Origin of the sequence: Clostridium omnivorum (assembly GCF_026012015.1) — a bacterium.
Classification (GTDB): Bacteria; Bacillota; Clostridia; order Clostridiales; family Clostridiaceae; genus Clostridium_AX; species Clostridium_AX omnivorum.
On sequence record NZ_BRXR01000001.1, the window covers coordinates 395343 to 510685 of the forward strand.

Annotated in this window: 100 protein-coding genes, 1 other RNA gene and 1 riboswitch (2 of these 102 cut by a window edge); of the genes, 16 read left to right on the forward strand and 85 right to left on the reverse strand. The window is 32.5% G+C overall.

Annotation, left to right across the window (positions count from 1 at the left end; translation table 11 throughout):
* The 15 genes from bsdE14_RS01805 to bsdE14_RS01870 form a co-directional block, all read right to left on the reverse strand.
* Window positions 1-1124 carry the 5' portion of a ribonuclease J gene (locus bsdE14_RS01805; protein ID WP_264848216.1) on the reverse strand. The gene continues 541 nt to the left of window position 1, outside the view, so only the first 1124 of its 1665 coding nucleotides appear in the window; it begins with the start codon at window positions 1122-1124; its stop codon lies beyond the left edge, outside the window.
* A 155-nt stretch (window positions 1125-1279) separates the two neighbouring features.
* Window positions 1280-1462 carry a hypothetical protein gene (locus bsdE14_RS01810; RefSeq protein WP_264848217.1) on the reverse strand — a complete coding sequence of 61 codons (183 nt, stop codon included), beginning with the start codon at window positions 1460-1462 and terminating at the stop codon, window positions 1280-1282.
* A 121-nt stretch (window positions 1463-1583) separates the two neighbouring features.
* Window positions 1584-3449, reverse strand: coding sequence for an FtsX-like permease family protein (locus bsdE14_RS01815; protein ID WP_264848218.1), 1866 nt, complete (start codon window positions 3447-3449; stop codon window positions 1584-1586).
* Window positions 3424-4194, reverse strand: a complete 771-nt coding sequence (locus tag bsdE14_RS01820; RefSeq protein WP_309298107.1) for an ABC transporter ATP-binding protein — start codon at window positions 4192-4194, stop codon at window positions 3424-3426. Before bsdE14_RS01820 ends, bsdE14_RS01815 begins: the two co-directional genes overlap by 26 nt.
* A 14-nt stretch (window positions 4195-4208) precedes the next feature.
* Window positions 4209-5057, reverse strand: a complete 849-nt coding sequence (locus bsdE14_RS01825) for an undecaprenyl-diphosphate phosphatase (RefSeq protein ID WP_264848219.1) — start codon at window positions 5055-5057, stop codon at window positions 4209-4211.
* A 138-nt stretch (window positions 5058-5195) separates the two neighbouring features.
* Window positions 5196-5816, reverse strand: coding sequence for an ATP-binding protein (locus tag bsdE14_RS22375; RefSeq protein ID WP_350339552.1), 621 nt, complete (start codon window positions 5814-5816; stop codon window positions 5196-5198).
* Window positions 5817-6188, reverse strand: a complete 372-nt coding sequence (locus bsdE14_RS22380) for a hypothetical protein (RefSeq protein WP_350339553.1) — start codon at window positions 6186-6188, stop codon at window positions 5817-5819.
* Window positions 6189-6199: 11 nt separating this feature from the next.
* Window positions 6200-6892 (reverse strand): response regulator transcription factor, encoded by a 693-nt coding sequence (locus bsdE14_RS01835; protein ID WP_264848221.1) that lies wholly within the window; start codon window positions 6890-6892, stop codon window positions 6200-6202.
* Window positions 6893-7144: 252 nt separating this feature from the next.
* Window positions 7145-8323 (reverse strand): nuclear transport factor 2 family protein, encoded by a 1179-nt coding sequence (locus tag bsdE14_RS01840; RefSeq protein ID WP_264848222.1) that lies wholly within the window; start codon window positions 8321-8323, stop codon window positions 7145-7147.
* A 627-nt stretch (window positions 8324-8950) separates the two neighbouring features.
* Window positions 8951-10291, reverse strand: a complete 1341-nt coding sequence (gene potE, locus bsdE14_RS01845) for a putrescine-ornithine antiporter (RefSeq protein ID WP_264848223.1) — start codon at window positions 10289-10291, stop codon at window positions 8951-8953.
* A gap of 106 nt (window positions 10292-10397) precedes the next feature.
* Window positions 10398-12650: an ornithine decarboxylase gene (locus bsdE14_RS01850; protein ID WP_264848224.1), complete on the reverse strand. Its 2253-nt coding sequence runs from the start codon at window positions 12648-12650 to the stop codon at window positions 10398-10400.
* A gap of 250 nt (window positions 12651-12900) precedes the next feature.
* Entirely contained in the window at window positions 12901-14046 is a 1146-nt protein-coding gene (locus bsdE14_RS01855; RefSeq protein WP_264848225.1) for a PucR family transcriptional regulator, read from the reverse strand.
* A 353-nt stretch (window positions 14047-14399) separates the two neighbouring features.
* A complete protein-coding gene (gene yyaC / locus bsdE14_RS01860; protein WP_264848226.1) occupies window positions 14400-14930 on the reverse strand; it encodes a spore protease YyaC in 531 nt (176 codons plus the stop codon).
* Between the two features lie 324 nt (window positions 14931-15254).
* The gene (locus tag bsdE14_RS01865; protein ID WP_264848228.1) at window positions 15255-16235 is read right to left on the reverse strand and encodes a DUF5692 family protein; all 981 of its coding nucleotides are present in this window, start codon (window positions 16233-16235) and stop codon (window positions 15255-15257) included.
* 131 nt (window positions 16236-16366) lie between these two features.
* Window positions 16367-16939 carry a TetR/AcrR family transcriptional regulator gene (locus bsdE14_RS01870; RefSeq protein ID WP_264848229.1) on the reverse strand — a complete coding sequence of 191 codons (573 nt, stop codon included), beginning with the start codon at window positions 16937-16939 and terminating at the stop codon, window positions 16367-16369.
* A gap of 331 nt (window positions 16940-17270) precedes the next feature.
* On the opposite strand from bsdE14_RS01870, the gene bsdE14_RS01875 reads away from it, so the two are divergent.
* Window positions 17271-17738: a GreA/GreB family elongation factor gene (locus tag bsdE14_RS01875; protein WP_264848230.1), complete on the forward strand. Its 468-nt coding sequence runs from the start codon at window positions 17271-17273 to the stop codon at window positions 17736-17738.
* A 168-nt stretch (window positions 17739-17906) separates the two neighbouring features.
* Here bsdE14_RS01875 and bsdE14_RS01880 read toward each other — a convergent pair whose 3' ends face one another.
* On the reverse strand, window positions 17907-18779 hold the full coding sequence (locus bsdE14_RS01880; protein ID WP_264848231.1) for a LysR family transcriptional regulator: 873 nt from the start codon (window positions 18777-18779) through the stop codon (window positions 17907-17909).
* 143 nt (window positions 18780-18922) lie between these two features.
* Between bsdE14_RS01880 and bsdE14_RS01885 the strand changes: the two genes are divergently transcribed.
* A complete protein-coding gene (locus bsdE14_RS01885; RefSeq protein ID WP_264848232.1) occupies window positions 18923-19642 on the forward strand; it encodes a YoaK family protein in 720 nt (239 codons plus the stop codon).
* Window positions 19643-19711: 69 nt separating this feature from the next.
* Here bsdE14_RS01885 and bsdE14_RS01890 read toward each other — a convergent pair whose 3' ends face one another.
* The 23 genes from bsdE14_RS01890 to bsdE14_RS02000 all read right to left on the reverse strand — a co-directional run bounded on the left by bsdE14_RS01890 (window position 19712) and on the right by bsdE14_RS02000 (window position 48850).
* Window positions 19712-21673 carry an acetoacetate--CoA ligase gene (locus bsdE14_RS01890; RefSeq protein WP_264848233.1) on the reverse strand — a complete coding sequence of 654 codons (1962 nt, stop codon included), beginning with the start codon at window positions 21671-21673 and terminating at the stop codon, window positions 19712-19714.
* 176 nt (window positions 21674-21849) lie between these two features.
* Window positions 21850-22305 (reverse strand): YjcQ family protein, encoded by a 456-nt coding sequence (locus bsdE14_RS01895; RefSeq protein ID WP_264848234.1) that lies wholly within the window; start codon window positions 22303-22305, stop codon window positions 21850-21852.
* Window positions 22306-22519: 214 nt separating this feature from the next.
* Window positions 22520-23878: a DUF6179 domain-containing protein gene (locus bsdE14_RS01900; RefSeq protein ID WP_264848235.1), complete on the reverse strand. Its 1359-nt coding sequence runs from the start codon at window positions 23876-23878 to the stop codon at window positions 22520-22522.
* Entirely contained in the window at window positions 23878-24360 is a 483-nt protein-coding gene (locus bsdE14_RS01905; RefSeq protein ID WP_264848236.1) for a DUF6323 family protein, read from the reverse strand. Before bsdE14_RS01905 ends, bsdE14_RS01900 begins: the two co-directional genes overlap by 1 nt.
* A gap of 287 nt (window positions 24361-24647) precedes the next feature.
* A complete protein-coding gene (locus bsdE14_RS01910) occupies window positions 24648-25034 on the reverse strand; it encodes a desulfoferrodoxin (RefSeq protein ID WP_264848237.1) in 387 nt (128 codons plus the stop codon).
* A gap of 95 nt (window positions 25035-25129) precedes the next feature.
* The gene (locus bsdE14_RS01915; RefSeq protein ID WP_264848238.1) at window positions 25130-26335 is read right to left on the reverse strand and encodes an FprA family A-type flavoprotein; all 1206 of its coding nucleotides are present in this window, start codon (window positions 26333-26335) and stop codon (window positions 25130-25132) included.
* 58 nt (window positions 26336-26393) lie between these two features.
* Window positions 26394-28301 carry an acyl-CoA dehydrogenase family protein gene (locus bsdE14_RS01920; RefSeq protein ID WP_264848239.1) on the reverse strand — a complete coding sequence of 636 codons (1908 nt, stop codon included), beginning with the start codon at window positions 28299-28301 and terminating at the stop codon, window positions 26394-26396.
* Window positions 28302-28695: 394 nt separating this feature from the next.
* Window positions 28696-29370: a response regulator gene (locus tag bsdE14_RS01925; protein WP_264848241.1), complete on the reverse strand. Its 675-nt coding sequence runs from the start codon at window positions 29368-29370 to the stop codon at window positions 28696-28698.
* Window positions 29367-30974, reverse strand: coding sequence for an ATP-binding protein (locus bsdE14_RS01930; RefSeq protein ID WP_264848242.1), 1608 nt, complete (start codon window positions 30972-30974; stop codon window positions 29367-29369). The genes bsdE14_RS01925 and bsdE14_RS01930 overlap by 4 nt, the downstream gene beginning before the upstream one ends.
* 243 nt (window positions 30975-31217) lie before the next feature.
* Window positions 31218-32189 carry a 2-keto-3-deoxygluconate permease gene (locus bsdE14_RS01935; RefSeq protein WP_264848243.1) on the reverse strand — a complete coding sequence of 324 codons (972 nt, stop codon included), beginning with the start codon at window positions 32187-32189 and terminating at the stop codon, window positions 31218-31220.
* A gap of 60 nt (window positions 32190-32249) precedes the next feature.
* A complete protein-coding gene (locus bsdE14_RS01940) occupies window positions 32250-33422 on the reverse strand; it encodes an NAD(P)-dependent malic enzyme (RefSeq protein ID WP_264848244.1) in 1173 nt (390 codons plus the stop codon).
* Between the two features lie 238 nt (window positions 33423-33660).
* A complete protein-coding gene (locus bsdE14_RS01945; RefSeq protein WP_264848245.1) occupies window positions 33661-35514 on the reverse strand; it encodes an ABC transporter ATP-binding protein in 1854 nt (617 codons plus the stop codon).
* A gap of 3 nt (window positions 35515-35517) precedes the next feature.
* Window positions 35518-37236, reverse strand: coding sequence for an ABC transporter ATP-binding protein (locus bsdE14_RS01950; protein ID WP_264852203.1), 1719 nt, complete (start codon window positions 37234-37236; stop codon window positions 35518-35520).
* Between the two features lie 210 nt (window positions 37237-37446).
* Window positions 37447-37809: a response regulator gene (locus bsdE14_RS01955; protein ID WP_264848246.1), complete on the reverse strand. Its 363-nt coding sequence runs from the start codon at window positions 37807-37809 to the stop codon at window positions 37447-37449.
* A 59-nt stretch (window positions 37810-37868) separates the two neighbouring features.
* Window positions 37869-40706 carry a response regulator gene (locus bsdE14_RS01960; protein ID WP_264848247.1) on the reverse strand — a complete coding sequence of 946 codons (2838 nt, stop codon included), beginning with the start codon at window positions 40704-40706 and terminating at the stop codon, window positions 37869-37871.
* Window positions 40707-40723: 17 nt separating this feature from the next.
* Window positions 40724-41794 (reverse strand): HD-GYP domain-containing protein, encoded by a 1071-nt coding sequence (locus bsdE14_RS01965; protein WP_264848248.1) that lies wholly within the window; start codon window positions 41792-41794, stop codon window positions 40724-40726.
* Window positions 41795-42010: 216 nt separating this feature from the next.
* The gene (locus tag bsdE14_RS01970) at window positions 42011-42568 is read right to left on the reverse strand and encodes a hypothetical protein (RefSeq protein WP_264848249.1); all 558 of its coding nucleotides are present in this window, start codon (window positions 42566-42568) and stop codon (window positions 42011-42013) included.
* Between the two features lie 164 nt (window positions 42569-42732).
* The gene (locus bsdE14_RS01975) at window positions 42733-43698 is read right to left on the reverse strand and encodes a polyprenyl synthetase family protein (RefSeq protein WP_264848250.1); all 966 of its coding nucleotides are present in this window, start codon (window positions 43696-43698) and stop codon (window positions 42733-42735) included.
* A gap of 4 nt (window positions 43699-43702) precedes the next feature.
* The gene (locus bsdE14_RS01980; protein WP_264848251.1) at window positions 43703-44233 is read right to left on the reverse strand and encodes a Gx transporter family protein; all 531 of its coding nucleotides are present in this window, start codon (window positions 44231-44233) and stop codon (window positions 43703-43705) included.
* A gap of 10 nt (window positions 44234-44243) precedes the next feature.
* On the reverse strand, window positions 44244-44654 hold the full coding sequence (locus bsdE14_RS01985; protein ID WP_264848252.1) for a NusG domain II-containing protein: 411 nt from the start codon (window positions 44652-44654) through the stop codon (window positions 44244-44246).
* A gap of 6 nt (window positions 44655-44660) precedes the next feature.
* Window positions 44661-46541 carry an FAD-dependent oxidoreductase gene (locus tag bsdE14_RS01990; RefSeq protein WP_264848253.1) on the reverse strand — a complete coding sequence of 627 codons (1881 nt, stop codon included), beginning with the start codon at window positions 46539-46541 and terminating at the stop codon, window positions 44661-44663.
* A 252-nt stretch (window positions 46542-46793) separates the two neighbouring features.
* Complete coding sequence (gene menA / locus bsdE14_RS01995; protein ID WP_435382406.1) at window positions 46794-47732, reverse strand: 1,4-dihydroxy-2-naphthoate polyprenyltransferase; 939 nt, start codon at window positions 47730-47732, stop codon at window positions 46794-46796.
* A gap of 71 nt (window positions 47733-47803) precedes the next feature.
* Window positions 47804-48850 carry an FAD:protein FMN transferase gene (locus bsdE14_RS02000; protein ID WP_264848255.1) on the reverse strand — a complete coding sequence of 349 codons (1047 nt, stop codon included), beginning with the start codon at window positions 48848-48850 and terminating at the stop codon, window positions 47804-47806.
* 342 nt (window positions 48851-49192) lie between these two features.
* Here bsdE14_RS02000 and gatE point away from each other — a divergent pair, with 342 nt between their 5' ends.
* The 3 genes from gatE (at window position 49193) to bsdE14_RS02015 (ending at window position 52826) form a co-directional block, all read left to right on the forward strand.
* Window positions 49193-51163 carry a Glu-tRNA(Gln) amidotransferase subunit GatE gene (gatE, locus tag bsdE14_RS02005; protein WP_264848256.1) on the forward strand — a complete coding sequence of 657 codons (1971 nt, stop codon included), beginning with the start codon at window positions 49193-49195 and terminating at the stop codon, window positions 51161-51163.
* Window positions 51153-52535, forward strand: a complete 1383-nt coding sequence (gene gatD / locus bsdE14_RS02010; RefSeq protein WP_264848257.1) for a Glu-tRNA(Gln) amidotransferase subunit GatD — start codon at window positions 51153-51155, stop codon at window positions 52533-52535. The genes gatE and gatD overlap by 11 nt, the downstream gene beginning before the upstream one ends.
* A 102-nt stretch (window positions 52536-52637) precedes the next feature.
* Window positions 52638-52826 carry a hypothetical protein gene (locus tag bsdE14_RS02015; protein WP_264848259.1) on the forward strand — a complete coding sequence of 63 codons (189 nt, stop codon included), beginning with the start codon at window positions 52638-52640 and terminating at the stop codon, window positions 52824-52826.
* Between the two features lie 149 nt (window positions 52827-52975).
* Here bsdE14_RS02015 and bsdE14_RS02020 read toward each other — a convergent pair whose 3' ends face one another.
* From bsdE14_RS02020 to bsdE14_RS02090, 15 genes are all read right to left on the reverse strand, one after another.
* Window positions 52976-55588, reverse strand: a complete 2613-nt coding sequence (locus bsdE14_RS02020) for a dynamin family protein (protein WP_264848260.1) — start codon at window positions 55586-55588, stop codon at window positions 52976-52978.
* Between the two features lie 29 nt (window positions 55589-55617).
* The gene (locus tag bsdE14_RS02025; RefSeq protein ID WP_264848261.1) at window positions 55618-56535 is read right to left on the reverse strand and encodes a type II secretion system F family protein; all 918 of its coding nucleotides are present in this window, start codon (window positions 56533-56535) and stop codon (window positions 55618-55620) included.
* A gap of 3 nt (window positions 56536-56538) precedes the next feature.
* Window positions 56539-57510 carry a type II secretion system F family protein gene (locus tag bsdE14_RS02030; protein WP_264848262.1) on the reverse strand — a complete coding sequence of 324 codons (972 nt, stop codon included), beginning with the start codon at window positions 57508-57510 and terminating at the stop codon, window positions 56539-56541.
* A 2-nt stretch (window positions 57511-57512) separates the two neighbouring features.
* A complete protein-coding gene (locus bsdE14_RS02035) occupies window positions 57513-58886 on the reverse strand; it encodes a TadA family conjugal transfer-associated ATPase (protein ID WP_264848264.1) in 1374 nt (457 codons plus the stop codon).
* 20 nt (window positions 58887-58906) lie between these two features.
* Window positions 58907-59713 carry a CpaE/TadZ family protein gene (locus tag bsdE14_RS02040; RefSeq protein WP_264848265.1) on the reverse strand — a complete coding sequence of 269 codons (807 nt, stop codon included), beginning with the start codon at window positions 59711-59713 and terminating at the stop codon, window positions 58907-58909.
* Between the two features lie 28 nt (window positions 59714-59741).
* On the reverse strand, window positions 59742-60458 hold the full coding sequence (cpaB, locus tag bsdE14_RS02045; protein ID WP_264848266.1) for a Flp pilus assembly protein CpaB: 717 nt from the start codon (window positions 60456-60458) through the stop codon (window positions 59742-59744).
* Window positions 60459-60466: 8 nt separating this feature from the next.
* On the reverse strand, window positions 60467-61387 hold the full coding sequence (locus bsdE14_RS02050; RefSeq protein ID WP_264848267.1) for a pilus assembly protein TadG-related protein: 921 nt from the start codon (window positions 61385-61387) through the stop codon (window positions 60467-60469).
* A gap of 12 nt (window positions 61388-61399) precedes the next feature.
* Complete coding sequence (locus bsdE14_RS02055; RefSeq protein WP_264848269.1) at window positions 61400-61783, reverse strand: TadE/TadG family type IV pilus assembly protein; 384 nt, start codon at window positions 61781-61783, stop codon at window positions 61400-61402.
* Complete coding sequence (locus bsdE14_RS02060; protein ID WP_264848270.1) at window positions 61780-62298, reverse strand: A24 family peptidase; 519 nt, start codon at window positions 62296-62298, stop codon at window positions 61780-61782. Before bsdE14_RS02060 ends, bsdE14_RS02055 begins: the two co-directional genes overlap by 4 nt.
* Before the next feature lie 82 nt (window positions 62299-62380).
* Window positions 62381-62578 carry a Flp family type IVb pilin gene (locus bsdE14_RS02065; protein ID WP_264848272.1) on the reverse strand — a complete coding sequence of 66 codons (198 nt, stop codon included), beginning with the start codon at window positions 62576-62578 and terminating at the stop codon, window positions 62381-62383.
* A gap of 40 nt (window positions 62579-62618) precedes the next feature.
* The gene (locus bsdE14_RS02070; RefSeq protein ID WP_264848273.1) at window positions 62619-62816 is read right to left on the reverse strand and encodes a Flp family type IVb pilin; all 198 of its coding nucleotides are present in this window, start codon (window positions 62814-62816) and stop codon (window positions 62619-62621) included.
* Window positions 62817-62861: 45 nt separating this feature from the next.
* Window positions 62862-63059, reverse strand: a complete 198-nt coding sequence (locus tag bsdE14_RS02075) for a Flp family type IVb pilin (protein WP_264848274.1) — start codon at window positions 63057-63059, stop codon at window positions 62862-62864.
* A gap of 40 nt (window positions 63060-63099) precedes the next feature.
* Complete coding sequence (locus bsdE14_RS02080) at window positions 63100-63447, reverse strand: DUF192 domain-containing protein (RefSeq protein WP_264848275.1); 348 nt, start codon at window positions 63445-63447, stop codon at window positions 63100-63102.
* Between the two features lie 115 nt (window positions 63448-63562).
* A complete protein-coding gene (locus bsdE14_RS02085) occupies window positions 63563-64231 on the reverse strand; it encodes a response regulator (protein ID WP_264848276.1) in 669 nt (222 codons plus the stop codon).
* A complete protein-coding gene (locus tag bsdE14_RS02090) occupies window positions 64212-65393 on the reverse strand; it encodes a sensor histidine kinase (protein WP_264848277.1) in 1182 nt (393 codons plus the stop codon). The genes bsdE14_RS02085 and bsdE14_RS02090 overlap by 20 nt, the downstream gene beginning before the upstream one ends.
* A 762-nt stretch (window positions 65394-66155) precedes the next feature.
* Between bsdE14_RS02090 and bsdE14_RS02095 the strand changes: the two genes are divergently transcribed.
* The 3 genes from bsdE14_RS02095 to bsdE14_RS02105 all read left to right on the forward strand — a co-directional run bounded on the left by bsdE14_RS02095 (window position 66156) and on the right by bsdE14_RS02105 (window position 68904).
* Window positions 66156-66884, forward strand: a complete 729-nt coding sequence (locus bsdE14_RS02095) for a TVP38/TMEM64 family protein (protein ID WP_264848278.1) — start codon at window positions 66156-66158, stop codon at window positions 66882-66884.
* A gap of 10 nt (window positions 66885-66894) precedes the next feature.
* Window positions 66895-67419 carry a CDP-diacylglycerol--serine O-phosphatidyltransferase gene (gene pssA, locus bsdE14_RS02100; protein WP_264848279.1) on the forward strand — a complete coding sequence of 175 codons (525 nt, stop codon included), beginning with the start codon at window positions 66895-66897 and terminating at the stop codon, window positions 67417-67419.
* A 207-nt stretch (window positions 67420-67626) separates the two neighbouring features.
* Complete coding sequence (locus bsdE14_RS02105) at window positions 67627-68904, forward strand: FAD-dependent oxidoreductase (RefSeq protein ID WP_264848280.1); 1278 nt, start codon at window positions 67627-67629, stop codon at window positions 68902-68904.
* Window positions 68905-69475: 571 nt separating this feature from the next.
* On the opposite strand, the gene bsdE14_RS02110 is transcribed toward bsdE14_RS02105, so the two are convergent.
* A complete protein-coding gene (locus bsdE14_RS02110; RefSeq protein WP_264848281.1) occupies window positions 69476-72115 on the reverse strand; it encodes a translation factor GTPase family protein in 2640 nt (879 codons plus the stop codon).
* 470 nt (window positions 72116-72585) lie between these two features.
* On the opposite strand from bsdE14_RS02110, the gene bsdE14_RS02115 reads away from it, so the two are divergent.
* Window positions 72586-72993, forward strand: a complete 408-nt coding sequence (locus tag bsdE14_RS02115) for an MORN repeat-containing protein (protein ID WP_264848283.1) — start codon at window positions 72586-72588, stop codon at window positions 72991-72993.
* A gap of 340 nt (window positions 72994-73333) precedes the next feature.
* Here the strand turns inward: bsdE14_RS02115 and truA are convergent, their stop codons facing one another.
* The 3 genes from truA to bsdE14_RS02130 form a co-directional block, all read right to left on the reverse strand.
* Window positions 73334-74080, reverse strand: coding sequence for a tRNA pseudouridine(38-40) synthase TruA (gene truA / locus bsdE14_RS02120; protein ID WP_264848284.1), 747 nt, complete (start codon window positions 74078-74080; stop codon window positions 73334-73336).
* A gap of 237 nt (window positions 74081-74317) precedes the next feature.
* On the reverse strand, window positions 74318-76741 hold the full coding sequence (locus bsdE14_RS02125) for a flavocytochrome c (RefSeq protein WP_264848285.1): 2424 nt from the start codon (window positions 76739-76741) through the stop codon (window positions 74318-74320).
* A 14-nt stretch (window positions 76742-76755) separates the two neighbouring features.
* Window positions 76756-77355, reverse strand: coding sequence for an NADPH-dependent FMN reductase (locus tag bsdE14_RS02130; protein WP_264848287.1), 600 nt, complete (start codon window positions 77353-77355; stop codon window positions 76756-76758).
* 172 nt (window positions 77356-77527) lie between these two features.
* Between bsdE14_RS02130 and bsdE14_RS02135 the strand changes: the two genes are divergently transcribed.
* Window positions 77528-78475: a LysR family transcriptional regulator gene (locus bsdE14_RS02135; RefSeq protein ID WP_264848288.1), complete on the forward strand. Its 948-nt coding sequence runs from the start codon at window positions 77528-77530 to the stop codon at window positions 78473-78475.
* Complete coding sequence (locus tag bsdE14_RS02140) at window positions 78468-79406, forward strand: FAD:protein FMN transferase (protein ID WP_264848289.1); 939 nt, start codon at window positions 78468-78470, stop codon at window positions 79404-79406. Before bsdE14_RS02135 ends, bsdE14_RS02140 begins: the two co-directional genes overlap by 8 nt.
* Before the next feature lie 263 nt (window positions 79407-79669).
* Here the strand turns inward: bsdE14_RS02140 and bsdE14_RS02145 are convergent, their stop codons facing one another.
* On the reverse strand, window positions 79670-80254 hold the full coding sequence (locus bsdE14_RS02145; RefSeq protein WP_264848290.1) for a hypothetical protein: 585 nt from the start codon (window positions 80252-80254) through the stop codon (window positions 79670-79672).
* 599 nt (window positions 80255-80853) lie between these two features.
* On the opposite strand from bsdE14_RS02145, the gene bsdE14_RS02150 reads away from it, so the two are divergent.
* Together bsdE14_RS02150 and bsdE14_RS02155 are read left to right on the forward strand one after the other, a co-directional pair.
* Window positions 80854-81198, forward strand: a complete 345-nt coding sequence (locus bsdE14_RS02150; RefSeq protein WP_264852204.1) for a DUF1214 domain-containing protein — start codon at window positions 80854-80856, stop codon at window positions 81196-81198.
* 87 nt (window positions 81199-81285) lie between these two features.
* Window positions 81286-81843 carry a DUF1254 domain-containing protein gene (locus tag bsdE14_RS02155; protein WP_264848291.1) on the forward strand — a complete coding sequence of 186 codons (558 nt, stop codon included), beginning with the start codon at window positions 81286-81288 and terminating at the stop codon, window positions 81841-81843.
* A gap of 652 nt (window positions 81844-82495) precedes the next feature.
* Here bsdE14_RS02155 and bsdE14_RS02160 read toward each other — a convergent pair.
* The 3 genes from bsdE14_RS02160 to bsdE14_RS02170 all read right to left on the reverse strand — a co-directional run bounded on the left by bsdE14_RS02160 (window position 82496) and on the right by bsdE14_RS02170 (window position 84037).
* A complete protein-coding gene (locus bsdE14_RS02160) occupies window positions 82496-82927 on the reverse strand; it encodes a hypothetical protein (protein WP_264848292.1) in 432 nt (143 codons plus the stop codon).
* A 120-nt stretch (window positions 82928-83047) separates the two neighbouring features.
* A complete protein-coding gene (locus bsdE14_RS02165; RefSeq protein ID WP_264848293.1) occupies window positions 83048-83461 on the reverse strand; it encodes a flavodoxin domain-containing protein in 414 nt (137 codons plus the stop codon).
* Between the two features lie 48 nt (window positions 83462-83509).
* Window positions 83510-84037: a nitroreductase family protein gene (locus bsdE14_RS02170; RefSeq protein ID WP_264848294.1), complete on the reverse strand. Its 528-nt coding sequence runs from the start codon at window positions 84035-84037 to the stop codon at window positions 83510-83512.
* A 193-nt stretch (window positions 84038-84230) separates the two neighbouring features.
* Here bsdE14_RS02170 and bsdE14_RS02175 point away from each other — a divergent pair, with 193 nt between their 5' ends.
* Window positions 84231-84566, forward strand: coding sequence for a winged helix-turn-helix transcriptional regulator (locus bsdE14_RS02175; protein WP_264848295.1), 336 nt, complete (start codon window positions 84231-84233; stop codon window positions 84564-84566).
* A gap of 210 nt (window positions 84567-84776) precedes the next feature.
* Here bsdE14_RS02175 and bsdE14_RS02180 read toward each other — a convergent pair whose 3' ends face one another.
* The 8 genes from bsdE14_RS02180 to smpB form a co-directional block, all read right to left on the reverse strand.
* Window positions 84777-84986, reverse strand: a complete 210-nt coding sequence (locus bsdE14_RS02180; protein WP_264848296.1) for a recombinase — start codon at window positions 84984-84986, stop codon at window positions 84777-84779.
* 355 nt (window positions 84987-85341) lie between these two features.
* Window positions 85342-85694, reverse strand: a transfer-messenger RNA (tmRNA) gene (gene ssrA / locus bsdE14_RS02185).
* Between the two features lie 209 nt (window positions 85695-85903).
* Complete coding sequence (locus bsdE14_RS02190; protein ID WP_264848297.1) at window positions 85904-86830, reverse strand: ABC transporter permease; 927 nt, start codon at window positions 86828-86830, stop codon at window positions 85904-85906.
* Window positions 86830-87882: an ABC transporter permease gene (locus tag bsdE14_RS02195; RefSeq protein ID WP_264848298.1), complete on the reverse strand. Its 1053-nt coding sequence runs from the start codon at window positions 87880-87882 to the stop codon at window positions 86830-86832. The genes bsdE14_RS02190 and bsdE14_RS02195 overlap by 1 nt, the downstream gene beginning before the upstream one ends.
* 3 nt (window positions 87883-87885) lie before the next feature.
* Window positions 87886-89409, reverse strand: coding sequence for an ABC transporter ATP-binding protein (locus bsdE14_RS02200; RefSeq protein WP_264848300.1), 1524 nt, complete (start codon window positions 89407-89409; stop codon window positions 87886-87888).
* A 74-nt stretch (window positions 89410-89483) separates the two neighbouring features.
* Window positions 89484-90596 (reverse strand): BMP family ABC transporter substrate-binding protein, encoded by a 1113-nt coding sequence (locus bsdE14_RS02205; RefSeq protein ID WP_264848301.1) that lies wholly within the window; start codon window positions 90594-90596, stop codon window positions 89484-89486.
* Between the two features lie 75 nt (window positions 90597-90671).
* Entirely contained in the window at window positions 90672-91244 is a 573-nt protein-coding gene (locus bsdE14_RS02210) for a xanthine phosphoribosyltransferase (protein ID WP_264848302.1), read from the reverse strand.
* Window positions 91245-91448: 204 nt separating this feature from the next.
* Window positions 91449-91550: riboswitch (purine riboswitch) on the reverse strand.
* A gap of 87 nt (window positions 91551-91637) precedes the next feature.
* Entirely contained in the window at window positions 91638-92105 is a 468-nt protein-coding gene (smpB, locus tag bsdE14_RS02215; protein ID WP_264848303.1) for an SsrA-binding protein SmpB, read from the reverse strand.
* Between the two features lie 164 nt (window positions 92106-92269).
* On the opposite strand from smpB, the gene bsdE14_RS02220 reads away from it, so the two are divergent.
* Window positions 92270-93460: a MerR family transcriptional regulator gene (locus bsdE14_RS02220; RefSeq protein ID WP_264848304.1), complete on the forward strand. Its 1191-nt coding sequence runs from the start codon at window positions 92270-92272 to the stop codon at window positions 93458-93460.
* Between the two features lie 117 nt (window positions 93461-93577).
* Entirely contained in the window at window positions 93578-94651 is a 1074-nt protein-coding gene (rfbB, locus tag bsdE14_RS02225; protein WP_264848305.1) for a dTDP-glucose 4,6-dehydratase, read from the forward strand.
* A gap of 80 nt (window positions 94652-94731) precedes the next feature.
* Here rfbB and bsdE14_RS02230 read toward each other — a convergent pair whose 3' ends face one another.
* From bsdE14_RS02230 to bsdE14_RS02300, 15 genes are all read right to left on the reverse strand, one after another.
* Window positions 94732-96741: an alpha-glucosidase gene (locus bsdE14_RS02230; RefSeq protein WP_264848306.1), complete on the reverse strand. Its 2010-nt coding sequence runs from the start codon at window positions 96739-96741 to the stop codon at window positions 94732-94734.
* A 4-nt stretch (window positions 96742-96745) separates the two neighbouring features.
* Complete coding sequence (locus bsdE14_RS02235; RefSeq protein WP_264848307.1) at window positions 96746-98245, reverse strand: MFS transporter; 1500 nt, start codon at window positions 98243-98245, stop codon at window positions 96746-96748.
* 524 nt (window positions 98246-98769) lie between these two features.
* Complete coding sequence (gene rnr / locus bsdE14_RS02240) at window positions 98770-101019, reverse strand: ribonuclease R (protein ID WP_264848308.1); 2250 nt, start codon at window positions 101017-101019, stop codon at window positions 98770-98772.
* Window positions 101020-101244: 225 nt separating this feature from the next.
* Complete coding sequence (gene secG / locus bsdE14_RS02245; RefSeq protein ID WP_264848309.1) at window positions 101245-101475, reverse strand: preprotein translocase subunit SecG; 231 nt, start codon at window positions 101473-101475, stop codon at window positions 101245-101247.
* Window positions 101476-101631: 156 nt separating this feature from the next.
* Entirely contained in the window at window positions 101632-102927 is a 1296-nt protein-coding gene (eno, locus tag bsdE14_RS02250) for a phosphopyruvate hydratase (RefSeq protein ID WP_264848310.1), read from the reverse strand.
* A gap of 58 nt (window positions 102928-102985) precedes the next feature.
* The gene (gene gpmI / locus bsdE14_RS02255; RefSeq protein WP_264848311.1) at window positions 102986-104512 is read right to left on the reverse strand and encodes a 2,3-bisphosphoglycerate-independent phosphoglycerate mutase; all 1527 of its coding nucleotides are present in this window, start codon (window positions 104510-104512) and stop codon (window positions 102986-102988) included.
* A 113-nt stretch (window positions 104513-104625) separates the two neighbouring features.
* A complete protein-coding gene (gene tpiA, locus bsdE14_RS02260) occupies window positions 104626-105372 on the reverse strand; it encodes a triose-phosphate isomerase (protein ID WP_264848312.1) in 747 nt (248 codons plus the stop codon).
* A 189-nt stretch (window positions 105373-105561) separates the two neighbouring features.
* Entirely contained in the window at window positions 105562-106752 is a 1191-nt protein-coding gene (locus bsdE14_RS02265; RefSeq protein ID WP_264848313.1) for a phosphoglycerate kinase, read from the reverse strand.
* A gap of 116 nt (window positions 106753-106868) precedes the next feature.
* Window positions 106869-107885 (reverse strand): type I glyceraldehyde-3-phosphate dehydrogenase, encoded by a 1017-nt coding sequence (gap, locus tag bsdE14_RS02270; protein ID WP_264848314.1) that lies wholly within the window; start codon window positions 107883-107885, stop codon window positions 106869-106871.
* Window positions 107886-107960: 75 nt separating this feature from the next.
* Window positions 107961-108995 carry a sugar-binding transcriptional regulator gene (locus bsdE14_RS02275; protein ID WP_264848315.1) on the reverse strand — a complete coding sequence of 345 codons (1035 nt, stop codon included), beginning with the start codon at window positions 108993-108995 and terminating at the stop codon, window positions 107961-107963.
* Window positions 108996-109152: 157 nt separating this feature from the next.
* Window positions 109153-110517 carry an RNA polymerase factor sigma-54 gene (rpoN, locus tag bsdE14_RS02280; protein WP_264848316.1) on the reverse strand — a complete coding sequence of 455 codons (1365 nt, stop codon included), beginning with the start codon at window positions 110515-110517 and terminating at the stop codon, window positions 109153-109155.
* Window positions 110518-110656: 139 nt separating this feature from the next.
* A complete protein-coding gene (locus bsdE14_RS02285; protein ID WP_264848317.1) occupies window positions 110657-111589 on the reverse strand; it encodes an ABC transporter permease in 933 nt (310 codons plus the stop codon).
* Window positions 111582-112685, reverse strand: coding sequence for an ABC transporter permease (locus tag bsdE14_RS02290; RefSeq protein WP_264848318.1), 1104 nt, complete (start codon window positions 112683-112685; stop codon window positions 111582-111584). The genes bsdE14_RS02285 and bsdE14_RS02290 overlap by 8 nt, the downstream gene beginning before the upstream one ends.
* Window positions 112678-114219, reverse strand: coding sequence for an ABC transporter ATP-binding protein (locus bsdE14_RS02295; RefSeq protein WP_264852205.1), 1542 nt, complete (start codon window positions 114217-114219; stop codon window positions 112678-112680). Before bsdE14_RS02295 ends, bsdE14_RS02290 begins: the two co-directional genes overlap by 8 nt.
* Window positions 114220-114340: 121 nt before the next feature.
* A protein-coding gene (locus tag bsdE14_RS02300; protein ID WP_264848319.1) for a BMP family lipoprotein crosses the window boundary here: on the reverse strand, window positions 114341-115343 show its 3' portion. 119 nt of this gene lie beyond the right edge of the window; the window shows 1003 of its 1122 coding nt (coding positions 120-1122); its start codon lies beyond the right edge, outside the window — the gene reads right to left on this strand; the stop codon is at window positions 114341-114343.

Genomic DNA, 115343 nt, shown 5'->3' on the forward strand with positions numbered 1-115343 from the left:
AATTTTAGTTCTTCTCTATAAGCATGCCCTGAAACGTGTACTTCTTCAATGTCCTCATAAATTACATCTGCACCTTTTTTAAATAATTCATTAATGACCTTGGAGATTAATTTTTCATTTCCTGGTATTGGTGACGCTGATATTATAAACAAATCTTTGGGCTCAACTTTAACTTTCCTATGAGTAGAAAAAGCTATTCTTGCAAGAGATGCAACAGGTTCACCTTGGCTACCTGTTGTTATTATTGTTATTTGATTATTTGTGTACCTGCTTATTTCATCTGCACTTATTAAATACCCTTCAGGTATGTGCAGATATCCGAGTTCTATGGCCATTTTGGAGATATCCTCCATGCTTCTTCCTACAAAAGTTACTTTTCTACCATACTTCACAGAGGAATTTACTATCTGCTGCATTCTATGAATATTTGATGCAAAAGTAGCTACAATAACCCTACCATCCGCTTTTGAAAAAATTCTATTAAAGGTTTCTCCTATAGATCTTTCGGACATTGTGTAACCTGATCGTTCTACATTTGTACTATCTGCCATAAGAAGCAGAACTCCTTTTTTCCCTAAAGTGGATATTCTTTCTAAGTCCATAAGCTTTCCATCAATAGGTGTATAATCAACTTTAAAATCGCCAGTATGTAGTACTATCCCTACAGGCGTATGTATAGCAATACTGCAAGAATCAGCAATACTATGTGTATTTCTAATAAACTCAACACTAATATTCTGCAGCTTCACTACCTCACCTGGCTCAACACTGTACAATTCACAATCATTAGCTATACCATGTTCTACCAATTTATTTTTTACTATTGCTAATGCTAATTTTGTTCCAAATACAGGAACATTCAATTGCTTTAAGATATAAGGTAATGAACCAATATGATCTTCATGTCCATGAGTAATAAAAAAGCCTTTAACCCTCTCTGAATTCTCCAACAAATACGCTATATCTGGTATAACTAAATCTACACCATACATTTCTTCATCTGGAAAAGACACTCCACAATCAATTACAATAATCTCATTCTTGTACTCTATAGCTGTTATATTTTTCCCAATTTCTCCGAGGCCACCTAAAGGAATGATTCTTACATTATCTGTATTTGCCATATAAATTTCTCCTTTTTAAAATAATATCTTTTTATATTTTGCACATTATAAATGTATTAATTCTAAATTTTATTTTTTTCTTCATAGATTTATTTTTATACTGCTAAAAAAGTAAAAAAAAACTAACTCTGCTTTTACTAGAGCTAGTAATTAACTTATTTTGATGTAATCCTACTAATTTTATCTGCTTCAATTAATTCGCTTTTACTGAAGCCTTTTCTAAAATATCTAATTTGTTTATACTTAACCCCGTTCATTTCAAAATCTAGTACATCTATTCTATCTCCACTATATATCACTGGCTCTTTTTCACCTTTAAAAAACACATGTACTTCCACTTTATTCACTCCTTGAATCTATGCTGTAGTTAATATATAGATAATATATTTTATTTTACCTTCCTAATAGCTTAATTTCAACCCTAATCTTATATAAAATCTTCATTGAACTATTTATTAGTTATGACAAACCTTTTTTAACCTCTAAAAGGTAGCTTTTTCTTACTATATAAAAATATATAATTTGTGCTGCCATCATAACTCCAATTAATTGCAATGCAGGTATAGTTATTGCTATATCAAAAGCATATTTTAACGAACTAATAGCAAAGAAAAAATGTATAACAGCAATCAGATATGGAAGTAAGAATAATACTCCTATTTCAATGTTTAATATTTTCTTTATTTCTTTATAAGTCAAGCCTATTTTATTTAACTGCTTATATTTAGTTTTATCCTCTATAACATCCATATAGCACTTATTATATAAGAAGCTTCCAGTTGTAGCAAAGAAAATAAGTCCAATAAAAATCGCACTGAATAGAATTACACCATAACCTATCTTAGTGCTCTCTAATATGTGAGCTTTTAAAAAATTAGTGTAAGTTTTATTTCCATCATCGCTGCCGAATTTATTATAGTAATTATTGCATATATCTAAAGTTTCCATGTAATTCTCTACATTGATTTCATTAAAATAGCACCTTTCACCTTTTACCTTTTTATAAATATCATCTTTTACTATAAATACGTCTCCATAAAATGCTGGAAGTATTCCTTTGCTGCTCCTTTCACCTACTTTTAATTGAATATTATCAAATATAATATTTTTTCTGTTATATTCAATTAAGGATGATGCTATTATTGTATCATTGTCATTAAGTGCCACAGTACTTAAGTTTAACAATGTTGCTAGCTTCTTATAGCTTGACTCTTTTATAATAACTACTTCATCTTTTCCACCCTTAGGAATAACATATTTAAACTCTTCATTAATCTTATTGTAAGTCAAGCCTTTGCCTTTCAGTGAGTTTTCTATAAAATCTGATTTTAAATCAACTCTGTCTTTATTGTTATAAACATCAGAATAGAAAAAAGCATGTGGGAAATCTCTATCTATTTGGTGCTCCTTATCACGCCAGTAGGCATATACTGAACCTATTGCTGTAAGTGCAACTGTTGAAGTTATAGTAATTAGAAAGAACATTCTGGTATTATCTTTTATTCTGTACAGTAAATTCGATACCCATAGTACTGTAGTTTTCTTCATATATAGCTTTCTATTCTTCTTCATTAGTTTAATTATAAATACACTTAATTGAGAAAATAACAAATAAGTAGCTACAATAACCATGGCTGTTACAGGAATTATTCTGTAAGCTATAGTGTTTTCATTAGAAGTAATTGATAAATAATATCCTGTTAAAAGTAGTGCTGCACATATAACAGCAAGAATTACTGAAGCTCTTGGTTCTGTTCTTGGTCGTTTTGTTCCTTTAAGCAGGCTTAAAACTTTATCCTCCCTAATAATAAAAGCGCAAAATACTGAACTTAGCATTCCTATGAAAATAAAAGCACTTAATGTAATTATTATAGCTTTTCCTGGAAAATAAAATTCCAATGCGTTATAACCTAAAAGCTTTCCACTGGCAGCTAAAAGTACTTTTGAAAAAATTAATCCAATGAATAAACCTGTAACTGCAGCTGCTGAACTTATAATCATATTTTCAATACGTATCATCTTTTGTAATTGCCTTTTTGAAGAACCTAAAATATATAATATTCCAAATTCTTTATATCTGCTTTTTAGAAAAACACTTATAGAATAAAATACAAACAAGCATAAAAACAAGTAAGCAATTACAGTTGTAATGTAAAGAGAATTTTTCAAGTACCTTGGCAATATATCTATTTTAAATCCTGGATGAAATATAATCATGGTATAAGAAAATAATAACGATGCAGAAATGGTGCTGCTAAAAAAATAGGCATAATATGCTTTAGCATTTCTATGCACATTTTTAGCGGCAAACTCTCTGAAATTCATTGGTTTCCCCCCCTAATAATGCAAGAACATCAATTATTTCCTGATAAAACTGCTGTCTGCTGTCCCCTCTATAAAGCTGGTTGTATATAACTCCATCTTTTATAAATAAAATTCTGCTGCAATAGCTAGCAGACACTGGATCATGAGTTACCATAATTGTAGTTACTTTTTCTTCTTTGTTTATTTTTTCAAATAATTGCATTACAGTTCTAGCTGATTTTGAATCCAAATTTCCTGTAGGTTCATCTGCTAATAGCAAAGTAGGATTATGTATTAATGCCCTTGCTATAGCGACCCTCTGACACTGACCTCCAGAAATTTCAAAAGTTCTCTTGTTTAGCAAATCCTCTATTCCAAGAATTTTAGATATTCTGTCAAGCTCTTTATCCTGTTCTCTAACCGGTACTCCGTCTAGCGTAAGAGGAAGTACAATATTCTCTCCCACAGTTAACGTGTCTAATAAATTAAAATCCTGAAATACAAAACCAAGCTCTCTTCTTCTAAAAAGAGCCAGCTCATCCCCCTTAAGTATTAGTGGATTTTTATCTTTTACTCTTATCTCTCCTGAGGTTGGTTTATCCACTGTTGAAATCATATTTAACAAGGTTGTCTTACCACTTCCTGAGGGTCCCATAATTCCAACGAATTCTCCTTCTTCTATTGCAAAGCTTATATTATTTAAAGCATTAAATAGTATTCTATTTCCATATACCTTGCTTAAATTATTTACCTCCAAAATGTTCACAATATCAACTCCTATTATGCTAAATTTATAATCTTAGTTAACACTAAGATTGCTAGTAGCGTTCCTGCTGCTATTCTATATATAGCAAATATCTTCAATGGTTTCTTTTTAAGGTATTCAACAAATCCATTTATTACAATTAAAGCTACTAAAAATGCTACTAAAAATCCAACTATTAACGCAGCCCATAAAGTTGGTGTCATTATAGAATAATTGAATTCAAACAAATCCTTTCCTGATGATCCAATCATAGCTGGTATTGCAATAAAGAAAGAAAATTCTGCAGCTATTGATGTAGATAAGCCTGCAATCCACCCACCCATCATGGTAGAAGCACTCCTTGACATACCTGGCCACATTGCAAGAAGCTGTAATAATCCCACAGTAAATGCTCTTACAGGAGTAATGTTATCCATATCCTCTATTTTTCTTTTCTTATTTCCGTATATTTTTTCTAGTATAAGTAATAACACTCCTCCAACTATAAAACCAACAATAACTGCTTCAGGTACAAATTTTGATTTTATTTTATCATAAAACAACACCCCAGCAATTCCCATTGGAATAGATGCTATAATAATATTTATTCCAAATATATAACCTGTCTTCCCTTCTCTTCCTCCAGTAAAAATAAATTTAAAAAACCCTATTATACTCTCTCTAATCTTTTTGAAGTACAAAACTACCACTGCCATTATGGCTCCAAGCTGTATTACAACTTCAAACATTTTAGCAAATTCTCCATTAAAACCAATGGCCCACCCCACTAGTATCATATGCCCTGTAGAAGATACCGGTATAAATTCAGTTAGCCCCTCAACCATAGCAATTACAATAGCCTTTAATATAAATATAAAATCCATACATTATCACTCCTAAAAACTTTTTCCTTTGTGAATATAGTTTATAATAATAACGTATATACTGCTATTTGCGAAACTTACGGGAATGTGACATACTTGTAAGACTTTATTGTTTATATAGAAAAAGCAAATAAATAGTTACCTATCCATTTGCTTTTTAAATTTAATTGTTACCTTAGTTCCTTCATTTATTCTAGATTCTATCTCCACTTCATGCCCCAAACTATTACATACCTCTTTTGTTATATATAGCCCCATTCCAGTAGATTCTCCGTATTTACGCCCATTTTCTCCTGTAAAAAAAGGATCAAACACTCTTTTTATATCTTTAGCTGGAATTCCAATTCCTTCATCAATAACACACAATCTTATTTCTTCTTTATTTTCCAGTGCCCTTATAATCAATTCTTTACCCTTACTCTTCGAATATTTAATGCCGTTTGTAACTATCTGTCCTAATACAAACCTTAACCACTTAGCATCACTATAAACAATAATACTTTCATCTACTTCAATTCTAGGAATTATTTTGTTTTTTATAAATATCTTTTTTCCCTCATTAATTGTTTCTCGGGTAAACTCTCTAAGTGATATCCTTTCTACTAAAAAGTCCTTTTCAAAGGAATCCATTCTTGCAAAATACATTGCCATATTTAGACCTTCTTTTAACTTGTCAATTTCCTCCTGCATATTGTAATATATTTCTTCACCTTCGTATTCTTGAAGCTGTAACTGCATTACCGAAAGTGGTGTTTTCATTTAATGCACCCACTGATTAATGAATCTTAGGTGCTCATTATGTATTTTATCGGCTTTATGAATTTCTGCCTCGTATAAGCTATGAAGCTCTTTTAATACTTGCGAAGTATTGCTGCTTAACTCTGAACTTCCAAGTTCCAAAAAAGCTTCTTTTAAATCTGTTATTCCATTGGTTAATAATCTATATAATTGCCTATGGTGATAATATCTAAAAGCTAAAAAGCATATAAGTATAAATGTATTAAGCATAAATATATAAATAATCTCATGAAGTCCAATGATTTCTTTAAGATTACAATATAACATTGTGATAACTAAGCTAAAAAAATATGCAAGTATATAACCCTTTTGATCTTTTAAAAATAATCTCATATATTCCTCTACTACCAGGTTTTATTTAATCTATAACCTGCTCCTCTTATAGTTTCTATGCCATTTATAATTCCCAAAGTCTGCAGTCTCTTTCTTGCTCTGCTTATATTAACACTCAACGTATTTTCCTCTACAAATTCAAGATCATCCCATATTTTTTCAAGTAGTAAATCTCTACTGACTACCTTAGGATATTTTTGCATAAGACATTCCAGCAGAATTCCTTCCCTTTTAGTAATAATTTCTTTTTCACCTTTAAATTCTATTTCTGATCTTTCTGGATAAAATATTAAACCTTCAACTTCAACTATTCTTTCATCCATCTTTGGTGCATAATCTCCAAACGCTCTTCTTATTTGGCTTTTTATCTTAGCTATAACTACATCATAATAAAAAGGCTTTGTTATGTAATCATCTGCGCCGCTCTCTAAAGCCATAACTTGGTCCATTCCACTATCTCTTGCAGATATAAATATAATAGGAATTTTTGATTGCTGCCTTATTTTTCTGCACCAATAAAATCCATCATACTTTGGTAAATTCACATCCAATAACACTAAGTCTGGATTAAATTCAATAAAGTCTACCATTATATCTTCAAAGTTAGCAGCTGCTTTAGCTTCAAACCCGTACTTATCTATATTCTCCTGTAATAAAGTACTTATTGATAAATCATCTTCAACAATAAATATTTTGTATTTCATCTTAATATCTCCCTAACCTGCACATAAGTAAAAGCTATTCTTACATTTAAACTCTTTTATTCCTTAAGTTATATTTTACCATACATTGTATATTTAATAATATTTTAATGAAATAAATAAGATAATTTTAAGGTTTACAGACCTTTAAGTTTTGCACATTAAATTTCATAGACTAAAATAAGCACGGGATATGCCGTGCTTATTTTAGTCTTTTTAATCCTTGCTCACTCAGCTAATTCTTGATAATATCTATTAAACAGTTATTCTGACTCCTGGCATACCGTCAGCATAATCTGAATACTGTAAATGTTGAATAAGCCATTTTCCATCATTTTTTACTAAAACACCTGAAAATCTCATTGGAGTAATATAGGTCTCTCCTTTTTCATTTTCACAAAGCAAGTCTAACATATTATAAAGAGCTACTAAAAGCTTTTGCTTTGGTGCTTTATCAGACTCAAAGGTATATTTAGTTGAACCACTTATCCAATCTAGTATTGTTTCGTTTGATACAATTCTATGTAAAATTGCCTTTGTAGTAAAATAGGCTACATCTCCATTAGCACAAATTAAAGCATCGTCCACATTAAACTTAAAGTTTCCCCAATACTTCCAATCTGACTCAATTATTCCTCTAGTAGCTTCAATCCCTAAACATAGCTCCTCAGCATCAGTACCTATTACTACTAAATCTTCATCAAGTAAAAAAACTTTCTTCATATAATCATCCACGTAGTCTACATTTCTTTCGGTATATCCATCTTGAAATACTTGAAGTACATTTTTAATTCTTTCTATTTCTTCACTTGACTGAGCCTTACACATTTCAAATATGCTTTTATCATAATTTTCATCTGTATATCTATAGGGCCATGATTCCGAATCAAGAGAGAACTGCATTTGATGAAATTTCCAAGCATCTTTTTCTTTTACAAGCACAGAAGTAAATCTAAAAGGCCATATATAATCTTCCCCCATATCAATTTCTTTTAAAGTACTTGCAATTATCTTTGCTGCATCCAGTGCTTTTTCTTTTGACTTTTCTTCCTTATTCAAAATACCTTTCACTTCACTAATAGTCTTTTCTATTTGCACATCTTCAGATAATGTATTTTTAATATTTCCAATAGTGACAACCCAAGCTACATTTTCATTTGCAAAAATCTTAGCTCCTCCAAATTTAAAATCTACAGTTTTCCAATAGTTGTTTTCATTATTCCAATGAGACTTCATAAGCTTTTTTATATCTTCTATATTAAAACACCACTGGTTCATTGTGCTTCCAAGTACAGCAAGTCCAGGTTCTATAGAAAATGTATTTTCTACAAAATCATCAAGTAAATCCTCATCTTTTTTTGTATATAATTCTTGAAATTTATCAAGAACCTCAATTACCTCATTAATTGAACTTTTATTTTTGTATTCTTTCATAATATTTCCCCCCGTTCTATTAAGTTTTTGTTCATTTTCTATCGTAAACAAGTTTTTTAATCACCTCCCAGCAGTAAAAAATAGTTCAAAGAAGCCAAAAAAGGACTACAAATGAATATATCATTTACAGTCCTTAAACTTATACTTTCATGTATTTTAAACATCTATAAAGATTTATATACAATGAAATAAAGTCGTATCAACAAAAAAGCCGTACAGTTAAGTACAGCTTAAATCCATAAACATAAAAAACATTACACAATAAATATACTATTGTATATGATTTTTAAGTTAATCAAGGACTGTAACTGCTGTTGTTCTTAACATATCTAAAGACATTTTTGTACGCAGCAAACAAACACTTTTAGGATAACTGCTATACCAATATGCCATTTAAGATTAAAAGTTAAAAACAACTATAATCATCTTGCAATCCCCTTCCAATGTAAAATTACTTTTCTATTATAGTATTATTTTTACATTTAGTCAATGATTTAGAAACTATAGCAATAAAAGTATTAAATTCATTACTTATTACAAATTTAATTTATTAATACTTTTAAACATAAAAACCCCCTTGTGTTTGTTTTATTCATAAAAACAATTATACACAAAGAGGTTTTTATATTAAGCTATTAGTTCTTCGGATTTATCTTTATCACTTTTCTTAACATCGAAACGATGTGAAACAAAACCATATAATGTCCATCCTGCAAATGTTACTATTGAACCATAGAACATTGGCTCAAGACCTGAAGAATATAGAGCATATAAGCTGTAAGCTGAAGCTATTAAAGCAATAAAGGTTGTTTTCTTTATTTTTCCTTCAGGTACATTTTCTGATTTCATTATCGTATTTACTGATGACATAGATAGTAAATATGGAATAACGTTTGTTACAACAGCAAGGTTAACTAATACATTAAATTGTTTAGCTAGTGTTGGGCTAATTGTCATTAATGCAAGTAAAGATTGGCCAATTGTAATTATACACATTCCTAAAACTGGAGTACCATTCTTTGAAACTTTACCAAATGCTTTTGGAAAATATCCTTCAACTGCAGAACTTCTAAATACTCCTGCTATTGTAAATTGCCATCCTAGTAGTGAACCGAAGCATGACATAACCATCAACGCCATAACTATTTTTCCTGCTATTGGACCAAGCATAGAAGCATAAGCTAATCCAAAAGGTGCATTTGTATTTAACAAACTAGCATTTGGAACAATACCAGCAATAACGTTTGTAGAAATAATATATATTATACCCGCACCTATAGTTCCGCCTAAACAAGCTATAGGAACATTTTTCTTTGGGTTTTCAACTGCATCCATGTTAGCAGAAGCAGATTCAAGACCTAAGAAAGCCCATAGAGTTATAGAAATAGACTTTCCAACAGCAGTGAAGAATGGTAGATGATTTGGATTCCATGCAGTTACATATTGATGTCCACTGAACCAGAACCATCCTATAGTTGACATGCCTAACACAGGAATGATTACACCCCATACAGTAATTGAACCAAGTTTTCCAGTTATACTTGCTCCTCCAAAGTTAAGAGCAGTAGCTAACCATAATGTAAAGATTGTCCATAATCCTACTGCAACAGGAGATAGTTGTACTCCTAAAAACACTGATGAATAACCTACAGCAGAAATAGCTATCGCTATATTTGCAATTACTAATGATACACCATAGGAATAGTTAGCCATAAAGCTTCCAGCTGTTCCGTGTGAATACTCTGCATATCCACCCATTCCGCCTTCATTACGGCTGAACATACCACATTGTGCAAAAGCATAAGCTAATGCCATTGATCCAACTCCTGTAACTAGCCATGAAAGAATTGACATAGTTCCAACTTGAGCTAGGTTTGTAGGAAGCATTATTATTCCAGAGCCCATCATATTTATAGCAGTTATCATAGTTAACTGCAGAACGCTCATTTTGTCTTTCTTTTTACTCATAATTTTTTCCCCTTATCGTTTGTTAATTATTGAAATAATTTTTCTTGAGTTAAAATAATTTGAATTCATGGCAGCTCATGATATAATCATAAGCTGCTAAGTAATATTAAATTATTTTTTTATCTAGAACATATCCATAAGCCTTAACACGTCCATCTTCTTTTTCTAGGTATACCCCTTGAATTTCTGGAGCAAAACCAGGGAATAAATTGATTCCATCTTGTAGTATAGTGAAATATTTTTGTGCTGTTTCACTCCATACTTCTCCAGGAACAACACAGAATACTCCTGGTGGATATGGAAGAGCACCTTCTAGGGCTATTTCTCCTACAATGTTTTCAAGAGCAACTAGTTTAGCATTATTCCTTACCAATGCCCATTTAGCATCTTGAGCAGTCATAACTCTTGTAGGAAGAGATTTTTCATTAGCTCCTTCTATACTTAATGCTACTTCATCTAAAGCTGCATTATTTGCTGCATCATACACTCTTCCTCTCTTTGGAAGACACTCAGCTCTAAATAATCTCTTTTGATATGTCTTTGCATCATTATTCTTATAAAAATCATGCATTTCTTGACATAATCTTCTTATAGTATATCCTCTGTAACGATCTATGTTCTTGTTATAAAGAGTTGGTAATACTTCACTTAATGGTGCATCTTCTTTTACTAGCTGCTCAAATCTAACAAATTGTGCTACAAGACTTTCCATCTTGGTTGCAGTTTCAGCTGGAGTCATTAAGAATAATATTGAATTCAAGTCATTTTTCTCAGGAATAATTCCTACTTCTCTTAAATAATTTGCTAGTATAGTTGCTGGTATACCAAAGTCTTCGTACTCACCAGTTGCAGCGTTAATTCCTGGTGTTGTTAACATAAATTTGTTTGGATCAACGAAGTATTGGTTTTCACCATATCCATCAAATGCGTGCCATTTTTCTCCTGGTACAAATCTGAAGAAATCAATGTTATTTGAAATTTCTTCTGTGTCATAGTCTTCCCAATTCTTTCCGTTTACAGTTGGCGGAATAAATGGCCTTATCATCGAACAATTCTTTATTACTGATTTTCTAGCTTCAACACCTAGTTTTATGCAGTCAGCCCATAGACGTCTACCTGCTTCTCCTTCTTGCATTCTTGCATTAACATCTAGTGTTGAATATAAAGGATAGAATGGACTAGTTGAAGCATATAGCATAAATGAGTTATTAAATCTCTTATGGTCTACATAACGATGTTGTCCTTTAATATGACTATCTTTTTTATGTATTTGTGACGCTTGAGAGAAGCCAGCTTGTTGCTTATGAATGGATTGAGTTACAAATATTCCAGGATCATTTTCGTTTAGTTCTAATAGTAGAGGAGAACAATCTCTCATCATTGGAATAAATTGCTCATATCCAACCCATGCAGAGTCAAATAATATGTAATCACAAAGATGACCAATTTTATCAACTACTTGTCTTGCATTATATATAGTTCCATCATAGGTTCCAAGTTGGATTATAGCTAATCTAAACGGTCTCTTAGCTGTAGCTTTTTCTGGAGCTACTTTGCTTATTTCTTTTCTTAAATACTTCTCATCAAAGCAATGTGCGTCAATACCGCCAATGAATCCATATGGGTTACGTCCAGTTTCCAAATATACAGGAGTAGCACCATTTTGTACTAAAGCTGAGTTATATACAGATTTATGATTGTTTCTATCAAATAAAACTAAATCGCCTGGAGCAACTACAGAACCTACAACTACAGTGTTTGCAGTGCTTGTCCCATTCATTACAAAATAAGTTTTATCTGCATTGTATATTCTAGCAGCATTTTGTTCAGCATCTACTGCTGGACCTTCGTGAATTAATAAATCTCCTAATGCAACATCCGCATTGCAAATATCTGAGCGGAAAATGTTCTCTCCGTAAAAGTCGTAAAGAAATCTACCTGCTGGATGCTTTCTAAAATATTGGCCACCTTGATGTCCAGGACAATCAAACTGTATATTTCCTCTTTCTACATAGTTACTCAATGCTCTAAAGAAAGGAGGCAATATTTTTTCCTCATATTGATTTGCAGCAGTTTCAATTACTCTGCTGTAAAGATTAGCATCGAAGGTGTTACCATCAATTACACGATAAACTTTTTGTGCTAATTCGCTGTTAAGCTTGTCTTCATTTTTTAAAACAACAAATATTGGAACTCCAAATTTGGTATCAAATGCAGCATTAACTAAATTAACATCAGCATCAGTTACTACTACTGCAGCAACATCTGTAAAGTCAGTGCTTTCAGCTAATACTAATTCTCTATTAGTTGAAAAGTACTCTTTTGCTTCTGTGGTGTAAGCAATTTTTAATTGTTTCATTTTTCATCCTCCGTTTAATATTTATAAATAATTTCGAAAATTAATATAAAATAACAAGCTAATATTCGACATACTGCATCAGCTATACTTAAAAATAAAATAAATAAATTATCTAAAAGGCTTATTGAAATTTAATGAAAATAATTTATGAATGCATTTATAAATTTTCTTTCCTTTGATATAATACACTATTTAAAAGCATTCTGGAATTGTAATAATTAAAATTACAATAGATATTATCTTGTAAAATTTACAAAGAACTATTCAGCAAAGCATAAATTCTAATGGCTACCGCAAGTTCTTCATAAAAGTGTTCAATTCTACAATGTTCGCAAAGTATCTTATTTATTTTGTCGATTCTATATCTTACTGTATTTCCATGTTGAAATAATTCTTCTGCAGTTGCTTTTATATCTCCATTATTCTCTACATATTTTATAGCAGTTTTTAACAATTCTGTTTCATTGTTTTTATCATAAGCTATTAATGGCTCTATCATTTCTTTGTAATATTTCAATACCCAAGGGTTATCTAAAATAGGTAAAACTATCCTATGAATACCCATTTGAGAAAAAATCGAAACGCTCTTTTTATAGGTTACTGCATATTTATAAGCATACAAGCTTTCTTGTATAGAATTATTCAAACTAGACAAACTTTCATGTAAACTACTTATTCCAATAATATATTCTTTTTCATTAAATCCCCACCAGCGAAGTTTTCTTGAAATAGTTTTATCTATATCCCTTTCTTCTACTTCTTCAAAAGTAATAATAACAATATACCCCTCTTTGTATGGTATAATTTTGCTACAAGTTTCTTCTATCTCTTTATTTGAAAATGTAATTTTAGAACTTACTTTACTTCTTTTTCTCTTACAAAAGGCTACAATGTTTTTTTCCTGAAAATTAATATTTATTTTGCGGGCTATATTTTTTATTTTTGAATCATTGAAATCATTATATAATATATTATCTATTTTCAAAGCTAAATTTTCGTACTCTTTCTTATCATTTATAGCTTTATTAACATGAACAATCACATCTTCTGTAAAAGTATCACTAAATATCATGATAGGAAAGTGCTTGCTATTTGCAAGCCTAATTACATCCTCAGGTATATAGTTAAAATAAATATTTTTAATTGCTAGGCAGCTGATACCAATTTCAATCATTCTTTCTACACTTTCATACAGTTCATCTATGTTGTCTTTTATGGCTACCAATGTACTTAAAGCAAAATCTCCCTTACTAAAGTTTTCTTCTATTAAATCACCAATTTCATAATCCCAAACTGCAACATGGGTTATTTTATTTGAAAGACCTGTTTTTCCTGCAATAACCTTAAATCCTTTTAGTATTTCAAGTTCTAGAGCTTCATGTACAGTTACAGACATCTATTTTCCTCCTTTTAATTTAACCATAAAAAGTACTTTTCATATTTGGGCAAAAATCCATAATAACTTAAGCTATTTAATTAAGAATTATTATGCATTGTTACATATTTCACAAGTCTATATTTGTTTGGAATTCCCTTCCATGCCACCCAAATGTAGATTACTTACTATACTTATCACGAATAATTATAAACAACCATTATTATAAAATCAAATGATTGAATTGTATAATATTACAATTTTATACAGTTAACTCAATATAATTATAGAAACAAATGCCTCACTGACAATTATTTAACAATCAAAAAAAATAAAAAAGGGTTTTTACCCTTTTTAATATTAAAATTATCACATTACTGTTTATTATCGTTCAATGCATATCTAAATGCATCTCTTATAACTGATGCTATTTTATATATATATCTTAATCTAATAGGCAATTCTAGCAAATAATCACTTACCTCTTTTTTTTCTATTATAGCTTCAATAGCAAAATCTCCTATACAAGTATGCTTCTTACTTACAGCAGATCCAGGATTCACACTTCCTTCTCTAAATTTTATTATTCCGATATCCTTTTCATTGCCTAGACAACCATCAATTGCTATTACTTTACAATCCTTATATAAATTTGTTATCTCCTTGATTTTTACTTCGATATTGCCTGAATGTATTGGATTTTCAAGTACTCCTAATACTTGTACAGGTATATTTGCTTCTACAAGAAAAGAGCCAACAAGCGGTCCTAAGCAATCACATATATACTTATCTGTCCCTATGCAGATTACTACTACTTTACCACTTTCCCCAATTGCCTCCTTTAGAAACTTACCTAAAGTAATTGCTGCACCATTATCTTCATAATACACGCTAACAGGTAGCATAAAAACACCCCACTATAAAATTAAGGCTAAGTCTTTGAACTTTTAAATTGTTACTTTATCTTTTGAGGTACATATTCAAATGATTCTACTGCTTCTTAGATACTTAAAGCAGTACTGAAAATGTTAAATTAAAGAAATGAGTTTTATGATGAAAGAATGTTGAATTATTTCAATATACTACAATAATATACTATTTTTAGGTAAATGTGAAGAGTTTTTTATTTGATTAGTATAAGTATGCTTATCTAGATAAAAAAATATTACCATATAAAAAAGCTGGAGCAGCTTTTGCACACTCCAGCTTTAATTCAGAATAATAATTTCTTATTCTGCAAGAGCTTTAATTTCCTTATACTTTTCAAGATCTGTATAAAGTTCTCCAAGATAAGGATTTCTCTTAGTCTTAACTGATTTATAAATCATATAAATAAATACTGCTATATTTGCAATTAATGCAAGGAAGCTAACTGTAAACTGAATATTACTATTGTAAGCAGAAGCTACTGCAAATTTACCCTTGTCCTGGAACAGAGGGAAGGTCTGTGCAAACATACACCATAATGCTAGAGTTTGTGCACGATGCTGTAGCCAAGCACCTTTTCCAATTGTAAATGCACATAATGTAGGTGCTAAAAGTAATGCAAATCCGCAGTACCAAGCATGTCCTGGCAGGCAGTTATAAGTATAAGCAAAGTTCCAAAGGTCATAAGCTACTATCCAGAACCATACCATGTCAGGCCACAGCATATCCATGCTGCCATCTTTTTCTGTCTTCTTTCTTATGCAAATTCCAAACCATCCTGTAATAGTTATAATATTTAATATACCAGCTATACCATTCATGAAATTCCATGGTCCACCAAGAACTTGCATTGCTTCATCAGTGAGCATACCAAGTCCATGATATTGCATACCAACTTGGAAATCACGAGTTACTGCTTCTAAAATGTTTATAGCAAGTATTAATGGAGGAAAGCATAAAGCCCATTTATTTTCAGATAATCTCCATTCCTTGCCAGTTAACTTATTTTTACCTTTAACATGTCTTATGCACCAAAAGCCTATACATCCTGCAGTTGAAGAGTATACTTTTGCCAAATGGAACCAATCAGTATAAGTTGTATCTTTTAATACTGTAAACCATAATATTGAAAGTACTATTGGTAAAATGACAAAGCTGAAAAAGCCAACATACTTCCATCTTCTAGCTATTTCATTCAAGCCAAAGAGTGCTACAAAAACAAGAATCCAAACTGCCCATACACTTAATAATGTTGCCCCCTCTGCATAGTTAAAAACAAACATTTAGAGTCCCCCTTTATAAAAAATATTAGTGCTTTTGTCCTTTTTATTGTACAATTTTTGACTATTGTTATTCAATAGACAGATAATTGAAAGTGTCTAAATTTTGATAAAAAAATAACACACTATGAATTTTATTTTGCTTCATCCTTCACAAAAGCCTCTACTGAACGTGGGATACTCCCTGTTATCATTATTAAAAGTTTTTTTAGTATAACTTCTGGTTCCTCTTTCATTCCATCACTTACCCAATCAGACATAAGACCGTTAAAGACATGTCTATAAAAATTAACAATAAATGCTTGGTCCTTTATAAGTAATTTTACTCCCATTTTATTTGCGCATTCTTCAACTACATTGTTAAGCAAATCATTTGAAAAGTTAATAAAGAACAAATTAACTTCATTCCAGTATGAAGAATGATATATATGTAAAATCATTTTTGAATTTTTCTTCAAGTAATTCATTGTTGCTAGAAACCCGCCTTCCCAGGTTTCAAAGGTTCTATTTTGAGCAATATCTGTAGATAGTTCTTCAAACATAATGAATTTGAGTATGTCCATAATGTCTGTAAAGTAATAGTAAAAAGTCTGCCTATTCACATTGCACTTTTCACAGATTTCCTTTACAGTTACTTTATCCATTGGGTGTCTATTCAATAAGTCCTTAAAAGAATTAACTATTACAAATTTAGCATTGCGTTTCATAAACTTCTCCTCCACATTGAGCCTAAATACAGGTATTGTATTGCCATAAATATAAAAACCTTTTCTCATTTTATTTTATCATATAATAATTCCACTTTAGTATAATTTTTTCAATTTATATTTTAGTACTATCCTTTATCCTTCTAATTTATATTTCTATAATAAATTATTGAACCATTCTAAATTCTCTTGATAATATTTCCTTTTAAAGTACTAATATTTCATGAAATTAATCGTTAAAAAAAAATAATATAATTATTAAACAAAGTAACTTTTGTTTTTTTGAATATGTTATATAATATTAATGTAATATATTTCATTGGAGGTTATTATGAATAATAGACTAACAGAAGAAAATATGAAAAAGCTTCAGGAAGAATTAGAATATAGAATGAGCGTTAAAAGAGCTGAAATAGCAAAAGAAAAAATGGAGGCTGCTGCACATGGTGATAGATCAGAAAATGCAGAATATAAAGAAGCCTGTGCTAATTATAGAGAAAATGACAATAGAATTCAATATTTATTAACTATGCTTTCAACAGCAACTGTCATAAATGATGAAAATGCAGATAAGTCGGTTTTAGGAGTTGGTAGTAAAGCAAGAGTTAAATTTATAGAAGATGAATATGAAACCGATGTAACTTTAGTAACTACATTGGATTTAGATCCAGAAAATATGCGTATAAGTATTGAATCTGATTTAGGAAAAGCATTATCTGGAAAAAAAGCTGGGGATATTGTTGAAGTTGAAGCTCCAGGAGAAAAATATAATGTGGAGATTTTAGAGATATTAGAGTAATACCTACATCCTCTTATTTTTCTAAGACTACATACTTAATAGATAACGTAATTAGTGTTTTCTTTATAATAAGATAAATTATATATTAAAGATATGACTTGTGAGCAAATGCATAAGTCATATCTTTTTCTCATTATATTTTAAAATTACCAAAAAAATTTCAATATATCATACTTTTTCATTTTTGATATTTAATATAAATTCAGTCAAATGCTTTAAAAATGCATCTGCATATTTACTGTTAATAGAATGCTTATTTTGCACAGCATAAATAGTACGGCTGCATTCCGGCTCACTAATTGGAATGAGCACAGCATTTTTTGCAGTAAACCTTCCCCAGGAATATTCCGGCCAGAAGGCAATCCCAAGGCTGGAATCTATTAAGTTGCGTATAGATTGCTGATTATCACTTTCAAATATAATTTGAGGCTTAAAACCCTTTTGTTTACAATATTCATCACATATTATTCTAAATGGTTTTGCCCATGAATAGCTAATAAATCCCTCTCTAGCTACCTGATCTAAAGTAATGGATTCTAGTGAAGCATATTTGCTTGTATTGGGTACTGCTAAAAGTAATTTTTCTTTAAGTAGCAGAATACTGTCTTGTTTTATTTTATCAGAAGCGCTGCAGGATATACATAAATCAAAATCCCTTTCATCTGGATTCTGTAATAATCTGAATTTTACTTCAGGATATAACTTTTTAAAGCTGATTATAGACTTTGTTATCATCGCCGATGCTGCTAATATGTTTAATTGTATAGTACAAGATGCTTGTTTATCAACTTCCTTTAAGCGCTCAGGCAAAGATTCCACTGTATTTAGAATAGGTATTAGTTCAGACTGAAGTTGCTTCCCAGCATCATTCAGGCGAATACTTCGGTTCTTTCTCTCAAAAAGCGGTACTCCTAGTTCCTCTTCCAGATGCTTTATAGATTGTGACAATGCAGACTGAGCAATATGCAGTGATTGAGCCGCTTTAGTCATGTGCTCATATTCAGCCGCAACAAGAAAATATTTAAAATGAAGTATATCCATACTTACCTCCACAATTAATAAGCAAATACTTATTGATTTAATAAAAATTATATATTTTAATTTATTGAAAATCAACTGTATAATAGATATAGCAGTATTTTAAACATAGAATTTATATATAACAAGAATCTAGGTGTTTTATATTGGAAATTGCAAAACAGGATACTAAAGCAACCGAAAAGCTGGGCTATGGAATGCTCCTTGCATCAATTGGCGGTGTAATGGATATGTATACTTATACAGTTCGTGGAAAGGTATTTGCTACAGGGCAAACAGGTAATTTTGTGCTAGCAGCCGTTCGTCTTGCAGAGCAAGATTATATAGGTATGATTCATGCCTTAGTACCAATTATTGCTTTTTGGTTAGGTATTTTTGCAGCCTGGCATATTTTTTATTCATATTGCAAAGATAAGCAACTTATATGGCAGCGTATAATACTAATTACTGCTTTATTTATCTTATTTATAACTGGGCTAATCCCTCTTTCATATCCGGATATAATTGCTGATTCCCTTGTAGCTTTCGCAGCCTCCTTGCAATATTGTGCCTTTCGCAAATTTGGCGAAGGTAATAATTACGCCAGCATATTTTGTTCTGGAAATATGCGCTCCTGTGCAGAAAATTACTATAAGGGAATTGTCCAAAAAGACAAACAGAGTTTGAAAAGAGCATTGAAATATACCTGCATTCTGCTATCCTTTTTCACAGGAGCAGTCCTAGGAACTATAATGTCATTTATTTTTCACGAAAAGTCAATATGGATTGTTCTAATATTAATTTCAGCAGCTTTTGTCATTTCCTATGATTTCAATGAAGATATTTTCAAAATATTATTCTTGTTGAAAAGCCCTAAAAGGCAGTGATATAAAAGGATTTATAACAATAAAATGACAGGCCGTAGAGCCTGTCATTTACTGTTATATAATGAAATGTTATTCATTCAAGGATGATAAAATTTGTTCGAAGAAATCAAGCGCTTCAGGATTTTCCAATGCATCTCTATTTGTCACTTTACGTCCATTAATAATATTTGTTACAGCACTTTCTACCTTTTTCCCATTAAAGGTTCTTGGAATATCTGGCACTGCAATTATTATTGCCGGCACGTGTCTTGGTGATGCATTTTCCCTCAACACTTTCTTAATTTCCTTCTTTAAATTATCATCAAGCTCAATTCCTTCCATAGTTTGTACAAACAATATAATTCTCTGATCACCCTTATAATTCTGCCCTATTGCTAGGCTGTCCTTAATTTGTGGAAGTTTTTCAACCTGATTATAAATTTCAGCTGTTCCTATTCTTACTCCTGATGGCTTTAAAGTTGAATCTGATCTACCATAATAAGAAATTCCACCTGTATCAGAATGAATCATAACATAATCTCCATGTCGCCATATGCCAGGATAAACTCCAAAATAAGCATCCAAGTAGCGTTTATTATTAGGATCATTCCAGAATCTTAAAGGCATTGGTGGTGATGGTATTTCACACACTAATTCTCCCAGCTCATCTCTAACCGGCTCTCCTTTTTCATTATAGGCATTTATCTTCATACCAAGTCCAGGACCTTGAAGTTCTCCTGAGTATACCGGGCTTATAGGATTACCTGTAGAAAAACATCCATTTATATCGGTTCCTCCTGCAATTGAATTAAAATGCAAATCTTCTTTTATTTCTCTATAGATATAATCAAATCCTTCATTTGATAGTGCAGAACCCGTTTGAGAAATAGCTCTAAGTGCTGAAAGGTTAACAGCTTTTTTAGGTGAAAATTGTTCCTTTAAAAGAGCGTGAACATAACTTGCACTTAGTCCAAAAATAGTTACCTTCTCCTCCTCTAGTATTTTCCAAATAGAAGATACCTCTGGATATGATGGATTCCCATCATAAAGTACGATACTGGCACCTGTACCTAAAGCTGCCGCCTGCCAATTCCACATCATCCAACTGCAGGTTGTAATATAAAGCATACGATCAGACGGCTTAAGATCGTTATGCAAAACCAGCTCCTTTAATTGATTAATAAGCAGCCCTGCTGCAGATTGTACCATACACTTAGGCTTTCCTGTTGTTCCAGATGAAAACATTACAACAAGTGGGTGTTCTGAAGGAAGCTGCTCAAACTCAAAATTCTGTGGTACTTCTTTAGAAAGATAGTTTTCCCAAGTAATACTATTTGGTATTTCGCTTGTATTGGAATTTTCACCAGCATAGTGGGAAATAACTACCTTTTTAATAGAATCTATTCCTTTTACAATTGCACTTGCATTCTGAAGAACGTTAAAACGTTTTCCCTTGTAAAAATATCCGTCAGCTGTAAACAATACTGATGGCTTAACTTGCCCAAGTCTGTCCAAAGCTGCATTAGGCCCAATATCTGTTGCACAAGAGCACCAAATAGCACCTACTGCCGCGGAAGCAAGCATAGCTATTATTGTCTGAGGTATATTAGGCATATATGCTGCAATAGTATCCCCTGGTTTTATTCCATCTTCTCTCAAGGTCTTTGCAAGTCTTACAACTTGTTCATACAGCTGTTTATGACTAATTTCCTCCCTGATTTGATTCTCTCCTCTAAATATAATTGCAGGAGAAGAGCTTAATTGAAATCTAAGAATATTCTCTGAATAATTTAATTTTGCATCAACAAACCAACTTGCTCCAGGAAACTTCGATATGTCGTCTACTGGTTTGGAATATGAATGAGAACATTTTATACTTAGGTAGTTCCATAATGCATCCCAAAAACTCTCTGGATAATTAACAGACCATTTATATAGAGATGTATAATCATTAATTTTAAGGTTATATTTCTCGTTAACATAATTAATAAAAGAATACATATTTGTTGTTTTGATGTACTCTTTAGAAGGTTTCCATAACAGCTTTCTCATTTTATAGGTCACTTCCTTTTTCTTTTTGATCTCAAAAGCAGCATGTTCTGTACTCCACTCTAAATTTCCCAGGTAGTCCTGCTTAAATTTAGTTTAATAGTATCAATTTTTGATTTTTACATCTCAATTTTCGCATGCTAAGTATCTTTAAAAAGCATATACCTCTTATTTATATTCTAATCGGTACAACTATTGAGAGCTTCCTGCTTTTCATTTTTTAATCCTTCTACAGCCAAAAGGAAGGATTCAACTTCTACATCTAAATCCTTTAAAGATTTGTTGAATACTTTCTTATTCCTGCATATTCTTCCGTTTACATCTATCATTGTGCTTATTTCAACACCATTAAGTGTTTCATCAACTGAAACCTTTAGTTTATATTCACGGTTAGGAATGGTATTTTCCATAAGATAATTAATTCCCGAAACCGTTATTTTTCCATTTTGAATGCTTACTATCCCTCCTTCCTTGTGTTGATTTGTTATCATAATCCCCGAAATTAAATTCTCATTTTGCATTTCACACAGTATTTGAGCATACTCTGAGTTATTTAATCCAAGCTCCTGATTAGATAATACATTTCCATTGTATAAATTCTTTAGTATTAAATATGCAATTTTACTTTTGTCCATTCAATATCACCCCCTTCATTTCAAATATAGCACAGGGGGTATTTTTATTAAAACAGCATATAAAGTGGTGTAGCTCTATATTTCTGAATATAAGGACATAGTTGGAGATGACATAGTTAATACTCTATATATTAGCTAATATTGTCCACTAACAAATGCATGCTCGTTTACTAGCATTGTTAGGTGCAAATCATTATTACTGCTTAAACCTTCTCTATATCTGAATTTCCTGCGACATTTGAATTATTACACCTTTTCTTAATTCCTCGAGATTATCTATATATTCTACTAGCCTCTCATGCCATTCTCTTTCACATTCAGTCCCATAATCACTGTCACCAGTTTCAGTATCAGGTAAGTATTTTGTTAGCAGTGCTATTTCAAAATCCTCCAAATCCTTAAAAATATAAATAAATTCCTCATCAAATATACAATAAGAACTTAATACATCAGCTAAATCCTTTAAACTATGAAGTTCTTCTCTTATAATTTTTATTTTATCCTCTACTTTGCTGCAGTTCCTAATTTCCTCTGTTATCCTCTTAAACTTACCATTATCTAAGCTTTCTCCATCTTTGTATATAATAGGCTTTTCTTCTTGAGTTTTTATAGTAATAAACGCTTTATCTAAAGTATTGGTTTCTATGTTGTATTTAATTTCTGGTATGAGTTTCAAAATAGTTTTATTTATATAATCCTTCAGGCCTTCGTCCTCAATTGATAGTTCCTTAAAAAGCTTTCCTAAAGCTATTAAAAACAATCTTTTTAGTTCTTCCTCTGATAATCCATCTACTATACTTTTTAAATGCACTCGTTCCTCTTCTGTTATATTTAAGGACTTCCCCCCTTTTCCTAAAAGAATAACACCTAGGTAGTTAGTGAGAACAAATTTATATATATTTATTAGCATATGATGTGAATTTTTATTATAACTCTTAAGTAGATCTTCAATTTCTGATATATCAAAGTAAGAACATAACTTATTTTCAAGTTCTAATGTATTTAGATATGCTTCTAAATATTCAACTCCTACCAATTTCATTTCATCAATTGCTAAAGGATAATCTATAGACCCTGGAGAATCGTGACTAGCAAACCTTATGTCATACTCTTTAAAAAATAAATCAATTCCATAATCTATGGTATCAATATAAGCATAATTTGAAGTTTCTAATCTGTTTTTTTGAATGCCCTTCAATTTTCTCTTACAGGCATCAACTTTCTCTATTAACAACTCTTCTCCTTGATGAAACAAATCCTTTAAATTTTTTTCTATAATTAAATTTATACTTTCTTTTATAGTCATTGTATTCTTTAAGAATGCTCCTATTGTGTAGTAAATGGATAGCATAATTTGCTCTGCAACTTCTACTCTAACAGAAGAGCTCTCATCTCTTGTATAATAAACAACAATTTCCTTTAACAGCTCGATTATTTGAATTTGAATTTTCTCCACATTTTTACTAGTCAATAAATCATTTGCATTAAGCACCTGAAGCAAGGATAAAAAGTAATGTTCTTCACTTATTAAATTAGAAAAAGACTCTTCTCTATTAATAACATTATTTTCCACTATTCTTCCTCCTCTAAATCTTCATATTCATCTATATATAAATAATCTTTTACCCCAAATTTAATATTGCTTGCTATACTATCTAGATATTTATCTCTAAGAAACTCTACTGATCCTTCACATTCGTTATCAAAATATTTTTTCATTAAAGCTATTAGTTCATCGTCACTTATTTTTTCCATAGTTTCATTCTTATAGTAATAAAAGGTCTCAATAAGATCGTTTATTGTTTCCACATAGTTATACTGTGAAATATAAGGAGAATCACAAAATACAGAAATTACTTTTTTAATAATTCCCCCTCCAAACTCCACTCTTCCATTACTACTTAGTGCTTCACTTCTTGTTTTAATAATTGTTTTTATATCTTCATTAGAAAGCTTTAATCCGTACTCTCTAGTATCTTCATTGCACATTTGAATTTCTATAAAGCTATGCTTGCTCACAATTAAATCCAAACTTGTTATAAGATTATTAGCCATATTATCCCTCCAAAACTTTTTTAAATTTTGATATTGACTTTTTGTCTCAAATATGATATGATAAAGTTGTATAGTTATATAATAATTTATTGTAATGTAAATTGTATCATTGTCTCTTTTTATAGTCAATGATATTTATTATGTATTTTAAGAATTTAAAAATATATGAGCTTGGATGAGATAATTTTTCAAAGTAAAAAAGCACGGCATTTGCCGTGCTTTTAGTTATGTTTCTATAAAAGATTAACTCTCATAAATATAAATTACTTTTTCAAAGTTTTACAATTCTAGCTCTCTGCTTTCCATAATCCGTGTAAACTGCAGTATTCTCTTACTATGAATTGTTTTGTATTATCGCATACTTTAAAATGTGCTTCTGGTGTTTCACCAGGTTTTAAATGTTTTCTGTATACTTTATTTTCTGTTACAAGTTCAATCCACTCAATATAATGATCTTCTGTCATTGGATGAGTTACGCTTCCTACTTTAACAACTATTTCACCATCTAATTTTTCTATTACAGGAATATGCTTTTCAAGAGAAGCTTCCATGGTATTTTCAACTAATAATTCCATAGGTTTTCCACAGCATACAAGCTTTCCACCTGATGCATGAACTACCTCAACTATGTTTCCACATACTGGACATTTGTAAATTTGTTTTAACTCTGTCATTTTAATCACTCCTTATTTTTATATTATCTAAACAATAATTGTTATTATCTAATTCTTATTATACTTCCATTTTTAACAAAATGCAATACCTTTTACTAATAATTTACCATAGATTCTATAATGCTATCCGCCATAGCTTCCATAGAGTCTATATTCTCTTGTTTCATGCTGGAATTTAAAGTTATTTCACTATCTAATATATTCATTTCCTTCATCTCACCTAGAAGTTCACGCATCAATTTACCAGATTGAGGAGCCCATGAACCATTTTCTATTAAAGCGAAGGTACGTTTTTGAAGATTTAGCGCCTTCATATCCATTAAATAATCTAACATAGGCGGATAAATTTTAAGATTATAAGTTACAGAAGCTAGAACCACATGACTGTATTTAAATGTTTCAGAAATAAGATAAGAAACATGTGTTTTTGAAACATCATACATAACCACATTCTTCATTCCTTTTTTCACTAGCCTCGTTGCCAAATCATTAGCAGCTGCCTCTGTGTTACCATACATTGTTGCATAAACGATCATTACTCCCTTTTCTTCCGGCTCGTAACGACTCCATTTATCGTATTTATCTAATAAATATTCAAAATCATTTCTCCATACAGGCCCATGCAGCGGGCAAATAATTTTAATATCAACAGTACTAGCCTTCTTCAAAAGAGCCTGAACATGAGGGCCATACTTTCCTACAATATTAGTATAATACCTTCTAGCATCATCAATCCAATCTCTATCAAAGTCTACTTCGTCATTAAATAACTTTCCATCTAGAGCACCAAAAGAGCCAAAGGCATCAGCAGAAAATAGCACACCGCTTGTAGTATCATAAGTTACCATTGCTTCTGGCCAATGTATCATCGGAGCTGCAATAAATACAACATTATGCTTTCCAAAGGACATAGTGTCCCCTTCTTTGACTTCTTTCACTTTTCCATCAATATCAAAACCAAACTGACGCATAAACATTGAAGCCTTCTCGGTACATACAACCTTTACATTAGGATAGCGAAGAATAATCTCTTCAATACATGCCGCATGATCAGGCTCCATATGATTAATTATCATGTAATCCAAAGTTCTACCATCTAAAACAGCTTTAATATTCTCAAGGAATTGACGGCAAATCGACCAATCCACTGTATCAAATAGTACTGTTTTCTCATCTAAGAGTAGATAAGAATTATATGAAACACCTTTTTGAATGGGATGAATATTTTCAAATAATTCAAGGCGATGATCATTGCCACCAACCCAATATAGATCCTCGGTAATATTTCTAACACAATACATAAATTTAACCTCCCTTTTACAAGAAACATTTTATTTAATCTAATTTCCTCAATAATTATTAGACTTCAATAAACATATCTTTGCCTTCTCCGCAGGCAGGACAAGTCCATTCCTCTGGTAAACTTTCAAAAGGTGTACCGGGCATTACCTCTCCTTCTGGATCACCAATACTTGGGTTATATTCATATCCACAACCGTTGCATACATGATATTTAAAGCTAGGAGCTACTTTCTTTGGAACTGCTCTCTTCATCTTTTTCATTGGAGGAGCATCCTTTTTAGTGTCACCATTATCCAATGCAGCTGTTAGCAGTGGAAGTATCTCCATTAAATCTCCAACTATTCCGTAATCAGCATTTTTAAAAATCTTAGCATTTGCATCAATATTGATAGCAACTATTGTAGTAGCATCCTTTATACCTTTTAAATGCTGCCCTGCCCCTGAAATACCGCAAGCTATATAAAGATTTCCTTTAAATTTTTGACCAGACATACCTACATAGCGATTTATAGGCACATACTTTAGTGTTTCAGCAACAGGACGGGATGAACCTATAGCTGCCCCAGCCTGAACTGCCAAAGCTTCGATGAGTTTCATGTTTTCCTTTTCACCTATTCCTTGGCCTGCACTAACTACTCTATCCGCTTTGCTTATAGGCGTATCTAAAGGAATCCCAACTGTAAAATCATATCCTTCTGACTTCAATGCTTCTACAAGAGAATTAACTCTTTCTTCAGGAGTTCCATTATTAAAAATAACCTTCTTTCTATAACCAGTAGCAGGTCCACTCTTAGTTACTTTGCTTATATGTTCTGTCTTAGGCATTTTTCCTATTATGTTTGCAGCAATAACCACTCTCTGAATCTCATTAGTTCCTTCATATATTGTGCAAATCTTAGCATCCCTATAGGCGCGTTCAACTTCCATACCTTTTAGATAGCCACTTCCACCAAATATTTGAAGGGCATCATTGACAATTTCAAGGCATACATCAGAAGTATACTGCTTAGCCATGGCAGCTTCCATACCATAATGTTCATGATTTTCTTTTAGCTCGGCTGCACTGTAGACAAGTAACCTAGCCGCTCTAAGCTTTGTAGCCATATCAGCCAACTTAAAAGAAATCACCTGTTGCTGGCAGATAGGCTTGCCAAACTGGACTCTTTCTTTTGAATACTCTAATGCATTTTCATAAGCTCCTTGTGCAATACCAAGGGCTTGAGCAGCAATACCAATACGACCACCATCTAATGTTGACATTGCAATCTTGAAACCATCTCCCTCTTTGCCTAACAAGTTTTCCTTAGGTACTTTAACATTGTTGAAAATTAGTTCTGCAGTAACAGAGGAACGAATGCCCATTTTATCGTAATGCTGTCCAAAGCTAAAGCCCTCCCAGCCCTTTTCAACAATAAAAGCGCTTATGCCACGTGTACCTATATCAGGGGTAGTAACAGCGAAAACTATATAGATATCTGCCTCTCCTCCATTTGTTATAAATATCTTCCCGCCATTTAGAATATAATAATCACCTTCTAATACAGCAGTGGTTTCAGTACCTCCAGCATCACTGCCTGCATTTTCCTCAGTAAGGCCAAAAGCTCCAATTTTCTCCCCATTTGCTAGTGGAATTAAGTATCTTTGCTTTTGCTCTTCAGTTCCATAGGCGTAAATTGGATATGAACCTAAAGATGTATGTGCAGAAAGAATTACTCCAGTACCTCCATCTACTCTTGATAACTCTTCTACCGCTATTGCGTAGCTTATTATATCTAATCCAGCACCACCGTACTCCTTAGGATAAGGTAGCCCCATCATTCCCATATGTGCCAATTTTTTAACTGCTTCTGAAGGAAATTTGCTTTCCTGGTCTAACATAAATGCAATTGGTTTAACTTCCTCTTCAGCAAACTGTCTTATTTTAGCTCTTAGATTTTCATGTTGTTCTGTAGTTTTAAAAAACATAAATACACCTCCATGAATTAAACGTCTTCATTAATACCTCAATAGAATATATTACATCATATAAAATTCTAGTACTAAGTAACTCATCAACCTCCCCCTATAATTCATTAAATAAATATCTTTTTAAGTGTTTTCTGAACGTCATTATTTACATCTATATAATTATTATATACATGTAATAATTATATAGATGTAATGATTACATAGTTAATTATACTACCTAATAGTAATTATTACAATAAATCTTGTAATAATTTTCTAATATTTATCCATAAGTAAAATTCCCGCAAGTGTGAACAGTATGTAATATATTTCAAATAAAAAAACCTCAACTTAATTGTTGAGGATTTCACTTTTCAAATGCTGCACCTTATTTTAAAAATGCTATTCAATATTATATTTTATAATATTTATACTGAGGCCTTCCAACCTTTCCGTATTCAACCAACTTGTCAATTTTATTTTCTTTTTCCATGAATTCAAGATATCTTCTCACAGTTACTCTTGCAATTCCTAATTTTTCTGCTAGTTCTTCAGCTGTAAAGTCATTATAACTTTTTTTCTCTATCTCATCCCAAATGGCTCTATAAGTATATTTATTAAGGCCCTTTGTAAAATCATCTTCCTTTTCAGAAAAGTTTGAACTAGCCTTTAACTTGTCTAATTCCTTTTGCTCTATTACGTCATTTTTCTTAAATTTATAATACCTCTCTTTAAATTGAAGAAGTGCTTCTTTAAATCTTTCAAAACTAAAGGGCTTTATTAGATAATCAATAATCCCATATCTAAAAGCTTCTTGAATTCTATCGATAGATTTATCTGCTGTTATCAATATGATATCTATATCCATTTCTTGAGCTCTTATCCACTTTAAAAAATCAATTCCATTTTCCTTAGGAAGGTAAACATCAAGCAATATCAAGTCAGGCTTTTTAGTGGATATTACTTTTTTTGCATCTTCAAGGTTTGAAACTGCTTTATGCAAAACAAACCCTTCTACTCTTTCTAAAAATTTAGAATTTATCTCTCTAACCATAGGGTCATCTTCAACAATGATTACTTGGATCAAGCTTTTTCCTCCTCCATTTTCATTGGTATAGTTATATCCCATTGAATGCCTTCATTAGCATCAAAGCTTATCATTCCATTAAAATCATCTATTATTTTCTTTACAATATACATACCATGACCACGTTGTCCTTCCTTTGTTGAAAATCCCTGCTCGTATATTTTCTCCCTATATTCCAATGGAATTCCACTGCCGTTATCTTTCACTTCTATATTTAAGAATTTCTCATCTTGTATTATTTTTAAATATATCAAACCAGTACCATCATTTTTCACTTCATCAAGAGAATTTTCTATTAAATTTCCAATTACTGATACAATCTCTTCAGAGGTCATATAATCAGGTAACTTATTAAGTTTTGAATTTACATCTATTTTTAGCTTGACTCTACACTCTTCAGCTTTATTGTATTTAGCAAGCAGCAAAGCTGATAGCGAAACATCCTTTATATTTTCTGTTAAAATATTACTTATATTACTTCTTATTTTAGCTACATCAGATATAAACTGTAGAGCTTCTTCATATTCTTCTAATTGAATAAGCCCCGCTATAGTGTGAAGCTTATTCATAAATTCATGGTTCTGAGCTCTTAAGGACCATGCCATCTTTTTAACGCCTGTGAGCTCTTCTGCTAATCTTGTAACCTCTGTTTTATCTCTAAAACTAGCAATAGCTCCTACAATCTTTCCTCTATTTTTTATAGGAATTCTATTAGTCATTATTATAGTATTATTTATCCTTTGCTCTTCTTCAAATTCAGCTTCTCCAGTTTCTAATACGTTTATCATGCGTGTATTTGGAATAACATCCTCTATATTCCTTCCTATGATAAGCTCTTTATTAACAGTATTTTCATAGTGTAATATTTTTAAAGCCGAATCATTAATAAGTGTAATTCTCCCTTTAAGGTCAACAGCTACCAGCCCTTCATGAATTGCACCAATAATCCCCATCTTTTCATTATAAAGTTTTGTTATTTCCTCAGGCTCAAGTCCAAGTAAGGTGTTTTTTACGTTATTGGCTAATATAATTGCACCTATTATTCCTACCAAAAGGCCTCCAAGACCTATGAAAATTATATACAATATTGCTTTATGCTTAGCAATTTCAATACTGTGTGTAAGAGTACCTACTGAAACGAAGCCTATCTCTTTTTTATTTACTTCATCATATATTGGAGTAAATGCTCTCAAGGATTTTCCCAGTGTTCCCGTAGCCTCAGAAATATATGTTTCTCCCATTTGAACTACCCTACTCTCATCCCCTCCTACAAACTTTTTTCCTATCATTTCAGGGTTTGGATGAGAATATCTAATACCTTCACTGTCTGCTACAGTGATATACTCAACTTGTTCTAAATTCTTAAGCTGCAGATTTACATAAGAGTTGATACTTCGATTAGGATCCTTCATATTGAGTGCATCTATTACTTCTTTAGAATGAGCTATCATCTCAGCTGTATTCATAATATTTGTTCTTGCCTTACTTTCAATATTTTCGGTGATCCACGAGGCGACAAACGAAATTATTATAGATATAGAAACAAATACTACTGTGATTATCAAAAGTGTAAGCTTTGTTTGCAGCTTCATTGCCTTTTTCAACCTAACCACCTCAACATTAATATGTGCAAATCTATTTTTATAATTAAAAAACTTTAAAAACACGGAATCATAGAAGAACATGCATACTGAAGGATCACTATAGGAATGAATACCTCAACCCTATTATATAACACTTCTCTCACTATTGTCTTCCACTTTTCCGTGTTTATTTTAATGTCTATCTAATGTACCTTATTTGGCCTTAAGCATAGGCTGGATTAAAACAATAAGGATTATTTTTTATCATGCAGCTGCCTCATTGTTAAGTTTTTTTGTTTTTCTATTACTAAGCCATTTATATGCATAAGTAACAATAAAGGGGCACAGGATAGCGGATACTACACATGCTGCTGCTACTTGCGCTGTGGCCATTGTTGCTACAACAGCTAATGTTGGATCTGCTGCTGCAACAGCAGCTGGTGTGGCTACAGCATTTCCTGCGGTTGACCCTGTTGCAAGTCCAATTACAGGCTCTTCTTTAAATAATTTTAGTAAAGCAAAAGCTCCTATTCCAGTAAAGGCAGCTATTACTCCAAGTAATATACCAGGTCCTCCTGCTTTTACAATAGTGTTTAAGTTCATTCCTGCTCCTAGTGGGAATGAGAAGAATGGAATTAATAACATTTTACTACTTCCAAGGAATTTTCTCATATCAGGATCAATATTTCCTAAAATCATTCCTATTACTATTGGAACCATTACTGCTACAAGTGCCATAAAAGGAACTTGTGCAAGCCCAGATGCACCTAACGCAACTAATGTGAAAAATGGACCATCTTTCAAAGACAATAAAGCATAAGCCCCTACATCAGTTTCATCACCATACTGTGAAGCAAGAGATGCATATAATCCCCCATTACAGTTTGTCAATGCTGCAAGGATTGCCAGCGGTGATAACCCTAATACTCCAGCAGGTCCAAAAACTTTTCCTACAAATATACCAATACCAGCACCTACTATAAATTTACCTGATATTAATATTGCACCCTTTTTTAATGCTTTTGGTGCCAATTTGAAATTAATTTGTGAACCAATCAAAAACATAAAACAAGCTAAAATTGTTGATGATGCCGTAGAACTGAATAATGCTGTTGTAAAGCCGCCAATCTTTAAAACTTGAGGGCAAAAAGTATTAACTAATACCCCTAAAAAAAGTGGAACAACCATCATACCGCCTGGAATTTTATCAAGTGTTTTCTTAATTGGAATTTGCATTTTTATCCCTCCATTTTTTTATTTTAGATGCTTGCAATATTCTGCAAGCACCTATTTGTTTTATACTCTTGCTGCACCGCTTTTTCTTGCTGCCTCTTTTATTGCTTCAGCCACATTAGCTGCAACAGTTCTGTCTAACGCATATGGAATTACATTATTGTCATTTAAGTCTTCATCCTTTATCATTGAAGCAATAGCATACGCTGCTGCTATTTTCATTTCTTCATTAATTTCCTTCGCCCTAACATCTAAAGCCCCTCTGAATATTCCCGGAAAAGCTAAAACGTTATTAACTTGGTTTGGAAAATCCGAGCGTCCTGTACCTATTACTCTTGCTCCTGCTGCTTTTGCATCATCTGGCATTATTTCCGGGGTTGGATTTGCCATAGCAAATAATATAGAATCCTTATTCATAGTTCTTACCATTTCCTGAGTTACAATTCCCGGTGCAGATACCCCTATAAATACATCAGCACCTACTAGTGCATCAGCTAAAGTACCCTTGATATTATCTAGGTTTGTAATCTTAGCCAGTTCTTTCTTAGCCTCGTCCACATTTTCTATTCCCTTATAAAGAATCCCCACCTTATCACAAGCAATTAAATTCTTTACTCCAGAAGATAATAGCAACTTAGCAATTGCAGTTCCTGCTGCTCCAGCACCATTTACTACAACCTTAATATCCTCTATTTTCTTTTCTACAACCTTTAGTGCATTTATAAGTCCTGCTAACACAACTATGGCAGTTCCGTGCTGATCGTCATGAAACACTGGTATATCAAGTTCCTTCTTTAATCTTTCTTCAACTTCAAAGCATCTTGGTGCACCAATATCCTCTAAATTTATTCCTCCAAAACCAGGGGCTATAAGCTTAACAGCTTTTACTATCTCATCTACATTCTTAGTATCTAAGCAAATAGGAAAGGCATCTACATCAGCAAACTCTTTGAATAAGATAGCTTTACCTTCCATTACCGGAAGTCCTGCCATTGGTCCTATATCTCCAAGTCCCAATACTGCAGTTCCATCAGTTACTACTGCAACTAGGTTTCCTTTTGAAGTATACTTGTACACGTTTTCTTTATTTTCATGTATTTTTCTGCAAGGTTCTGCAACCCCTGGTGTATACGCTAAACTCAAGTCATCTCTTGTATTAACTGCTACCTTTGATGTTACATTGATCTTTCCAACCTTTTCTTCATGTAACTTCAAACTCTCTTCAAAATAATTCATTTATGCTCCCATCCCTTCACCTTTTAAATTTGCCTTTGTAGTCGTTTTCTATGAATAAATAATAGCATCACACTTTAACTATTAGAATATTTTAAACTTTAAAAACATATTATGGTCATAAAGAACATTTTGTTATATCTTTAACAAATTCTGCGATGTTTTTATGAAAATAAAAGAAGATGGTACAAAACAACTAAAATCATTTTGTACCATCTTCTCTACATTCTCACATATTAATTTATGCACCACTCGGTAATCTACCCATTTGGCTAATAACCATTTCATAATAGTGCCCTTTTTTCTCCATAAGAGTCTTATGATTTCCTATCTCTAATATCTGTCCATTGCCGATTACCATAATATGATCAGCATCCCTAATAGTAGACAAGCGATGAGCAATCAAAAAGCTAGTGCGATTCTTCATTAAACTTAAAAATGCTCGCTGAATATCTTTTTCTGTTTTTGTGTCAACGCTGCTGGTTGCTTCATCTAAAATTAAGATAGGGCTATCACAAAGCACGGCTCTTGCAATTGCAATAAGTTGACGTTGTCCCTGACTTAGATTATCTGCTGCGCCAGATACCATTGTATAATATCCTTTTGGCAGCTTATCAATAAAATCGTGAGCATGAGCTATTTTAGCAGCTTTTATTACCTGCTCATCTGTCGCATCATTTTGTGAGTAGCGAATATTATCCATTATTGTACCAGTAAAAAGGCAAGTGTCCTGCAGTACAACAGAAAAACATTTTCTAAGGCTATTGCGTTTTATATTCGTAATTGGCTCATTATCAATTAATATTCTTCCACTGTCAGCATCATAAAAACGAGTGAGTAGATTAACAATAGTGGTTTTTCCTGCGCCAGTTTCACCTACTAAAGCTACTACCTCTCCTGCCTTAACATTAAAGCTTACATCCTTCAATATTGGTGTGGCTTTATTGTATGAGAAGCATACATTTTCAAAAGAAACATCTCCATTTGGATGCTCCATATAAATAGCATTTTCAGAATCAGCAGGCTCCTCCTTGCTGTCTAATATTTCAAAAACTCGTTCCGCTCCTGCAAGTGCTGACTGAATTGTATTAAACATTCCTGCAACAGAGTTAAGCGGCTGTGCAAATTGCTTAGAATAACTTAAAAAACTTACTACTGTACCAATTGCTAGTCCATAACCAACAGATAGTATACCACCTACAAAAGCAACAATTGTAAAAGTTAAATTATTAATAACATTCATAAGAGGCATCATATATCCAGACCATATTTGTGCCTTAGTACTGCTTTCGTTTAGCTTTTCATTGATAGCTTTAAACTGCTTTAACACATCCTGCTGCTTTCCAAAAGCTTTAACCATTTTAAGTCCTAATATATTTTCCTCAATTACACCATTTAATGAACCAAGGCTTCTCTGTTGTTCTAAGAAATAAACACGGCTTCTAGATGCAATTGTACGAGTTAAAATAGTTACAAGCGGTATACATAGTAAAACAACTAAAGTTAGCGGCACATTCAGCATTATCATTACAGCAAAAGAACCAGCTAAAGTTAAAACACTCGATATTAATTGTGTTGTAGTCTGTGCAATAGTAGAACTGATATTATCCACATCATTTGTAATTCTACTCATTGTATCACCATGCGAACGTGTATCATAAAATTCCAATGGAAGTACTTGCATCTTCTCAAAAAATTCGGTACGCAAAACAAATACTAGCTTTTGTGAAACCTTAAGCATAACAACTCCATTTATGCATGAAATAAGCCAGTTCACTGCATACAAAACTGCAATTATTAGCAAAAGCCTCATTAGGGCTTTTGTATCCACTACCCTGGTGGCAATTTTAAATGTATTAAAGGTTTTTCCCACAAAATATGGTATAGCAACAGAAATTACAGAAGAAAAAACTGTGAGCAGCATAGCCAAAAATATTGTTTTTGCAAAGCGCATATATATCCTTATAATACGCATTAGCGTACCCTTAGCATTTTTAGGCTTTGCGGTTGGTTTAAATCGGTTTGCACCGCCCCCTACTGGCCTTCCATTCATAGATGGTACTTTTACATCCGACGAAGAAAATTGTCCAGCCATTACTTACGCCTCCTTACTGCTTTCTATTTGTGTCTTGTAAATATCTCTGTATATTTCACAATCCCTCATAAGCTGATCGTGTGTACCATAGCCAACCTTTACACCATTATCCATAACTAAAATTTTATCCGCAAACATGGCCGTGCCACAGCGCTGTGTAATAGTAATTAAGGTTTGACCTTTTGCTTTAGAATTTAGGCTTTCTCTCACTTTAGCCTCAGTAACCGCATCTAAAGCACTAGTTGCATCATCTAATATAAGTATTGAAGCATTTTTAATTATTCCCCGTGCTATAGAAATACGCTGCTTTTGTCCACCAGAAACATTGACTGCAGCACTACCTAAAAGACTTTCATACCCTTTGCTCATATTCTCTATAAAATCAGCTTGTGCTTTATGTGCAGAAAGGTGAATCATTTCATCAGTGGCCTTATTATTTCCCCAACGGATATTTTCCTCGATAGTGCCTGAAAAAAGCATAGGTTTTTGCGGAACAATAGCAATATTATGACGCACTGAATCAATACTCAATTCTTTAATATCATAACCATTAACAAGTATTCTCCCACTATTCACATCATAAAAACGTAGTAACAGCCACGCAATAGTAGATTTTCCACTCCCTGTTGGTCCTATTATAGCCAAACTTTCTCCGCTTTTAATAGAAAAGGATAAATCCTTTAAAGCTGGTACACCGCTTCCATTAGGATATGCAAATACAACACTATTAAATTCAATATCACCATTTAATTCTTTTATTTCACCACTGTCAGTAAAATCTTCATCACAATCAAGTACTTCCTTAATTCGAGCTGTAGAAGCCTTTGTCCTTACAAAGGTATTAAATATATTAGTTATCATAATTAAAGATGTTAGAATTTGCGCCATATAAATTGTAAATGCTGATATGTCACCTGGTTTTGCCTGGTTCAAGGAAAACATCCTGCTTCCAATTAGAATTACTATTACTGTACCTATTCCAACAGTAAGTGTCATCAGTGGAGATACTAAGGTAATAACTATTTGTGAAGAAATACCCTTTTGCATTAGTTCTGCATTTGCATTTTCAAATTTGTCAGTTTCCTTATCATAAGTACCAAAGGCTTTAACCAAACGCACTCCGATTAAATACTCTTGCACAACTAAATTTACCTTATCCATAGCCTTTTGTAATTTATAATATCGTGGATAGCTAAGTTTCATGCTTATAATAATAAGTATGGCAACTATTGCAACTATACCATATATAATAAGACTAAGTCTAAAATTAAGAATACTTGCCAGTATTATACTTCCGATGCAAGTAATAGGTGCTTTCATAAAAATTCTCATAATTCCGTTCACAAATTGTACAACTTGTGAGGTGTCATTTGTCATTCTGGTAATAAGAGACCCACTTTCAATTTTATCTATGCTTTGTTCTGAGAAGCACACAATTTTTTCAAATAAATCATATCTTAAATCTGCTCCCATACGCTGCGATACATTACTAGCTAAAATATTTCTAATAACTGCAAAGCATGCACCAATAGCTGTAACTAGAAGCATTAGACCTCCCCAATAATACACCTTGGAAAGCTGTCCCTGGTCAATGCCTGAATTTATAATATTTGACATAAGTGTAGGTCCAAGCAAATCACAAACCGCCTCAAGTGCCACGCAAAAAACGGCTACTAAAAATGGAAGTTTATATTTTTTAAAATATTTACCATATACATTCATATTTATTAAACCTTTCTTTTGCTTTAATTTTCTTTCCACATCATATTATAACTCTTTGTTATTTTGAAATGTCAACTTTTATATATATAATCTTCTTCCAAAAAACACTACCGCCTACAATCAGCTATTTAGCCATCTGGAGGCGGTAGTTCTTTTTTCTCAAAAGTAAAATTCAGTTAAGTAAACAATAAATAACAAATATGTATTATACTAATTACATTCTTCTAATGTCTTCATCAATATTTTAGTATCAATAGGTTTTTTAATATAGTTCTTTGCTCCAAGTCCAATACATTTTTCTTTAACTTCTTCGTGTCCTATTGCTGATGCAATAATTACTGCTGTTTCAGAATTAATATTAATCATATCAGTAAGCACATCCATACCTTCCATAGCGGATTCAGATATGTTCAAATCTAAAATTACAATATTAGGATTTTCACTTTTAAATATTTCCATTGCATCTTCCTTACCTGATGCTTCAAGAATAGAATAGGAGCCTCCCTTTTCAATAACCTTTTTCACAAACTTTCTCATGTAGGAAGAATTATCAACAATTAATACCTTTTTCATCTTATAAACCCCTTTATTATCTTATTTTTCAGAACTTAATTACTGATCATTAAGTATATCTACTGACATAAATCTTTTATCTGAATAAAAAGACTGATGCATTCATCTAATTCTTGCTTTTTAGCTGCTTCTTCAAGCTTTATTGCTAGCTCATATATAGAAACAATCCTTAGAGTTCCAGAGGAACCTTTTAACTCATGAGTCACCTTTGCTAATTTATTAAAATCCCTTTTGTCAATAGACTCACTTATACCTGAAAATAAATCTGGCATTGCCTTTATATAGTCTTCTAAAATTTCCCTTGCATCTTCTTTGTCAAGACCAGTTTCTCTAACAAGGTTATCAATATTATTATCTATTATGCTGTTATAATTGTCCATACTTTTTCTTTCTTTTGTATTTTCTTCTATCATATTAAACATAATTTCAAAGTTAATTGGCTTACTAATGTAATAATCCATTCCTGCTTCAATACACTTTTCAGAATCACCTTCCATAGCATTAGCAGTCATAGCAATAATCGTAGTATGCTTTTTATCTCCTTCAATCAGTCTTATCTTAGATGTGCATTCATATCCGTCCATTACAGGCATTTGACAATCCATAAAAACAATATCATACTCTTTTTCTGATAATGCTTTTAATGCTTCGCTGCCATTTACCGCCACATCACAAGTCATGCTTCTAGTTTTAAGCATATTTATAACAATTTTACGGTTCATTTTATTATCTTCAACTAGTAAAATTCTTGGCTTTAAGCAATCTTTAACTGTATTTTTAATTATAATTTGCTCCTCTTTATATTCTTTTTTAAGCCCCATCACAAGGGCAATACTATCAAGTAAGTCGTGTTTTCTAACGGGCTTTGCTAAATATGCTGCAAAACCATACTCCTTTAAAATCTCAGAATCCACCTTTTGATTTACAGGAGTTAGAAGTATAAGCTTAACCTCCTTTGTAGAAGGTATTGTTTTCAAAGCTGTAGCAAGCTCATACCCGCTCATATCCGTCATTTGAGAATCAATGACTGCAATACTTATTTTATTTTTTGTATTTGAATTTGAAAGAATTGCGGTAATAGCACTATTTCCATCCTTTGCTTCTATCACATTAAGCTTAGTTCCTTGAAAATAGGAACTAACACTCTTTCTATTATTATCATTATCATCTACAATCAAAATATTGATATCATTAAGCTTTTCAAATATAAATTTATAATCTGCTGCTCTTTTTGTAACCTTCAATTTGATATTAAATTTAAAAGTAGACCCTTGTCCATATATACTATCAACACTAATCACTCCGCCCATCATTTTTACCAGTTCATTAGATATGGCAAGTCCAAGTCCAGTTCCACCGTACTTTCTAGTTGTGGAAGCATCCGCTTGACTAAATGATTGAAAGATTGTATCCATATGTTCCCTTCGAATTCCAATTCCAGTGTCTTTTACTTCAAAATTAAGGTTAGCGATACCATTATTATCTTCCAAGCAGTCAACTATAACTGAAATCTCACCCTTTTTGGTAAATTTAACTGCATTACTTATGAGATTATTTAATATCTGTCTAAGTCTTGATGGGTCTCCAATAACCTCCTCTGGAACTCCTTCATTAATCAATGTACAAATTTCCAAGTTTTTTTCTGCAGCTTTAGGAGCAAGCAGTGAAACAGCATCTTCGATAGTAGTTCTCAAGTTAAATTTAATTTTTTCCATAGCAAGCTTTTTAGCTTCAATCTTTGAAAAATCCAATATATCATTAATAATATGCAATAATATATCTGAAGCTGATTTCGCTTCTCTAATAAATTCCCTTTGCTCTGAAGACAATTGAGTTAGCTCCAAAAGCTGAAGAAATCCAAATATACCATTAAGCGGTGTTCTTATTTCATGAGACATATTAGCTAGAAACTGACTTTTTGCTATATTAGCTGCTTCAGCTAGCTCTTTAGCCTTGTAAAGCTCAGTTTCTGTTTTTCTTTGCTCTGTAATATCTTCAGCAGTACAAATAAGATATTTAATATTATCAGCTGCATCCCTTTGTGGCTTACTTTTGATTTGAAGTAATCTATTTTCACCTTTTGAGTTTTTGATTTCTAGTTCTATTTCTGCAGGTTCATTCTTTTGAAATAGCTTCCAATTAACTTTAGCCAACTTATTTGCAGTATCAATATCATATACATCATATAAGTCTTGATATTCTATATCACTTTTTCTCTTTCCGAAAAATTCTGCATGAGCTTCATTAACAGTTTCATAAGAAGTAACATTACTTAAAGCCCAAATCTGTGATTGGGAGTTATCAAGTAAAATAGCTTGTCCCTTAACTGTTGCTTCGTACGCCTTTAACTTTTCAATCTTATTTCTTGTATGTGCAAAAGACATTGATACTTCTTTTAAAATTTGAATTTGGTTATCTTCCCAGGTTATTGTCCTTGTTAGGCTTTCGTAGCCTACAAATCCAATTAATCCATTTTCATTTTTCAGCGGAATTATAATAGAAGCCTTTATTCCTTCTGCATAAAAGCTCTCTGCTTCAAATATTGCTTCTGGCGGTAGCTCTTTCACATCATTTATAGCAACATACTCACCATTCTTAATTGCACGGATTAGCCATGGAAGAGCATACACAACCTCCTCTTCCTTATTATCTCTTTTAGGTCTTATGCCTTCCTTATTCCATTGACAATCTATCTGCATAAAGCTGGGATCTTTAGAAAAGTAATATATGTAAATTCTATCAAAATCAAATATCACTCCAATTTCATTAAGCGTCCTTTTTAACTCACTTTGATAATTAGCTTCATCTACATTAATAAATTTTTTAATAGTTTTATGGATTAATTTTATATAACCATTGGAATAGCTTAAATTAATTTCTATGTCCTTACCACTCATAAAATTCCTCCCAAATCTTAAAGTTCACAAGTTTCTATTATAAAAAGAGTTAGTTCTTTCAATAAATCAACTTCGTAGGGTTCTGAAAGTAAATTTCCCAGTTTATCGTATACAACTCTTACCACAGGGCGAGTAGGCATTGAGTTATTCTGTTTTACTACTAAACCTTTTTCCTTTGAGTTTAAAAGAACACAGCTTCCTGTTGGAAATGCAGCTATGTTCATGGTAAACTTTTTCACCATATCATCATCGAAGTAAACATTACTCATACCAACTAGATATTCGATAATTTCTGATACAGTCTTGCGCTCCTCATTATCTCTTCCAGATATCATATTATCAAACACATCACATATTGATACCATCTTAGCAATTTGATTTATTTCATCACCATGTAATTTCAGAGGATATCCACTACCATCACTTCTCTCATGATGCATTAATGCCGCAACCTTAACTTGTGCACTCCAAACGTGCTGTTTTCCTAACAATTCATAACCAGCCTTTGGATGGTTAAATTTAATATATTCGTTTAATTCACTCTTAGTTTTAAACTGTGATAAAAGCTCCCTATCATTCATAATTTTTATCTTACCAATATCATGCATCAATGCTCCAGTAGCTACATCTTTAAGCTTAGAAACATTGTATCCCATATGTGTTCCTATTATAGTTGCCAATACACTAACATTTACCGAATGTGAGTATATATTGTTATCACTTGCACTTATTTGTGCAACATTTAATAATACATTTTTATTTGATATTACATCCTCAAGTATTGAATCTACGGAATTCATGACACTGCTGTCATAGGTTTTTCCTTCTCGACAATATCCTTCAATCATTTGCTTAACAGCTTTTTTACTCATTTGTCTTGTTTTTTCAGAAATTGTCTCTTCAATAACTACATCTTTTGATATTTCATCGTCAATATATACTGAGCTAATCCCAATTTCTTTTATTTTATCAATATAAAAAGAGTTTAATTTTACTCCAGCATTAAGTAAAACTCTACCAAATTCATCATAAATCTGCCTTCCAAGAATTTCATCTCCCTTTAAGTTAGAGACACCTACAACTCTCATTTAAATTTTTTACCTCCAAAACGGCCATTCTTTTTTAATATATTACCATACTGCAGTACTTTTTACTACATAAAAGTATAGATACCAACAAGAAATAACAGGTATTATGCTTAGATTATCGTTTTAAAGTAATTATTATTTAAAAAATATTGAAATAAAACACAACCGCCTGTAAGCAGCTTATTAAGCCACCTACAGGCGGTTATTTAACAAATATTATTTCTGAACTTCTTGCTTTCCAGTTACAGATGAAGTACCATCCATCTTAAATCCAGCTTTAGCAGCATCATCTTTAAAGTAGATGTTTCCATCAACCTTAGCATCAACTAATTGGAAATCATTAGTTTCTACATATACATCACCTTTGAATGTTCCATGTTGAATGCTAGCTTGTGGGCTCTTTATTGTTATCTTTGGAGCTGTTAATGTAAATCTAGCTGTTACATTACGCTTATCATCTTGAGTATAAAGAGCTATCTTTCTTTGAATAAGTTCTTTACCAGCGTTATCCTTCTTACCATTCTTAAATTCGCCTTCTAATACTAGGTCCTTATTAACTGTAATGTCTTTTGTAGCAGCAATAATCCATTTTCCATCTTTGCCTAAAGACTTAGCGAATACTTCTGGATCGCTTGTTACTGATGCTGATGCTGTTGCATCTGTTTTTGTATTATTTGCTGGAGCCTTTGATGCAGTATTTTCCTTTGCACCACATCCAGCTAGTAATACTGCTGTTGCCATAATTGTTGATAATACTAATGCTTTAATTTTCATTAGAAAATCCCCCCTATATAATTTTTTTTGGGTTTATTATAACATAATGATTAAAAATAACATGTTAATGCTATATTTTATCATTATGATTATATACAAATAATTAGAAGTATATATTTAATGCATAAACAAACTTTAAACTCCAAATTGAGTTTATATTCTATTTAATAAAATCTTACTAATAGCTTTTCTGTAGTCCTTAATAAGATATTTGTATTTTCACCTTCTGGTAATGTACCAATCAATTTAAAAGCTCTATTAGTGTATTTTTCAGCTAATTCTCTAGCCTTTTCAATACCACCAGAATCTCTTACTATATTATTTATCTCTCTAAGATCCCTTTCATCAAGAGTATTCTTATCAAGAATGTCTGATAATCTTTGATTTTTTTTCTCAAGTACATATATTAATGGTAATGTATAGATACCCTGTTTTATATCGTTACCTACTGACTTACCAAGCGCTGTTTCATCACTTGTATAATCTAAAATATCATCAATTATTTGGAATGCCATACCTATATCATGTCCGATGTTAGAAAGCCTTTTGCAAAGTTTGTCATCGCAACCGCTCCCCATAGCACCACTATAAAAACTTAAAGAAAAGAGTTCTGCAGTCTTTGAGGATATTCTTTTTAAATATCTTCTTACTGATACCTTTTTATTGTATTTAGACGAAAATTGCTCTATTTCACCCATACATATTCTAGACATAACATTTGAGTCTACATTGATACCTTTTAATGTAGAATGCTCAGATAAAATTTTAAAACATCTTGTGAACAAAAAATCTCCTATATAAACCGCATAGCCTTTGCCATATTTAGCCTGAATGGTTTCAGTGCCTCTTCTCAGTTCTGAATTATCTATTATATCATCATGAACTAAAGTAGCCATATGAAGCATCTCAAGTACTGCTGCTAAAGGATAAATTTCTTCTTCTTTAAAGTTTCCAAATCTTGCAGCAATAATCAAAAACGCTGGTCTAAGAAGCTTGCCACCTGAATTTATGAGCTCTAAAATTGCATTTTCCACAAGCTTTTCTTTGCACTTAATGCTTTTCTTCATTATTCTAGTAACTTCTTCTAAATCACTTTTCATAACTGGATACTCATTCCAAAAATTATCCATCTAATCACCCTTTATAGTCAAATAGTTTAGTAGTTGCATATATTCTATTAAAATGGCTTAAAACATATCTAGAAGTTAAACCAACAAAAATACCAGTTCCTATTCCTGACATTGTTAAAACAGGAAGGTATAAGCTTATATTTATATTTTGAAGTATCAAAGCAGCTATGGTGATTTGACCTATATTATGAAAAACTGCCCCTGCGGCGCTAACACCTATTACACTTACATTATCTTTGCCTACTCTTTTTACAACTATCATTATAATGAAGCTAAACAATGCCCCTGCAATGCTATATAATAAACTAGATATACTTCCACCAAACATAGATGCAAGCAGTAACCTAACCATAATAACTAGGAGAGTATCTTTTTCACCAAAGGAATAAAGTGATACAACAGTCACAATATTGGCGAGGCCAAGTTTTGCACCTGGTGTTATAAATGGTACTGGTATCATAGATTCAACTATATAAAGCACAAGAGCTTGTGCTACAAGTAATGATAAGAATACCAACTTTTTAGTTTTTATCATTTAAATCACCTTAAAAGGATTGTTCATCCGTCTCCTGTTTTCCTTCACCTATTACTCTCACAACTACTTTATGTGGTAAACATACTATAGATTCTCCAACCTTGCTGATAGCATGAGCTTTTACACATATTTTGTCATGGCAGTCTGCATCAATTACTTTAACTTGCCCATTATTTATCTCAACAACATTTTCCCCAAATTCATTCTTAATAGTATATGTGGCTTTTTCAGAATCTTTTTCCAGAGGAAGTTTTTTGAACAACTTCCCCTGAGAATAAATTTCAACATATACACTGTCATGTTTATTAATATTGCTAATAAACATGACTCCTTCAGGAATGATTGAGATTATAATTAAGGCAGCTATTATGATTACATCCCATTTTTTCATTATTGCCTCTTTATTGCTTCTTTTTATCATCTATTTCTAAAGTGAAGCTGTGGTCCCATTATTATATAATGGTTTTTGTTTTCCAAGCCAGAAATTACCTAGATGCTTCCCTAACCAAGGCATTACAAAGTAATCAAGCCCAAATGATCTTCCAGCACCAGCCATAAGAGCTATTGCTCCAAAGAAATACCAAAGTATATCAAATCCTGCCATAGCTGATAAAACAAAATTAACAACTAAGAATGCTGAAGCTGCACTTGCAAGCCATGTAAATAATCCTGCTAGAAGACATAAACCTATACCCATTTCTGTACATACAACAATTCTTTGGAACCATACTGCAACTTCAGGATTTGGTATTAGAACCTTCATAATAGCGCTAAAAAATCCTGGCATATGATTTAACATTGGAGAAGGAAAAGCAGCAGGTGCTGTAACAGAGGCACTTGCTGTACCATCTGCAGAAACATATAGCCATTCAAAAGGCATTTTAACATTTCCATTTAAAAACCAGCTATCTGATCCTATTCCATTAAATACTTTGTGAAGTCCTGAAGCTTTTGTCCAAGTGTCTTCACCAATTAACTTCTTTAGTCCTTCTAAAAACCACATAGAACCTATATATAATCTTAAAGGAATTAGCCAAAATGATGGAGACTTAGCTGATAAATGTCCTCCTAGCATTGAACGTCTTTCCTTAATATCAAAGAATTCATGGAATAAGTACCTAAATATTAGATAAAAGCCGCCAATTCCAAATAAATAGTGCAGATTTACTATATGCTTCATAGCTGTAGCAAAGAATCCTGAAAGCTTCATACCACCTACATCTGCAACTGCATAATGGCTGCCTATAGAAACCATAAAACCGTGATAATTTGATTTAAAAGCTTTCTTTGAAGTTTTTTCAATATCTGCAATAATATTATGTGCTGCAGTTTCTGCAGTTTGAAGAGCCGCTTCAACTATTTGAGGTAATCCCTTAGATTTTCCTTCTTCTAAGAAAGCAGCATCCCCTACAATATAAACATCTTCATGGTTAATTGCTTGCATGAATTCATTAGTGTTTACTCTTCCTCGATTATTGACAGATAATCCATCTATTTTTGAAGCAAAGGAATTTCCCTGTACTCCACATGTCCAAATTAATGTTCTTGTAGAAATTGTTCTTCCATCTTTTAGCCTTACTTCATCTGCAGTAACTTCTGTAATAGCAGAATTCTTTAGTATCTCAACTTTATGTTTAATCATATACTTTTCTGCTTTTAAGGCCATTTTATCATCTAAGATATTAAGAATATTACCTAATGCTTCAACAACCATTAGTTTTACATCATTTTGATCTACATTATATTCTCTGCAAAGCTTCTTTTTCCATTCAATAAGCTCACCAAGCATCTCTATACCAGTAAAGCCAGCACCTGCTACAGCAAATGTAAGCATAGCTTGTCTCTTTTTAGGATTTCTTTCTTTGCTTGCAAGCTTAAACATATTTTCAATGTGATGTCTTATTTTAAGAGCGTCTTCAAGTGCCCAAAGAGAAAATCCATGTTCCTTAACTCCTGGAACTCCAAAATATGCAGGTTCACTTCCAGTACCTAAAATTAAATAATCATAATTATATTTACCAAACTCTGTAGTTAAAACTTTATCGTTAATATTTACATCACTCACTTCTTCAGTGATAATATTAACCTTTGATTTATAGAAAATCTTTCTTAAATCAACTTGTACTGAATCTGGTTCTACTCTTCCACCAGCTACCTCATGTAATTCGGTCATTAGTGTATGAATAGGGCTTCTGTCAATCAATGTAATTTCTACGTCATTATTTTTTTTATATTTTTTACTTAAAACTTTGGCAGCTTGTACTCCACCATAACCTGCACCTAAAATGACAATATTAGTTTTTGACACTTCCTAACACCCCTTTTTCTGATTTTAAACCTTTAGAATAATATATCTTAAATCATTGCTAGAAAAACGTTTTCGCGCCAAGTCTTTCCCATAATCTCAGTTATAAAATAACTTTATTAATATAATTAATTCCTAGGCTTGTCTCTTTGTTTGTAAATTTTTTAACAATACAAAGCGTAGTTAATCATGAACAAATCTTTGTAAAACTACACTAATTTAATATAATATTATTATAAAAAAAAGTATACTAAATTAATGTAATATTATTGCCCTAATACCTATTATAATAATTTGTGAAGCGTTTATCAAGACAAAATTTTTAATTGCTACTATAAAGTTCTCACTTTTTACTGGTTTTTTTTCAAAAAGTTTAATGTTTTTATATACAGTTTTAAAAGTTAGAAATATAAGTAATGATTCTAGTGGGAGAACTTTAAACAGCACAAGCACTAATATATCAAAATAACTAATATAATACAATGATTTAAAAAGTTTTAATGCCATTGGTTTTCCTATATAATATGGTAAAGTAAATCTATTATTTTGAATATCCTCTTCTACATCACAAATGTTATTAGCAAGCATTATATTAGCTATGCAGCAAATAGCCGGTATGGAGACTAGAAAAATAATAATAATTTCTATAACATTAATGCTGATGCTTAAAATATTACTTTTGTATGCAAATATTATTATATTAGTGTTATAAATATGAACGTATACTGATAAAAATAAAATTATGAACCCCATAAAAAATCCTGAAAAAGCTTCTCCTAAAGGCATTCTTGAAATTGGGATAGGTCCAAAGGTGTAAAATATTCCTACAACAAAGGAAACTATTCCTATTAACAATACTATTATATTCGTATTCAAGGTTAGTATAACTCCAGCCGTGATTGCAATTGTAATCAATATAAAAATTATAAGCAGCACTTTTGACTGGTTTATCCCATATTTATGGGTTAAGCTATTTTCAGCTGAATTATTCTTAGCTTTTGTATGGTCAATATAATTGTTTATTGCTGTTGTAGCCATATCAAAAGTAAGTAACGAAATGAACATTACTATAAAATTTGCTAAGCTAAAACTTTTATATCGGTATAAAGCATAAAAAGTCCCTAAAAAGAATGGAATCATACTAGCTAATTTAGTTTTTATCTCAACTAATTCAAAAAACTTGTTTACTTTCAACTTTATCACCCCTTTCATTATTTTTAAGCTTACGAAAGCTCTAAAAAAGCTGAATTACAATACAACACAAATTAATTTGCCATTTTAAACTCCGGACTCAAATCCTCAATTTTAGCATCCCATTTTGAAGATTTATAAAGCTTAAAATCTGTAGTTACAACCATGCAGGAAACACCTTTAAGACTATCAATAGTCTTTAATCCTTTTTCCACCCCACTAACAAAGGTAATCTTTGTTAGAATATCTGCAAGCATATTTGGATTTTCTATACTGCTATCAATTAATACCATGTCACTCATAACCCCTGCATCTGCTGGATATCCTGTAGCTGGATCCAATATATGGTGATAGCGCTTACCATCTTTTATGAAGAATCTCTGATAATCTCCCGATGTAGAAAGTGCAGCTTGATTCATCTTAACTAAACAAATATTACCCTCATTTTTTTCTTTTCTTGGGTTTTGAATTGCAATTGACCACATACTTTTATCAGGCTTTTCTCCTAGTGTATATATAGAGCTTCCGCCAAGGTTTATAATGGCACTCTCAACTCCATATTTTTTAAAAATCTTTACAATTTCATCAGCTGTGAAACCTTTAGCAACACCTCCAAGATCTATAGACATACCTTCTTTCATCAGCTTAACGCTGCTGTCAGCTTCATTAATGCTAATATTATTGTACCCTACAAGAGCTAACCTTTCTTTAATTTCGGAATCCATTGGTACTCTCTCGCTAGTTGTACCAATTCCCCACAGTTTTATAAGCGGACCAACCGTTATATCAAAGGCTCCATTGCTTATCTTTGAGTACTCTAATGAAGTTTTTATAATCTTAATAATCTCAGGATGTACCTTTACGTACTCTTTCCCAGCAGCCTGATTAATTTTGCTAACATCACTGGTACTAATTGTACTGCTTGCCATCCTCTCAATTTCATCTACTCTACTAAAAGCTGCATCTATTGCTTTTTCAGCATTTTTTCCATAGGCTGTTAAATGCATAATAGTGTCCATTTTAGTGGCATACTTATCAATCTTCTCATCTTTTTTCGAACAAGCAGCCATTGGTATGATCAAAGCTATGCACATTATAACAGCTAATATCTTTTTTTTCATTCGTTGCCCTCCCAAATCTAAATTTGTATAAATGTTTATGTAGTAATTATATTCAGTAATAAGATTATATCAATATTTATTTATTAATGCATAACTAATAATAAAAATTCTTCTGGTAATTTTCACATATTAACCTAAAAGTTAAACTTCATAATTATAAATTATAAATCATATATTTCATATAGAGCTAAAATACTATATTTTTTCATAAATTTATAACAAATAGGCTTACTGCATTTCATAAAAGTTTTTAATATTAATTTAAAGTTACATCCATACCTTATAGACATTTTGGTAATGCAAATATAATTTTAAAACATTAATCATGGAGGATTAATAGAAATGGAAAACAATTATATGGAAACTCAAAAGCGCATTGGCTATACCCTTCGAAAACAGACCATGCCTGAGATATATGAAAAATTAGGATTGATGTGTGGTCTTGAAGTTCATCAACAGCTTAAAACTGATAAAAAGCTGTTTTGTCATTGTCCAGCGGGTATCTTTCAAGAAAAAGGTAAATTTCATGCAGAAGTATTAAGACATATGAGACCTACTTTAAGCGAAATGGGTGGATACGACGGTACCGCTCTAATGGAATTTAAAACAAAAAAAACTATCGTATACCATATTGTTAACGAAACCACCTGTACTTATGATGTTGATGACACACCTCCTTTTAAGCTTAACAAACAAGCACTGCAAATTGCATTGGAAATAGCATTGCTTCTTAAAACTAATATTGTTGGAGAACTACATATCACACGTAAACAATATCTGGATGGCAGTATTCCTACTGGCTTCCAACGAACTGGTATAGTAAGCATTGAAGGACAGATACCATTAAAGAACAAACAAGTTCGAATAATTCAGCTTAGCATAGAAGAAGACTCTTGCCGTGAAGTTTCTGATATAGCTCACGTTAGAGTATATACAACAGATAGGTTAGGCATGCCGCTAATAGAGACTGTTACTTATCCAGATATGAAAACTCCTGATGAAGCCGCTGAAGCTGCCCAGTATATACGCTTTTTAAGCCGCAGTACGGGTAAAGTAAGAACGGGAATTGGCGCTGCACGTGAGGACGTCAACGTTAGCATTACTGGAGGCACTAGAGTGGAAATTAAAGGTGTGTCTCGCATTAGCTCTATACCAGAATTAGTACACAATGAAGCCTTTCGCCAAAAGAGTCTCCTAGAAATTAGAAGTGATCTATTGTCTAGAATACCTCAGTGGAAAGAATGGGAAATCAGTTATGTAAATATAAGTTTGGACAATATATCTACATCCTCAAACCAAGTATCTGAAGCATTAAATAAAAACTACAGGTTGGTGGCAGTAAACTTACCTGGCTTTAAAGGTGCCCTCTCATTCTTTACTCAGCCTGGCCGAATGTTTGCAGATGAAATCTCAGATAGATTAAAGGTAATTGCTTGCATTGAAAAGCCTAATATGACACATTCAGAAAGCTTAGATAATGATAGTAAATTTATAAACTTTAAATATATTCGAAAACTGCTTGATGCAGAAAATGAAGATGCTCAAATACTTTTATGGGGTCCTGAGGCTGACATTCCTACAGCTTTAGAAACAATTGAAGAACGCTGCAAAATGGCTTTTATTGGTGTTCCTAAAGAAACTAGAAAATCCTTAGAAAACGGCACTACTATGTTTGAAAGAGTACTTCCAGGAGCTGACAGAATGTATCCTGACACTGATTCAGCACCTATTTCTATTAGTGAGGCCTTAATTAATGAGATGCGCAGTAATCTACCAATTAGTGTTAATGAAAGAATAGCTCAGCTGAAAAGCTGGAATGTGCCACAGGATACTTTTTTCTATCTATTAAGAAACAATCTAGTTCCTCTAATTCAAAGAGTTTCTGATGATTTTCAAATAAGTCCTAAAATTACTTCAACTTTACTTGCTCACAGACTTAAGCACTTACAAGGAAAATTTAATACTACTTTACCTTTTGATTATGAAAAAATATATAAACTTTTTGCATTCATCAAAGAGCAAAATTTAGATTATGATATTGCTTATGATATGCTGCCCATAATGTATAAGCATCCTGAGATGGAGATGTCTTCTATATTAAAAAGCATAAACTTTGCTAAACGCAGCAAAGATAGCATTATTTCACTTATTCCATTTATAAATGATAAATTCAATGAAATAAATACTTCAAAAGACAATAAAGCAAAATTCAGGTGGATGATGAATGAATTACGAAAAATGGCGGTTGGAAACATGCCTCTTAGCGAACTTGCTGATATTATAGCAAAGGGGGAATATAATAATGAACGGTAGCTTAAAGGGTTATAAAGGTAGAGCCTTAGAAATTTTAAAAAGCTTCAATATGCGTGTCTGGAGTGAAGCTGTGATAAAAACTACTCGTGGTGAATTCAAGGGAGTTTTACTTCCACGTTCTGAAAATGATGATGATAAACACATAGTAATCAAGCTGGCAACAGGGTATAATATCGGAATTACTGTTGATACAATTCAGGACATGAAAGAATTTAACTATAAAGAAATTCAATATAAAATTCCTGAAAGAGAATTTCCTACTTCCGAAGAAAAACATAACGTAAAATTGCTTGGTACTGGCGGCACTATAGCATCTCGTCTAGATTATCGTACCGGAGCAGTTATTCCTGCATTTTCACCTGGTGAATTGTATGGTGCAGTTCCTGAACTTGCAGATATATGCAATTTAAGTACTGAGAAACTTTTTGCTGTTTTTTCAGAAAATATGGGACCAGCTCAATATAAAATTCTTGCTCAATCTATTGGAGAAGAGATAAAAAAAGGTACTCATGGCATTATCATAGGCCATGGTACTGACACGATGAGCCATACATCAGCAGCTCTATCTTTTATGGTTCAAAACTCTCCTATTCCCATTGTCATGGTTGGATCACAGCGCTCCTCAGACAGACCCTCTTCTGATGCAGCCTTGAACCTTATTCATGCAGCAAAAACAGCTTCAGATTCGGATATTGCTGAAGTAATGGTATGTATGTTTGGACCAACCTCCGACGAATACGGCTTATTGCACCGCGGTACTCGGGTACGAAAAATGCATTCCTCCTACCGTTCAACCTTTCGTACTATCGGAGACATTCCTCTAGCAATGGTGGATCGCCAGAAAATTACACCACTTCGTACTGATTACAACCACCGCAGAAGTGACCGTAAAGCAACAATAACACCTGTTTTTGAAGAACGTGTATCTCTGCTCTATTATTATCCAAATATGAATCCAGATATTATAGATGCCATGATTGATCTTGGCTACAAAGGAATTGTTATAGCAGGAACCGGTCTTGGACATGTTAATAAGCTGCTCTATCCGGCTATTAAGCGTGCTGCTGAAAAAGGCGTGGCTATATATATGACAGTACAAACACTATGGGGATATGTTAATATGTTCGTCTATGATACAGGCAGAGATTTAATGACTATGGGTATAATACCAGCAGAAAATATGCTTCCAGAAGTTGCTTACATTAAACTAGGCTGGGCACTAGGACAGACTTCAGATTTAGATAAGGTTAAAGAAATAATGCTTACTCCTATTTGCGGGGAAATTACTGAAAGGGAACCCTATAATGGATATCTAATATATCAAGGTGGTATTCCTGAAGTAGAAGAATTCATTAAAAAGTTTCATAAGTAATAAATCTTTTAAGTTATATTTTGTACTATTTATAAAAAGATAATAGTTTATCATAAAAACTTATTATCTGTGCAAAATAACTTAGAAGGTGGTGATTATAGAATGGCTAATAAAAACAATAATTTAAATGGAAACCTAGAGAGCAATAACTCAAATTCTAAACAGCAGAGTAGTTTTTTTAATAGTGTTAGCGAGAGCAAATCTAGCTCTAACAAATATAAAAATGTAGAACCTCTTCCAGAGTCCTCACGCCCAAGACGCGACGGTCCTGGCGGAGAAGATGGAGATTAATTTGTATTAAGCTAAATAAACAAGTGATGATATGTATTGATATCATCACTTGTTTATTTATTCAGGGTTTAATAAGAAGGATTTACCGTAACACTTATACCATAAATATCCAGATATGAAAAATTAGTATGCCTTCAACTAAAATCCATCTATATTTGTTCTCTTCTAATTCCATTCCATATTTCATTAAATTCAGACATCTTTTCCTCAATCTGATCAAAAAATTGCAGCTTTGCATCTAAATAATTCATCTGTTCTTCCACATTCATCTTAGATATTGACAAGTCTTTTAGCATCTCACTAAATATATTCTTGTAAGTACTTGTAAGACTGTCTGCAGCTCTATAAATTTGAGCTTTTAAATCTTCAATGCAATTTAAAGTATTAGCTTCCAAAGCTCCAAATAAATTCATATATTCTCCTTCAACAGAACTTCTTATGGCTTCAATCCAATTGATTTTTATTTCATTAAGCTTCTTACTATCAGTAGAATAAGTACCTACCTTATTTTCTAAAAAATGATTTAAACATTTTTCTAGGAAATTCTCTTTAAAATCTATACTATTTAAAACATCCTCTTTGATATTTACACAATCAATATTTATTGAAGGAATTTTAACAAGAGATTTTCTATTAAAGGCATGATCCACTTTAGGTACTGTAATAACAAAATCCTTCAAATTGTAATTCTTTTTAACCTTTTCACTAAAGGAGTGTACTATTTCTTTTATAGCTTCATCGCATTCTCTAAAATATTTCTCTTTTAAATCAATATCAGAATTTATTCTATTAAGTATATTTCCAATCAATGTATTCAATTCTTCTTCTATCTCAGTATTATTAACGGATAGATCAACACTAAAGCCTTTATTTTTCATTTCCCTCAAATCATCTTTATCCTTCATTCTGAGCCTCATAAAGAATCTATCTATCTTTTCCTCATATACTTCGTTTATTTCATCAATACTTTCATCCCTGGATTCTTTTATTTTTGAAATTAAATTCTCCTGAAGCTCGGTAAAAATTAAATTTTGATTTATCTCCTTATCAATTAAATCAAAGGTATCCATCATTTTTTGAAGCATACATTCAATTTCTTCAATTTCTTCCTGCTTTTCAATTTTAGCATCAATTATACTTTTTACTAAATCAAGGTTCTTAAGCCTTACAAACAGTTCATCAATACTCCAAATGATTGAAGAATATAATTCTGTATTTGCCTTCTGAATAGCCACATAGGTTGTATAATCCATTAATTTGGGTATCCCGCTTCTCTCTCTTAGCGTATTAAGACTTACGTCATTAAGCCCTTGAAAACACTCAAGTTTTTCTAGTTGATCATCAACAAAGCTCAAAACTGTCATTTGATTTTTTCCTATATATTTTCTCTTTAATTTTTTTAGTCTTTGTCTTAATTCATCACCAGAAAGTTGTGAAATTCTCTTAGTTTCACCTAGGTATTTTAATTCCATACTATCGATTTGAGATACCTTCAAAATATCAAAATATGATCTAGCTGATATTCCAAGTACTATAAAACCATTATAACCTAGGCCATTTAATTTACACCTTAAGTAGTCTAAAAATCTGACTACTGATTTATTTTCACATTCGCTCATATACATTTCATCCAGCTTGTTTACTACCACAACTAATGAATAAAACTTATCATGTTTTTCAAATTGAGTTTTAATATCCCTGAAAAACTCTTCTTCATCAGTAGTTAGATAGTTTGAATAATTAACTAAGAAAATTACAACATCTGATTTCTCTATCCACTTATATGCCTTTTTCTTATGCATATTTATTCCTTCACTAGAATTATTAGCCCCTGCATAGTTAGGTCCAGGAGTATCAATAATAGTAAAGGTAGCAAAATCACTGCTGTCTTTTACATAGTGAATTTCCATGTCATCAATTGCACTTTCTTCTTCTGAACTATTTTGAGCTTTCTTAAATTCATTAAAGGTATATTTGTAAATTTCCTCTGGTGAATCAAAATATAGATCCTCATTGCCGTATAATAAGCGAATTTGACCATTTGTACTCTTTTTATATATACAAGTATTTGGAGTAGGAAGCTCTAGACTTGTAGGGGCATATTGCTCACCAAGAAATGAATTAACTACAACACTCTTCCCCGATTTTTTTGTTGCCATAACTGAAATATTTAAATTTCTTTCTTTTGCATTATCAAGATTAATTTTTATATTATTTAATATGCTTACTATATTTTCCTTTTCCTTAGAAAGTTCATCAATTACTTCTATTTCATTTATTAAATCCTGTGCTTTAATAATTGATTTCCTCAATTTATAAAACCCAGTTTTAAACGCATTTACTCTAGCTCTTTCACCTTTTTCCTTTTTCATAGTCACTTCAATGTCTAAGTTTAAATAATTAAGAGCTTGAATAACGTCACTTAAAAAGTTTTTATCTTCTGTATCAATAATGATTTGGTGAATATCAAGGTCATATTCATTAAGCTCTTCAAGCAATTCACTAAAGTATAAAATATTATCCTTTTCAATAATATTAGTTTCTAGATTTCTTATTTTAACATTAATGTTATTAAACTCTATTTCTTTTGCTGCTCTTAGAATATATAGATAACATTCGTCTATAGTAAGTTCTTCAATAAACCTATACAGCTCCTTATTCTTATCTATTATAAAAATAGGGTTGTCAAATGAATACCCTTCTAAAACACTTTGAATATATACTGAATCAGATTTTTCTCCATTTATCTTAATTACCTTCATAACTAAGCCCCCTATCTTAAAATTTTATTCTACTTACCAAGCCCATTAATTAACTCTATTGCAACTGGTCCAAGCAATACAATGAACAAACTAGGGAATATGAAAAATACCAAAGGAAACAAAATTTTAATAGGTACTTTCATAGCAGCCTCTTCAGCTCTTTGTCTTCTTTTATCTCTTTCTTCCTGAGATTTAATCCTAAAAATCTGTACCATACTCATTCCTAACTTTTCCCCTTGAAGTATACTATTGATTAAAGATACAAATGATGGGAAACTTAATCTTTCCTTTAGTCCAATAAATGAATCTCTTCTTGCTTTTCCAAGCCTTATTTCTTCAAGGCATATATGGAATTCTGAAGCTAATACACCATTACTTTTAGAAATAACCTTATTCAAAGCTAAATCAAATCCAAGACCTGCCTCAAGACTTACTGTAAGAAGATCTAAAAAATCCGGAAGTTCCTTAAGCGCCGTTTCATATCTTCTTTTTATTTTTAAATTAATAAAAAGATGTGGTAAAAAGATACCCATTACTATGCAAGCAGATATAAGAATAATAATAGCTAAAGGCTTTATTCCAATTAATTCGCCAATTATACCCATTGATACAGGAAAGCTTATTCTAAATAGAATTAGATAAAATTGAGATTCTGCGCTTGTTATATTCCATGGATTTCCCATTTTAAGCAAAGATTTTTCTAATTTTTCTTCCTTTTTAGTAGAAAGTTTCTTTGTATAATAATCACTGCCTTTTTTTCTAAAAAAGCTTATTTTCTTTTTTATATTTTCCTCGCTTTTTTTTATATCTATATTTACATTTGGCTTAGCTTCACCTACATAGTCTTTATATCTTCTTTTTATTTTCTTTTCGCCTTCACGGGAAAATGAATAAATAAATAAGCAGATAAATATTAATGTTACTACAAAGGAAATTTCAAGCAGCATACTTTACACCTCGATTTTAGAAAGTTTATTTATCATTATAAATCCTATTATCATAAAGAAGGCTCCTATTCCTAAGGCTATTTTACCAAATAAATTTTTGGTAAAGGGAGCCATATACTCTGGATTAATTAAAGATAATACTACAAAAAGTGCTATAGGAAGAAAGCCTACTACTTTTCCTGATAATTTTCCTTGAGCTGACAAGGATTGAACATGTCTTTCTACCTCATTTCTCTCTCTAATAGTTTTTACTATTATCTCTAGAATCATTGAAAGATTTCCACCAACCTGCCTTTGGATTAAAATAGCCTGTATCATTATATCCAAATCACTACTAGGCATTCTTGTTTTTAAATTGTTTAAAGCATCTTCCATAGTTATTCCATAATTCATTTCCTTTAAAAAATCTGTAATCTCTTCCTTCACTGGAGACTCGCATTCCTCTGCAACTGTCTTCATAGCTTGGGCAAAACTTAATCCAGCCTTCAAGGAACCAACTATTGTCATAATCATATCTGGTAGAGCTTCATTAAATTCTTTTATTCTTTTCTTTCGTTTACCGCTTAACCAATACCTAGGTATTATATATCCTACGACCACACCTGGAATTACGAATATAAAATTCTTTAACAGCAAGGCTGATGCAACTCCAAGAAATACCATTGAAATTATAACTAACACAATGTACTCCTCGATATCCATTTGGATTCCTGAACTTCTAAGTATCTGCTGAAGCTTTTCACTTGTTTCTTCTGAGGTTTTGGCCCTTATAAATTGATAAATATTTTTTAAATCTACAAACTTTATCTGCTCTTTGTTTGTTTTACTCTTGGATTTCTTATACTTTTCATTTATGTCAAGATAGTATTTTACTCTTTTTTCTAATTTCTTATCTTGTAGAATAAAAATATATAAAATTCCAAAAACTAGCATAAAACTGCATAAAAAATATAATAAAAGGATTATATCTTTCACTATTACCACTCCTCTACATTAAATATAGTTGGTGGCACCACTATACCTGAAGTTTCTAGGCGCTCATAAAATTTTGGTCTTATACCAGTAGGAGTCATTTTACCAATTACTTTTCCTGCTTTATCTATACCAGTTTGGTTAAAGGTAAATATATCTTGAAGTACAATAACCTCCCCTTCTAAGTCTTGAACTTCAGTAATATTAATTATCTTTCTTGTACCATCTTTAAGTCTTGACTGTTGAACTATTAAATCTATACCTCCTGCTATCTGCTGACGAATAGCCTTAATTGGAAGCTCAAGTCCTGCCATTAAAACCATAGTTTCAAGACGAGAAATCATATCCCTTGGGCTATTTGCATGGCCTGTTGTAATAGAACCATCATGGCCTGTATTCATTGCCTGCAGCATGTCCAATGCTTCTCCGCCACGGACCTCACCTATTACTATTCTATCAGGCCTCATTCTAAGAGAATTTTTTACAAGATCTCTTATTGAAATAGCTCCTTTGCCCTCCACATTGGCCTGCCTAGATTCTAAGGAAATAACGTGCTGCTGTGATAATTGTAGTTCTGCTGCATCTTCTATTGTTACTATTCGTTCGTCATCGGGTATAAAAGCCGAAAGTACATTTAAAGTGGTTGTCTTTCCAGAACCTGTACCACCGCTTATTAATACGTTGAGCCTTGCTTTTACACAAGCATCCAAAAACTGAGCCATATCTGCGGATATGGTGCCAAATTCAATTAAATTCCGAATAGTGTATGGGTCTTTAGCAAATTTTCTTATTGTAATTGTTGGCCCATTTAGTGCAAGAGGGGGAATTATTATATTAACTCTAGACCCATCGGGTAATCTTGCATCAACCATTGGACTGCTTTCATCTATTCTTCTTCCAAGTGGTGATACAATCTTATCAACTACATTCATTATCTGATCCTTATCTCTAAACTTCACATCTGTAAGGACAATTTTCCCGCCTTTTTCAACATATACCATATTGGGTCCATTAACCATAACTTCTGTAATATCTGGATCTAATAGAAGAGGGTTTATTGGTCCAAATCCAGTAACGTCATTTATTAGTTCTTCTACTACTTTTTTTGTATCAACTGTTTCAAAGGAATTATCTTCAGTTTCTATTATCTTCTGCGCAATGGAATCTATTTTAGGGATTATGTTTCCAACATCACTCTCATTTTTAGCTTCATTTATAATTATTTTTTGTAGCTTTAATTTATATTCCTGCTCTTTACTTAATACCTTTACAGAAGCTTTATTAGCTTCACTAGAAACAATTGACTTACTTTCAGAATTCACTTGCTTCTTCTCATCCTCTATTTTATTAATGGTGTTAATTTTATCAAGTAAGCTCATATTATCTCTCCTTCTTGAACTTATCGTGCCAAGATTCCCATTAATCCGCTCTTTCTTTTTCTTCTTCTTCTTGATTGAGAACTATCCATATTAAATTCCTTGGAAATGGATATTATATCAGAGGTTATCTTTTCCTTTGGCTTGCTAATTACGAAGGGAATACCAATATTAAGGGATTTGGTAACCACCTTAAAATTATTCATTACGTAAATAATATCATTAGTCTCAAGTATGTCTGGGACTTGGGATGCCTTTGTTAAGGTTTCGGTATCTGATCTATTTACTACAACTCTTAGTTTGCTTTCCATATTTAATTTTTCAAAAGTCTTAAGCATTGTTTTTGTATTTCTTAGAGCAGAAAGTTCTAAATCCGTAACTATAAAGACTAGGTCAGCCATCTCTATGAAATTTAAGCTTATTTCTGAAATTCCTGTAGTAAGATCCACAATCAAATATTCATTATCTTCACGCAGCTTGTCGCATATTACAGGAATCATGTCAGGAGTTATCAAGTCAGCCAGTTCCGGCTTTAAAGGTGCAGAAAGTACCTTTAATCCGCTGTCATGATTATAAAGGTAATCTGAAATCTTTATTTCTTCTAATTCTTCTCCCTTTTGTGCCAAATCACTAATTGTGTACCTTGGCTGTATGTCAAGAGCAAGATTTACGTCTCCAAACTGAAAGCTGCCATCTATAATACAGGTAGAAAAGCCTTTGGAGGCAAGTGCTGCTGCAACGTTAACTGAAATTACAGTTTTACCTACACCCCCTTTACTACTTACAAAAATTGCCATTCTGCCTAGTTTTTTATCAATTTCCTCTTTCATATTGCGGGCTCCTCCTGGTATTTTCTTATTATTGCTTCTTTTCAAATTTGCTTCTTAAAACAAACTTCAAATTTCCTCTCTCATCAGCGTTATCTATAACTTTTATTTGGTCAGGATTCAATTCTAAGGTTATTGAACTATATTCAGCTTGAGCTGGATTTGCTGCCTCTTGAGCCCCTTTAGCCGCATTTTTAGCACCTTCTACTACTGTATTATTCGAGGACTCTACCATTCTTTTGCCAACTGCTAAAACTTTTACATTCTCTAAAAGGGTCTGTGTATTTATTGTTCCCCCTTGAGTTTTTTCATTAAATAATATATCTACACAATCATCTGGTTCTATAAGAGTAGAAACAGATTCTACAAAATTTGCTTCAATAGAAATTGCTCTGAATCCTTCTTTAACCTTTCTTGATAAAAATTCCTTTTCATTTGCTTGATTTGAAAATCTGTCTGCAAAAAGCTCTTCTCCTGCCTTCATATCCATAAGTGCATAGCTGCCATCGATGTCTTTTGTACTTTTAACTGCCTCAGGCAGAATTGAATTTGCACTATAGGCTTTAATTTCCAGCATATCACTTGTAATTTTCTGACCCTTTTTTGCATTCTGTTTTAATACAACCACCTTAACCAAATTCTTATCATTTTTATACTTATTATCTAAGTTCTTAACGTAGTTGCTAAATAAAACTGTAGTAATAATAGCAAATACCAATGCTACAATTAATATAATTTTTGATTTCACATTACCACCTACTCCACTAATTTTATTGCGTATGCTCCTTTGTCCAAAACATTACTGTTTCCATATCCTGTGCCAGTTTTTCTTATAAAATATCCTTTTACTGTTGAATCACTTGAACTCATAGGCTGTGTTAAGTAAAAGAAAGCAAAGCCATCAATTTTAATTGACTTTAACTGATTTGTTGAAACTTGATATGGTTCATAAACTAAGATAGCAACTATTCTAGGGTCATCCCTATGGTCCTCTGCATACTCAGTATAAGGCGAATTATCTATTCTATAGTTGACACCTTTAATGGTTTTCTGTTCAACATTACCTGTTTGTGTATCAATAATATCACCAGCTTTAAGGCTATCATTGTAACCATACTTTAGAGCATCCTCATAGAGCCTTCCACCTGTACCAGCAAGAGCCATTATACCAAAATTACCAGTTGATGAATCTCCTGCGTCTACCTTTAAGGTATACTCCTTCATAAATTCGAATTGTGTATCCTTACTTATACCAAAAGGTACAGCTCCTTTAGTTTCAGCCATTGGAAAAATTGCAGCAGAAGAAGCAACCTGTACAGGGGTATATTTAATGCCAAATATTTTCATAAAGTACATTGGCACATTCTTTTCAAGCGTAACAGTAATTTTGTTTTCATTATTGGGTTTAATAAGTAATTGTTTTAAGCTGCTCTCTTCTTTGTTTTCTGTAAGTATTTCATTTACCACATTTGTAATTCTGCTGGCACTTTCAGTAAGTTCCTGAGCCCCTGATAAAGCAGCTGCATTTGCAGTTTTTCTAAGATCAATCTTACTTAAAAATAGCCTTCCACCATCAATTGCTAAGCCTGTCATAAAAATAATAATTACGAAGGTTATTGCAAACCATACTAAACCTGCTCCGCTCTCTTCTTTATATAATTTAAATTTTTTTATCAACCTACTCACTTCCTATTCAATACGTATTGTTGATTGGGCTTTTGCCTTAAAGGGTGAGGAAAAAAAGAGTTTTGCTAGGGGAGTTATATATTTTAAATCAACACTTAATTTAACTGTTACATTAGTCCCGGATTTTCTTTCTGAAGCATTATATGGATCCATACTTACATTAAGAGTAGCAGCTGAATTTGAATCAAGCTTACTATAGGCATAATTAGTTATTTGGGTTTCTCCTCCTCCAAAACTAGCAATTCGTGCGGACTCCTGACATATCAAATTTAATCTACACTCTGCATATATAATTCTTCCTGTATCAATAATCATGCATAAAAATATTATTAGTATTGGTATTATTAATGCAGTTTCTACAAGCGCTTGTCCTTTCTTCTTTTTCATATAATAATTGCCCCCTTCAAGAAAAGACTTATAATGGCACCTCCAGCTATTGCTACGCTGTAAGGAAATTTTTTTATAAAGGGTGTTGTTGAAAATACTACTTTATAATGATGTCCAGTAAGTAGTCCATATAAAAAATAAATAAAACTTTTAAAAAAGTTTATTGTTTCTTTATGAAAAATAATTATTATAAGTGCAATTGCCCCGCCTATTATACACATATATAAGGCTGTATTAATGGCAAAAATACCACCTTTTAAAGCGCCAATCAGTGCTAAAAGTTTTACATCACCTGCTCCAAAACCGCCTAATATAAATGGTATAATTAAAATTCCAATGCCAGTGGCAAATCCAATAACAGATACTTTCAATCCAGAAAACCCATTAAGAATTAAATGAAGTAGAAGTACAGAAAATAATACTGGAAAAATAATTTTATTATATATTTTTCTAACCTTTAAGTCCGTTATGCAGCATATAACTAAAGTCATAATAAGAAGGATATCAAATATCACACTCTAACCTCCTATTTTAAAGGCTCTACACAATGCAGAGCCTTATTATCTAAGAAAATTCCTATTTATTTTTTTGTTATTATTATGGAGTTGGTGTAGTTCCTGTTTGTATAGCATTTCCTAAGTTATTTTGAATATTAGTCCAAGCTGCTTTGAGCTGACCACTGAAAGCTGTTATAAGAGCTATACAGCCTATTGCTATAACTCCTAATACAAGTGCGTATTCAGTCATACCTTGTCCTTCTTCTTCAATCATTAATCTTTTAACTGTGTTTAACATAATCTTTATCCTCCTATTTTTTATTTTAGTATTATTGAGCTTATGGTGTAGTTGCAGTGTTGGTTTCTACTGCACTACCTAAGTTATTTTTAATATTGGTCCATGCTGTTTTAACTTGTCCACTGAAAGCAGTGATAAGTGCTATGGTTCCTATTGCAATAACTCCCAATACTAGTGCATATTCAGTCATACCTTGTCCTTCTTCTTCAGTTAATAATCTGCTAACTAGATTAAACATAATAAATTCCCTCCTAAAAATATATTAAATTTTAGTTTTAATCACTTAGGGAACAGGGGCAGTGGCATTGACCACTGAGGTTCCTAGTCCATTTGTTCTATTAGTCCAAGCTGTTTGTATACTCCCACTGAAAGTTGAAATAAGTGCTATCGTCGCTATTATAATAACTCCTAATGCCAGTGCATACTCAGTCACCCCTTGTGCTCTTTCTTCAGTTATAAATCTCTTTATAAAATCGAGCATCAATTCACCCCCTTATTTTATTTATTGAGTTATTACTTGTTTAACAAATTATAACAGCTTGCCCAACTTTTAAGTTGGATTTTGAAATTTTACCACCTTGCAGTTCAACTACTGCCACTGCATCCTTAACCTTTTTTCCTATTTTCCCTGGCTTCATATTTTCATTAATTTCTATGATTACACTGTTTTTGTCTAAATAGAGAACATCGATATTATAATTCATGAAAAAAGTATGTATTTGATTACAGTGATTTATATACATAGATGTATCTGAAGAAAGCTCCTTAGTAAACATCAAACCTTTTAGTCTTTTTAAGAAGTTATTGGCAACAATTACATTTTTACATATATCTTCATTTTTTGTTATATTTTTAATCATATGTTTCATTTTACCTCCCCAACAATTCTATTATAAATTCCATTAATCAAACTTAATAGACTGCATTAGTCATATTTTTCCCAAATTTAGTCATAAAAAAATAGGGACTAAAGTCCCTATTTTTTTATGATACTGAATTATAATAACTTTCTATTCTATTTTCTAGTGCAAATATTGTAGCTTTAACTCGATCATCAGTATTAATTTTCTTAAAAATGTTAGATACGTAGTTTTTAACAGTTTTTTCTGACAAATATAACTGTTGACCTATTTCCTTATTACTTAAACCTTTTGAAAGCTTTATTAAAATTTCCATTTCTCGCTTTGTTAAAGAATCTATAATATTTTGAACTCCTTTGTCTTTCTTTTTTATTTGTGAAAAAAGTAAAGAAACTAAAGTTTTATCAATATACTTTTCACCACCATATACAGTCCTTATGGCATTTACTATCTCTATACCACTTGATTCCTTAAGAACATATCCATCAGCCCCCATTTCGATTGCTTGATTTAATGTTCTTCTATCATTTTCAATTGTAAGAATAATTACTTTAATATCTTTTCCCTCTTCTTTTAGCATTTTCATAACCTCAATGCCATTAATTTTAGGCATATTAAAATCCAGCACCATAACATCGACTTTATTTTTCTTAGATATCCCTATTGCTTCTTCACCGTCACGAGCTTCTCCAACCAGTTTTAAATCATCTTCCAAACTCATAAGCTTTTTGAGTCCTTCTCTAATTAACTCATGGTCATCGGCTATTAATACACTAATCTCTGCTGCTTTCATCCTTTATCACCTCTCTATTAATTGGAAGCTTAATAATACAAATAGTTCCGCTCCCAAGTGAAGATTTTATTTTTAGCTCGCCTTGGAGCTGATATACTCTATCATGAATTCCAATAAGTCCAAAGGATTCAGCATTGCATCTAACTTTCTTTAAGGTTTCTTTTACATCAAAACCTATTCCATCATCTGAAATAATAAGTATTAAATATTTTGTTCCAAAATCCAATTTTACTTTTGCATGCATTGCATACGAATGTTTCTTAATATTATTAAAGACTTCCTGAACTATTCTATAAACAGCTACTTGAATAATTGGTTCAATTTCTTTTTTTACAGGCTTTAATGTAAATTCAACTTCAATCTTTGTATCCTTAAGAATTGTAACTACTGTATCATTAATTGTCTGATTTAATCCTACCTCTTCTAACAGCATAGGTCTTAAGTCATAAATTATATTTCTAACTTCTTTCAGAGCTGCCTTAACCGCTGTTTTTAAATCTGAAAGCTCATTAAGTGCCTTTTCTATATCCATATTAATAAACTTTTCGCATATATCTACTTTCATTACTACATTTGCCATATGCTGTGCTGGTCCATCATGAATATCTTTTGCTATTCTTTTTCTTTCATTTTCCTGAGCCTCAAGTATTTTAATTCCCATATACATTTCTGAACTTTTATCCGAGTTTTCTATAACAGGTAATAGATCACCTTCTAAATATCCTAGTGCAATGCTTACTTGATTAACTACCTTTTCTGCTTGATTTATATTTTCAAGAGACTTTTTAAAAGCAATTTCTAAGCTTGTCCTTTTCTCTCTTAAATTTTTTTCTTCATTTTGCTTTCCAAAATATTTAATTCTTACTTCAGATGCCTCCTCATAAGCATGTTTAATATCAAGCTCAGTATATTTATCAAAGTTTGCTGATACTTCTGCTAATCTCTGCCTCATTGCTACATCCTCAAGCCCAAGCTTATCAACCTCATTTATTACAAGGCTCATATTACTTTTAACTTCAACCAATTCAGCTTTTAATTTTTCATGTTCTTTTCTTAAAGTATCTACAATTTCAACAATTATTTTCCTGCTAGAACTTATTTCTCCTATTATTTTTTTTGTAATTTTATTGATGGAATCAATATGAAAATCTTCACTTTTCACTTTATCACCCTTAATTAATTTAATATATGATACAAATGCAATGGTTTTCAAATAAAAGAAAAATGTTTAATTTCTCGTTTATTTGAAGTAACTAACAAAAAAAATTATATACAAAAATGACAAAAAACAAAGTCTATGTATTTATTACTAACCTCATTAATCTCACCTTCCATTTATATAGTTTTTTGTGTTGTATTAGAGCTTTCTTCATCAGCTAGATGACAGTATAATTTCAGCGAAAACTTCCTGAAATTCTTATTGTTGTTGCGTAGTTTTAGGTATTTTATCATTTCTTTGTGCTATAAGAATGTTCATTGTTGAGGTGGGCTTTTTGGAAACATATAAGAATTATAATACTACTTATTTAGGTTTTGTCCAAATATAATCTTTACATTAGTCATTGTTTTTATTATATGTATATTAATATCTTGTACATTTTAATAATCAATATTGATATAAGCTAAAGCCTTCCTAACCCCTCCTAGGAGTCAATTCATATTTATAGTATATATGTTAAGGTATCACTATTATAGTTTAAATCACCTCATTAAATTTTACAATCTATTTTCACTAACCTTCTTACACTGCTAATCTTAACCTTAGCCTCCATAAAAATCAGCAAGTTATAGATAAGGGTAGATTTGGATGGAGATTATTAGGATAATGATTTAAGATTTTTATAAGATTTTAAGTGCGAAATTATTAAGATTTTCCTGATAAACTATCATTTGAGAACAACAAAGTAGAAAGGATTGTACAACTATGAATAAATCTAAAATTTCTTTAATTTGTAAAATACTAATAGCTTTACTTGGCGTTTTAACAGTTATATTAATCATAAAATATTTACCAAATATCCTTGCAGTTACTGTATCCCTTGATAAATTTAGGAATTATATAATTTCACTAGGCAGTTTTGGATCTGTTGCTTTCATTTCCTTCCAAATACTTCAGACAATTATTGCTCCAATTCCTGGAGAGGTAATTCAAGTTGCTGGTGGATATATTTACGGCACGACTTTGGGTGTGATTTTTTCAACAATAGGACTACTGGTTGGAGCTGTTATTGCCTTTTATTTTACTAGGTTTATAGGCGCCTCTTTTATAGAAAGGCTAATGACTAAGAAAAATGCTAAATGGATGGTAGATATTATGAAAAGCAAAAAATTTTCTGCTATACTATTTATTATTTTTCTAATTCCTGGACTACCAAAAGATTTTTTAATATATATTGCAGGATTAACACCTATAAAAGCACTAAAGTTTTTTCAAATTTTACTCCTTAGTAGAATTCCATGGCTTTTTGTATCTGCAAGTATTGGATCCAATCTTCATTGTGGTAATTATATATCAACAATAATTATATCAATAATATCCTTAGTATCATTTGTTTTAGGATTGCTTTACAAAGACAAGCTTATAAATAAGCTTTCATGTAATAAAAACCTTAAAGAATCCTTTAAAATTAATCAATTTAACTCAGTTAACTAGGAGTGATTATATGTTAAAATCATATGCAGCAAATTTATTTACATTTATCAATCTGTCCTTAGGAATTATTTCAATACTTGAAACTTTTAAGCAGAATTACTTTTTAGCTGCTATATTCATAATTACCGCAGCTTTAATAGATAGATACGATGGTAGAATTGCTAGATTCTTTGATATATCTAGTCTTTTAGGAAAGGAGTTAGATTCCTTAGCTGATCTAATATCCTTCGGAGTGGCTCCAGCTATTTTAGTATTTATTAAATACAACTTTCTTAATTTAGGTTATATAGGACTGCTTTCTAGTTGTATTCTATTGTCATATATTATGAGTGGCTCTTACAGACTGGCAAAATATAACTCCAGCCAATTTGATGGTACTTTTACCGGAGTGCCTATAACTGTATCTGGTTTTATTATTGCATTATTTTCATTAGCTTTACATAGAACTAGTACTTATTCTATACTTATAACGGTTGTTCTATTTGCACTTCTTTCTTATCTTATGATTTCAAAACTTAAATTTAAAAAAATATAATATAATTTTTAATAGATTTATTTTAAAGTCTATAAGAGCTTCGAACCTACTACTTCTGTCATAAATTCAATTAATGCAAATGCTCTGTCTAGCGCTCTTAACCATTTTCTTTAGAATTAGTTTAATTTAAATCCGAATAATTTGGTATCAAATTTTATATTAGTAAATATTGTAATATTAGTAAGCATTAGTAAGGAAGGTATTATTATGAAAGTCATAATTATTGGTGGGGGTTGGTCTGGCTGCGCTGCCGCAATTACTGCAAAAAAAGCTGGAGCGGATGTAATCTTATATGAAAAAACAGACTTACTTTTAGGTCTTGGAAACGTAGGAGGAATATTTAGAAATAATGGCAGATATACTGCAGCAGAAGAATTAATTAACCTAGGTGCAGGAGACTTAATTCATTTAATGGATTATAATGCTAGACATAAAAATATAAACTTTCCTGCACACAATCATGCATCCCTTTATGATGTAACTAAGGTTGAACCAGCTGTAAGAAAGCACTTAGTAGATTTAGGTATAGAATTAAACCTAATTAGCAGGGTTGCTACAATTGAAAAAGATGATAATAAGATCAAGTACTTAAAACTTCAAGATGGTAGTTTGGTAGAAGGAGATGTGTTTATAGATGCTACTGGTTCTACAGGTGCTATGGATAATTGCTCAAAGTATGGTAATGGCTGTGTAATGTGTATTCTAAGATGTCCCACCTTTGGTTCGAGAGTAAGTATTAGCGCTAAAGCTGGAGTAAAAGATTTATTTTCCATACGTGAAGATGAAACTCCTGGCGCTTTTAGTGGATCTTGCGAGATTCCAAAAGATAGTTTATCCGATGATATTGTTAGTGAACTAGATAAAAAAGGTGTAGTTGTTCTAAAGATTCCTTCAGAGGACATAAATCCTCACAAGCTTAAACTTAAGGTTTGCCAGCAATATGCTCTTGATCAATTTGCAGAAAACCTTGTATTACTTGATACTGGTCACATAAAGCTCATGACTCCTTTCTATCCTATTGATAAACTTAGAAAAATTCATGGATTAGAAAAGGTTAGATTTATGGATCCCTATTCTGGTGGTAAGGGTAATTCTATAAGATATCTAGCTGCAGCTCCAAGAACTAATGATCTAAAAGTAATAGGCGTGGATAACTTATTCTGTGCTGGTGAAAAATCGGGTTTCTTCATTGGCCACACGGAAGCAATTTGTACTGGTTCTTTAGCCGGCCATAATTCTGTTAGATTTTTACTCAATATGCCTTTATTAACTTTGCCAAATTCAACGACTATTGGCGACATTATTTATTATTCTAATTACAGATTAACAACGCCTGATGGGAGGAAGATTAGACATACTTTTTCTGGAGCAGAGTATTTCAAAAGAATGAAAAGTTTAGGGCTTTATTCAACTGATAATGAAGAAATTAAGAATAGAATTGAAACTTTAGGGTTAATTGATGTTTTTGCGAAAAAACTAGGATAGAATATTATAAAATCGATGAAAGTTCCACATGGCGGATGCGGAGTTATCAGCGAGATTAATACAATCATTGATTGCAAAGGGGTTTCTGTTAAAAGTTGTGCGTACCTGTATTGATATATTTCCACATACTATCTGTTGTGTCTGCGGGAACATATTAACAATATTCTTCAAAATCAAAATGTAAACCCTTGTGCATTTTTGAAAATTTCATATTATATTTAAGTGTTTTTGCTGATTTTTCCAAATACATTTTTTACTCTAAAATACTAAAAGCCACTGAAATCAGTGGCTTTCCCATTGTATCAATATTATAGTTTATATATGGTGGAGGCGAAGCGTGACCTTTGAAATCCACTACTTCATTAATATTTATTTTTAATTAATTATATCCTCTATAGATATGCCTGGATGAGTATATCTTCTATAATCAGGCGATAATTCGCCATTTTGGATAGCAGTTTGTGGGCACCAATGTAAGCAAGCAAGTGCTTTTTTACATGTGCTTTATTTATAGTTTTTTCATAATGAATCTAAGATAAGATTTACACATATTAAATTAAATCCAATAGAACTAAAATAAAAATTTTTTAACTTGTTCTTTATCTTCTTCTGATAACGTATCAGATAAAATATTATGTTCCTTACTATGCCTTTCTCTATATGCTTCCATCATTTTTTTATTAGCAAACTCTATTTCTTTCATTAATTCCATAGCAGATAATAAGCCTGCTCCGTTTCCTCTAATGATTATCTGTTCTAAGTTATCTGAAGTTGCAACTGTTATACTATAGTTTCCATGGTTTTGATGAACAAATTTTTCAATATATTGATCTGCAGTTTCCGCTTCTTTGGTATAAACTACATGAATGTTATTATAATCAAATATTTCTACGGAATGTCCCTTAACACGATAAGCATCAAACACTACAATAATTTTATTACCTTTAATACCCTGATAATTACATAAAATATCTAGTAATTTTGTCCTAGCTGCATCAATATTATCTTTTGCAATTTCCTTTAGCTCCTCCCAAGCGAAAAGGATGTTATAACCATCCACTAATAGGTAAGCTTCCTTTGTTATGTTATTTACAGTAGTATAAGTATCGGTTTTATAATAGCTCTCTAGGGCAGTTTTTCTTTTCTTCCAAACGGATTTTTTACCTTGATTAGCATAAAAAGTTTTATTTATAATTTCGTCAATTTCGTCTAAACCTATAGATCGTTCCTGCTCTATGGATACTTTTTTTGCTATTTGTGAATCAGTCACCTTTTCTTTCTGTAAATAACTTTCTATATGCATAAAATTTTTAACTTCATCCCAATTCACTATAAAGCCTGAACCATGAGTACAAAAAACTGAACTTGTAGGGTTCCATATATCTCTTTCAGAATCATATCCAATACTTTTTATAATTTCATCTGAATTATGACAAGGTGCATAACCCTGCAAACTGCAAAACAATCTTCCCTGACCTTTAGTGTAGCTAATTACTTCTCTTTGATAGTTTCTCATTGTAACTACTGGAGCATTACCTACAATTATTGCCACATCACCATTTACCTCTGATATTTCACAGGTTCCATGCATTTTTTCAATATCCGTCATGGCCCTTCCTACCATTTTTTCAGGCAGCTCTAGTTCAAATTCATAATATGGTTCTAATAATATAGAATTTGCTTGCTTCAATCCTTGCCTAACTGCACGATAAGTAGCTTCTCTAAAATCTCCACCCTCAGTATGCTTTTTATGTGCTCTTCCTGAAACTAATGTTATTTTCATATCTGTTATCATTGAGCCAGTTAAAACACCCTTATGGGCTTTTTCCTCTAAATGAGTTAATATTAATCTCTGCCAGTTTTTATCTAAGGTATCTTCACTACAATTTATAAAAAACTGCAGCCCACTGCCTAATTCTCCTGGTTCCATCAATAGATGTACCTCCGCATAATGCCTTAGAGGTTCAAAATGCCCCACGCCTTCTACAGTATTCAAAATTGTTTCTTTATAAAGTATAGTTCCTGAGTCAAAGGTTACATCAATATCAAAACGTTCCTTTATAATGTTTTGCAAAATTTCAACTTGTACATCTCCCATTATTTGAATCTGAATTTCTTGCAAATTCTCCTCCCAAACAATATGAAGTTCAGGCTCCTCTTCTTCTATTTCACGGAGCCTTGGAAGTATAGCTCTTGGATCACAGCCCTCTGGCAGTATAACCCGATATGACAATACTGGCTCTAGCAGTGGTTTAGAAGACTCTCTCTCTATACCAAGTCCTTCACCTGGATAGGTTTTCGTAAGTCCAGTAACAACACATATTGATCCAGCTTCTGCTTCATTTACAAGTTCAAATTTTTGACCTGAATAAAATCGAATTTGATTTACCTTTTCTTCTATATCAGTATGTTTATTAGTTAACGCTGTCTTAACCTTCAAACTTCCTCCTGTTATTTTCATAAAGGTTAAACGGTTTCCCTGATCATCCCTGGAAATCTTAAATACTTTTGCACCAAACTCCTCTGGATAAAAAGACCTTTCAGTATACTTTACAATTCCATCAATAAATTCTTTAACACCTTCTAATTTAAGAGCAGACCCTAAATAACAGGGAAAAACTTTACGGCTTTTTATTAGTTTAGAAATATCAATACCTTTAACCTCACCAGTTTCTATAAAGTTCTCCATAACCTTTTCATCACACATTGCAATTTGGTCATAAAAAATCTCCATATTATTTTCCTCAAAATCTATACACCCATCATTTAATCTAAGTTTTAGCTCTTTCATAAGCTTTTCCTTATCAGTGCCTACTTGATCCATTTTATTAATAAATATAAACACTGGTATTTTGTATATAGACAGTAGGCGCCATAAGGTTTGAGTATGTCCCTGTATTCCATCAGCACCACTGATGACTAAAATAGCATAATCTAATACTTGAAGCGTTCTTTCCATCTCTGCTGAAAAATCTACATGCCCTGGGGTGTCAAGCAATGTAATTTGTGTTTCATCCACCTGAAATATAGCCTGCTTTGAAAATATTGTTATTCCTCTTGCCTTTTCTAATTCATATGTATCTAGGTAAGCATCTTTATTATCTACTCTTCCTAACTTTCGAATTTTTCCGCTTAAATAGAGCATACTTTCTGATAATGTTGTTTTTCCTGCATCTACATGTGCTAATATTCCTATCGCTAATTTTTTCATAATCTATTTCAATTCCTTTACTTGAGCTCTTTCGATTCTAAATATTTTAGAAGCATTTATTGCTAAACTTATTATAATTTATTACTTATTATACGATACTTTTGCATATAAAAAAAGCGCTTTCAGCGCTTTCGCTATGGAACCCTATGGTTCCCTTCGACGACGCATATACATGCGTCTGAGCACCCTCCCTAATATGGCATGGAAATACTTTCCCTGCACCCATGTTTTTTATTCTATAAGAATTATGCACAGCAAAGCTGATGAATAATTTCCTATAGAATAAAAACAGCCTAGGCAAGTCATATTAATTTGACTTATATCAATATTAATGATATTAATGATATAAGTGTAAGATTTTATGGGAAACCTAACCAGGAGGAGTTCTAAATGAACTTAGATAGATAACTTGCAAGCGACAACGAATATCTTAAGCTATAAGGTATCCCTAAAGGAAAGGAGAAATTATTATGGAAAATAAACATGAACATGATTGTGACTGCGGATGCAATGATGAAAACAAAAAGGAGCAAGTCCACGGACACATCCACGGCGGACATTATGTAGGTGAAAAAGTAGATGGTAAAAGACATGGTGAAGGAACTTATTATTATAATGACGGAAGTAAATATGCTGGCGAATGGAAAAATGATTTAATGGATGGTGCAGGGATTTTCACTTGGTCAGGTGGCGAAAAGTACATTGGTGAATGGAAAAGCGACCTAAAACATGGAAATGGCATATACACTTGGCCTGACGGTGAAAGCTATGTGGGAGAATGGCAAAAGGATTTAAAGCACGGACATGGAATATATACTTGGTCAAATGGTGAAAAGACTGTAGCCATTTGGTCTGAAGATGAAATGATAGAAGAGTAATTATTATTTCTTAGCAAGTAAAATAGTCTATATCTTAAATTACTATATAAGATATAGACTTTATTTTATATTTTAAATGTGTCTTGCATATTTTCAAGTTTTCCGTTGGGGAGTATTAGAACATCAAAATCCTAAAGTTCAATATAACATACCTGAATCTGGATGTTATTGCGTATGGTGGAGGCAAAGCACAACCTTTGAAATCCACTATTTATTAATTCAGTTACATTGTAATAACCCTTAGCTAACTTAACATTGATAGCTCTCATTACCAAAAGTAAATCATTTGTGGTATGGTTCACGGCATATATATAACATAGATTTAAATAAAATATGTGTACTAGTATTCAATACTCAATAAACAAAGCGCATCTGCACTAGCTTTATGACCTACATCATTCATATCCTTAGATTCAAAAGCCTTTTGAATTGTATTCATAGGTAATTGACCAAGCCCCACTTGAATTAATGTACCTACTATTACTCTTTCCATATTTAATAAAAATCCATTTGCTGTCATAGTAATTATAATTTCATTTGTGGTTTCCCTTACATCAAGAGAAAGTATTTTTTTGATTGTGTTCCTTGTTTTCTTTTTTGTAGTAAAGGCTAGGAAATCATGTTCACCTACAAGGTACTTTGCAGCTTCTTTACTTTTAGCTACATCTATTCTTTGATTCATTAAGTTAACATATTGTCTTTCAAACAAAGGACGATTAGGAGCATCCTTCTTCCATAATCGATATTCGTAAGTTACACTTTTCATTAAATATCTACTATGAAATCTTTCATCAACAGTTTCTACTGATAATATAATAATATCATCTGTTAAGTATTTTTCGAAATAATCAAAAATTTCTTTTTCGCTTAAATGACTATCTGGTGCTATAAAATTAACAATTTGCCCTTTAGCATGTACTCCAGCATCAGTATTAACCGCACCAATAACCTCTACCTCTTTTTCATAGAGCTTTGATAATATCAATTCTAACTTACCTTGAATACTCTTTTCCAAGTTATCTTTGGATTTATTATACCCCATATATTTTCTACCATCATAGGCTATCATCATCTTATAATTTTGCATTTGAGTCCTCCTTTTCCTAAAAACCAATCAATACATTTTATCATATATTAAGATAGGTTACTACAGATAATTACTATATCTATTGAAGGATAAGAGAAAGAGCCTATAACCGCATTTTTACTTATGCGTGTCATCGGCTCTTCGTCTTTTTATCTGTCTCCTTGACAGTTTATACATTCAGTTGTTTAGGCCAGAATGGGGAAGTGAAATTTCTTATTTTAATTATCTAAACATTAACTATTTCATTTCATCAACTGCAGTTTTACCAGCAATTCTTCCAAAGGTAAATATATCAGTTAATGCATTACCGCCAAGACGGTTACCTGCATGTATACCTCCAGCAACTTCTCCAGCAGCATAGAGATTTTTAATTGGTTTATCATTTTCGTCTAATACATGGGCTTTAGTGTCTATCTTAAGTCCACCCATTGTATGATGAATTGCTGGCTTTCTAGGAGTAGCATAAAACGGTGCTTTCTCAACCTTTAAGCTAAATGTATCTTTATGGAATTCAGGATCAAAACCTGCATCAACATATGAATTATATTTATTAATAGTATCTATAAGAATCGCAGGGTCCATACCAACTTTTACTGCTAGCTCTTCTAGGGTATCTGCTCTAAATAGAGTACCAGCTTCTACCTGACGGTCTAGCTTTTCTTGACTTGTATTAGCTGCAGTTTTCTTTATTTCATCATCAGCTATAAGGTAGAATACCCCCCCCTGGTCAATAGCAGCTTTTGTTAAAACATCTCTTCCTGAGAATTCATTAATAAATCTTTTTCCTTTTTTATTTACCATTACAAAGTTTTCAGGAGGCACTTGAACTCCACTGAATAATTCACCAGTTTCAGGATCAGCTACAGGCATCATTTGAGTAAAGCCCATTCCTGTAAGTGCTGCTCCTACAGTCTTACCAAGCAATATTCCATCACCAGTCATAGCGTAGGAATTGGTTGTTCTTATATTATCATCAATATTACTCCAGTAAGTGTTATATTCTTTTAGCATCTTTGTGTTTGCACCAAAACCACCACTTGCAAGCACTACTGCTTTTGCATGAACAGTTATCTTTTGGCCATTTACACCAGTTGCTATAACTCCTTTTATTTCACCATCTTCTATGATAAATTCTTTTACAGGGCTATCAGTAATGATTTTTCCTGAGTTATGTTGCACATATTTTGATAGTGCAAGTATAAATGCTGTACCATAGCTTTTTGTAGGCTTATGGCCGCGACGCCAAAGTGCGCCAACAGGAGCAAATACTATGCTCTTATCAAACTCAACCCCTATTTCCTCTAGCCATTTAACACTTTCTAAAGCTCTGTCTGTAAGTATCTTTACTAGGTCATATTGTCCATATATGGTGTTACCATTAAGGTCAGTTCTTTTACCACCAAAATATGTTTGCATTCTGTGAAGTAGTGGAGAGTCAAATAGATGTCCCTTTTGTGTATCAAACTTTTTCTTATAATCAGAATACTCTTTTCTAAGTGCACGGAAATCATCTATATATTCTGGATGAATTAAGCTTTCATCTGTAGCTAGTAGTTCTTCAATAGTATGTCTTTCTCCTGGGTTTTCTTCAAACAGTCTCTGCCACTCTGGATCTGCAGCATTGACAGGACCACCTGAACGTATTGTATTTCCACCTACTGCTGGATATTTCTCAAGAACAATAACACTTGAACCATTCTGCAGCGCTGTTGCAGCTGCACTTAGTCCAGCGCCGCCTCCACCTACAACTACTACATCACAAGTATATTCTTCGTCTTCTTTGTTTAGGCTGCTAGCAGGCTTTGGACGTCTCTTAAGGATGTCAGGGTTAACTCCTGCAAGCTTTACTGCTTTGGCTACACCGTCTATTACAGCATTGCTAGTTTCAGAAGCACCGGAAAGAGCATCAACATTTAATGTCTGTCCTTCAATTATTTTATCTGGTATTCTTACAAAAACTACATCTGCAAGTCCTTCTGTCTCGCCTTCTGTATTTATATCTATACTTTCTATTTTCTTTTCACTAAAGGATACTTTCATTGGAAGACTTCCGCCGTGACCTATTGCACTTACCTCATATGTTCCTGGTGTAAAGGTAAACTCTTCTTCTTCGTTGAGCTGATTTGAAATCTTTGCAAAACGCATAAAGCGTAGGAAGCATATTTCTAGGAAGTCTATGGTTTTTTCATTGTTTAGATTACCTTGCTCATCAAATGCTTTATGTGCGCTTCCAAGTAAAAATTCATAACCTGGCATTACATTTGCATCAACACCTGGTGCATCTAGGATTTGACGAAGATGTAGCTGTGCACGAGAAGAACCTTGAACATCAAGAGAAGCTCCAATGATCATCACTGGTTTGCCAGCAAGTGGATGAAGATCAAAGCTTAACCATTCAATTAAGCTTTTAAGACTGGATGGAATTGAGTGATTATACTCAGGAGTAGCTATAATAACACCATCACTTGCTGTAATCTTATCATTGAACATCTGTATCACTTCACTTGAAGATTGATTATCAGATTGATTAAACATAGGAACATCTGTAATCTCAAGTATTTCTATTTCTGCCTTTGACTCAAAGTATTTTTTCATAAACTGAAGGAGTTTACGGTTATATGATCTTTTTGCACTAGTTCCAACAATTGCTATAAATTTCATTAATATTGATCCTCCTACTCTTGCCAAGTGAATTTTTTAACTTTTTTATTTAAAGCTTTTTCTGCTAAAAGTTTTGATGTAATATCTGTAAATAGAAGAAACTCTCTAAAAATTTCATCAAGCTCTGATAGCTTATCTGAATAGATAAGATTTCCTGAAATATCAAATGCACCCTGTGATTTTCCTAATAGGAATTCACTGCTTGGCATGATTCTGGCAGCAAGCTCAGGTGAATCAAGTATTTGTCTAAGATGTGCCTGAGCACGAGAGGAACCAAGTGTACCAAGAGAGGCCCCTACTATTAAAACAGGCTTGTCAGTAAGTGCTTGACTAGTGTAACTAATCCATTCAAGAGCACTCTTTAAAACCGCAGGTATAGCATGATCATACTCTGGAGTTGCTATTATTACTCCATCTGCTTTAAGAATTTTATCAGATAATTCTGCTACCTTTTCAGGAATATCAGAATCTTCAGGTGCATTAAAGGCAGGTAAATCCTTAATTTCATATAGTTCTATCTCCGCCCTACTTAAAAAATGCTTTTGCATAAATTGAAGTAGCATACGATTAGTTGACACGTCTGAGTTAGTGCCTACAATTGCTAAATATTTCATAGTAATCCCCTTTCTGTATTTCAAAATTTCATCACTTTAGTATTTGCTTGATATAATTTTAACATGTTAGATATATTATATCTAATAGTTATTTATTGAAGTTTGATAACATATTTGTTATAATCATACACAATAATAAATAAGGTTATTATTTCACAAAGGGATGAATTATATGTCAAAATACTACTCTCAGGATATTTTGTATTATATTGATGCCATTTTAAAATATAGTAATTATGGCAAGGCTGCCAAATCACTTTATATTTCTCAACCTCACTTGACACAAGTTATTAAAAGGATAGAAAGTCAGTTAAACTGTGAACTGATAAGTCGTAGCAAGCTGCCATATCGATTAACCGAGCAGGGGAAGATATACTATCAGTATTTAACTTCAATAGAAAATAGTTCTGCTAAGCTGCTTAGGGAAATATCAGCTGTGTCAGATATAGATAACAAGGTTATAAAAATAGGAGTGCTTCCTAGCCTTGGAACCTACCTTTTACCTCTTTTTTTACCAAAGTTTTTGGATATGCATCCAAACTGTAGAATAGAGCTTTCAGAGACATTACCAGAAAAAAATGAAAAGCTCACTCAGAATGGTGAATTGGATTTTTGGATTGGACAAAATTCAAGAAATATTTCTCCGAACTTAAACTCCATTACTTGGGGCAGGCACAGATACTTTGCAATTATTCCTCGCTGCTGTGATCTATATCAGAAAGACGTGGCCATTATTCCAGAAGGAACTATGGACATAAACAAGATATTATGTCAAAAGCTGATACTAACTTCCAAGGGTTCTGCTATAAGAAAGCAGATAGATCAGTTATTAAGCGTTTATAAGGTTGAACCCAAAATCATAATGGAAAGCACCGAAATCAATACTGTACTTAAACTTGCAACGAGTAACTTGGGACTGACCTTTATACCAGAAAGCATCTATGTAAAGGAATGTCCATCTGAATACAATATATATCAAATGCCAATTGATGAGCTGAGTTTAGATTATTTTATAGCATATCACAGTGAAAAAAAACTAACTGCTATTGATAAAGACCTTATAGATGCATTTCTAATTCATGGGCAAAATAATTTCAATATAGGAGAGCAAAATGAATGAGTGTACGAAGATAATATATCTTATGGGAACAAAAATCTCTCTATATATAAAGGGAGCGGCTGCTGAAAAGCTTGCAGAAAAGGCTTGCGATATGCTGATTCATTATGAAGAAGTCTTTAGTGCCAACAGTGATAACTCACAGCTTGCCATGCTAAAAAAAACAGCTTTCTTGGCTCCGCAAGAAGTGGATGCGGAATTGTATGAGCTGATAAAAATAGGAAAAAAACATAGTCTATGTGAGAATTCATATTTAAATATTGTAATAGGACCATTAATAAAATTATGGAGAATAGGTTTTGAGGGGGCACATGTCCCAGAGAAAGAAGCTATAGCACCGGTACTGGAACTTTTAAAGCCTGAAAATATACAACTAGATGATGAAAAAAAGACCGTGTATTTCTTGAAAAAAGGCATTGAGATAGACCTTGGAGCCATAGCTAAGGGCTATTTTGCTGATAAAGTCATGGAATTATTTAAGGAAAATGGGGCTGTTTCAGCTATGGTAGATATGGGAGGTAATGTTCTCGTTTTTGGAGAATCACCATCGGCCGGCGGTGAGTGGAATGTGGGAATACAAAATCCGTTTCTACCAAGAGGAAATGCGGTGGCACTTGTGAAAATAAAAGATCAATCCGTTGTAACCTCAGGAATATATGAGAGAGTGCTTGAAAAAGATGGAAGTAAATACCACCATATATTTGACAGCAAAACAGGCTACCCAATAGAAAGTAATATAGCTTCTTTAACAATTATTGCAGATAAGTCCCTGGACTGCGATATATATACTACAAAATTGTTTGGATTAGATCCTGCTTCAATTATTCATAGAGTTAATAGAATTAAGGGGATGGGTGCTGTTGTAATAACTGTGGATGGAAAACTAGCCTATACAGATAATCTTATAGGAAGAATATATCCATTAACAATGTAATATTCCAAAGAATAAGGTGGTATTCATTGTTGTAACCGAGAATGTCCAAAGATTTTGTGCGAAATATAAATTATGTTTGTTTATATAACTGGAAATTTGCTTTCCAGTTATATTTTTATACATTAATTAAAATACTAATAATAAGTCTTAGTAACTATTCAGCCATTATAAAATATTATTTTTGATAATTGAACATTTAAAAATTCTGTTGATTTTGTTTGCCTTTACGGTTAATAGCTTTTCAATTTTATCAAATTAAATAATTATTTAATTTTCTTTGTTTTTAATATGTTGTCTTCATTTTCTACAACCACTATTTTGATATTAAGCTCACTTTGAAGGTTTGAAAAACTCTTTATTTGATTGATATATTTACTATCACCAGAACTTAATAACTTATCTATCATAGGTATAATATCGTCTTTTTCTTCACTTGTGAATTTCTTTCCCTTTAAATTCAAACTATTTATATAAGTTAAGGTATGCCAAATTTGTTCATAAGATATTTTATTAGCATCCATTAGAACCCAAGTAAAATCTTTTCTTCTTGAATTTGGAGGATATGCTTTTTTAAAAAATTCAATAAAATGACTTGTTTTATTTTTTTCTTTGTCTTTCACATATTTACCCAAGGTGCTTTTTAGATGATTTTTCAAATAAAGTATTGTATTAGCTTTTACTTTGTCCTTCATTTCATCAATACTGTTATAAATTTCATTATACAAGCTTTGCATATCTTCATCATTTAATGTATTCTTTGAAGCCTTCACAGCATCTATAGCTTCTAATACATTCTTTTTTGTGGTTACTTCATTCTTGTATATTTCTGATATTTTTTTCTTTATCATCATTCTCTCCTTATATGTGCTAAATACACCAATAAGTTATTATATCATTAAAATAAAATTTTTCTATCAACTCAGCCTATAATAGTAGTCTGCTATATCAATGATTGAATTATAATCTTCTCATTAATATTTTAAACAAATAAAAAATAGCAAAAACCCCAGGCAATCCGCCGAGGGTTTCAATGTCTATTGACTATGATTTTGATACAATTTAGCGACTTATTAATTAAAAGTAGTATAATGTAATTAAGATATTGATTTGTCTTTGTAATTAAATGCTCAATATATTACACTTTACAAGCGTTCAGGTTGGTTTTGAAGCCTAAAACCTATATTTATTTTACAAAGGAGGGAATAACTATATGACCAACAAAGTCTATAATTTTCTATATATCTTCATCGGCGTGATTTGTGGTTATGTTATTATTAAACACTTGTTCTTCTTTGACAATTCAAAACCTGTGAGAACTGATGTGATATAAGGCATTCTCATCGGCTTCGGGCTCGCTATTGTCACAGCCCATCTTACCGCAAAGCTCAAAGCCAAAAAGATCAGCGGTTGGATTACTATGTTTGGATGCGGAGTACCTGGCAACGGTATGTTACTGAGAGCCGCCTGTGCCCTGGCCTTTCCTGGCCCAATAAACATACCGCAAGAGGGAGTGTACTGGGTCACTTCCGTAGATGGAGCGAATCGTGGCCTCTCTGGAGAGCACAACTACATCTTGAGGTTTCCGGCATGTGGACTCCCACCGAATAATGCGTTCTGGTCACTGACTATGGGGAATGTGAAGAATCGCTTTGTGGCAAATTCAATTAATCGGTATAGCGTGTCTGATAGGACAGGACTCGTGCCAAACGCCGACAGCTCTATCGACATTTATATTCAGAATACCACTCCTGCAGGTTGTGAATCCAACTGGCTGCCCCGCGCCCTCTGGTAAATTCGTTCTCCGGTTGCACGTATATATGCCCAGTGAGGCAATTCTTAATGGGGAATATGTAGTACCGCCAGTTGTGGAGGTGAAAAAATGAAGCATTTGTTGATTTTCGGTTCAACCATGATCGCTTCATGGTTCATTGTCACCTACTTTTTACCACGTATGCTTTTGAATGTATTCAAGAAAGCGATACTAGTAAAAGGCTTCGGCGATGGCCCAATTCCGCTCAACACACTCTATACGCAACGTCAAGAGCTATTTGCAGATCCGCTTGCATCAGGCTCACACCTAATGACTACTGGCGTGAACCGTGACACGCTCATCACTATCAGCTGGTTAGATCTCAGTAAAGGACCACAAATCTTGCATGTGCCTGAGATGGACGGTCGCTATTACAGCGTACAGTTCACTGACCCGTCAAAAAACATTAATTTCGCCTATGTTGGCAAACGTACCACGGGAACCCAGGCTGGAGACTACCTCATCTGCGTCCCTAGTTTTAAAGGGGACGTTCCACAGGGAATGTCACAGATTTCTTCCCCAAATAATTCGGTACTTGTTATTGGCCGCGTTTTGGTCCACAGCGACAGCGACCTCCCGGCTGCCTATGAACTCTCGAAGCAGATACAAATATTTTCATCGACTTAACCATAGTGTTACCATTATTCTTAGTTTGTACCATTATTTACCTTGTCACTGAACTTCAATAAATCTATATAACCCCAAATTGAATTAACATAAATAATCTGCCTCTCACTCCGTAATCGCCGAAGTGGTTACACAGTAATCACCGAGTAAGCCGTATATTTTCCCACTACATAGTGCACACCCTTACATCACTATATTATCACATACTGAATGTGTTAGGGCAATTAAGTGATACTATTGAGCGTTTAAATAGATTTTGCGAAAAGGTGCCCCCCTTTTTGATATGCTCCCCTTATGGTAGACAATTATTGTAGTTTGTCCCTTTACGAAAATCTGATAATTTGTTTAAACTATTTTCAATATGATAGGAATTCTTCATATATCTTACTAATTTAGCAAAGTAATATTTCTCAATTATAAAACCCCATTTCCGTTAATATTCTAACAAAAATGAGGTTTTATTGATAGTAAAAAAAATCCTAATTTGATACACTTTTTAAATTACTGGGAACACTACTGATATCAATGGTTTCATGATGTAGAAGCTAAAGTGCTGCTTCCCATAGGGTTAACTTTTTTATATATGTCTTAATGGTTTAATTAAAGCAATTTTTACAATCTCTCCACAAATATATTGAAATCAGCAAATTCTTTAATCTAGCAGCTGAATTTCTTCCTTAATTAAATTAGCAAAATCCTGATTTTGTTCTGCAACTTTAATAATATATGTTAGTATGTTACCTGGGTAATCAATTATTTCCTTTAAAATTATACTTTCAATAGACCTCCTAGCTAATGAAATGGTGCAATTTTCATTATGGCCTTTCATACACTGCTTACATGATTTACATATGGATGCTATACATCGTGCCACCATTCTATTGTCATAATGTTTCATATCTTCTTTGGGAATAAGTTGCAAACCATCATTGATGAATGTTATTCCATTTTTTTGTATTGAATTTGCAACACTTAAAGCAAACCCAATATTACATTTGGATATAATGCACTGGTCTGTTCCATAATTTTTACATTCCACACATATTTGTTGTAAATCTTTTATTGTATTATCAATATAATTCATTATATTCTCCTCTTTCATCTCAAAGACTCAACTGTTCTCTGCAAGTATTCACTCTATCTTGGAACAATGTGTATTTCTTTCTTTACTTGTCATAGTCTAGCTGAACCCTTAGCAATATATTTAAATCAATGATTTTACAATATTTTTTGCAAATACTTTAGCTGCTTCAATATCATTTATGTTGGGATGGTTTTTGTTAATAAAAACCCATGCTTTCCCTTTGGATGAAAAACTTTCAGTTTTAGTATTTATCTCTCTTTCTTTCAGTAGATTTATCATATCTTTTATTGCTTTATCAAGTCCTCCCATTGTTCCGAAAACCACAGCATTCTTAACAATTGAGCTGTCTAATGTTTCAATAAATCTTTTAGCTGTTTTATCCATGTTCCACCAATATATTCCGCCGCCAATAAATAAAAGGTCAACTGGTTCTGACAATGTGGTTTTATTATCTATGGCCTCCGCTTTTACGTTAACTGCAGATGCTATGGCTTCTGCAATTTTTTTAGTGTTACCTGTCCTTGAATAATACATAACTTTGATATTTATTTTAAGTCACCCCACGTTCTTTATAGTCATTAATTATAATATATAACTAACATTTGTATCATCAAATTCTCTAGTTTTAACAGATGTGTCGTCAGTATTTCCAACTGCTATTGAAATATAAGGTGTATAACCTTCAGGAATATTTAACTTACTTTTTAACTCTTCACTAGCATTAAATGCATATACAGGACCTGTCATGATTACAGAATTTAATCCCATACCTGTTGCTGCTATTGATACATTTTGTGCGGATAAAGCTACATCTAATTGTTCAGCTTTGAATTGATTGCTTGGAGCAGAAAAAACAATTAAAGTTTTAGTACCATATAAAGGATTTGGACTAGGTATAGGTACAAGTTTTGCAACTACATCTGATAAATCTTTTAAAACTTCAACATTTTGAACAACTGCTATGTGTCTAGCTGAATCTGCACGTCCACCACCACTTATAGGTGCTGCATTTGCAGCCTGAATAAGTTTTTCTAATTGTTCCTCTGATATTTGTTCATTATTAAAACTACGAACGCTTTTTCTTTTGATAATTGAATCTAATGTATTCATAATATACACTCCTTTATTAATTAGTTTGGGTATGCTATAATTCTAAGCAATTAATAATCTTATGACAAGAATGCAGTATTTTCATAGTAACTAAGTTTTTTATTAGTATGGATTATAGCAAATGAAATTAGTAAAATGATATTTATAGTATTTTATATAGATAATACACAAAATTTTAGTATGAGGTGATTATATGAAAGATTCAAACAAAGAATGTAATTCTAAAAATGGAATGGAGTGTCCTGTAAAAAAGGCCTTAGATATTATAGGTGGTAAATGGAAACCTTATATAATTAGAATATTAATGATAAATGAAGTTGTTAGGTATAATGAGTTAAAGCGTCAAGTTGATGGAATTACGGATATGATGCTTTCGCAATCATTAAAGGAATTAGAGCAAGATAATATAATAAAGCGTACACAATACAATGTAATTCCCCCAAGAGTTGAATATTCATTAACTGAGAGAGGGAAGGAACTTTCGTCAGTGATGTCTGAATTATCTAAATGGGGAAGAAATCAAGAGTAATATATAATTTATTGACACAAGTCATCATGATGTTAGTAGATAGACCATTAATGACTGTGCGGCACGAGATATTAATCCCCAAAAGTTATCCATTATTGGCTAAGACGTGGTATGCGTCAAAGACTCATCACCTTTTGTTTTCTAGTGTTTTTATGAAATAATACCTTCACACAATAAAAATGTATGGAGGTATATTTATTTATGACTGACTTATTCCCTTTTAATTGAAGGTTTTATCCCCTGAACAGGGTATTTGAAATCCTTAAAATCTATTAATAAATTTCCTTCTTCATCTTTATCATAACCCAAAAACTTCTTGTGATTTACTACTACTTTTCCTTGTTCAAACTTTCTTCTAATTCCCCACGTAGAGTTTTCGATTATGTTCCTTGCCTCGCCTTGCGGCGCATGCGGAAGCATATTGATAATTTTAATTCTCTTATTTATCTAGCAAATACTTTATTATACCATTTTCTTCATATACAATATAAAGTTAATCTAGCCACTTCATAATTCCCATCCATAAAATTACTTATTTCTATTAAATATATCTATAGTCTAAATTACACTATTACAGTTTTCAATTCCCATAAGATATTATCGCTAAATTGTGCACACCTCCTCCAGTAAAAATTCTATGGGTGTGCATGCCCAACATAAAAATCTATAAATCTAAGCTTTAAACATTAAAAATTTCTACTGTAAAATCTCCAAAAAACACTGAAAGCCACTGAAATCAGTGGCTTTCCATTGTATTAAAATTATAGTTTATGTATGGTGGAGGCGAGGGGTGTCGAACCCCTGTCCGAAAGCAGTAATACCTGAGCATCTCCGAGTGCATTCCTTAGTTTAACATTCCCTCTACCAAACGCCTAAGGACAGGCTTTTGGTTTTAGTAGCTTCATAAATTCCGTTCCTGAGGCAAAGCTTACTCAGGCTCGTTTCACCGCTATCGACGCCAGGTTCCGGTTCGCGGTACTCCCGGGCTGACGTAGCAGACTAAGCTGCTAAAGCTAAATTATCGTTTTCGATTATATTTAATCCTATAGTTTTTTAACGCGGGCCCACAGGTTCCCTCGACTCGCTTCTCAGATACGCCTTACCCCCGTCGAAGCCAAATACGCCCCCATGAGATATAGATAACTCGTATCTATTAATAATATATTCAACGATAATCTGTGTAATTCGTATTAAGTTTTTGTTTTATGTCTTTGCCTTGTTGACAATACTTATAATACATCATACTAAACAAATTATCAATAGTTATTTAAAATCAATATATTCAACTTTTACACTATAAGCTACTTATTTCCTTGGAAATAGACAATAATCATATATTATCTCTCTTCTCTAAAGTAGGCTACTCCCAAGGCCTCTGGTGGAGAATTCTTCTTAGACTTTTTGACCGATATAATAATAAGTATTATTATGGTTACTAGATACGGAAGCATGCCTAAAAAATATGGAGATATAAAAGTACTCTTTACTCTAAAGCCTATTATATCAAGGCCACCAAATAAGTATGAGCCTAGAACTGCTTTATAAGGATTCCAAGCTGCAAAAATAACTAGAGCAACTGCAATCCAGCCTCTTCCTGCTGTTATATTTTCCTGCCATGTAGGAACATGAACTAATGATAGATACGCTCCTCCAAGACCTGCTAGAGCTCCCCCTAAAAGAATATTTAAATATTTATATAAGTTTACATTAATACTCACTGCATCAGCAGCCGCTGGATTTTCTCCAACTGCTTTAAGATTTAATCCTGCACTAGTTTTATAGAGGTATATTCCAATAACAATTGTTATTATATATGATAAGTAAACAAACATGTCTTGATTAAAAATTATAGGACCTATAAAGGGTATGTGTCCTAAAACTGGTATTTTAACTGGAGCAAAAAACATTTTTATACTCTCAGGCAGTGACTGTCCTACTACCTTTTGACCCAAAAGACTTGATATTCCAGTTCCAAAAATAGTAAGGGTAAGGCCTGTTACTACTTGGTTTGCTCTAAGCGATACCGTTAATATAGCAAATATAAGTCCACCTAAAGCACCTGCAATCATAGCAACTATCAAAGCTAAGGCTGGACTCTTTGTAGTATAGCCAGTTACAAAGCCCATAACTGCTCCCATTAGCATCATACCCTCAACTCCTAGGTTAAGGTTCCCTGCCTTTTCACATAATATCTCTCCTAAGGTGGCAAGCAATAGAGGCGTTCCTGCCACTATAGCTGCATGAAGAAATAATTCTATATTCATTATTGCTCCCTCCTTATAGAAACTTTATATCTTATAAACAATTCGCTTCCAAGTACAAAGAATAATATTAATGCTTGTATTACTGAAGCTGCTGCGTTAGGTATTCCAAAGGCTGTTTGTATATAGGAACCACCTTCTACAAGCCCAGCGAAAAGCACAGAAACTATTAAAATAATTATAGGATTAAGGTTAGATAACCAAGCTACAATTATTGCTGTATACCCCACTCCCCCAGTTACCTCAACAGATAAGGTTTGTGATACAGCTGAAGCTTGAATGAAGCCAGTAAGTCCACAGAGCGCTCCACTTAAGCATATAGCTATCAAGGTTGTCCTATTTATATTTATTCCGGCATACCTTGCTGTATTTTTACTTTCTCCAAGTACAGCAATTTCATAACCAAGTTTACTTCTCTTCATTATTATATAAAATACAATTACAATAATAAGAGCTATAATCCAACCTATATGCACATTAAATAATTTCGGAAGAATAGCTTGCTTTGAAAAATTAGCTATCTTAGGAAAGTTCATAGCCTTCTTGTCTCTCCAAAAGTCGTATTGCAAAAAGGTAATAAATTTAAGAGCTATATAATTAAGCATAAGTGTAATTATAGTTTCATTTGTATTAAAGTATACTTTAATAACACCAGCTATAGCCCCCCATAGTGCTCCAAAGAACATCGCTGATATAGCCATAAGCAGCAGTAATACTGGTTTAGGAAGTGATGAAAGATTTAATGCCACAAGTGCTGCACCAAAAGCTCCCATAAAAATTTGACCATCACCGCCTATATTCCAGAACTGCATTTTAAATGCAACAGATATACCTACTGCTGTTATTAGTAAAGGTATTGCTCTTATAATAGTTTGTCTTATTCTATATGGGGACCCAAAGGATCCCTTTAACATTCCCGTAAAAGCCTTCATAGGATCAAAGTTCATTAAGGCCAGGAATATACCTGCAGCAACTAATGCAAGAATTACAGCTATAACTCTTACTTTAATGCTGTTCATTTTACTTATCTCTTCTCTTTTTATAAGTCTAATCAAAGCCTATTCCTCCTCTATCTGTACCTTTGAACCAACCATCATTCTACCTAGTACTTCTCTTGTAGCCTTGTCTGCTCCTATAGTTCCGCTAATGCTCCCATCGCACATTACCATGATTCTATCGCAAAGCTGCATTAGAACATCTAAGTCTTCACCTATAAATAGCACTGCTGTACCACTTTTTTTAGCTTCATTAACCAAATTATAAACTGTAAAACAAGTATTTATATCTAGTCCTCTTACAGGATAAGCCATAACGAGAAGCTTTGGCTTAAGACTAAGCTCTCTTCCAAGTAGTATTTTTTGTATATTTCCACCTGATAGATATTTAATAGGATAAGTTATACTAGGTGTTTTAATCTCAAGAGCTTTTTTCAGTTCCTTAGCTTTTTCAATTAATGGCTTTCTATCTATAATCATGCCTTTTTGAAGATGATAGGACTTTAAAAGCAGATTATCTACCATATCCATAGATCCAACTAATCCCATTCCTAATCTATCCTCAGGAATAAAACTCATGCTTATTCCTCTTTTAATAATTTCTCTAGGATTTTTTCCTTCAATATTTTCCCCTAAAAAAACTATTTCTCCAGCCTTTACACTAGAAACCCCTGCAATTGCCTCGCATAATTCCTTTTGACCTGAGCCTGCAATACCTGCTACCCCCAAGATTTCACCTTCTCTAATCTTAAAGGAAACATTTTTTACTGCTTCAGAGCCATCTTCATTTAAAACGCTTATATTCTTTACAGTAAGCAGCTCTTTTCCGATTTTTGATTCAACTTTTTCTATAGTCAAATCTACTGCTCTTCCAACCATAAGCTCTATAAGTTCATCCTGCGTTGTGTCTTTAATATTTAAAGTTTTAACAGTTTCCCCTTTTCTTAAGATGGTTACTTTATCACATATTTCCATAACTTCGTCCATCTTATGAGAAATAAATATTACTGCACAGCCCTGTTCTTTCATTTTTAACATTATCTTAAAGAGTCTTTTAGTTTCCTGTGGAGTAAAAACAGTAGTAGGTTCATCAAGTATTAGAACCTTTGCTCCTCTATATAATACCTTTAATATCTCAAGGTTTTGCTTTTCTCCTACCGACATATCACTTACATATTTATTTAAATCCAATTCTAGGCCATATTTTTCGCATATTAATTTGATATCTTCTTCAAACTTTTTTCCACTTTTAAAAAAACCGTTCTTTTGACCAAGAGTTATATTTTCTCTTGCTGTCATAGCATCTACTAATTTGAAATGCTGATATATAGTTCCTATTCCATATTTAATTGAATCCTTTGGAGAAGTAAACTTAACTTCTCTATCTTCATATTTTATAATTCCACTATCAGGTGTATAAACCCCAGATATAATGTTAATAAGCGTACTCTTTCCTGCACCATTTTCACCAAGCAGTGCATGAATTTCTCCAGCATGAATTGATAAGTTTACATCCTTGCTTGCTGCTACCTTACCAAAGACTTTATTTATATTTTCCAACTTCATTAAAGGAGTTTTATTTTCCATTTTTCCCTCCAAAATATAAGCTGGAACTGAAGCCATAAGCCTCAGTTCCATGGTTTTATCATTTATAATAGAACCTATTTAGCTGGTATAGTTCCGTCTACACCCTCTACAAACCAGTTTATATTCCAAATTTCATCATCTGTCATTGTCTTTCCGCTTTCAACCTTAACAGTTCCTTTTTGGTCCTTAATTGGTCCTACAAATATTTTGTTCTTTCCTGATTTAATATCCTCTTTAGCCTTTTCAACTTTATCCTTTGCATCAGCTGGAGCTAGTGAAGTTAGTGGAGCAATATCTACAATACCATCTGAAACTCCACCCCAATACTTTTCTGACTTAAAGCTTCCATCCATAATTGCTTTAACTTGCTTAACATAATATGGACCCCAGTTCCAAACTGCAGAAGTCATATTTGCTTTTGGAGCAGTTTTGCTCATATCAGTATTATATCCTATAGAAAATACTCCTTTAGACTCAGCTGCTTGTTGTGGGCCTGCTGTATCTTGGTGTTGAGCTATCACATCAGCTCCACCATCAATTAATGCTAATGCAGCATCCTTTTCCTTAGCTGGATCGTACCAAGTGTTTGTCCAATTTACTTTAACTTTAACATTTGGGTTAACTGACTTTGCACCTAGTGTAAATGCATCAATATTTCTTATTACTTCTGGTATTGGGAATGCACCAACAAATCCTAAAGTATTTGTCTTTGTCTTAAGTCCAGCAACTATACCATTTAGATACATCATTTCATGAATCTTACCAAAGAATTGACTCATATTTTCTGAAGTTTCATATCCTGAGCAGTGTAAGAACTTAACATCTTTATGCTTTTCAGCTTCTGATAACAATCCTTCTTGGAAGCCAAAGCTTGTACCTACAATTACGTTAGCTCCTTGCTCTATCATATCTTCAACTACTTTTTCTACTTCTGCTTTATCTTCTTTTACTGATTCCTTATAAATAGTTTCAACTTTAAGTTCTTTTTCTAGATATAATCTTCCTTGATCATGAGAATATGTAAATCCTCCATCACCAATTGGTCCTACATATAAGAATCCAACCTTAACCTTTGACTGCTTACCACTACTTGCATTTGCGCTTGCACTTTCTTTAGCAGTACAACCTGTTAATACTAGAGAAGCTGTAACTGTAGCTGCAACAACTAATTTAAATAACTTTTTCATAAATTTATTGTCCCCCTTAACTCTAAAATCTTTTATTTTATATTTCATAAAGCTTTATAGCTCTTTAGCTCAGCTCTATTTAAACCAAACTTTATTGTCATCCATTTTATCAATAATAGCTAGTGACTCTACTTTTATACCGAACTTTTCTATTTCTGCTCTTCCAGGTTGAAAGCCCTTTTCTATTACAATTCCAACTCCTACTACCTCTGCTTTCGCCTGCTTTACAATATCTATTAGACCTAATGCTGCACAGCCATTAGCTAGAAAGTCATCTAATATAAGAACTTTATCCCCATTATTTATAAATCTCTTTGAAACCATAACATTATAATTTTTATTCTTAGTAAAGGAATGAATTTCAGTTTTATATATGTCATCATCTAAGTTTAAGGACTCTGTTTTCTTACCAAATACTACTTTTGAATTATCAAAATATTGAGCTGTTATACTTGCAACAGCTATACCTGAGGCTTCAATGGTCAATATCTTATTTACTTCTTTATCATTAAATCTTGTCTTAAACTCTTTTCCAATTTCATTCATTAGCTCTACATCTATTTGATGATTTAAAAAGCTATCAACTTTTAATATATTATGAGGCTTTACTCTTCCTTCGCTTAGAATCTTTTCCTTTAAAAGTTTCATTACTTACATCCTTTCAAAATTAAAATAAAAAAGTGCTATACAAAAACTTGCATGCACTTCGCAGTTTTTGTATAACACTTTCATTTCTCAATAATATACAAGAAAGCTTGTACATTTATTTCAATGATAATGGTATAAAAAACAAAAATTCCTGAACATTTACCGCTCAGGAATGTAAAATTACATAATAATTAGAAAAATTACTATAAGTAATTAAACATTCGTAGTCAGGTAATTTACGGCAACCCGGTAGAAACGCTTGAACCATATTTTCAAGCATATACGAAGTGAACATTTATTTAATTTTATCAATTTTCGTTCGTGTTTTTACTACATAATCATAATATAACATTTAAATCTAAAAATCAAGACATTTTTAAATTTTTTTATTCATTAACGATATTTTTCCTTCATTTCTCTGTCCATATCTCGTCTAGCAGCTTTTTCTAGCATTGCATCTCTCTTATCGTAGTCTTTTTTACCTTTTGCTACACCCAAAGCAACCTTTACTCTTCCATTTTTTAAATAAAGGGAAAGTGGCACTAATGTATATCCCTTTTGGGCTATATATCCAGTAAGTTTCATTATTTCTTCTCTGTGAAGCAAAAGCCTTCTATCTCTAAGTGGATCTTTGTTGAATATATTACCTTTTTCATATGGACTAACATGCATATTTCTAACATACACTTCGCCATTTCTAACTTCAGCATAGCTATCCTTTAGATTTGCCCTGCCAGCTCTAATAGATTTTACTTCAGTTCCTACAAGTTCAATTCCTGCCTCGTAGGTTTCTTCAATAAAGTAGTCATGCCATGCTTTTCTATTATCTGCAAGAGTTTTATTCTTATTTTCCTTTGCCATGAAAAACTCCACCTTTAAACTAATATCAATGCTTTATTATAGTACATATTATGGCATAAGTCAATTTTAGTAGTAGTCTCAATTGATTTTATTATTAAGTTTTTAAATTGCACTATTGACCGTTACCTAAGGTAATCATTTATAATGAAGTTGGGTGATAAATTATGGAAAATAAAAGATTTTATACAGCAGGACAATTTGCTAAAAAAGCAGGCACAACTATTAGAACTATAAGATTTTATGATATTAAGGGTCTGCTAAAGCCCTCTAGTATAAGCAAGACTGGCTATAGATTATATACAGATGAGGATTTTGCAAAACTTCAAGTAATACTAACTTTAAAATATTTAGGGTTCTCTTTAGAAGATATAGCTTCTATGGTTTTAACACAGAATAAAGAATGTGATTGTTTAAAGAACTCTTTAGAACTTCAGCTCGAGATAGTTAGAAATAAAATGAAGCACCTGAAGCTCATAGAAAGGTCTATTATTGAAGCCAAAAGAGTCATTGAAGAAGATGAAACGGATTGGAGCAAGTTAGTTGATATAATCCATGTTACAAATATGGAAAAGGATCTAGCTGCTCAATATAAAGATTCCAGAAATTTAAAGGTAAGAATAAATCTTCACAGTAAGTTTAGTGTAAATAAATACGGGTGGTTTAACTGGTTATTTGACAAAATAAATCTTTCATCTAACGAGAAAGTACTTGAAATAGGCTGCGGTGAAGGTCAGCTGTGGAAAAATAATGAGGATAAAATCCCTAAAGAATCAGAAGTAATTTTAACTGATATTTCTTCTGGAATGATAAATGATGCAAGAGTAAATTTAAAAAATCTAAAGGATAATTTTGAATTTCATATTGCAGATTGTGTTAAATTACCTTATGAAAATGAGAGCTTTGATAAAGTAATTGCAAATCATATGATTTTTTATGTTAAAGATAAGAAAAAAGCATTTTCAGAAATAAGAAGAGTTTTGAAAAAAGATGGGCTTTTTTACTGCAGTACTTATGGATTAAAGCATATGAAAGAAATCGAAAAGCTAACAAAAAGCTTTAATAGCAAAATAGCTTTATCAGAAGTACATTTGGAAGAACTTTTTGGACTAGAAAATGGAGAAGAACAATTAAATTATTATTTTTCTGATATAAAAAAATACATTTATGAGGATTACTTGATTATTGATGAATATAAGCCCTTATTGGATTATATATTATCTTGCCATGGAAATCAGCATGAAATATTAAAAGGAAGATATGACGAATTTGAAAAGTATGTTAAAGCAAGGGTTGAAAAGACAGGTAAATTTAAAGTTTCTAAGTATGCAGGATTGTTTATCTGCAGAAAATTATAATTAACTTTTTATACTCTAACCTTCACCATATATATAACTTTTATAAAATATAAAAATTTATCCGGATAATTTTTAAATATATAAAATACGCTAAAATTGAAAGGAGATACTAATATAATGAAAACTTATTTAGTTACTGGGGGAGCTGGATTTATCGGTTCTAACTTCATAATGTATATGCTAAAAAAATACCAGGATATTAAAATTATTAATTTTGACAAATTAACTTACGCAGGTAATTTAGAAAATCTAAAAGAAATACAACAGGACGAAAGATATATATTTATCCAAGGAGATACCTGTGATAAAAAATTAGTAGAAGATGTTTTTCAAAAATATGAAATAAATTTTGTAGTAAATTTTGCCGCTGAAACACATGTAGATAGAAGCATAACCTGTCCAGAAGTTTTTGCAGAAACTAATGTTATAGGCACATTAAATCTTTTAAATTGTGCAAAAGAATCTTGGCAAACGCGGGACGGCTTTAAAGATGGAGTTAAATTCTTACACGTATCAACTGATGAAGTATATGGCTCCTTAGGGAATAGCGGATACTTCATAGAGACTACTCCGTTAGATCCAAGAAGTCCTTATTCTGCAAGCAAAGCCAGCTCAGATTTAATGGTAAAGGCATTTAACGATACTTACAATATGCCAATAAATATAACAAGATGTTCTAATAACTATGGACCATATCAATTTCCAGAAAAATTAATACCACTTCTAATAAATAATTGCATTAAACATAAAAGCTTGCCTGTATATGGTGATGGACTAAATATAAGAGATTGGTTATATGTAGAAGATCATTGTAAAGCAATAGACCTAGTAATAAAGAAAGGAAAAGCAGGCGAGATTTATAACATAGGCGGACACAATGAAAAAACAAATATTGATATTGTAAAAACTGTTATAAAATATTTAAATGAGAACTTTGATTCTAATATAAATGAGAGCTTAATAAGCTATGTAAAAGATAGAAAAGGGCACGATAGAAGATATGCAATAGATCCTGCCAAGATTAAAAAAGAGCTAGGCTGGTATCCTGAAACCTGTTTTGAGGATGGCATTAAAAAGACTATTAAATGGTACTTAGACAATGAACAATGGATAGATACTATTACGGCTGGTGAATATAAAAATTATTACGAAAAAATGTATGAAAACAAAATACAAAACAAATCCATTTAGAAATGTATTACAATCAAAAAATTCGAGTAATATTTAGGGAAGCTTTAAATAGCCTCCCTAATATATATAACTTAAGTTTTTCAAATTATGTTTCTAAAAAGTTCTTCATATTGTGAACTCTTTCTATAAAAAACTGGTGGGTAACCCAATGGCGCATCAATTGTTATCTTTCCTCCAGGATATTCTTCACCAGTCCAAAGATGTATCCATTTATCTTTTGGCAAATATATCTCCCAGTCGGTTTTTCCTTCCTCACAAACAGGAGCAACAAGTAAATCCCTACCTAACATATATTGATACTTTTCATTATAGGCCTCTTCTTCATCATAATACATGAAGATTGGCCTCATAACTGGAATACCTTTATCTGCATTTTCCTTAACTATAGCTCTAATATAATGCGAAAGCTTTGAATAAATATTACTCATTCTGCTGTAATGTAAAAGAACTTCTTCGTCATGGTCAAATTGAACATTTATCTCTGGCTTGTTACCTTCATGATTTCTCATAATTGGAGAAAATGCAGCTAGTTCTGCCCATCTCATAAATAGTTCCCTGCTTCTTTTCAAACCAAACAGGGTAGTGTACCCGCCTATATCGCTGTGACACAATCCAAATCCACTCATAGCTAGTGAAAGTGAAGCTGGAATTACAGAAGGTAATCCATCATCATAACTCCAATCTACGTATTGATCTCCTGCCCACATAAGCGTTGAATATTTAATAGTTTCAGTGTGCCCTGCTCTTGTAAAAAACAGTATTTCTCCAAGCTTTCCTGCTTCCTCAATTGCCTCTCTATTTGCCTTTGCCCATAGTGCCGGCCAAGTGTTGTGAATTTTTTCCCCATGTTCTTTACTAAACAACACAGCATCCACAGGAAGGTACTCTCCAAAATCCGCCATCCATCCAGCCACGCCAAGCTCAATCATATTCTTTTTTATTATTCCTTTTATCCATTCAAAAGCTTTTGGATTTGTCAAATCAACCATAGCAGCCGGGAAGGTTGTTATTTTCACCATATAGTCCTTTCCCTCTTTATCCTTTATGGTATATCCTTTTGCTGTAGCCTCTTTATATAATTCACCTTCTATGGCTAGAAAAGGATTGATATACCCCATGAATTTAATATTTCCTTCACCTAGCTGCTTTATTGCTTTGTCTAGCTCAGGGTATAATTCAGTGTCCCACTTCCAGTCCCACATCAATTGCTTTCCAAACTTTGTTATTCTTCTGCCTTCCCAATCCTGACACCATACCGCACTTACCTTCATACCTTTTTCAAGGGCTTTATCAACCTTATTCATCATAACCTTAGTGCCTCCTTGAATTCCAAGAATTGCACCGTTATAAACCCATTCAGGTAGTTCCGGTTGTCTACCTAGTAAAGAGGACAAATTCTCCATAAGCTCATCAAACTTATCATTTTTTCCTATTATGATTTTCTTAGGTATTTCCCTAACAAAAAGAGTATGTTTATTACTTTCTGTAAAATCAAAGTCCATGTATGCGCTGGAATCCACATGAACAAAATACCTTCTGCTTGACACAAAGGTTGGCTGTGAATAATAGGTTTCATATTTATGAAAACTCATCATATGCTGAGGTTTTCTATTTAAAATTTTTCTTCCTACAGCCTTCTTCAAAAGTCTATTCAAGCTTTGATGTTCTGCAACCCAAATCCTTACCTTTTCTCCCTTTAAATCAAAATGAGTAAAGGTTTCGCCACATCCATATGTATGCTCTCCATCTACAGCACAAAGGTTAATCCACATTCTATTAATTTCTTCATATGGACACATGAAATCAATTTCTATAATATCTTCTTTATCTTTTATATAAACTTCTAAGTTTATTTCCTCATTTTTTGAAATCATATTTATTTTGTAGCCATCTGCTACTTTATATAAAGATGATATATACATAGGTTTCTTGTCTTTTATTTTTTCTTTTATCTTGAAAGAGCCCCTTTTCATACTATAATCAGCATGTCCTTCTCCTAAAAAGATGAAAGGATTCCCCTTGGTGTGCTCAATTATTTTTTCCCCTTTTAATAAAATGTAAAATCCATTATCTTTATTCATTAACTCCATAAAATTAGCCCCCCAAAGTTACTCCATTTATTCTACTTTCGCTATTAACAGAATTCCAAAGCTTTTCATAGCTATGCCCAGTTAATTCTTCGCATACTTTTCTTGTATTTTCATCCACCCCCTTTGCCTCTCCGTTATTTTTCCTTCTATCGATTTCCTTCATAAGAACTGCATATTTTTCTTCTGTAATACAATATTTTTTTGCAAAGCGAATTGCAATCAGTATGAATAAAATTGGAACTATCCCAAATAAACACTTTATTCCATAAATAGTTAAGCTACTTTGTACAGCAGCCTCTCCTATCTCCTGTGGCTTAACATATCCAATCCATTGAAGTAGCAAGCCTATAAGTCCAATAGCTAAACCATTGGCCATTTTCCTTAAGAAGGTGGCCATACCGGAATATATACCTTCTCTTCTCTTGGAGGTTATCATTTCATCTACATCTGCCACTTCAGGGAGTATAGACCAAGGAACTAAAACTGCAGCTGAAGTTCCAAGACCGCAAATTCCTGATATAATATATATTAAAAAAGCAGGTGATTGTGGCGTTAAGAATATGGAGGATATAAGTGCTAATATCCACACCGAAAAGCCAAATTTAAGCGGTGCTGTTTTTGTATTCTTTTGTGATATTTTAGTATGTATAGGCATTGAAATTAATTGAGCTATTAGTAATGTACCTAATACCATAGAAAATTCATTTGCTCGATTTAAACATACAGTTAGATAGTAAATAAATAATGTAGTTAAAAAATCCACAGCGGCTTGTCCACTCAAAAACATTCCAGCATGAATTTTAAAACATTTATTATTAAATACTGATTTTAATTCATTAAAGATATTCCGCTCTTTTAACTCTAAGCTGCCACTGGAATGATTCTCCCAAGTTCCCAAGAAAACTATAAGCCAAGGAATAGCATATAAAGCTGAAAATATTAATGCCATAATTAGATAACCCAGTTTTATATTAGTACCACCTAGGCTTTTAATTAATATCTTTGGCAATACTCCTGCTGCAATAGCAGATGTAACAGAGAAAATCATTCTTATCCCTGTAAAAGAGGTTCTTTCTTTATAATCCTTAGTCATTTCCGGCAATATTGAGTTATAAGGTATCATAACCATAGAAAACACCATATTAAATAATACATATACTATAAGGTAATATGCAAACAAAGCAATTTTTGATTTGATACCAAAAGAATACCATATTAAAGTAAAAGATATGAAAATTGGAATTATTCCTAGTAAAAAGTATAGTCTTCTTCTTCCAAACTTAGATTTAGTTCTATCAGATATACTTCCCATTATGGGATCCCATACTGCATCTATAGCCTTTCCTATCATTATTATTACTCCAGCTGCTGCCGGAGCCATAAGTTCTACATCTGTAAGATAATTTAGGAATAGAAGACTTATAAGTAAAAATGCCCCTCCTCCAAAAATGTCGCCACATCCATACATGAGTTTACTTTTTAAACTTGTTTTGGAGTTCTCCATAGATTTTTTGCCCCCTTTTATATTAAATTCCCCATTTATAAAACTTTGTCTCATTCTAAAATCATTTTGCTATACCATTATAAATTCCACCAAACACTCCCTCCTATATTTATTAATCGTTTTAATTAATTATATTGTAATAATACTTACAATAATACTAATTTTATAATAAAACAAATTCCCAATATTGTCAAAACTTGCTCTATTTAGTAAAAGTGTTAACTAATTATATTAGTGATTTTGTTCCGTATTCTTTGGCCATGTTTAACTACTCAGATACCATATTGATTGAAAGCTTTATTCTGCATGCACAATTAAATATTTTTTCAATCAACATCCTGATTCTGAAACAAAAATGCGCCCTTCAGCATTTTGCTTATGGCGCATCTAATATTATTTTTTTATTTTTGAATTAATCCTTTGAATACTTTTGCAATGCAAATAATACATTTCAGCAAGCTCTTTTATAGCCCTACTTTCTTAGTATTAAAGCAGTATCTCTTCTTATCTACACAAAATACAAGTTAATCCATATTTTCATCTAAATCAAGTTTGGATTCATTTTCAAACTCTTCTATAGAAACTATTGGATAATCATTTCTTCTTTTAACAGGTTCGGTTATACTTATTTCATTATCGTTATCTTCTGCCTCATCTTCATTTTCTTTTATAATAGCAAAGAATATTTCCCTTAAATCTATATCTACTTTTATTACTTTAATTTTAATTTCATCGCCCAACCTATACACATTTTTAGTTCTTTCCCCTATCAGACTTAACCGTTTTTCGTCATATACGTAATAGTCGTCATCAAGAGCACTTATATGCACAAGGCCTTCTATAGTATTAGGAAGTTCTACAAAGAATCCAAAGCTAGTTACTGAAGATATTATTCCTTCAAATTCCTGGCCAATTCTTTCACTCATATATTCAGCTTTCTTTAAATCATCTACTTCTCTTTCAGCATCTTGAGCTACTCTTTCCATTTCTGATGATTGCTTTGATGCCTTTTCAACTTCCTTTGTTAGTTTAGCTGATCTATTTTCATCAATTTGTCCATTTATATATTCTTTTATAATTCTATGAATTATAAGGTCTGGGTATCTTCTTATTGGTGATGTAAAGTGACAATAATACCTAGCTGCAAGTCCAAAGTGTCCAACACATTCAGGTGAATACTTAGCCTGTTTTAATGACCTTAGAAGTAAAGTGCTTACTACTGTCTCTTCCTTTTTCCCTTTAACCTTTTCTAAAGCTTCCTGTAGTGCTTTAGGGTGTACCTCCTTGCTCCACTTAACAACATATCCAAGATTATATACAAATTCATGAAAAATATTTAACTTTTCCTCATCAGGATCTTCATGAATTCTATACACAAAAGGCAAGTTAGCCCAGAACATATGCTCAGCTATTGTTTCATTACAAACAAGCATAAATTCCTCTATCATTCTATTTGCTATTTCTCTCTCATAAGGTTTAATTTCTACAGGCCTTCCCTTTTCATCCAAAATTATCTTGCTTTCTTCAAATTCAAAGTCAATTGCTCCTCTCTGCATCCTCTTCTTATTGAGAATTTCACAGAGTTCCTGCATAGCTTTAAAGTCTTCATATAAGTAATCATATCTTTTTATTAAGTCTTCATCTTTATCTTTAAGAATCTTAGTTACATCTGTATAAGTCATTCTTTCACTGGTCTTTATTACACTTTCAACTATTTCATGATCAAGCACTTTACCTGATCTATCTATCTCCATAAAACAAGTAAGAGCAAGTCTATCCACTCTTGGATTTAAGCTGCATATACCATTAGATAACTTTCTTGGAAGCATAGGTATAACTCTATCAATTAAATACACAGAAGTAGCTCTCTTATACGCTTCTTTATCCAAAGGATTCTTTTCTTTTACATAATTTGAAACATCGGCAATATGTACACCTAATTTGAAATTGCCATTAGGAAGTACTTCAATTGATACAGCATCATCTAAGTCCTTTGCATCTTCTCCATCAATAGTCACCATCTTTATATTTCTTAAATCTCTTCTTCTAGCATACTCATCTTCTGGTATATCTTCTGGTATATTATTAGCATAACTTTCAACCTTTTCTGGAAACTCTTCTGGAAGTGCATATTTTTTGATTATAGTTAAAATATCAATTCCCTTTTCACCTTTATTTCCAAGAATTTCAGTTATTCTTCCTTCTGGATTCCTTCTTTTATCTGGCCATTCTGTTATTTCCACTATAACTATTTGACCAGTTTTTGCTCCATTTCTTTCAGCTTTTGGAATAAAAATATCTTGATATATTCTTTTATCATCAGGCACTACAAAACCAAAATTCCTGCTATCTTCATAAGTACCTATTACAGTCTTATTGCCTCTTTCAATTATTCGTAATATTTCTCCTTCTCTTCTCTTTCCATTGTTCTCTTCTTTAGTAACCTTAGCAATAACTCTATCCCCATGCATTGCACCATTCATGTTTGATATAGGTATAAATACATCAGATGCTACTTCTTCTGGTATAACAAAACCATACCCCTTTTGATGCCCTTGTAATTTCCCTAAAACTAATCCCATTCTTGCTGGTACTCCAAAGTGATCAGTTCTTGTTCTAACTATGAGTCCATCCTTTTCCATATACTTAATTATCTTTTCAAATTCTTTCATTTCATCTCTAGGTACACTAAATATTTTTGCTAGTTCATGAACTGACATAGGTTTATATGCCTGTTCATTCATAAACTCTAATAGTGACTCTCTTATATTCATACAGTTTACTCCCTTCAATAACATATATATAATTAGTTTTCGGATAATCATAAAAAATATTCAAAATTTAATACTATACTTATAATTTCCATAATTTATTATATATTATAGTAAATTTAACCATTAGTCAAATTATTATTATTAAACAGATTTATGATTATTGAAAAATAATGAAAACAAAAAAAGTACAGCCTTCAGCTATACTTTTGTAAACTATCGCATTTATTATTTTATTAAGTTCAACGCAATAACAATTCCAGCAAATAAAACAGATGTAATTACTGTAATTCTAGCTAACATGGATTCGTAAGTTTTAGTTTTATTTTTGCTGAAGTAAGTGTCACTTCCTCCGCCTATAAATCCTGAAAGTCCGTTAGTTTTACTTGGCTGCATTAGAACAGAAACAATAAGTGTTATAGAAACAATTACAAGTCCTATAATCAATGCTATACGCATGGTCGCACCTCCCGCACACTAATATACTATATTGTATCATAGGAACCATGATATTACAACTTTTAGTACAAATTTGGTTACAATTTATACTTTAATTTTCTTTTTTTGTATAAAATATGGAGCTGAAAAACCAGCTCCATGCATTTTTATATTATATTACTTCTTTATATTGTAGAACGCGTCTAATCCTCTGTATTCAGCCATATCAGCTAATTCTTCTTCAATTCTAAGAAGTTGGTTGTACTTAGCAACTCTTTCTGATCTTGCTGGAGCACCAGTCTTTATTTGTCCTGCATTCATAGCTACAACTAAATCAGCTATAGTTGTATCTTCAGTTTCTCCAGATCTGTGGGAAACTACTGCAGTATAACCAGCTCTTTCAGCCATTTCCATAGCATTAAGAGTTTCTGTTAAAGTACCAATTTGGTTAAGTTTTATAAGAATTGAATTAGCTGTACCAGTCTTAATTCCTCTCTTAAGTCTTTCAGTATTAGTTACGAATAAATCGTCTCCAACTAATTGAATCTTGTTTCCAAGCTTTTCAGTTATTAACTTCCAGCCTTCCCAATCTTCTTCTGCCATACCATCTTCTATGGATATAATTGGATACTTGTTTACTAAATCAACATAAAAATCAACCATTTCAGCTGGAGTAAGAACTTTTCCTTCTCCCTTTAAGTTGTACTTTCCATCTTCAAATAATTCTGAGGATGCTGGGTCAAGAGCTATAAATATATCTTTTCCTGGAACATATCCAGCTTTTTCTATAGCTTCAATTATAACTTGAATTGCTTCTTCGTTTGACTTTAGGTTTGGAGCAAATCCACCTTCATCACCAACACCAGTTTCATATCCTTTTGATTTTAAGGATGATTTTAATGCATGATAAACTTCAGAACTCATTCTTAAAGCTTCACTAAATGAAGGAGCTCCTGCTGGCATTATCATGAATTCTTGTAAGTCTACATTGTTATCAGCATGCTTTCCACCATTGATTATGTTCATCATTGGAACTGGAAGAACTTTAGCATTAACTCCACCTATGTATTGATATAATGGTAATCCTAAAGAACTAGCAGCAGCTTGAGCAACAGCTAAGGAAACACCTAGTATTGCATTTGCACCTAGTTTTCCTTTATTTGGGGTTCCATCTAATTCTATCATAAGTTTATCGATGGACACTTGATCTAATACATTCATTCCAACTAATTCTGGAGCTATAATGTTGTTTACATTTTCAACAGCATTTAAAACTCCTTTTCCGTTATAAGCTCCCTTATCGCCATCTCTTAATTCAACAGCTTCGAAAATACCTGTGGATGCACCTGATGGAACAGCTGCTCTTCCTACAGTACCGTCTTCTAGTACTACCTCTACTTCTACAGTTGGAAAACATCTTGAGTCAAGTATTTGTCTAGCAAATACGTCAACAATTTCTACATGATTCTTCATAATTAATAACTCCTTTCTATTATAGAGCACTTATAAGTGCATTGTTATGCTTTTTATATTAAAATAATGATTCACCTGTCATTTCTTTTGGAGCATCGAGTCCCATAACTTTAAGCATGGTAGGAGCTATATCACATAGTCTTCCACCATCTCTCATTGGTTTTGCTTCCTTAGAAACGAATAAGAATGGCACTGGATCACTAGTATGAGCTGTCATAGGTGCTCCAGTTGAATAATCTATCATTTGTTCTGCATTTCCATGGTCAGCAGTTATAAATACAGTTCCATCCTTCTCAAGAACTTTTCCAACTACCTTTCCAAGGCACTGATCAACAGTTTCAATAGCCTTTACAGCAGCTTCAAACACGCCTGTATGACCAACCATATCTGGGTTTGCAAAGTTTAGTATTATCATATCATATTGGTCTGAATTTAATCTCTTGATAACTTCTTCAGTAACTTCATACGCACTCATCTCTGGCTGTAAATCGTAAGTAGCAACTTTTGGTGAAGGAATTAATGCTCTGTCCTCACCTTCATTAGGTGCTTCAACTCCTCCATTAAAGAAGAAAGTTACATGTGCATATTTTTCTGTTTCAGCAATTCTTAATTGCTTCTTGCCTAATTTGCTTAAATACTCTCCTAAAGTATTATTATAGCTTTGTGGAGTATAAGCAACTAGTACATTCTCAATAGTTTTATCATATTGAGTCATGCAAACATAAGTTAAATCAAGACTTTCTCTTTCAAAGCCATCAAAGACCTTGTCATTTATAGCTCTAGTTATTTCTCTAGCTCTATCAGGTCTAAAGTTAAAGAAAATAACACAATCTTTATTTTGAATTGTAGCAACTGGCTTTCCATTTTCCATAACTACTGTAGGAAGTACAAATTCATCAGTTTTATTATCATGGTATGACTTTTCAACTGCTTCTACTCCACTTGCTGCTTCTTCACCTTTTCCAAGCACTATAGCATTATATGCTAGTTGTACTCTTTCCCATCTTTTATCCCTATCCATAGCATAGTATCTTCCACTAACAGTAGCCACTCTGCCATTTCCTAGTTCCATTATATAATTCTCTAAATCAGCCATAAAGTCTTTTCCTGATGAAGGTGGAGTATCTCTACCATCCATAAATGCATGAACATAGACTTTTTTAAGTCCCTTATCCTTCGCCAACTTTAATAGTGCCTTTAGGTGATCTATGTGGGAGTGTACTCCCCCGTCAGATAAAAGTCCTAAAAGATGAAGCGAAGAATTATTCTTTAATGCATTATCAATAGCTGTATTTAAAGCTGCATTATTAAAGAAGTTACCTTCTTCTATTTCTTTTGTTATTCTAGTCAATTCTTGATATATTATTCTACCTGCGCCAATGTTTAAATGTCCTACTTCAGAGTTTCCCATTTGTCCTTTAGGAAGTCCAACATCAAGTCCACTAGCACTTAATTGAGTATGAGGATAATTATCAAAATATCTGTCATAGTTTGGTTTCTTTGCTGCCATTATAGCATTACCATCTACTTTGTCTGTTATTCCAAAGCCATCTAAAATCATTAGCATTACTGGTTTCTTTGACATTTCTTTACCCCCTGGTATTCCTTTTAAACGCATAACAATTATAATTTGCTGCGCCTATGATATTCAATTTAGATGCATTGCATTTTGTCCAATGCAATGCATCTAAATACTAATTAGTAATTTACTATTGAAGCAAAATCAGCTGCAACAAGACTTGCTCCACCAACTAGAGATCCATCTATATCTGATTTTCCCATTTGTTCTTTAATAGTTGAAGGTTTTACAGATCCACCATATTGGATTCTTGTCTTATCAGCAACTTCACTGCCGTATACTTTTGCTATAACACTTCTTATGAAAGCTATAGTTTCATTTGCTTGGTCAGCTGTAGCAGTTTTTCCTGTTCCTATTGCCCAGATTGGCTCATAAGCAACAACTAACTTCTCAACCTGTTCAGCTGTAAGCCCTGCTAAATCAAGTTTAATCTGTCTTCCAATAACTTCTTCAGTTATATTTCCTTCTCTTTCTTCTAATGATTCACCAACACAAAGTATTGGAACCATATTGTGAGCAAAAACAGCCTTTAACTTTTTATTTACAGTTTCATCTGTTTCATTAAAATACTGTCTTCTTTCACTATGTCCGATTATTACATAATCTATGTTTAGGGATTCTAGCATTACTGGTGCTATTTCCCCAGTAAAAGCTCCTTTTTCTTCAAAATACATATTTTGAGCTCCAACTTTTATATTGCTTCCAGCTACAGCTTTTTTAACTGCATCAAGGCATACAAAAGTAGGACATACAACTACTTCGCAGTTTGCACTAACAACCTGTGGCTTTAACTCCTCTATGAATTTAACTGCTTCATCTACAGTATAGTGCATCTTCCAATTTCCTGCTATTATTGCTTTTCTCATTTAAAACACTCCCCATTTTTATTTAATTTTAATAAATAAAGGTATGTAATCTATATATAATTTTTCTTATTTTCAATATTATTATGTATATATTTCCCCATATAGCTATTTTAAACTACATGGGGAATTTTTAACTAGTTTTATTATAGCATTAATTTGTTATTTGTAAAGTTTATTACCAAATAGCTACTATTTATCGTTTAAAGCTGCTATTCCTGGTAATTCTTTTCCTTCTAAGAATTCAAGTGATGCTCCTCCACCAGTTGAGATGTGAGTCATCTTATCACCAAATCCTAGATTATTTACTGCTGCTGCACTATCTCCTCCGCCTATAACTGTTGTAGCATCTGATTCAGCCATAGCTTTTGCTACTGCTACTGTTCCAGCTGCAAAGTTCTTAAATTCTGCAACTCCCATAGGTCCGTTCCATATAACTGTTTTTGCTTCTTTTACAGCATCAGCAAATAGTTTTTCGGATTTTGGTCCGATATCAAGTCCCATATATCCTTCTGGAACATTTTGATCTTCTGTAATTTTTGCATCAACATCAGCATATTCAGGAGCAACTCTGTTGTCTACAGGTAGTAGAAGTTTAACTCCTTTAGTCTTTGCCTTTTCCATCATTTCTTTAGCGTAATCTACTCTCTCTTCATCAAGTAGAGATTTTCCTATTTCATAACCTTGAGCTTTTAGGAATGTATATGCCATTCCTCCACCTATAATTAAAGTATCTACTTTTTCTAATAGATTGTTTATAACAGCTATTTTATCAACTACCTTAGCTCCACCAAGTATAGCACAGAAAGGCTTAACTGGGTTTTCAACAGCTTCTCCAAGGAACTTTAATTCTTTTTGAATTAAATATCCACATACAGCTACTGGAACGAACTCAGTTACACCAACTGTTGAGCAGTGAGCTCTGTGAGCTGATCCAAATGCATCATTAACATATATATCAGCTAATGAAGCCAATTCCTTTGAAAAAGCTTCTTCGTTCTTTCCTTCTTCTTTTCTGTATCTTGTATTTTCAAGAAGAATAATATCTCCTTCTTTAGCACTGGAAACTGCTTTTTTAGCATTTTCTCCTACTACTACATCGTCAGCTGCAAAAAGTACTTCTTTACCAAGAAGTTCTGATAATCTTTTAGCTACTGGTGCTAGAGTTAAGCTTGGATCTGGTCCTTTTGCTTTTCCTAAGTGTGAGCATAGTATTACCTTTGCTCCATTTGCAACTAAATATTTTATTGTTGGAAGAGCTCCAACTAGTCTATTTTCATCAGTAATAACTCCGTCCTTCATTGGAACGTTGAAGTCACATCTTACAAGCACTCTTTTTCCTTTTACATCAACGTCTTCTATGGTCTTTTTATTGAAGTTCATATTACAATCTCCTTCCACTACTCAAAGCTAATGAATAAAAGGTCTGGGTTTATAGCCCGAACTACAAAACCAGACCCTATTTTAAATCTTCAAATACTTGTAACTAAATACTTAAATTACTTTAAGAAGTTAGCGAAGTGCTTTATAGTTCTAACCATTTGGCTAGTGTATGAGTTTTCGTTGTCATACCATGCAACTGTTTGAACTTGGTATAAATCTTCTCCGATTTTAGAAACCATTGTTTGAGTTGCATCAAATAAAGAACCGTAATTGATTCCAATGATATCAGAAGATACTAATTCTTCTTCAGTGTAACCAAAAGATTCATTTGAAGCAGCCTTCATAGCAGCGTTGATTCCTTCAACTGTAACATCTTTTCCTTTAACAACTGAAACTAATATAGTTGTTGAACCAGTTGGAACTGGAACCCTTTGTGCTGAACCGATTAATTTTCCCTTTAATTCTGGAATAACGAGTCCAATAGCCTTTGCAGCTCCTGTTGAGTTTGGAACTATATTTACAGCTGCTGCTCTAGCACGTCTGAAATCACCTTTTCTATGTGGTCCATCTAATACCATTTGGTCTCCAGTGTAAGCGTGGATTGTTGACATTATACCGGATTGAATTGGTGCATAGTCATTAAGTGCCTTAGCCATTGGAGCTAAGCAGTTAGTTGTACATGATGCAGCTGATATTATGTGATCTTCAGCAGTTAATATATCATGGTTTACATTGTAAACAACTGTTGGAAGGTCGTTACCAGCTGGAGCTGAAATAACTACTTTCTTAGCACCTGCGTTGATGTGTGCTTGTGATTTTGCTTTTGATACATAGAATCCAGTACATTCAAGTACTACGTCTACTCCAATTTCTCCCCATGGAAGTTTTGAAGCATCAGCTTCTGCGTATATCTTTATTTCTTTTCCATTAACAACGATTGAGGACTCTTTAGCTTCAACTGTTCCTTCATATCTACCTTGTGATGAGTCATATTTTAATAAGTGTGCTAACATCTTAGGATCAGTTAAATCATTGATTGCAACAACATCGTATCCCTCTGCTCCAAACATTTGTCTGAATGCAAGACGTCCTATTCTTCCAAAACCATTAATAGCTACTTTAACATTTGACATTTAAATACCTCCTGAAATTTTAAAATTATTATATGTTAATATAATTATTGGACTAAAATAATGGTCATTATTAGTTTACTCTTTTTTACTAATAATATTTATAATTTCCCTAGCAGCACCCTCGTCAGTTATAAGAATGCTATTAGGATTATTGAGTTCAATGGCCATAATTGCTTCGGCTTTATTTTTACCAGCTGCAATAGCTATAAGATTTTCAATATGATCAATATTTTCATTTATTACTCCAATTGTAGGAGTAGAAAATACTATTTCTCCCTCTCTATTAAAATAGTAGCCAAATGCCTCACCAACTGCACCTAGTTTTTCAAGGTTATCCAGTTCATCAGCGTTTAAACCTCTTCTTCTTCCCATCTCATCAGCTCTGCCTATGCCATATACTAAAATGTCTGAATGATTGATATTTTCAACAACTTCCATAACGTCAACCTCATTCAATATAGTATTTAAAGCTTGATTACTTAAATTATCAGGTACATGAAGAAGCTTATAATTTGCTCCGATTTTATTAGCAAGGTGTGCAGCGAGATTATTTGCCTGAATTTCTAGGTTTCTTCCCATACCGCCTCTAGCTGGTACTACCATTACATTATTCATGTGTGACATGCGCGGCATATTATCTACAACTTCTTTAATTGTATTTCCACCTGTTAAAGCAATAATACTGTTATCTTTTATTAAACTTTTAAGGCAGTTTGCTGCTGATTTTCCAAGTTCCCTCATAATTGTAATGTCTTCTTCTACATCACCTGGAACTATAATGATTTCTCTAAGTCCCATGTAATCTTTGATATCTTTTTCGATTTCAGACAATCCTTTTAAGTCATGTATAAAATCCTTGAGCTTTTCTATTACCTCTTCACCTTCTGGAGTGATAGTCATTCCCGGAGTGTTTATCTCTATAAGATTTTGATCTTTAAGAAGATTTATCTCCGTTCTTACAATTCTTTCACCTATGCCTAAATTATTAGCAAGGATTCTTCTTCCAATTGGTTGATTGTAGTAGATAGTTCTCAATATATTGTATCTTTTTTGAAGCATATCAATCATTTCGGGTACAAGTTTTTGTGCTAACTTTAAGACTTCCTGCAATAGTAACACCTCTTTGGTCTCTTAACGTCCCACTGAAACTTTTTTCGTCCCACCTATATTATAAATTAAATACTAATTTTTTTCAAATTAGTATTTCAGTAATTTTGTTAACAAAGTGTAAATAATTTAGAATAATTTGTCCTAATTGGTTATTTTCTTAAAATCTCTTTCGTTTACTAGACGACTTGATATTCATTTCCTCTCTGTATTTTGCCACAGTTCTTCTTGAAATATTCATTCCATCTTCATTTAACTTGTCGCAAATTGTCTGATCTGATAGTGGTTTATTTTTATCTTCTTTATCAATAAGATCCTTTATTTTATTTTTTATAAAGGTGGTTGATACATCTTCTTCACTATTATTTGTACTTAATCCTGTAGTAAACAGATCTTTGATTTTTATAGTACCTCTATTAGTGCTTATATATTTTTCTTTAATAGCTCTACTAACAGTTGATTCATGCATATCAAGACTTTCCGCAATATCTTTTAGTGTCATTGGTTTTAGATATTTTTCGCCTTTATCGAAATATTCCTTTTGAAGTTCTAATATTTTTTCAAGCACTCTATAAATAGTACTTTTTCTTTGTTCAATACTTTTAACTAAAAATAAAGCACTATTAATTTTCTCTTTTACATAATCGAGAGCTAATTTATCTTTTTCATTAGCTATGATTTCTCTATATGTATCATTTATAATTATTTTAGGCAATATACTATCATTTATCAAAATAAAATATTCTCCATTAATGTTTTTTATATAAGCATCAGGAGTTATATATTTTACTTCATCACCTGTATAAAATCCTCTTGATGGCTTTGGCTCAAGAGTTTTTATTATATCTCCATATTCCTGAGCTCTTTTAATGTCTACATTCAATTCTTTAGCAATTAATGCATACTTGTTTTCTGCTAGTGCCTCCAGGAAGTTATCTACTAAAATATATAACTTTTCATCATCGTACCTTTTTTTCTTAAGCTGTATCTTCAAACATTCTCTCAAATTTCTAGCAGCAATTCCATCTGGCTCTAAAGTTTGCACAAAGCTTATAGCCTTTTCAATAATTTCACTGGGAAGTCCCAATTCTTCTCCTATTTCTTCTGTACTACTATCTAAATATCCTTTTCCATTAATACTATCAATGATGTATTCGCAGATAAACTTTGAGTAATCCTTTACTCCTAAGTCAATAAGCTGTTCTTTCAAAAAATCTTTTAATGATTTTTTTTCCGAAACAAAGTTAAAGGGCGAAACTTCATCTTCGTCGCTTTTCTCATAAAAATGATGACCATAATTATCGAATTCAAAATACTTCACCATTTCTTTATAGTCAAGTCTTTTTTCCAAAGACTCCTTATCTGTATCATTATATGTAATATCCAGTACTGGATTTTCTTGAGCTTCTTTTTCTATGTGCTGCTGAAGGTCAAAGGTGGACATCTGCAATAATTTTACTGATAGCTGCATCTGTTGTGTCATTATTAATTTTTGTTCTTGAGTTAAGTTTAAATTAAAATTCATTTGCATATACTTTTCACCATCTTCAGTTATTTTACATTCTTATTATACCACAAACTCCGATTTATAGCATAAAACCAGCCTTAATCAAGACTGGTTTTTATTATCTATTACTTCTTACCTCTTACTTCTTATCTATTACCTATCTTTGTCCTTTTTCGTATGGTACCCCATCCTCTGCTGGAGCAGTTGTCTTGCCTACGAAACCTGAAAGTGCAAGCATTGTTAAGATGTATGGCAAGCTTGAATATAATTCAGTTGGTAGATTCCATCCAAAGCCTTGTGCTTTTATTTGGAATGCTTCTGCAAATCCGAATAATAAGCATGCTCCTAAGGTTCCTACTGGCTTCCAGTTACCGAAGATAAGTGCTGCTAGGGCTATAAATCCTCTGCCTGCAACCATTCCTTCTCTATATAGTGGAGTTATACCTATAGATAGTGCAGCTCCTCCTATACCAGCTAGAACACCTGATAAAATAACACATAAATATCTCATAGCATATACATTAATTCCTAGTGTATCTGCTGCCTTTGGATGTTCACCAACAGAACGTATTCTAAGTCCTAATGGTGTTTTGTATAAGACAAAGTGAGATACATAAACAAGTATTAGCGCTATTATAACAAACCAGTTTATATTTGAGGCTATTGTTCCCACAAAAGGGATTTTATTTATAAACCCAGGTACATGGTATGGAAATGGTGCAACACCGTCTGTCTGACCACCCTTGTTAAATAGCTTAACTATTAAGAAAGAAGATAACGCTGTTGCAAATAAGTTTATTGCTGTACCAGATACAACCTGGTCTGCTTTTAAGTGTATACTTAACACTGCATGGATTGCCGCAATGGCTCCCCCTGCAATAGCCGCAAACAAAAATCCTACCATTGGACTTCCTGTAATAAATGTACCATACACTGCAAAAAAGGCTCCCATTGTCATCATACCGTCAAGACCTATATTAACAACTCCTGATCTCTCAGAAAATACTGCCCCAAGTCCTGCAAATAAAAGTGGTGTTGCAAAACATAATGTGGAGGCTATTAAAGCTGCTATTGAATTTAAACTACCCATTTATCATTGCCTCCTTCTTCTTCTTTTCAGTGAAGTACTTAACAATATAGTCAGTAGCTACGAAAATAATTACTATTGATTGAATTAAGTATACTATTTGCTTTGGTATACCATTTAACTGAAGCATCTTAGAACTGCTGTTAAGTGCTCCAAACAGTACTGCTGAAGCTATACAGCCTATTGGGTTGCTCTTAGCAAGCAGAGCAACGGCTATACCATCAAAGCCAAAGCCTGGAAAGCCCATGAAGTCCTGAGCTTGATGGAATATACCTGCTACGTGAGTGGCTCCACCAACACCAGCTATTGCTCCTGATAGGACCATTGCAAGTATAGTGTTCTTAGCTATGCTGATACCACCGTATTCAGCTCCGTATGGGTTTATACCAACTGCTCTTAACTCGTATCCAGTAGTTGATTTCCATAATATCCAGTATGCTAGTAGTGCAAAGGCTATACCTATAAATATACTTATGTTAGCTCTGCTTAAATCATTAAATCTAAAAAGCTCAGCGCTCTTTTGTATTAATGGAGTGCTTGCTTTACCTTTAACTGCAAGCGGAGATCTTAAAATTATCCAGTTTGCAAGGTACATGCCTATATAGTTCATCATTATTGTATTAATAACTTCATTTGTTCCAACCTTTGCCTTAAGATAACCTGGTATTGCTGCCCAAAGTCCTCCAGCAAGAATACCACCAAGGATTATTAGTGGAACATGTATAACAGGGCTAAGTCCAGGTATTACACCAATAGCTGCTGCAGCTATCATACCCATTATAAATTGTCCTTCAACACCGATGTTGAAAAGACCTGTTTTAAATGCTATAGCATGTGCTACCCCAGTAAATATTAATGGAGTAACATATTCTAAAGTAGCCATAGTCTTTCTAGCATCACCAAAGCTTCCATACCAAATTATGCTGAACAAATTACTTAGTGCTGAAAAATATTGAAGTATTGAATATCCCTTAGCCCACATTACAAAAAATACTGCCACAAAAATAGATACAATTATTGCAACTAGTGGAAAAGCTAGACTTTTAAGTCCTGACTTTATAGAAACAATAAATGAATTATTACTGTTTTCATTACTCATGTTCCTTCACCTCTTTCCCATCGTTTTCAAGAGATCCTCCAGCCATAAGTATACCTAACTTATGTTCAGTGGCATCTTTTCTATCAAGAATAGCTACGATTTTTCCGTCATACATAACCGCTATTCTATCAGATAGCGCCATAATTTCATCAAGTTCTAGAGACACTAGCATAACCGCCCTGCCCTTATCTCTTTCTTGCACTAGTCTTCCATGAATATACTCTATAGCACCAACATCTAGACCTCTTGTTGGCTGAGAAGCAATAATAATTTCTGGGTCCTTTGAAATTTCTCTAGCAGCTATTAATTTTTGTTGGTTTCCTCCCGAAAGTGCAGAAGCCACAACTTCGTCATTAGGAGTTCTTACATCGAATTCCTTTATAAGCTTACTGCAGTAATTTCTAATATATTTATAATTCATTATGATTCCCTTACTGAAAGGCTTCTTATGATGTGATCCTAATACTGCATTTTCGTAAATTGAATATTTTAAGATGAGTCCTCTTTTATGTCTATCTTCCGGTATGTGCCCCATACCTTGATTTATTATTTCTCTGGTTGTCTTGTTGAATATATCTTTATCTCTAAGTTTAATTTCACCTGATTCAGCTTTTCTAAGCCCAGTAAGAACTTCTACCAGCTCACTTTGCCCATTTCCGTCTACTCCAGCAATTCCTAGGATTTCACCTTCTCTTACAGTTAAACTTACATCATTAACTGCAGGAAGGCCTCTATGATCTTTAGCAACTAAATTTTCTATCTTTAAAACTACTTTTCCAATCTTAGCTTCCTTCTTGTCCACTGTAAGATTAACTTTTCTTCCTACCATTAGTTCTGCAAGCTGTTCAATACTAGTTTCCGAAGTTTTAACAATACCAGTTACCTTACCTCTTCTTACTATTGTAACTCTATCACTCATGCTCATAACTTCTTTTAGTTTATGAGTGATAAGTATAACTGATTTTCCTTCAGCCTTAAGGTTATTAATTATAACTCCAAGTTCATCAATTTCTTGAGGAGTCAAAACTGCTGTCGGCTCGTCCAGTATTAAGGTTTCAGCGCCTCTAAAAAGAGCCTTTAATATTTCTACCTTTTGCTGCTGTCCTACAGAAATGTCTTCAATAACCGAGTTAGGATCTATGGAAAATCCATATTTTGAAGAAAGCTCTTTTACCTCATTAATAGCTTTTTTCATATCAAGTTTAATACCTTTTTTAGGTTCAGTTCCTAAAACAATGTTTTCTGCAACAGTAAAATTATGTACTAGCATAAAATGTTGATGGACCATTCCTATTCCTAGTTTTATAGCATCATTTGGACTCATAATTTTCACATTGTTACCGTTTACAGCTATTGTGCCTTTATCCGGCTGATATAATCCGTAAAGAATATTCATAAGTGTAGTTTTACCCGCCCCATTTTCTCCAAGTAAAACATGAGTTTCTCCCTTTAGCAGTTCGAAATCCACATTATCATTGGCAATAGTACCAGGGAAAACTTTTGTTATCCCTTTCATTTCTATTACCCTTTCCATCATAGCCCCCTCCTCTTTTCTTAATTAACTCTTTCAAATATAATTATATTTAAAAAAGCTAGATGTATGTTACATCTAGCTTTAATTATAATATTAAATTAACATCTAAGTAAAGATATTATTAAACTGTTGGAGCTGTAAAGTTCTTTACATCTTCATTCTTACCTGGAACAGTTATCTTACCAGCCTTTATTGCATCTTGGTACTTAGTAACTAAATCAAGAACATCTTTTGGAACATTCTTGCTTGAAGTTGGAGCTATACCAACACCATCTTCTTTTAATCCAAGTGATTGGATTTCTCCACCCTTGAATGTACCATTTACAACAGCTTTAGCTGCTTCATAAGTTGCAGTGTCAACTCTCTTTATGCAGCTTGATAGTATGTAGTTAGCATATTGAGGAAGTGTAGCTGCTTGGTCCATATCAACACCGATACCCCAAACATTCTTTCCACCATCTTTAGCTTCTTTTATAGCTTGGAACATTCCTTCTCCAACACCACCAGCTGCGTGGTATATAACGTCACAACCATCATTGATAAGAGCTTTAGCTAATTCTTTACCCTTAGCACTATCACCAAAGCTGTCAGCATACTTAACAGTTTTTCTGCTCATTAAGTCAGCAGCAGCTGTTGGATTAACAGCCTTAACACCAGCAGCAAATCCTGCTTCGAAACTATTTATTAATGCGAAGTCTTTTCCGCCAATAAATCCAATTTTATTAGACTTTGTCATTTTACCAGCAATAACTCCCATTAAGAAAGAACCTTCTTCTGATTTAAATAAATATGAATGAACGTTCTTTAATTGCTTTGGATCTTTAGCTGTTGGATCTTCAAATGCGCCAGAGTCAATTAATGCAAAGTTTTTATCTGGATATTTCTTTGCTATATTTTCTATTGCAGTTTCCATTTGGAATCCTACACCAACAACTAGATTTGATCCATTTCCTACTAGAGCATCTAGGTTGTTTTCATAGTCTTCTTTTACTTTTGATTCAATAGGCTTATAGTCAAATCCAAACTCTGTTTGTGCCTTTTTGATACCTGTGTCAGCAGCTTGGTTAAAGGACTTATCGTTTAATCCACCTTCATCTGTGGAAAGTCCAATCTTAACACTTGAC

Bases quoted from the DNA above. Each gene is read 5' to 3' on its own strand.
- bsdE14_RS01815 (WP_264848218.1), bottom strand. From the start codon at position 3,449: ATGAATTTCAGAGAGTTTGCCGCTAAAAATGTGCATAGAAATGCTAAA.
- bsdE14_RS01825 (WP_264848219.1), bottom strand. From the start codon at position 5,057: ATGGATTTTATATTTATATTAAAGGCTATTGTAATTGCTATGGTTGAG.
- bsdE14_RS22375 (WP_350339552.1), bottom strand. From the start codon at position 5,816: ATGAAAACACCACTTTCGGTAATGCAGTTACAGCTTCAAGAATACGAA.
- bsdE14_RS22380 (WP_350339553.1), bottom strand. From the start codon at position 6,188: ATGAGATTATTTTTAAAAGATCAAAAGGGTTATATACTTGCATATTTT.
- bsdE14_RS01835 (WP_264848221.1), bottom strand. From the start codon at position 6,892: ATGAAATACAAAATATTTATTGTTGAAGATGATTTATCAATAAGTACT.
- bsdE14_RS01840 (WP_264848222.1), bottom strand. From the start codon at position 8,323: ATGAAAGAATACAAAAATAAAAGTTCAATTAATGAGGTAATTGAGGTT.
- potE (WP_264848223.1), bottom strand. From the start codon at position 10,291: ATGAGTAAAAAGAAAGACAAAATGAGCGTTCTGCAGTTAACTATGATA.
- bsdE14_RS01850 (WP_264848224.1), bottom strand. From the start codon at position 12,650: ATGAAACAATTAAAAATTGCTTACACCACAGAAGCAAAAGAGTACTTT.
- bsdE14_RS01855 (WP_264848225.1), bottom strand. From the start codon at position 14,046: ATGTCTGTAACTGTACATGAAGCTCTAGAACTTGAAATACTAAAAGGA.
- yyaC (WP_264848226.1), bottom strand. From the start codon at position 14,930: ATGCTACCTGTTAGCGTGTATTATGAAGATAATGGTGCAGCAATTACT.
- bsdE14_RS01865 (WP_264848228.1), bottom strand. From the start codon at position 16,235: ATGTTTGTTTTTAACTATGCAGAGGGGGCAACATTATTAAGTGTATGG.
- bsdE14_RS01870 (WP_264848229.1), bottom strand. From the start codon at position 16,939: ATGAAACGCAATGCTAAATTTGTAATAGTTAATTCTTTTAAGGACTTA.
- bsdE14_RS01875 (WP_264848230.1), top strand. From the start codon at position 17,271: ATGAATAATAGACTAACAGAAGAAAATATGAAAAAGCTTCAGGAAGAA.
- bsdE14_RS01880 (WP_264848231.1), bottom strand. From the start codon at position 18,779: ATGGATATACTTCATTTTAAATATTTTCTTGTTGCGGCTGAATATGAG.
- bsdE14_RS01890 (WP_264848233.1), bottom strand. From the start codon at position 21,673: ATGAGAAAGCTGTTATGGAAACCTTCTAAAGAGTACATCAAAACAACA.
- bsdE14_RS01895 (WP_264848234.1), bottom strand. From the start codon at position 22,305: ATGGACAAAAGTAAAATTGCATATTTAATACTAAAGAATTTATACAAT.
- bsdE14_RS01905 (WP_264848236.1), bottom strand. From the start codon at position 24,360: ATGGCTAATAATCTTATAACAAGTTTGGATTTAATTGTGAGCAAGCAT.
- bsdE14_RS01910 (WP_264848237.1), bottom strand. From the start codon at position 25,034: ATGACAGAGTTAAAACAAATTTACAAATGTCCAGTATGTGGAAACATA.
- bsdE14_RS01915 (WP_264848238.1), bottom strand. From the start codon at position 26,335: ATGTATTGTGTTAGAAATATTACCGAGGATCTATATTGGGTTGGTGGC.
- bsdE14_RS01920 (WP_264848239.1), bottom strand. From the start codon at position 28,301: ATGTTTTTTAAAACTACAGAACAACATGAAAATCTAAGAGCTAAAATA.
- bsdE14_RS01935 (WP_264848243.1), bottom strand. From the start codon at position 32,189: ATGCAAATTCCAATTAAGAAAACACTTGATAAAATTCCAGGCGGTATG.
- bsdE14_RS01940 (WP_264848244.1), bottom strand. From the start codon at position 33,422: ATGAATTATTTTGAAGAGAGTTTGAAGTTACATGAAGAAAAGGTTGGA.
- bsdE14_RS01945 (WP_264848245.1), bottom strand. From the start codon at position 35,514: ATGGCTGGACAATTTTCTTCGTCGGATGTAAAAGTACCATCTATGAAT.
- bsdE14_RS01950 (WP_264852203.1), bottom strand. From the start codon at position 37,236: ATGAATGTATATGGTAAATATTTTAAAAAATATAAACTTCCATTTTTA.
- bsdE14_RS01955 (WP_264848246.1), bottom strand. From the start codon at position 37,809: ATGAAAAAGGTATTAATTGTTGATAATTCTTCCTACATGAGAAAGTTT.
- bsdE14_RS01960 (WP_264848247.1), bottom strand. From the start codon at position 40,706: ATGAGTGGTAAGGACATAGAAATTAATTTAAGCTATTCCAATGGTTAT.
- bsdE14_RS01965 (WP_264848248.1), bottom strand. From the start codon at position 41,794: ATGAGAGTTGTAGGTGTCTCTAACTTAAAGGGAGATGAAATTCTTGGA.
- bsdE14_RS01970 (WP_264848249.1), bottom strand. From the start codon at position 42,568: ATGAAAATTAAAGCATTAGTATTATCAACAATTATGGCAACAGCAGTA.
- bsdE14_RS01975 (WP_264848250.1), bottom strand. From the start codon at position 43,698: ATGGATAATTTTTGGAATGAGTATCCAGTTATGAAAAGTGATTTAGAA.
- bsdE14_RS01980 (WP_264848251.1), bottom strand. From the start codon at position 44,233: ATGATAAAAACTAAAAAGTTGGTATTCTTATCATTACTTGTAGCACAA.
- bsdE14_RS01985 (WP_264848252.1), bottom strand. From the start codon at position 44,654: ATGATAAAAAGAAGCAATAAAGAGGCAATAATGAAAAAATGGGATGTA.
- bsdE14_RS02000 (WP_264848255.1), bottom strand. From the start codon at position 48,850: ATGAAAAAAAAGATATTAGCTGTTATAATGTGCATAGCTTTGATCATA.
- gatE (WP_264848256.1), top strand. From the start codon at position 49,193: ATGGAAAACAATTATATGGAAACTCAAAAGCGCATTGGCTATACCCTT.
- gatD (WP_264848257.1), top strand. From the start codon at position 51,153: ATGAACGGTAGCTTAAAGGGTTATAAAGGTAGAGCCTTAGAAATTTTA.
- bsdE14_RS02015 (WP_264848259.1), top strand. From the start codon at position 52,638: ATGGCTAATAAAAACAATAATTTAAATGGAAACCTAGAGAGCAATAAC.
- bsdE14_RS02020 (WP_264848260.1), bottom strand. From the start codon at position 55,588: ATGAAGGTAATTAAGATAAATGGAGAAAAATCTGATTCAGTATATATT.
- bsdE14_RS02025 (WP_264848261.1), bottom strand. From the start codon at position 56,535: ATGCTGCTTGAAATTTCCTTTGTAGTAACATTAATATTTATCTGCTTA.
- bsdE14_RS02035 (WP_264848264.1), bottom strand. From the start codon at position 58,886: ATGAGCTTACTTGATAAAATTAACACCATTAATAAAATAGAGGATGAG.
- bsdE14_RS02040 (WP_264848265.1), bottom strand. From the start codon at position 59,713: ATGAAAGAGGAAATTGATAAAAAACTAGGCAGAATGGCAATTTTTGTA.
- bsdE14_RS02055 (WP_264848269.1), bottom strand. From the start codon at position 61,783: ATGAAAAAGAAGAAAGGACAAGCGCTTGTAGAAACTGCATTAATAATA.
- bsdE14_RS02065 (WP_264848272.1), bottom strand. From the start codon at position 62,578: ATGTTAAACACAGTTAAAAGATTAATGATTGAAGAAGAAGGACAAGGT.
- bsdE14_RS02070 (WP_264848273.1), bottom strand. From the start codon at position 62,816: ATGTTTAATCTAGTTAGCAGATTATTAACTGAAGAAGAAGGACAAGGT.
- bsdE14_RS02075 (WP_264848274.1), bottom strand. From the start codon at position 63,059: ATGCTCGATTTTATAAAGAGATTTATAACTGAAGAAAGAGCACAAGGG.
- bsdE14_RS02080 (WP_264848275.1), bottom strand. From the start codon at position 63,447: ATGAAACATATGATTAAAAATATAACAAAAAATGAAGATATATGTAAA.
- bsdE14_RS02085 (WP_264848276.1), bottom strand. From the start codon at position 64,231: ATGAAAGCAGCAGAGATTAGTGTATTAATAGCCGATGACCATGAGTTA.
- bsdE14_RS02095 (WP_264848278.1), top strand. From the start codon at position 66,156: ATGAATAAATCTAAAATTTCTTTAATTTGTAAAATACTAATAGCTTTA.
- pssA (WP_264848279.1), top strand. From the start codon at position 66,895: ATGTTAAAATCATATGCAGCAAATTTATTTACATTTATCAATCTGTCC.
- bsdE14_RS02105 (WP_264848280.1), top strand. From the start codon at position 67,627: ATGAAAGTCATAATTATTGGTGGGGGTTGGTCTGGCTGCGCTGCCGCA.
- bsdE14_RS02110 (WP_264848281.1), bottom strand. From the start codon at position 72,115: ATGAAAAAATTAGCGATAGGAATATTAGCACATGTAGATGCAGGAAAA.
- bsdE14_RS02115 (WP_264848283.1), top strand. From the start codon at position 72,586: ATGGAAAATAAACATGAACATGATTGTGACTGCGGATGCAATGATGAA.
- truA (WP_264848284.1), bottom strand. From the start codon at position 74,080: ATGCAAAATTATAAGATGATGATAGCCTATGATGGTAGAAAATATATG.
- bsdE14_RS02125 (WP_264848285.1), bottom strand. From the start codon at position 76,741: ATGAAATTTATAGCAATTGTTGGAACTAGTGCAAAAAGATCATATAAC.
- bsdE14_RS02130 (WP_264848287.1), bottom strand. From the start codon at position 77,355: ATGAAATATTTAGCAATTGTAGGCACTAACTCAGACGTGTCAACTAAT.
- bsdE14_RS02135 (WP_264848288.1), top strand. From the start codon at position 77,528: ATGTCAAAATACTACTCTCAGGATATTTTGTATTATATTGATGCCATT.
- bsdE14_RS02140 (WP_264848289.1), top strand. From the start codon at position 78,468: ATGAATGAGTGTACGAAGATAATATATCTTATGGGAACAAAAATCTCT.
- bsdE14_RS02145 (WP_264848290.1), bottom strand. From the start codon at position 80,254: ATGATAAAGAAAAAAATATCAGAAATATACAAGAATGAAGTAACCACA.
- bsdE14_RS02150 (WP_264852204.1), top strand. From the start codon at position 80,854: ATGTTACTGAGAGCCGCCTGTGCCCTGGCCTTTCCTGGCCCAATAAAC.
- bsdE14_RS02155 (WP_264848291.1), top strand. From the start codon at position 81,286: ATGAAGCATTTGTTGATTTTCGGTTCAACCATGATCGCTTCATGGTTC.
- bsdE14_RS02160 (WP_264848292.1), bottom strand. From the start codon at position 82,927: ATGAATTATATTGATAATACAATAAAAGATTTACAACAAATATGTGTG.
- bsdE14_RS02165 (WP_264848293.1), bottom strand. From the start codon at position 83,461: ATGTATTATTCAAGGACAGGTAACACTAAAAAAATTGCAGAAGCCATA.
- bsdE14_RS02170 (WP_264848294.1), bottom strand. From the start codon at position 84,037: ATGAATACATTAGATTCAATTATCAAAAGAAAAAGCGTTCGTAGTTTT.
- bsdE14_RS02175 (WP_264848295.1), top strand. From the start codon at position 84,231: ATGAAAGATTCAAACAAAGAATGTAATTCTAAAAATGGAATGGAGTGT.
- bsdE14_RS02180 (WP_264848296.1), bottom strand. From the start codon at position 84,986: ATGCTTCCGCATGCGCCGCAAGGCGAGGCAAGGAACATAATCGAAAAC.
- bsdE14_RS02190 (WP_264848297.1), bottom strand. From the start codon at position 86,830: ATGAATATAGAATTATTTCTTCATGCAGCTATAGTGGCAGGAACGCCT.
- bsdE14_RS02200 (WP_264848300.1), bottom strand. From the start codon at position 89,409: ATGGAAAATAAAACTCCTTTAATGAAGTTGGAAAATATAAATAAAGTC.
- bsdE14_RS02205 (WP_264848301.1), bottom strand. From the start codon at position 90,596: ATGAAAAAGTTATTTAAATTAGTTGTTGCAGCTACAGTTACAGCTTCT.
- bsdE14_RS02210 (WP_264848302.1), bottom strand. From the start codon at position 91,244: ATGAAACTTTTAAAGGAAAAGATTCTAAGCGAAGGAAGAGTAAAGCCT.
- smpB (WP_264848303.1), bottom strand. From the start codon at position 92,105: ATGGCAAAGGAAAATAAGAATAAAACTCTTGCAGATAATAGAAAAGCA.
- bsdE14_RS02220 (WP_264848304.1), top strand. From the start codon at position 92,270: ATGGAAAATAAAAGATTTTATACAGCAGGACAATTTGCTAAAAAAGCA.
- rfbB (WP_264848305.1), top strand. From the start codon at position 93,578: ATGAAAACTTATTTAGTTACTGGGGGAGCTGGATTTATCGGTTCTAAC.
- bsdE14_RS02230 (WP_264848306.1), bottom strand. From the start codon at position 96,741: ATGGAGTTAATGAATAAAGATAATGGATTTTACATTTTATTAAAAGGG.
- bsdE14_RS02235 (WP_264848307.1), bottom strand. From the start codon at position 98,245: ATGGAGAACTCCAAAACAAGTTTAAAAAGTAAACTCATGTATGGATGT.
- rnr (WP_264848308.1), bottom strand. From the start codon at position 101,019: ATGAATATAAGAGAGTCACTATTAGAGTTTATGAATGAACAGGCATAT.
- secG (WP_264848309.1), bottom strand. From the start codon at position 101,475: ATGCGTATAGCATTGATTATAGGACTTGTAATTGTTTCTATAACACTT.
- eno (WP_264848310.1), bottom strand. From the start codon at position 102,927: ATGAAGAATCATGTAGAAATTGTTGACGTATTTGCTAGACAAATACTT.
- gpmI (WP_264848311.1), bottom strand. From the start codon at position 104,512: ATGTCAAAGAAACCAGTAATGCTAATGATTTTAGATGGCTTTGGAATA.
- tpiA (WP_264848312.1), bottom strand. From the start codon at position 105,372: ATGAGAAAAGCAATAATAGCAGGAAATTGGAAGATGCACTATACTGTA.
- bsdE14_RS02265 (WP_264848313.1), bottom strand. From the start codon at position 106,752: ATGAACTTCAATAAAAAGACCATAGAAGACGTTGATGTAAAAGGAAAA.
- gap (WP_264848314.1), bottom strand. From the start codon at position 107,885: ATGTCAAATGTTAAAGTAGCTATTAATGGTTTTGGAAGAATAGGACGT.
- rpoN (WP_264848316.1), bottom strand. From the start codon at position 110,517: ATGAATTTTAATTTAAACTTAACTCAAGAACAAAAATTAATAATGACA.
- bsdE14_RS02285 (WP_264848317.1), bottom strand. From the start codon at position 111,589: ATGGGTAGTTTAAATTCAATAGCAGCTTTAATAGCCTCCACATTATGT.
- bsdE14_RS02290 (WP_264848318.1), bottom strand. From the start codon at position 112,685: ATGAGTAATGAAAACAGTAATAATTCATTTATTGTTTCTATAAAGTCA.
- bsdE14_RS02295 (WP_264852205.1), bottom strand. From the start codon at position 114,219: ATGGAAAGGGTAATAGAAATGAAAGGGATAACAAAAGTTTTCCCTGGT.